The 113,511-nt window shown below is 62.2% G+C and carries 94 protein-coding genes (1 of these 94 only partly in view); 60 read left to right on the top strand and 34 right to left on the bottom strand.

Annotated elements, in window-relative coordinates:
• On the bottom strand, positions 1-135 hold a 135-nt coding region (locus SM766_RS08800; protein WP_368947552.1), incomplete at its 3' end, for a biotin carboxylase N-terminal domain-containing protein.
• Between the two features lie 136 nt (positions 136-271).
• Positions 272-1,462: an alpha-hydroxy acid oxidase gene (locus tag SM766_RS08795; RefSeq protein WP_368947546.1), complete on the bottom strand. Its 1,191-nt coding sequence runs from the start codon at positions 1,460-1,462 to the stop codon at positions 272-274.
• Positions 1,463-1,632: 170 nt separating this feature from the next.
• Between SM766_RS08795 and SM766_RS08790 the strand changes: the two genes are divergently transcribed.
• Positions 1,633-3,987 carry an ATP-dependent helicase gene (locus tag SM766_RS08790; RefSeq protein ID WP_274828930.1) on the top strand — a complete coding sequence of 785 codons (2,355 nt, stop codon included), beginning with the start codon at positions 1,633-1,635 and terminating at the stop codon, positions 3,985-3,987.
• A gap of 739 nt (positions 3,988-4,726) precedes the next feature.
• On the opposite strand, the gene SM766_RS08785 is transcribed toward SM766_RS08790, so the two are convergent.
• The gene (locus SM766_RS08785) at positions 4,727-4,945 is read right to left on the bottom strand and encodes a DUF1127 domain-containing protein (protein ID WP_274828928.1); all 219 of its coding nucleotides are present in this window, start codon (positions 4,943-4,945) and stop codon (positions 4,727-4,729) included.
• A gap of 312 nt (positions 4,946-5,257) precedes the next feature.
• On the opposite strand from SM766_RS08785, the gene SM766_RS08780 reads away from it, so the two are divergent.
• The 9 genes from SM766_RS08780 to murD all read left to right on the top strand — a co-directional run bounded on the left by SM766_RS08780 (position 5,258) and on the right by murD (position 16,647).
• Positions 5,258-6,343: an Mrp/NBP35 family ATP-binding protein gene (locus SM766_RS08780; RefSeq protein ID WP_368947545.1), complete on the top strand. Its 1,086-nt coding sequence runs from the start codon at positions 5,258-5,260 to the stop codon at positions 6,341-6,343.
• A 996-nt stretch (positions 6,344-7,339) separates the two neighbouring features.
• Positions 7,340-7,843 (top strand): division/cell wall cluster transcriptional repressor MraZ, encoded by a 504-nt coding sequence (gene mraZ, locus SM766_RS08775; protein ID WP_082996115.1) that lies wholly within the window; start codon positions 7,340-7,342, stop codon positions 7,841-7,843.
• A gap of 3 nt (positions 7,844-7,846) precedes the next feature.
• Positions 7,847-8,839 carry a 16S rRNA (cytosine(1402)-N(4))-methyltransferase RsmH gene (gene rsmH / locus SM766_RS08770; protein ID WP_274828925.1) on the top strand — a complete coding sequence of 331 codons (993 nt, stop codon included), beginning with the start codon at positions 7,847-7,849 and terminating at the stop codon, positions 8,837-8,839.
• Positions 8,836-9,198, top strand: coding sequence for a cell division protein FtsL (gene ftsL, locus SM766_RS08765; protein ID WP_065273041.1), 363 nt, complete (start codon positions 8,836-8,838; stop codon positions 9,196-9,198). The genes rsmH and ftsL overlap by 4 nt, the downstream gene beginning before the upstream one ends.
• Entirely contained in the window at positions 9,195-10,979 is a 1,785-nt protein-coding gene (locus SM766_RS08760) for a peptidoglycan D,D-transpeptidase FtsI family protein (RefSeq protein ID WP_368947544.1), read from the top strand. Before ftsL ends, SM766_RS08760 begins: the two co-directional genes overlap by 4 nt.
• Before the next feature lie 18 nt (positions 10,980-10,997).
• Positions 10,998-12,500: a UDP-N-acetylmuramoyl-L-alanyl-D-glutamate--2,6-diaminopimelate ligase gene (locus SM766_RS08755; RefSeq protein WP_368947543.1), complete on the top strand. Its 1,503-nt coding sequence runs from the start codon at positions 10,998-11,000 to the stop codon at positions 12,498-12,500.
• Positions 12,497-13,918 carry a UDP-N-acetylmuramoyl-tripeptide--D-alanyl-D-alanine ligase gene (locus SM766_RS08750; protein WP_368947542.1) on the top strand — a complete coding sequence of 474 codons (1,422 nt, stop codon included), beginning with the start codon at positions 12,497-12,499 and terminating at the stop codon, positions 13,916-13,918. The genes SM766_RS08755 and SM766_RS08750 overlap by 4 nt, the downstream gene beginning before the upstream one ends.
• 12 nt (positions 13,919-13,930) lie before the next feature.
• Entirely contained in the window at positions 13,931-15,013 is a 1,083-nt protein-coding gene (gene mraY / locus SM766_RS08745; protein ID WP_065273045.1) for a phospho-N-acetylmuramoyl-pentapeptide-transferase, read from the top strand.
• A gap of 230 nt (positions 15,014-15,243) precedes the next feature.
• Positions 15,244-16,647 carry a UDP-N-acetylmuramoyl-L-alanine--D-glutamate ligase gene (murD, locus tag SM766_RS08740; RefSeq protein WP_368947541.1) on the top strand — a complete coding sequence of 468 codons (1,404 nt, stop codon included), beginning with the start codon at positions 15,244-15,246 and terminating at the stop codon, positions 16,645-16,647.
• Positions 16,648-16,869: 222 nt separating this feature from the next.
• Here murD and SM766_RS08735 read toward each other — a convergent pair whose 3' ends face one another.
• Positions 16,870-18,063, bottom strand: a complete 1,194-nt coding sequence (locus SM766_RS08735) for a BaiN/RdsA family NAD(P)/FAD-dependent oxidoreductase (RefSeq protein WP_368947551.1) — start codon at positions 18,061-18,063, stop codon at positions 16,870-16,872.
• A 168-nt stretch (positions 18,064-18,231) separates the two neighbouring features.
• Between SM766_RS08735 and ftsW the strand changes: the two genes are divergently transcribed.
• The 14 genes from ftsW to SM766_RS08665 all read left to right on the top strand — a co-directional run bounded on the left by ftsW (position 18,232) and on the right by SM766_RS08665 (position 35,749).
• The gene (ftsW, locus tag SM766_RS08730) at positions 18,232-19,401 is read left to right on the top strand and encodes a putative lipid II flippase FtsW (RefSeq protein ID WP_274831772.1); all 1,170 of its coding nucleotides are present in this window, start codon (positions 18,232-18,234) and stop codon (positions 19,399-19,401) included.
• A gap of 28 nt (positions 19,402-19,429) precedes the next feature.
• The gene (locus SM766_RS08725) at positions 19,430-20,521 is read left to right on the top strand and encodes a UDP-N-acetylglucosamine--N-acetylmuramyl-(pentapeptide) pyrophosphoryl-undecaprenol N-acetylglucosamine transferase (protein ID WP_368947540.1); all 1,092 of its coding nucleotides are present in this window, start codon (positions 19,430-19,432) and stop codon (positions 20,519-20,521) included.
• A gap of 3 nt (positions 20,522-20,524) precedes the next feature.
• A complete protein-coding gene (gene murC / locus SM766_RS08720; RefSeq protein WP_065273049.1) occupies positions 20,525-21,940 on the top strand; it encodes a UDP-N-acetylmuramate--L-alanine ligase in 1,416 nt (471 codons plus the stop codon).
• A gap of 21 nt (positions 21,941-21,961) precedes the next feature.
• Positions 21,962-23,161 (top strand): APC family permease, encoded by a 1,200-nt coding sequence (locus SM766_RS08715; protein WP_368947539.1) that lies wholly within the window; start codon positions 21,962-21,964, stop codon positions 23,159-23,161.
• Positions 23,158-23,409, top strand: coding sequence for a DUF2484 family protein (locus SM766_RS08710; RefSeq protein ID WP_368947538.1), 252 nt, complete (start codon positions 23,158-23,160; stop codon positions 23,407-23,409). Before SM766_RS08715 ends, SM766_RS08710 begins: the two co-directional genes overlap by 4 nt.
• Positions 23,410-23,506: 97 nt before the next feature.
• The gene (gene murB / locus SM766_RS08705; protein ID WP_368947537.1) at positions 23,507-24,445 is read left to right on the top strand and encodes a UDP-N-acetylmuramate dehydrogenase; all 939 of its coding nucleotides are present in this window, start codon (positions 23,507-23,509) and stop codon (positions 24,443-24,445) included.
• Between the two features lie 354 nt (positions 24,446-24,799).
• A complete protein-coding gene (locus tag SM766_RS08700) occupies positions 24,800-25,720 on the top strand; it encodes a D-alanine--D-alanine ligase (protein WP_368947536.1) in 921 nt (306 codons plus the stop codon).
• Positions 25,708-26,601: a cell division protein FtsQ/DivIB gene (locus SM766_RS08695; protein WP_368947535.1), complete on the top strand. Its 894-nt coding sequence runs from the start codon at positions 25,708-25,710 to the stop codon at positions 26,599-26,601. Before SM766_RS08700 ends, SM766_RS08695 begins: the two co-directional genes overlap by 13 nt.
• 1 nt (position 26,602) lies before the next feature.
• Positions 26,603-27,937 carry a cell division protein FtsA gene (gene ftsA / locus SM766_RS08690; protein WP_368947534.1) on the top strand — a complete coding sequence of 445 codons (1,335 nt, stop codon included), beginning with the start codon at positions 26,603-26,605 and terminating at the stop codon, positions 27,935-27,937.
• Between the two features lie 428 nt (positions 27,938-28,365).
• Entirely contained in the window at positions 28,366-30,036 is a 1,671-nt protein-coding gene (gene ftsZ, locus SM766_RS08685) for a cell division protein FtsZ (protein WP_368947533.1), read from the top strand.
• 213 nt (positions 30,037-30,249) lie between these two features.
• Complete coding sequence (gene lpxC / locus SM766_RS08680; RefSeq protein WP_368947532.1) at positions 30,250-31,185, top strand: UDP-3-O-acyl-N-acetylglucosamine deacetylase; 936 nt, start codon at positions 30,250-30,252, stop codon at positions 31,183-31,185.
• A gap of 250 nt (positions 31,186-31,435) precedes the next feature.
• The gene (locus SM766_RS08675) at positions 31,436-32,284 is read left to right on the top strand and encodes an outer membrane protein assembly factor BamD (RefSeq protein ID WP_274868141.1); all 849 of its coding nucleotides are present in this window, start codon (positions 31,436-31,438) and stop codon (positions 32,282-32,284) included.
• A 24-nt stretch (positions 32,285-32,308) separates the two neighbouring features.
• Complete coding sequence (gene recN / locus SM766_RS08670) at positions 32,309-33,955, top strand: DNA repair protein RecN (protein WP_368947531.1); 1,647 nt, start codon at positions 32,309-32,311, stop codon at positions 33,953-33,955.
• Between the two features lie 87 nt (positions 33,956-34,042).
• Complete coding sequence (locus SM766_RS08665; RefSeq protein ID WP_274833481.1) at positions 34,043-35,749, top strand: chloride channel protein; 1,707 nt, start codon at positions 34,043-34,045, stop codon at positions 35,747-35,749.
• A gap of 25 nt (positions 35,750-35,774) precedes the next feature.
• On the opposite strand, the gene SM766_RS08660 is transcribed toward SM766_RS08665, so the two are convergent.
• Positions 35,775-36,686, bottom strand: a complete 912-nt coding sequence (locus SM766_RS08660) for a LysR family transcriptional regulator (protein WP_274828898.1) — start codon at positions 36,684-36,686, stop codon at positions 35,775-35,777.
• Between the two features lie 91 nt (positions 36,687-36,777).
• On the opposite strand from SM766_RS08660, the gene SM766_RS08655 reads away from it, so the two are divergent.
• Positions 36,778-36,969 (top strand): hypothetical protein, encoded by a 192-nt coding sequence (locus tag SM766_RS08655; protein WP_065273789.1) that lies wholly within the window; start codon positions 36,778-36,780, stop codon positions 36,967-36,969.
• A 332-nt stretch (positions 36,970-37,301) separates the two neighbouring features.
• Here SM766_RS08655 and SM766_RS08650 read toward each other — a convergent pair whose 3' ends face one another.
• The 7 genes from SM766_RS08650 to SM766_RS08620 form a co-directional block, all read right to left on the bottom strand.
• A complete protein-coding gene (locus SM766_RS08650; RefSeq protein ID WP_368947530.1) occupies positions 37,302-37,643 on the bottom strand; it encodes a DUF427 domain-containing protein in 342 nt (113 codons plus the stop codon).
• 62 nt (positions 37,644-37,705) lie between these two features.
• Positions 37,706-39,496 carry an aminopeptidase P family protein gene (locus SM766_RS08645; RefSeq protein WP_368947529.1) on the bottom strand — a complete coding sequence of 597 codons (1,791 nt, stop codon included), beginning with the start codon at positions 39,494-39,496 and terminating at the stop codon, positions 37,706-37,708.
• A gap of 75 nt (positions 39,497-39,571) precedes the next feature.
• Positions 39,572-40,222: a 2-hydroxychromene-2-carboxylate isomerase gene (locus SM766_RS08640; protein WP_368947528.1), complete on the bottom strand. Its 651-nt coding sequence runs from the start codon at positions 40,220-40,222 to the stop codon at positions 39,572-39,574.
• Positions 40,223-40,234: 12 nt separating this feature from the next.
• On the bottom strand, positions 40,235-42,112 hold the full coding sequence (gene cobT / locus SM766_RS08635; RefSeq protein ID WP_065273065.1) for a cobaltochelatase subunit CobT: 1,878 nt from the start codon (positions 42,110-42,112) through the stop codon (positions 40,235-40,237).
• Positions 42,109-42,810, bottom strand: a complete 702-nt coding sequence (locus SM766_RS08630) for an aspartate/glutamate racemase family protein (RefSeq protein WP_368947527.1) — start codon at positions 42,808-42,810, stop codon at positions 42,109-42,111. The genes cobT and SM766_RS08630 overlap by 4 nt, the downstream gene beginning before the upstream one ends.
• Positions 42,811-42,829: 19 nt before the next feature.
• Positions 42,830-43,810 (bottom strand): cobaltochelatase subunit CobS, encoded by a 981-nt coding sequence (gene cobS / locus SM766_RS08625; protein ID WP_065273067.1) that lies wholly within the window; start codon positions 43,808-43,810, stop codon positions 42,830-42,832.
• 274 nt (positions 43,811-44,084) lie between these two features.
• A complete protein-coding gene (locus tag SM766_RS08620) occupies positions 44,085-44,708 on the bottom strand; it encodes a J domain-containing protein (RefSeq protein ID WP_065273068.1) in 624 nt (207 codons plus the stop codon).
• A 106-nt stretch (positions 44,709-44,814) separates the two neighbouring features.
• On the opposite strand from SM766_RS08620, the gene SM766_RS08615 reads away from it, so the two are divergent.
• Positions 44,815-45,069 carry a BolA family protein gene (locus tag SM766_RS08615; RefSeq protein WP_368947526.1) on the top strand — a complete coding sequence of 85 codons (255 nt, stop codon included), beginning with the start codon at positions 44,815-44,817 and terminating at the stop codon, positions 45,067-45,069.
• Positions 45,070-45,105: 36 nt separating this feature from the next.
• Here SM766_RS08615 and SM766_RS08610 read toward each other — a convergent pair whose 3' ends face one another.
• The 3 genes from SM766_RS08610 to gatB form a co-directional block, all read right to left on the bottom strand.
• Positions 45,106-45,609 (bottom strand): DUF4177 domain-containing protein, encoded by a 504-nt coding sequence (locus SM766_RS08610; RefSeq protein WP_368947525.1) that lies wholly within the window; start codon positions 45,607-45,609, stop codon positions 45,106-45,108.
• A gap of 136 nt (positions 45,610-45,745) precedes the next feature.
• Positions 45,746-46,984, bottom strand: a complete 1,239-nt coding sequence (gene pepT / locus SM766_RS08605; RefSeq protein ID WP_368947524.1) for a peptidase T — start codon at positions 46,982-46,984, stop codon at positions 45,746-45,748.
• Between the two features lie 367 nt (positions 46,985-47,351).
• Positions 47,352-48,908: an Asp-tRNA(Asn)/Glu-tRNA(Gln) amidotransferase subunit GatB gene (gene gatB / locus SM766_RS08600; RefSeq protein WP_368947523.1), complete on the bottom strand. Its 1,557-nt coding sequence runs from the start codon at positions 48,906-48,908 to the stop codon at positions 47,352-47,354.
• 365 nt (positions 48,909-49,273) lie between these two features.
• On the opposite strand from gatB, the gene SM766_RS08595 reads away from it, so the two are divergent.
• Together SM766_RS08595 and SM766_RS08590 are read left to right on the top strand one after the other, a co-directional pair.
• Positions 49,274-51,028, top strand: coding sequence for a calcium-binding protein (locus SM766_RS08595; RefSeq protein ID WP_368947522.1), 1,755 nt, complete (start codon positions 49,274-49,276; stop codon positions 51,026-51,028).
• Positions 51,029-51,155: 127 nt separating this feature from the next.
• Positions 51,156-53,522 (top strand): Tex family protein, encoded by a 2,367-nt coding sequence (locus SM766_RS08590; protein WP_368947521.1) that lies wholly within the window; start codon positions 51,156-51,158, stop codon positions 53,520-53,522.
• Between the two features lie 90 nt (positions 53,523-53,612).
• Here SM766_RS08590 and SM766_RS08585 read toward each other — a convergent pair whose 3' ends face one another.
• From SM766_RS08585 to pepN, 3 genes are all read right to left on the bottom strand, one after another.
• Positions 53,613-54,911, bottom strand: coding sequence for a hypothetical protein (locus SM766_RS08585; protein WP_368947520.1), 1,299 nt, complete (start codon positions 54,909-54,911; stop codon positions 53,613-53,615).
• Between the two features lie 160 nt (positions 54,912-55,071).
• Complete coding sequence (locus SM766_RS08580) at positions 55,072-55,518, bottom strand: hypothetical protein (RefSeq protein ID WP_368947519.1); 447 nt, start codon at positions 55,516-55,518, stop codon at positions 55,072-55,074.
• A 16-nt stretch (positions 55,519-55,534) separates the two neighbouring features.
• The gene (gene pepN, locus SM766_RS08575; protein WP_368947518.1) at positions 55,535-58,099 is read right to left on the bottom strand and encodes an aminopeptidase N; all 2,565 of its coding nucleotides are present in this window, start codon (positions 58,097-58,099) and stop codon (positions 55,535-55,537) included.
• Positions 58,100-58,283: 184 nt separating this feature from the next.
• Between pepN and SM766_RS08570 the strand changes: the two genes are divergently transcribed.
• The 5 genes from SM766_RS08570 to SM766_RS08550 all read left to right on the top strand — a co-directional run bounded on the left by SM766_RS08570 (position 58,284) and on the right by SM766_RS08550 (position 63,697).
• Complete coding sequence (locus SM766_RS08570; RefSeq protein WP_368947517.1) at positions 58,284-59,792, top strand: FAD-binding domain-containing protein; 1,509 nt, start codon at positions 58,284-58,286, stop codon at positions 59,790-59,792.
• Complete coding sequence (locus SM766_RS08565) at positions 59,792-59,956, top strand: DUF2256 domain-containing protein (protein ID WP_368947516.1); 165 nt, start codon at positions 59,792-59,794, stop codon at positions 59,954-59,956. The genes SM766_RS08570 and SM766_RS08565 overlap by 1 nt, the downstream gene beginning before the upstream one ends.
• A 117-nt stretch (positions 59,957-60,073) precedes the next feature.
• Positions 60,074-62,197, top strand: a complete 2,124-nt coding sequence (locus SM766_RS08560) for a malate synthase G (RefSeq protein ID WP_490363349.1) — start codon at positions 60,074-60,076, stop codon at positions 62,195-62,197.
• A gap of 76 nt (positions 62,198-62,273) precedes the next feature.
• Complete coding sequence (locus SM766_RS08555; RefSeq protein ID WP_368947514.1) at positions 62,274-62,699, top strand: GlcG/HbpS family heme-binding protein; 426 nt, start codon at positions 62,274-62,276, stop codon at positions 62,697-62,699.
• Between the two features lie 218 nt (positions 62,700-62,917).
• Positions 62,918-63,697: a gamma-glutamyl-gamma-aminobutyrate hydrolase family protein gene (locus SM766_RS08550; RefSeq protein ID WP_274836713.1), complete on the top strand. Its 780-nt coding sequence runs from the start codon at positions 62,918-62,920 to the stop codon at positions 63,695-63,697.
• Positions 63,698-64,265: 568 nt separating this feature from the next.
• Here SM766_RS08550 and SM766_RS08545 read toward each other — a convergent pair.
• Both SM766_RS08545 and SM766_RS08540 read right to left on the bottom strand, forming a co-directional pair.
• Entirely contained in the window at positions 64,266-66,506 is a 2,241-nt protein-coding gene (locus tag SM766_RS08545; RefSeq protein ID WP_368947513.1) for a xanthine dehydrogenase family protein molybdopterin-binding subunit, read from the bottom strand.
• Positions 66,507-66,509: 3 nt separating this feature from the next.
• Complete coding sequence (locus tag SM766_RS08540; RefSeq protein ID WP_274868109.1) at positions 66,510-66,974, bottom strand: (2Fe-2S)-binding protein; 465 nt, start codon at positions 66,972-66,974, stop codon at positions 66,510-66,512.
• 97 nt (positions 66,975-67,071) lie between these two features.
• Here SM766_RS08540 and SM766_RS08535 point away from each other — a divergent pair, with 97 nt between their 5' ends.
• A complete protein-coding gene (locus SM766_RS08535) occupies positions 67,072-67,662 on the top strand; it encodes a TetR/AcrR family transcriptional regulator (protein WP_368947512.1) in 591 nt (196 codons plus the stop codon).
• A gap of 202 nt (positions 67,663-67,864) precedes the next feature.
• Here SM766_RS08535 and kynA read toward each other — a convergent pair whose 3' ends face one another.
• From kynA to SM766_RS08520, 3 genes are all read right to left on the bottom strand, one after another.
• On the bottom strand, positions 67,865-68,713 hold the full coding sequence (kynA, locus tag SM766_RS08530; RefSeq protein ID WP_368947511.1) for a tryptophan 2,3-dioxygenase: 849 nt from the start codon (positions 68,711-68,713) through the stop codon (positions 67,865-67,867).
• 148 nt (positions 68,714-68,861) lie between these two features.
• Positions 68,862-70,055: a kynureninase gene (kynU, locus tag SM766_RS08525; protein ID WP_368947510.1), complete on the bottom strand. Its 1,194-nt coding sequence runs from the start codon at positions 70,053-70,055 to the stop codon at positions 68,862-68,864.
• A 175-nt stretch (positions 70,056-70,230) separates the two neighbouring features.
• Complete coding sequence (locus SM766_RS08520) at positions 70,231-71,001, bottom strand: SDR family NAD(P)-dependent oxidoreductase (RefSeq protein ID WP_065273085.1); 771 nt, start codon at positions 70,999-71,001, stop codon at positions 70,231-70,233.
• A 173-nt stretch (positions 71,002-71,174) separates the two neighbouring features.
• Between SM766_RS08520 and SM766_RS08515 the strand changes: the two genes are divergently transcribed.
• From SM766_RS08515 to SM766_RS08495, 5 genes are all read left to right on the top strand, one after another.
• A complete protein-coding gene (locus SM766_RS08515) occupies positions 71,175-72,128 on the top strand; it encodes an MBL fold metallo-hydrolase (RefSeq protein WP_368947509.1) in 954 nt (317 codons plus the stop codon).
• A gap of 225 nt (positions 72,129-72,353) precedes the next feature.
• Entirely contained in the window at positions 72,354-72,803 is a 450-nt protein-coding gene (locus SM766_RS08510; protein WP_368947508.1) for a methyltransferase family protein, read from the top strand.
• A 139-nt stretch (positions 72,804-72,942) separates the two neighbouring features.
• Positions 72,943-74,517: a Re/Si-specific NAD(P)(+) transhydrogenase subunit alpha gene (locus tag SM766_RS08505; protein ID WP_065273088.1), complete on the top strand. Its 1,575-nt coding sequence runs from the start codon at positions 72,943-72,945 to the stop codon at positions 74,515-74,517.
• A gap of 16 nt (positions 74,518-74,533) precedes the next feature.
• Positions 74,534-75,967 carry an NAD(P)(+) transhydrogenase (Re/Si-specific) subunit beta gene (locus SM766_RS08500; protein ID WP_274868103.1) on the top strand — a complete coding sequence of 478 codons (1,434 nt, stop codon included), beginning with the start codon at positions 74,534-74,536 and terminating at the stop codon, positions 75,965-75,967.
• Positions 75,968-76,165: 198 nt separating this feature from the next.
• Positions 76,166-77,446 carry a DUF3422 family protein gene (locus tag SM766_RS08495; protein ID WP_368947507.1) on the top strand — a complete coding sequence of 427 codons (1,281 nt, stop codon included), beginning with the start codon at positions 76,166-76,168 and terminating at the stop codon, positions 77,444-77,446.
• On the opposite strand, the gene SM766_RS08490 is transcribed toward SM766_RS08495, so the two are convergent.
• The 4 genes from SM766_RS08490 to SM766_RS08475 all read right to left on the bottom strand — a co-directional run bounded on the left by SM766_RS08490 (position 77,382) and on the right by SM766_RS08475 (position 82,461).
• Positions 77,382-78,455, bottom strand: coding sequence for a YeeE/YedE family protein (locus SM766_RS08490; protein WP_368947506.1), 1,074 nt, complete (start codon positions 78,453-78,455; stop codon positions 77,382-77,384). The genes SM766_RS08495 and SM766_RS08490 overlap by 65 nt on opposite strands.
• Positions 78,456-78,699: 244 nt before the next feature.
• Complete coding sequence (locus SM766_RS08485) at positions 78,700-79,611, bottom strand: ABC transporter permease (RefSeq protein ID WP_274828842.1); 912 nt, start codon at positions 79,609-79,611, stop codon at positions 78,700-78,702.
• Positions 79,604-80,611, bottom strand: coding sequence for an ABC transporter permease (locus tag SM766_RS08480; protein WP_065273093.1), 1,008 nt, complete (start codon positions 80,609-80,611; stop codon positions 79,604-79,606). The genes SM766_RS08485 and SM766_RS08480 overlap by 8 nt, the downstream gene beginning before the upstream one ends.
• Before the next feature lie 149 nt (positions 80,612-80,760).
• Positions 80,761-82,461, bottom strand: a complete 1,701-nt coding sequence (locus SM766_RS08475; RefSeq protein WP_065273094.1) for a peptide ABC transporter substrate-binding protein — start codon at positions 82,459-82,461, stop codon at positions 80,761-80,763.
• A 361-nt stretch (positions 82,462-82,822) separates the two neighbouring features.
• Here SM766_RS08475 and SM766_RS08470 point away from each other — a divergent pair, with 361 nt between their 5' ends.
• The 5 genes from SM766_RS08470 (at position 82,823) to SM766_RS08450 (ending at position 89,754) form a co-directional block, all read left to right on the top strand.
• Positions 82,823-84,643: an ABC transporter ATP-binding protein gene (locus tag SM766_RS08470; protein ID WP_065273095.1), complete on the top strand. Its 1,821-nt coding sequence runs from the start codon at positions 82,823-82,825 to the stop codon at positions 84,641-84,643.
• Positions 84,644-84,647: 4 nt separating this feature from the next.
• Positions 84,648-85,814 (top strand): acetylornithine deacetylase, encoded by a 1,167-nt coding sequence (gene argE / locus SM766_RS08465; RefSeq protein WP_368947505.1) that lies wholly within the window; start codon positions 84,648-84,650, stop codon positions 85,812-85,814.
• Between the two features lie 341 nt (positions 85,815-86,155).
• A complete protein-coding gene (locus SM766_RS08460) occupies positions 86,156-87,322 on the top strand; it encodes a M20 aminoacylase family protein (protein WP_368947504.1) in 1,167 nt (388 codons plus the stop codon).
• A gap of 11 nt (positions 87,323-87,333) precedes the next feature.
• Complete coding sequence (locus SM766_RS08455; protein ID WP_368947503.1) at positions 87,334-88,494, top strand: M20 aminoacylase family protein; 1,161 nt, start codon at positions 87,334-87,336, stop codon at positions 88,492-88,494.
• Positions 88,495-88,590: 96 nt separating this feature from the next.
• Positions 88,591-89,754: a M20 aminoacylase family protein gene (locus tag SM766_RS08450; protein WP_065273099.1), complete on the top strand. Its 1,164-nt coding sequence runs from the start codon at positions 88,591-88,593 to the stop codon at positions 89,752-89,754.
• Positions 89,755-89,813: 59 nt separating this feature from the next.
• Here SM766_RS08450 and SM766_RS08445 read toward each other — a convergent pair whose 3' ends face one another.
• From SM766_RS08445 to moaA, 3 genes are read right to left on the bottom strand one after another with little or no spacing between them, the layout of a single operon-like run.
• Positions 89,814-90,857: a glycosyltransferase family 4 protein gene (locus tag SM766_RS08445; protein ID WP_368947502.1), complete on the bottom strand. Its 1,044-nt coding sequence runs from the start codon at positions 90,855-90,857 to the stop codon at positions 89,814-89,816.
• A complete protein-coding gene (locus SM766_RS08440) occupies positions 90,850-92,190 on the bottom strand; it encodes a 3-deoxy-D-manno-octulosonic acid transferase (RefSeq protein WP_368947501.1) in 1,341 nt (446 codons plus the stop codon). Before SM766_RS08440 ends, SM766_RS08445 begins: the two co-directional genes overlap by 8 nt.
• A gap of 1 nt (position 92,191) precedes the next feature.
• Positions 92,192-93,199: a GTP 3',8-cyclase MoaA gene (gene moaA / locus SM766_RS08435; protein WP_368947500.1), complete on the bottom strand. Its 1,008-nt coding sequence runs from the start codon at positions 93,197-93,199 to the stop codon at positions 92,192-92,194.
• Positions 93,200-93,364: 165 nt separating this feature from the next.
• On the opposite strand from moaA, the gene SM766_RS08430 reads away from it, so the two are divergent.
• Positions 93,365-93,778 carry a hypothetical protein gene (locus tag SM766_RS08430; protein ID WP_133245348.1) on the top strand — a complete coding sequence of 138 codons (414 nt, stop codon included), beginning with the start codon at positions 93,365-93,367 and terminating at the stop codon, positions 93,776-93,778.
• A gap of 33 nt (positions 93,779-93,811) precedes the next feature.
• On the opposite strand, the gene SM766_RS08425 is transcribed toward SM766_RS08430, so the two are convergent.
• From SM766_RS08425 to glmU, 3 genes are read right to left on the bottom strand one after another with little or no spacing between them, the layout of a single operon-like run.
• Complete coding sequence (locus SM766_RS08425) at positions 93,812-94,510, bottom strand: DNA alkylation repair protein (protein ID WP_368947499.1); 699 nt, start codon at positions 94,508-94,510, stop codon at positions 93,812-93,814.
• A gap of 4 nt (positions 94,511-94,514) precedes the next feature.
• The gene (gene glmS / locus SM766_RS08420; protein ID WP_368947498.1) at positions 94,515-96,338 is read right to left on the bottom strand and encodes a glutamine--fructose-6-phosphate transaminase (isomerizing); all 1,824 of its coding nucleotides are present in this window, start codon (positions 96,336-96,338) and stop codon (positions 94,515-94,517) included.
• The gene (glmU, locus tag SM766_RS08415; RefSeq protein WP_368947497.1) at positions 96,338-97,693 is read right to left on the bottom strand and encodes a bifunctional UDP-N-acetylglucosamine diphosphorylase/glucosamine-1-phosphate N-acetyltransferase GlmU; all 1,356 of its coding nucleotides are present in this window, start codon (positions 97,691-97,693) and stop codon (positions 96,338-96,340) included. The genes glmS and glmU overlap by 1 nt, the downstream gene beginning before the upstream one ends.
• Positions 97,694-97,823: 130 nt before the next feature.
• On the opposite strand from glmU, the gene SM766_RS08410 reads away from it, so the two are divergent.
• The 3 genes from SM766_RS08410 to SM766_RS08400 all read left to right on the top strand — a co-directional run bounded on the left by SM766_RS08410 (position 97,824) and on the right by SM766_RS08400 (position 101,096).
• Positions 97,824-98,489, top strand: coding sequence for an HAD-IA family hydrolase (locus SM766_RS08410; protein WP_368947496.1), 666 nt, complete (start codon positions 97,824-97,826; stop codon positions 98,487-98,489).
• An 87-nt stretch (positions 98,490-98,576) separates the two neighbouring features.
• Complete coding sequence (locus tag SM766_RS08405) at positions 98,577-99,770, top strand: DegT/DnrJ/EryC1/StrS family aminotransferase (protein ID WP_368947495.1); 1,194 nt, start codon at positions 98,577-98,579, stop codon at positions 99,768-99,770.
• Positions 99,771-99,935: 165 nt separating this feature from the next.
• Positions 99,936-101,096 (top strand): isovaleryl-CoA dehydrogenase, encoded by a 1,161-nt coding sequence (locus tag SM766_RS08400; protein WP_274828819.1) that lies wholly within the window; start codon positions 99,936-99,938, stop codon positions 101,094-101,096.
• A gap of 93 nt (positions 101,097-101,189) precedes the next feature.
• Here SM766_RS08400 and SM766_RS08395 read toward each other — a convergent pair whose 3' ends face one another.
• Positions 101,190-101,795, bottom strand: a complete 606-nt coding sequence (locus tag SM766_RS08395) for an OmpW/AlkL family protein (RefSeq protein ID WP_065273793.1) — start codon at positions 101,793-101,795, stop codon at positions 101,190-101,192.
• Positions 101,796-101,944: 149 nt separating this feature from the next.
• Between SM766_RS08395 and SM766_RS08390 the strand changes: the two genes are divergently transcribed.
• The 12 genes from SM766_RS08390 to nuoF form a co-directional block, all read left to right on the top strand.
• Positions 101,945-103,480, top strand: a complete 1,536-nt coding sequence (locus tag SM766_RS08390) for an AMP-binding protein (protein WP_368947494.1) — start codon at positions 101,945-101,947, stop codon at positions 103,478-103,480.
• Positions 103,477-105,081 carry a carboxyl transferase domain-containing protein gene (locus SM766_RS08385; protein ID WP_368947493.1) on the top strand — a complete coding sequence of 535 codons (1,605 nt, stop codon included), beginning with the start codon at positions 103,477-103,479 and terminating at the stop codon, positions 105,079-105,081. Before SM766_RS08390 ends, SM766_RS08385 begins: the two co-directional genes overlap by 4 nt.
• Before the next feature lie 9 nt (positions 105,082-105,090).
• Positions 105,091-107,031: an acetyl/propionyl/methylcrotonyl-CoA carboxylase subunit alpha gene (locus SM766_RS08380; RefSeq protein WP_368947492.1), complete on the top strand. Its 1,941-nt coding sequence runs from the start codon at positions 105,091-105,093 to the stop codon at positions 107,029-107,031.
• 88 nt (positions 107,032-107,119) lie between these two features.
• Positions 107,120-107,977 carry a hydroxymethylglutaryl-CoA lyase gene (locus tag SM766_RS08375; protein WP_368947491.1) on the top strand — a complete coding sequence of 286 codons (858 nt, stop codon included), beginning with the start codon at positions 107,120-107,122 and terminating at the stop codon, positions 107,975-107,977.
• 30 nt (positions 107,978-108,007) lie between these two features.
• Positions 108,008-108,790, top strand: a complete 783-nt coding sequence (locus SM766_RS08370) for a crotonase/enoyl-CoA hydratase family protein (RefSeq protein ID WP_368947490.1) — start codon at positions 108,008-108,010, stop codon at positions 108,788-108,790.
• 306 nt (positions 108,791-109,096) lie between these two features.
• Positions 109,097-109,462, top strand: a complete 366-nt coding sequence (locus SM766_RS08365) for an NADH-quinone oxidoreductase subunit A (protein WP_065273116.1) — start codon at positions 109,097-109,099, stop codon at positions 109,460-109,462.
• The gene (locus tag SM766_RS08360; RefSeq protein WP_082996117.1) at positions 109,453-109,986 is read left to right on the top strand and encodes a NuoB/complex I 20 kDa subunit family protein; all 534 of its coding nucleotides are present in this window, start codon (positions 109,453-109,455) and stop codon (positions 109,984-109,986) included. The genes SM766_RS08365 and SM766_RS08360 overlap by 10 nt, the downstream gene beginning before the upstream one ends.
• A 24-nt stretch (positions 109,987-110,010) precedes the next feature.
• The gene (locus SM766_RS08355; RefSeq protein ID WP_065273118.1) at positions 110,011-110,616 is read left to right on the top strand and encodes an NADH-quinone oxidoreductase subunit C; all 606 of its coding nucleotides are present in this window, start codon (positions 110,011-110,013) and stop codon (positions 110,614-110,616) included.
• Entirely contained in the window at positions 110,616-111,830 is a 1,215-nt protein-coding gene (locus SM766_RS08350) for an NADH-quinone oxidoreductase subunit D (protein ID WP_274834452.1), read from the top strand. Before SM766_RS08355 ends, SM766_RS08350 begins: the two co-directional genes overlap by 1 nt.
• Entirely contained in the window at positions 111,830-112,999 is a 1,170-nt protein-coding gene (locus tag SM766_RS08345; protein ID WP_274836734.1) for an NADH-quinone oxidoreductase subunit E, read from the top strand. Before SM766_RS08350 ends, SM766_RS08345 begins: the two co-directional genes overlap by 1 nt.
• A gap of 51 nt (positions 113,000-113,050) precedes the next feature.
• Positions 113,051-113,278: a DUF5337 domain-containing protein gene (locus SM766_RS08340; protein WP_065273121.1), complete on the top strand. Its 228-nt coding sequence runs from the start codon at positions 113,051-113,053 to the stop codon at positions 113,276-113,278.
• 6 nt (positions 113,279-113,284) lie between these two features.
• Positions 113,285-113,511, top strand: partial view of an NADH-quinone oxidoreductase subunit NuoF gene (gene nuoF, locus SM766_RS08335; protein WP_065273122.1) — the 5' end (the start) only. Its footprint extends 1,072 nt past the window's final position; the window shows 227 of its 1,299 coding nt (coding positions 1-227); it begins with the start codon at positions 113,285-113,287; the stop codon falls past the right edge of the window.

Here is a 113,511-nt window from a genome sequence, read left to right as displayed (position 1 = left end):
GAACCGGTGCAGGCCAAGCTTGTCCTCCTCGGCGTAGACCGCAACGGTCTTCTTGCCCATCTCATTCGCAGCCCGCATCACGCGGATCGCTATCTCGCCGCGGTTGGCGATCAGAATTTTCTTGAAGTCGGTCATATCTTCCCCCGAGGTCGTTCAGTCTGGCGATGTGTTAGGCGCATCTTGGCGTGCAGTATACCCGTAGTACTGGGTAGTGCGGGGCATGATTGCGCTCTCATTTTGTGCTTTTCCGCCGCGCGGAGCGAAAGCGGGCTCACGGGGCGGTATGGTTGAGCGGTCTGGCCGCTGGCAAAGAGGCAAGATCGGGCGCGCCGAGCTGGCCCATGTTCGCCTCCAGATCCTTTTTCAGGATCTCGATCAGATGGTCGGGACCGGTCGGCCCCAGCGCGGCCAGCGCGAAGTGAAAGGCGCGTCCCAGCATGACGAAATCGGCGCCAAGCGCCAGCGCCCTGAGGATGTCGAGGCCGCCTTCGATGCCGCTGTCAAAGATCAGGGGCAGGTCGGTGGCGGCGCGCAGCTCGGGCAGCACTTCGATGGCGGCGGGGCTTCCGTCGAACTGGCGCCCGGCGTGGTTCGACACCCAGAGCCCATCGACGCCGATCTCCTCCAGCGGCTGCGCGTCCTCGGCGCGCATCACGCCCTTGATCACAAAAGGACCATCCCAGTGATCGCGCAGCCAGCGGGTGTAGTCCCAATCGGGCGAGGTGCGCAGCAGGTATCCGATATGGGCGGTGGAGGAGCGGCTCTCACCGGTGGCCTCGGCGGTGTATTTGTCGAGGGTACGCATATGCGGCATGCCGCCCTCGTGCCGGTGCTGACGGGCCATGCCCATGGCCCAGGCCGGGCGCATCGCCACCTGCGCCAGCAGGCGTGGCGTGAGGCGCGGCGGCTGGGTGAGGCCGGATCGCGTTTGCCGTTCCCGCCGTGAGGCGACCGGCACATCCACGGTCAGGACCAGCACCTTGAAGCCCGCGTCCCGCGCCCGCGCCAGCATATCCTTGCGGATGCCTTCATCCTTGGGCGGGTAAAGCTGGAACCAGGCCTGCTCGCCCAGATGCGGCGCCAGATCTTCGGGGCATTGGCTGGCAACGGTGGACAGGCTGTAGGGAATGCCGCTGCGGGCGCCGCAGCGGGCCAGGTGGCCTTCGGCATCGGGCCAGATCAGTCCCGACATGCCCACCGGCGCAATGCCAAAGGGCAGGGGCAGCGTCGCGCCAAACAGCTGCGTCGACAGGTCGATCTCAAGCGGGCCATGCAGGATGGAGGGCAGGAAGCCGACCCGGTCCAGCGCGGTGCGGTTGCGCCTTTGGGTGGCTTCGGTGCCGGTGGCGCTGTCCAGATACTCCCAGACAAAGCGGGGCAGGCGCTTGCGTGCTGCTGCGCGCAGGTCAGACAGGCCGGGGTAATGCAGGTGCAGATCCTGGTGCATGTTCATGCGGCGCATAATTGCTGCTTTGCAGCGAAAGTCTAGCGAAAATGTTACAGAATTCTAACAGGGGCCCAGGCGGGCGCAGATAGCGGCGCCACTGGGGAGCGGTTCGCGGTAAAAAGAGGCGTGAACATAGTGTGAACGTCCCCTTTCCCGCGCAGATGAATCACGCTAGGATCACGCCCATGAGCAGTTTCGATGAAATGGACGCCTTTGAGGGCGCTTCCCTCTCCGCCCGCGCCATGGCTGCGCGCCCCAAGCCCTATCTGGACGGGCTGAACCCGGCCCAGCGGGACGCCGTGGAATGCCTGGATGGGCCGGTTCTGATGCTGGCGGGCGCAGGCACCGGCAAGACCAAGGCGCTGACCACCCGGATCGTGCATCTGCTGACCCTTGGACAGGCGCGCCCGAATGAGATCCTCGCCGTGACCTTTACCAACAAGGCGGCGCGCGAGATGAAAGAGCGGGTCGGCCGGATGCTGGGCCAGCCTGCCGAGGGCATGCCCTGGCTCGGCACCTTTCACTCGATCTGCGTCAAGCTGCTGCGCCGCCATGCAGAACTGGCCGGGCTGAAGTCGAATTTCACCATTCTGGACACTGACGATCAGATCCGCCTCCTGAAGCAGCTGATCCAAGCCGCCGGGATCGATGACAAACGCTGGCCGGCGCGGATGCTGGCCGGGATCATCGACGACTGGAAGAACCGTGCCCTGACACCGGAGAGCGTGCCTGTGGCCGATGCCAGCGCCTATAACCATCGCGGCACCGAGTTCTATGCCCAGTATCAGGCCCGCCTGAAAGAATTGAATGCCGTCGATTTTGGCGATCTGCTGCTGCATATGGTGACGATCTTCCAAAACCATCCGGATGTGCTGTCTCAGTATCAACGCTGGTTCCGCTACATCATGGTCGACGAATATCAGGATACCAACGTCGCGCAGTATATGTGGCTGCGGCTGCTGGCGGCGGGGCACAAGAATATCTGCTGTGTCGGCGATGACGATCAGTCGATCTATGGCTGGCGCGGCGCCGAGGTGGGCAATATCTTGCGGTTCGAAAAGGACTTTCCCGGTGCCAAGGTGGTGCGGCTAGAGCAGAACTATCGCTCGACCGAACATATCCTTGCGGCGGCCTCCGGCGTGATCCGGGGCAATGCAGGGCGTCTGGGCAAGGAGCTGTGGACCGAGGCAACTGGCGGCGAAAAGGTGCGGCTGATCGGCCATTGGGATGGTGAAGAAGAAGCGCGCTGGATCGGGGAAGAGATCGAAGCCATGCAGCGCGGCACCCGTGGGCAGGATCCGGTGGATCTGAACCAGATGGCGATTCTGGTGCGCGCCAGCCACCAGATGCGCGCCTTTGAGGACCGTTTCCTGACCATCGGCTTGCCCTACCGGGTGATTGGCGGGCCGCGATTCTACGAGCGGCTCGAGATTCGCGACGCCATGGCCTATTTCCGGCTGGTGGTCTCGCCGGAGGACGATCTGGCCTTTGAGCGCATCGTCAACACGCCCAAGCGGGGCCTTGGCGACAAGGCGCAGCAGAAGATCCAGATTGCGGCGCGCGAGAATGGCGTTTCCCTGCTCGAAGGGGCGCGGCTGGCCGTCGACAGCGGTGAGATCAAGGGCAAGGGCGGCGCGGCGCTGCGTCAGCTGACCGAGGATCTGCGCCGCTGGGGTCGGATGGCAGGCGATTCCGACATCACCCATATGGAGCTGGCCGAGATTATCCTCGATGAAAGCGGCTATACCACCATGTGGCAGATGGATAAGAACCCGGATAGCCCGGGCCGTCTGGAGAACCTCAAGGAACTGGTGAAGGCGCTGGAGAATTTCGAGAACCTGCAAGGCTTCCTCGAACACGTCAGCCTGGTGATGGATAACGATAAACAGGATGCCGAGCAGAAGGTCAGCATCATGACCCTGCACGCGGCCAAGGGTTTGGAGTTTCCGGCCGTCTTCCTGCCGGGCTGGGAGGATGGGCTGTTCCCCTCGCAGCGGTCGATGGATGAAAGCGGTCTCAAAGGGCTCGAGGAAGAGCGGCGCCTTGCCTATGTGGGCATCACCCGGGCGGAGAAGATCTGCACGATTTCCTTTGCGGGTAACCGCCGGGTCTTTGGCCAGTGGCAGTCGCAGCTGCCCTCGCGGTTCATTGATGAACTGCCTGAAGAACATGTGGAGGTGCTTACGCCGCCGGGTCTATACGGCGGCGGCTATGGCGCAGCGGCGGGCGGTACGCCAGTGCAGTCCCGAATCGACGAACGGATGGCGCAGGCGGATGGCTATAATTCGCCGGGCTGGAAGCGCATGCAGGCGCGGGCCGGGGAGCGCGGGCTGTCGCAGCCAAGGGAGAGCCGCAATCAGGTGATCGACCTGACGGCGACCTCCAGCTTTACGATTGGAGAGCGGGTGTTTCACCAGAAGTTCGGTTATGGCGCGATCACCGGTATTGAAGGTGACAAGCTGGAAGTGGATTTCGAAAAGGCCGGGGTGAAGAAGGTGATCGCGAAATTCGTCACCGCCCATGACGATGTGCCGTTCTAAGCTGTTCCGGGACAGATCCGCTTGCTTGCTGCTCTGACCGCTTTTTGATCGGAAAATGGAATAAGACGGTCGGATCGCGTTGCGATCCGATCCGGGCGCGGGGGCGCTGGCAGCGATGCTGCCAGCGCCCCCGCGCCATTGCCCCGTTGCAACGGCTGCGGCGCGAGAAGGGTGGGCGCGCAGCGGCTGGCGATGGTGTCGGGTGATTTCTGGGGTGCGTGAAATGCAAAAACGGCGGTGCCAGGGAGGAGGAAGGCACCGCCGTTCTTTTCAACATTCGGCCAAATGGGAGGAGAGACCGAATGTATCAGCGTCCGGGTCTGATCCCGGTATGAGGTGCGGCGACACCAGGGAGGAGGAGAGGTGCCGCCGCTCTGAACAACATCTGGCCAAATGGGAGGAGGGCCGGATGCATCAGGTCCCGGGTTTGAGCCCGGTATGAGGTGCGGCAGCACCAGGGAGGAGAGGTGCCGCCGCTCTGAACAACATCTGGCCAAATGGGAGGAGAGACCGGATGTATCAGCGTCCGGGTTTGATCCCGGTATGAGGTGCGGCGACACCAGGGAGGAGGAGAGGTGTCGCCGCTCTGAACAACATCTGGTCAAAAGGGAGGAGAAGACCGGATGTATCAGATCCCGGGTTTGATCCCGGTATGGGGTGCGGTGACATCAGGGAGGAGGAAGATGTCACCGCGGAACACAGGCCCTTTAGGGAGGAGGAGAAAAGAGCCTGATCTCGGTTATGCGTTTTCGTATGCGGCCTGGTAGGCCAGACGTTTGATCATCGAGCGGTTCAGCCCCAGATCCGCCAGTTCGCGGTTCGACAGGGCGGAGAGCTCATTCAGGGTTTCGCGATACAGACGGTAACGCGCGATTTTCAGTTTCAGCTCGTCGATCAGGCCCAGGCCGTTTGCGGCCAGCGAGCCCTTGTGGGCGGTGATGTGATTTACTGCAGCCATTGGGCAGATCCTCAGTTCCGTAAATTTCCGTGTGCCGTTAAAGGCGTTTCTTGAACACCAATTTAGGGAAATGCTGCAACTGCACAATCCCAAGAGTCAGCATTTCTGCCATGCAGCATTTGCATGGGTCATCTGGGGGATGTGCAGAAAATTGGTGTGGTTTTGTGCGGGGTTGGCAAAATTGCCTATTCTTGCGGCGGTTTATGTCTGGGATACGTAAAGCTGCCGTTACGGCAATCGCGCTTGGGCTGGCGCGGGCGCTCCTATATAGGGTGGGCGCCCAAAGAGGGGCAGGAAAGACAGGAGAGCGCCATGCCGGTGACCCACGATCAGATTCGCGCCGCGCTGGAGCGGCTGGCCTTGCCGGATGGGGGCACCCTGGTGTCCCGGGATATGTTGCGGGCGCTCAGTGTCGACGGTGACACGGTCCGCTTCGTGATCGAAGCGCCCAGCCCGGCGATTGCCCAGCAGATGGAACCCCTGCGCCGCGCCGCCGAAGCGGCGGTCCTCGCTCTTGATGGCGTGTCCAGCGTGACGGCGGCGCTGACCGCGCATACTCCGGCGGCATCCGCACCCGGTGGCGGGCAGGGGGCGCCCTCGCTCAAGGTCGGCGGCCACCCGAAACCGCAACAAGGGCCGATCAAGCCCGCTGGGGTGGCGCGCATTCTTGCCATCGCTTCGGGTAAGGGAGGCGTCGGTAAATCCACTGTCAGTGCCAATCTCGCGGTGGCCCTTGCGCGGCAGGGGCGGCGGGTTGGTCTGCTGGATGCAGATATATACGGTCCCAGCCAGCCGCGCATGATGGGGGTAACGGGCAGGCCTGCCAGCCCGGACGGCAAGACCATCGAGCCGCTGCACGCCCATGGCGTAACGGTGATGTCGATTGGCTTCATGGTGGATGAGGCAAAAGCCGTGGTCTGGCGCGGTCCGATGCTGATGGGCGCGTTGCAGCAGATGCTGGGGCAGGTCAATTGGGGAGAGCTGGACGTGCTGATCGTCGATCTGCCGCCCGGCACCGGTGATGTGCAACTGACGCTGTGCACCAAGGCAGAGCTGACCGGCGCCATCGTTGTCAGCACCCCGCAGGATGTGGCGCTGATCGACGCACGCAAGGCGCTGGACATGTTTGGTCAGCTGAAAACCCCGGTTCTGGGACTGATCGAGAATATGTCCTTCTTCACCTGTCCCGACTGCGGCGGCGATCATCACATCTTTGGTCATGGCGGGGTGGCGGCCGAGGCTGACAAGCTGGGCTTGCCGCTTCTGGGGGCGCTGCCCATCGATCTTGAGACCCGCTTGGCGGGGGATGGTGGCACGCCTGTTGCCGCGGGCGAGGGGGCCATGGCCGAGGCCTATGGCCGGATTGCCTCTGGTCTGGTGCAGGGCGGTATGGCCTGATCCGGTTTTCCGGTCAGTCTGCATCTATCTGAATACATAATAGGTGCCGGGCTGCGCAGGCGGTCCGGTGTCTTCATTTTGTCGTGCGGTCCTGCCTCTGCCGTGCTGTCCCGCCCCGGATGGGTCGCTGTTGCGGTTCTTGTTGCCTCTGCGAGGCGTCACCGCGCTGTGCTGGTGGGAGGCGATCCCTTTGTCTGGGCGCGGGGCGGGCGGGGCCTGCCGGCGTGCGGCTTGATCTGGTGCGATCAGGCTGCGGTTTTGTGCCTCTGTCCCATGTCATCCCATTAGGACCTCCCAATTTTTCGTCCCGACCCTCGTGTAGTCGCGGTCGATGGGAAACCATGGGCTGCACTGCAGAGGCCGGGTCGTGGGAAATCATGGGCTCGCTGCGGTGGTTGCGGGTCCCGCCGCGAATCACATCTGCCCAATTCCATGGGGCCAAGGTGTGTTTCGCCTCTCCCTGCCCGGGTCGTTGCAGAAAGGGGTGGGGGCGTACCGTGAACAAAGGTGTGTCCCGCGAGTGTCTTGAAACTTTTTCTGGGAAACTATGGGTCATTTTGGGGCGTTGTTGGGGCCACTATATGTAGTTACTTGTCGTTAACCTTGCCCAAATTAGGCGGAATTTGGCTGAAGTGTTAATGGAAGGTTAACGAAAATTGAGACGTTTGGCCCATGCTTGCCCACGTTGCCGTGAAGAATTTAGTTGCCGTACCCTAAATTCCCATAGTATCCCTTTCTACATCGACAGAGAGCAAGGATGGGGCGCCAAACGACCCCGTAAAAATCAAAAAAGCAGGTTTCATACAGGCCTTCGCTTTCATCGAACAAAGAGATCCGGCGCGCGGGCGAGCAGACATCCCCCCAGATGGCGTGCGCAGTCGGACACCCCCGCACAGCGGGACAGGCGGCGGGTTGATCAGTGGCAGCAGATCAGCCCGCCCCTTTTACTTTCGGGGGGCAGATATCTCGCGAGGGACGCGAAAAAGGGACGGTAAATTGGGCCGCAGGTTCAGAGGCGAAAGCCACCATAAGGTGGACAGCAAGGGGCGGGTGTCGATACCCGCCACCTTTCGCCGTGTTCTTGAGGCCAGCGATCCCAACTGGCAGCCCGGGGACAGCCCCGAACTGGTAATCGTCTACGGCGATGAACGCCGCAAATTTCTGGAATGCTACACCATCGAGGCGATCGACGAGGTCGATGCCAAGATCGCAGCCCTGCCGCGCGGCTCGCGCGAGCGCAAGATCCTGGAACGCATGTTCAACGGCCAGTCCCTGCCGACAACGGTGGACGAGACGGGGCGTCTGGTGCTTCCGGCCAAGCTGCGCAACAAGATCGGGCTGGAGGGTGAGGCCTTCTTTATCGCGGCGGGCGATACCTTCCAGATCTGGAAGCCGCAGACCTATGAAGAGGTCGAAATGGCCGAAGCTGAAAAGCTGATGGAAGATCTGCCCGAAGATTTCGACCCACTGGAATTCCTTGATGGCGCCGGAGGGGTCTGAGGCATGACGACCGAGCACACATCCGCATCTGGTCCTCATATCCCCGTCTTGCTGCGCCCGCTGTTGAAGGCAGTTGCGCCGGTGACCGGGCGTTGGCTTGATGGCACATTTGGGGCAGGGGGCTATACCCGCGCTCTGCTGGAGGCAGGTGCTGATCAGGTGATCGCGGTGGATCGCGACCCGCTGGCCTTTGAAATGGCCAAGTCTTGGGCGGGGGAGTATGGCGACCGGCTGGTGCAGCAGCAGGGCGTGTTTTCCCGTATGGATGAATACGCGCAGGATCTGGATGGCGTGGTGCTGGACCTTGGCGTCTCTTCGATGCAGCTCGATCTCGCCGAACGCGGCTTTTCCTTTATGAAGGACGGCCCACTGGATATGCGCATGTCGCAGGAAGGCCCCTCGGCCGCCGATCTGGTTGCCGAACTGAGCGAAGCCGAGCTGGCCGACATCCTGTTCTACTATGGCGAAGAACGCGCCAGTCGCCGGATCGCCCGCGCCATCGTCAAGGCGCGCGAAGTTGAGCCGATCACCACAACGTTGCAACTGGCCAGCCTGGTGGAATCCTGCCTGCCGCGCGCCAAACCCGGGCAATCGCACCCGGCGACGCGCAGCTTTCAGGCGCTGCGCATTGCGGTGAACGCGGAATATGACGAGCTGTTCGAAGGTCTGCTGGCAGCTGAGCGGGCGCTAAAACCCGGAGGCCTTCTGGCGGTGGTGACCTTCCATTCGGTCGAGGACCGCATGGTGAAGCGGTTTTTCCAGCACCGTGCAGGCAAGACCGGGCGTGCCAACCGTTATGCCCCCGAAATCGAAGAACAGCCCGCGCAGTTCGAAATTGTCACCCGCAAGGCGGTCGGTCCGGATGATCAGGAATTGGCGGAAAACCCGCGCTCCCGCTCGGCCCGCCTGCGCGTGGGGCGGCGAACCGATGCGGCACCTGCACCGATCTCGGCCCGCGATCTGGGCATGCCACAGCTAAAGGAGGCGCGGAAATGAAGACGCTTTTGTACGCTGTCACCGCTCTGGCGGTTTTTGGTCTGGCCTTCTGGGCCTATCGTGAAAACTACGCCACGCAGCAGGTCCTGAAGGAAACCCGCAATCTGCAACGCGAGATCGGCGCCGCACAGGTGCGGCTGGGCGTTCTGCGCGCGGAATGGGCCTATCTCAACCGCCCCGACCGTCTGATCGGTCTTGCTGAGCTGAATTTTGACCGGCTGGGCCTTCTGCCGCTGCGCCCCGATCAGTTCGGTCGCGTGGACGAGGTGTCGTACCCGCTTGAGCAGGACTTTAGCATTGCAAACGGTGTCGATGTTTCCGGGTTGAACCGGGATCGCGGTACAGGAGAGCAGCCATGATCCGCACGCCTCTGCGCCCTCTGGCTCGTATTCTGAACGCCCGCGCTACCGGGCAGAACCCGGATGTGATCGAAGAAGAAAACATCCGCCTGCGGCATGAAGAAATGCAGGCGAAATCGCGCCAGCGTGCCGAGGGGCGCCTTCTGGTGCTTGGGGTGTTTTTCCTATGTGCCTATACTGCGGTGATCGGCCGGATGGGGGTCCTGGCCACCTCTGAGCCGAGCGAGCCGGTAGCCAGCGCCGCGGGCAGCGCCATCGCTGCGCAGCGCGCCGATATCGTCGACCGGCAGGGCCGTATTCTGGCGACCAATTTCGAGACGCACTCTCTTTATGCGCAGCCGCCGCAGATGATCGACCCGGAGGGCGCCGCTACGCGCCTGGCCGAAATATTCCCAGACCTGGACCGCGAAGATCTGGTCGCGGATTTCACCGGAAAGCGCAAGTTCCTGTGGATCAAGAAGAAAATCAGTCCCGAGCAGAAACAGGCGGTGCATGATATCGGCGATCCCGGCCTCTTGTTCGGCCCGCGCGAGATGCGGCTTTACCCCAATGGCAGCGTCGCAGCCCATGTTCTGGGCGGCGCCGGTTTCGGCAAGGAAGGCGTTTCGGCGGCCGAGGTGATCGGTGTCGCCGGGGTGGAAAAACAGTTCGACGATTACCTGCGCGACCCCGGCAACGGCGACAAGCCGCTGCAACTCTCGTTGGATTTGACTATTCAGGCCGCTGCCGAGCGGGTGCTGGATGGCGGCATGAAGCTGATGAACGCCAAGGGCGCCACCTCGATCCTGATGGATGTGCACACCGGCGAGGTGATTTCTGTGGTGTCGCTGCCGGATTTCGATCCCAACGAACGTCCGCGTCCACCCACCTCGGGGTTCGACCCGTCGGTTAGCCCGCTGTTCAACCGCGCGGTGCAGGGCGTTTATGAACTTGGCTCGACCTTCAAGATTTTCGCGGCAGCGCAGGCGATGGATCTGGGATTGGTGACACCGGAGACCGTGATCGACACCCGTGGGCCGTTGCGCTGGGGCAAATTCGCGATCCGGGATTTCCACAACTACGGCAACGAGTTGTCGGTGACCGAGATCATCGAGAAATCCTCGAATATCGGCACCGCACGGCTGGCGCAGCAGATTGGCGCCGAGCGGCAGAGAAGCTTCCTCGGTGAGCTGGGCATGCTGGAGCCAACACCATTCGAGATTGTCGAGGCCAGCGGCGGCACGCCATTGACCCCGAAGAACTGGTCCGAGCTTTCGGCGATGACCATTTCCTATGGTCACGGAATTTCGACCACGCCGATGCATCTGGCGGCAGGTTATGCCGCCATTGCCAATGGCGGCTATCACGTCAGCCCGACGGTTCTGAAACAGCGGGGCGCTCAGCACGGTGAGCGTGTGCTTTCTGAAGAAGCAGCGAAGGCGGCCCGCACCATGCTACGCCGCGTGGTGACCGAAGGTACTGCCAGTTTTGCCCGGGTGCCCGGCTACCAGGTGGGCGGCAAGACCGGGACTGCGGACAAGCCACGCCCGCGCGGCGGCTATTACGAGGACAAGGTAATCGCCACCTTCGCCTCGATCTTTCCGGCGCAGGATCCCAAATACGTGCTGGTCGTGACGTTGGATGAACCCTCGGTCTTCGCCTATGACGAGGAGCGCCGCACGGCAGGCTGGACCGCTGTGCCGGTGGCCGCCGAGATGATCAAGCGGGTCGCGCCTCTGCTGGGCCTGAGACCGCAAGTTGAACCCACCGAGGTGGCTGATATAACCCTCACCTCTAACTGACTCAGGTGAGGGCGCCTCATGAGCCGCAATACCCCGCAAGACAGACCGGACCCACGTCCCCTCAGCCAACTGGGGCTGACCGCCCGCGGCGGCGCGGACCCGATGATTTCCGATCTGGTGGTCGACAGTCGCCGGGTGGGCGAAGGCGCGCTTTTTGCGGCGCTGCCCGGCAGTCAGGTGCATGGCGCTAATTTCATTCCCGCTGCCCTGCAACAGGGCGCAGCGGCAATCCTGACCGATGCCGCCGGGGCCGAGATTGCAGCCCGCCCCCTGTCCGAAAGCCACGCGGCGCTGATCGTTGTCGAGGATCCGCGGCAGGTGCTGGCCTATACCGCCGCCCTGTGGTTCGGCGCCCAGCCACAGACCATGGTTGCGGTGACTGGCACCAATGGTAAAACGTCGGTTGCGACCTTTGTGCGGCAGATCTGGATGGCGCTGGGCCATGAGGCCGTGAATCTTGGCACCACCGGCGTCGAAGGCGCCTGGAGCTACCCTCTGGCCCACACCACGCCCGAGCCTATCACTCTGCACCGCGCCCTTGCGGCAGCGGCAAAGGCGGGTGTCACACATGCCGCGATGGAGGCGTCTTCGCACGGGCTGGATCAGCGGCGCCTTGACGGGGTGCAGCTGGCGGCAGCGGGTTTTACCAATTTCACCCAGGATCATCTGGATTATCACCACACCTTCGAAGAGTATTTCGCAGCCAAAGCGGGTCTCTTTCGCCGGGTGCTGCCGGACGAGGGCGTCGCGGTGATCAATATGGACGATGCCCGGGGCGCCGAAATGCGCGCCATCGCGGCGGGACGCGGACAAGAGGTGATTACCGTGGGGCGCGGCCTTGGCGATCTTTCGCTGGTGGGGCAGCGCTATGACGGCACCGGGCAGGACATAAGGTTCTCGTGGCACGACAGACCTTTCATGGCCCGGTTGAACCTCATTGGCGGCTTTCAGGCGGAAAACGTGCTGATGGCCTGTGGGCTGGTGATCGCCAGCGGCGAAGAGCCCGAACGCGTTTTTGAAACGCTGCACGAGCTGACGACGGTGCGTGGGCGGATGCAGTTGGCGGCGACCCGGGAAAACGGCGCCTCTGTTTTTGTGGATTTTGCCCATACGCCGGATGCTGTGGCCACTGCGATCAAGGCGCTGCGCCCGCATGTTTTGGGCCGTCTCGTTGCCATCGTCGGCGCCGGCGGTGACCGGGACGCGGGTAAGCGCCCTCTGATGGGGCAGGCAGCGCATGACAATGCTGATGTGGTGATCGTCACAGATGACAACCCGCGCAGCGAAGATCCCGCCGTGATCCGGGCCGCTGTCAAAGGCGGCGCACCAGAGGCGATAGAAGTCGGCGACCGCGCCGAGGCGATCCTGCGCGGTGTTGCAATGCTCGAGCCGGGCGATGCGCTGCTCATCTGCGGCAAGGGACACGAAACCGGACAGGTCGTCGGCAGTGATGTGCTGCCCTTTGATGATGTGGAACAGGCGAGCATGGCAGTGGCCGTGCTCGATGGGAAAACCGTATGAGCGCGCCGCTGTGGACCGCAGCCGAGGCCGCCGCTGCAACCGGCGGTGAGGCGCGCGGCGATTGGCAGATCAATGGCGTCTCAATCGATACCCGCACCCTGCAGCCGGGTGATCTCTTCGTGGCGCTGAAGGCCGCGCGGGATGGCCATGATTTTGTTGCGCAGGCCTTGAAGGCAGGCGCAGGCGCGGCGCTGGTCTCGCGCATTCCCGAAGGCCTGCCCGAGGACGCGTCGCTGCTGCTGGTCGAGGATGTGCAAAAGGGGCTGGAGGCGCTGGGCCGTGCCGGACGTGCGCGCACCAATGCGCGCGTGGTGGCAGTGACCGGCTCGGTCGGTAAAACCTCGACCAAGGAAATGCTGGCGCGGATCCTGTCGGATCAGGGCCGCACCCATGCCGCCGTCGCCAGCTATAACAACCATTGGGGCGTGCCGCTGACGCTGGCGCGGATGCCACGGGATACGGAATTCGCCGTCATCGAGATCGGCATGAACCACCCGGGTGAAATCGAGCCCCTGGCCCGGCAGGCCCGCCCGCATGTGGCGATGATCACCACGGTGGCCGCCGTGCATCTGGAGGCCTTTGATAATGTCGCCGGAATCGCTCGTGAAAAGGCAGCCATTTTGGATGGGCTGGAGCCGGGCGGTATCGCCGTGCTCAACGCTGATATCGACGAGGCCCCGGTCCTGCGGCAACGGGCGGAACAGCTGGACGTTTCGGCGCAATGGTTTGGTGCAAGCGCACCCGATGCGCGGCTGATCGCAACGCAGGTCACAGGCGAGGAAACCGTGGCCAGGGTCAAGATCCTAGGTACCCCGGCCGAGTTGCATATCCAGTCGCTGGGCGCGCATTTTGCAATGAATGCGCTAGGGGCGCTGCTTTGCGTCAATGCGCTGGGCGTTGATCTGGCAGAGGCCATTCGCAGTCTGGCACTGTGGTCGCCGGTGACCGGGCGCGGCGCGCGCGAAATGGTGGAGCTGTCACAGGGGCAGGTCCTGCTGCTGGATGACAGTTACAATGCCAATCCAACCTCGGTGAAGGCGGCGCTGGACGTGCTGGCGGCCACCCCGGTGGCAGAGGGCGGACGTAGGATTGCCTATCTTGGCGATATGAAAGAGCTGGGACCGGAGGAGGTCGCACTGCATGCGGATCTTGCCCGCCATCCTGCCATCGCACAAATCGATCAGATCCATTGCGTCGGGCCGCTGATGCAGCATCTGGCAGAGGCCTTGCCGGATGAAAAACGTGGCGGCTGGCACGCAGACAGCGCGGCAGCAAAGGCTGATCTTCCGGGGCAGATTGGGGATGGCGACGTGGTTCTGGTCAAAGGCTCGCTCAGCATGAAGCTCGCCTCCATCGTTGACGGCATCCGCGATTTGGGTCATGGCAGCCGGAACTCTGATGCAAATTCTACCAAGTGAGGACTGGCTGATATGCTTTATTGGCTGACGGCGCTGTCGGATGGCGGTGATTTTTTCAACCTCTTCCGCTACATCACCTTCCGGGCCGGAGGGGCCTTCATGACGGCGCTGGTCTTTGGCTTCCTGTTCGGCAGGCCGCTGATCGATGTGCTGCGCAAGCGGCAGGGCAAGGGGCAGCCGATCCGCGATGACGGACCCGAAGGGCATTTCTCCAAGGCCGGGACCCCGACCATGGGAGGTTTGCTGATCGTCGGCGCCTTGTTGACCTCGACGCTGCTCTGGGCGCGGTGGGACAATCCCTTTGTCTGGCTGGTGCTTTTTGTGACGCTGGCCTTTGCGTTGATTGGCTTTGCCGATGACTACGCCAAGGTGTCCAAGCAGAACACTGCCGGGGTGCCGGGCAAGCTGCGGCTGGGGCTTGGCATTCTGATCGCAGTGGTCGCGGCGGTCTGGGCCTCGGCCTATCACGGGGCAGAGCTGCAGAACCAGCTGGCGATGCCAGTGTTCAAGGATACGCTGATCAATCTGGGCCTGTTCTACATTCCCTTTACCGTCTGCGTTATCGTCGGCTCGGCCAATGCGGTGAACCTGACCGATGGTCTGGATGGTCTGGCGATTGTGCCGGCGATGATCGCCGGTCTGACGCTGGGGGTGATCGCCTATGTCGTGGGGAGGGCCGACTTCTCCCAGTATCTGGACGTTCACTACGTCAAGGACACCGGCGAGATCTTTATCTTCACCATGGCACTGTTCGGCGCCGGACTGGGGTTCCTGTGGTACAATGCGCCGCCCGCAGCGGTGTTCATGGGGGATACCGGCTCGTTGGCCTTGGGCGGTGCGCTGGGCGCTATCGCGGTGGCCACCAAGCACGAGCTGGTGCTGGCCATTGTTGGCGGGCTTTTTGTGGTCGAGGCGCTGAGTGTGATCATTCAGGTGCTCTATTTCAAACGCACCGGCCGCCGGGTGTTCCTGATGGCGCCGATTCACCATCACTATGAGAAAAAGGGCTGGGCGGAGCCGACCATCGTGATCCGATTCTGGATTATCTCGCTGATCCTGGCGATGATTGGTCTGGCAACGCTGAAAGTGCGCTGAGCACTTGCACGTCATAAGGTCGAAAAAGGAGGCTGCGGCCTCCTTTTTTGTGCGGCGGTCTTACGCTTGGCATGCGGAAAACGCCCGCCCCCTTCGACGGGTAGGCCCGCCTGTCACGGGGGGGAGTGGCGCGCGCAAAATGCGCGCACGGGGGTGGTTTGCGGCGGCTTGCAAAGGCCGTGATGGCGGTGCACTCTGCGCCGAAATTTGATCAAAGGATGAGGGTGGGCATGATCCCGGTCAGAGGGTTTGAAGGGGCGCGGGTCGCCGTTCTTGGATTGGGGCGCTCCGGCCTTGCTACGGCGCGGGCCCTCAGGGCTGGCGGCGCCGAGGCGATCTGCTGGGATGACAACCCGGAGGCGCGGGAGCGGGCCGAGGCGGAGGGGGTCTCCTGCGCCGATCTGAGCCGGGCTGGTGCCTTTGACGGGATCGCCAGCCTGATCGTGTCCCCGGGTATTCCTCATCTCTACCCAAAGCCCAACCCGGTTGTGCGCGCGGCCCTGATGGCCGGGGTGCCAGTGGACAATGATATCGGGCTGTTCTTCCGCTCGGTCGCGACGGGAGAATGGGACAAGCTCGATCAGCCGCCCAAGGTGGTGGCCATCACCGGATCGAACGGCAAATCCACCACCGTGGCGCTGCTGCAGCATATTCTTGAGCAGGCGGGGCGCGACAGCCAGATGGCGGGCAATATCGGCCGCGGGGTTCTGGATATCGATCCGCCGGGCAATGGCGGCGTGATCGTGCTGGAGCTGTCCAGCTATCAGACCGAACTGGCGCGGGCGCTGACCCCGGATGTGGCGGTCTTCACCAACCTCAGCCCGGATCATCTGGACCGGCATGGCGGCATGGGCGGCTATTTCGCGGCCAAGCGGCGCCTGTTCGCAGAAGGCGGCCCGGATCGCGCCATTGTCGGTATCGATGAGGATGAAGGGCTGTTTCTGGCCGGACAACTGTCCGAGGCCGCCAGTGATGACCGTGTGATCCGCATCTCGGCAGCGCAGAAACTGACAGGGCCGGGTTGGCAGGTCTTTGCCCGCAAAGGGTTTTTGAGCGAATACCGCAAGGGGCGGCAGGTGGCCTCGATCGATCTGCGTGCGATGCAGGGCTTGCCGGGGGCGCATAACCATCAGAACGCCTGCGCCGCCTATGCCGCCGCGCGGGCGCTAGGGCTGGCGCCGCGGATGATCGAAGGCGGGCTGGAGAGTTATCCCGGATTGCCGCACCGCAGCCAGACCATCGCTGAGGCGGGCGGGGTGCGCTACGTCAACGACAGCAAGGCCACCAATGTGGACAGCGCAGTGAAGGCGCTGAGCGCCTTTGGCAATATCCGCTGGATCTGCGGCGGACTGGAAAAGGATGGCGGGCTGGAGGCCCTGAAAGGTCACACAGGTTCGGTGCGTCGGGCCTATGTGATCGGCCGCGAGGCGGCGACCTTTGCCATGCAGTTGGATGTGGACGCTGTGGTCTGCACCACCATGGGTGAGGCAGTGGCGCAGGCGATGGCAGAGGCTGAGCCGGGCGACACGGTTTTGCTCGCGCCGTCAGCGGCCAGTTTCGATCAATATGACAACTTCGAGCAGCGCGGTGAGGATTTCATCGCCGAGGTCACGCGCAGATTGGAAAACGGTTAAGGGCTTCGGGCTCACCCAAGCGGAAATCCGTTTCGGTTCCACCCTCGTCCTGCTTCTGCCCTGCCAAACCCGCCTTTGCGGCGCAAGCAAAATGGCCGTCTCCCCGCCGCTGGCGGGGCCCCTCGGCAATTTGACTGGCGCCCCTGCGACGGATTTGACTGCCGGGTCACAGGCGAGGGTGGCTCCGAAGCGGAAATCCGGGCGCGCGATCAATGGTGGCGATCAGCGGGTGGCGGCGATGGCCGTGCCTGCGGCATGGCCCGAGGCCCAGGCCCACTGGAAGTTGTAGCCGCCAAGCCAGCCGGTCACATCCACCGCTTCGCCAATCGCGTAGAGACCGGGGCGGGATTGGGCCTGCATGGTTTTTGAGGAGAGCGCATCGGTGTCGATGCCGCCCAGGGTGACTTCGGCGGTGCGGTAGCCTTCGGTGCCACCGGGTGTCAGCTGCCATTGGTTGAGTTGATCGCAGAGGGCTTGCAAGGCGGCGTCGGATTGATCGGCGAGGCGGGCCGTCAGGTCGTAGGCCGGGGTGAGCGCCTCTTTCAGATAATCCACCAAACGGGCAGGCAGGTGGCGCGCCAGTTCGGTGGCAATCGCGCGCTTGCCCGCGATCTGCCGCTGGCTGCGCAGCGCCGCGAAAATATCGGTTTCGGGAGCGAGGGTGACTGTGATCTCCTCTCCTTCGTGCCAGTAGGAGGAGAGCTGCAGTACTGCGGGGCCGGAGAGGCCGCGGTGCGTGAAGAGCAGCGCCTCGTCGAAACTGGCGCGCGCGTTGGAAAGGCGCGCGGGCAGGGATACACCGGCCAGGGCGGAAAAGCGTCCTTCGGGGAAGGTGAAGGGGACAAGGCCGGGGCGGGTCGCGGTCACTGTCAGGGCGAACTGGCGGGCGATGTCATAGGCCAAGCCGGTGGCGCCCATCTTGGGGATGGATTTGCCGCCCGTCGCCAGAACCAGATTGCGGCAGGTGACGTGGTGATCCTTGCCGTCTTTGGTCAGTGTCAGGGCAAAGCCATCATCGCGCTGTTCAACGGGGCCTACGGAGGTCTGCAGCCACAATTCGGCCCCGGCCTTTGCCATCTCTGATGTCAGCATCGAGACGATCTGTTTCGCTGAGCCGTCGCAAAAAAGCTGCCCGAGGGTTTTCTCGTGCCAGGCGATACCGTGGCGGTCCACGAGTGAGATGAAATCCCATTGCGTATAGCGCGCCATCGCGGATTTGCAGAAATGAGGGTTGCCAGAGAGGTAGTTGCTCGGATCGGCGTAAAGGTTGGTGAAGTTGCAGCGCCCGCCACCGGAAATGCGGATCTTTTCGCCCGGCGCCTTGGCGTGGTCGACCACCAGCGTGCTGCCGCCGGTATGGGCTGCGCACATCATGCCTGCTGCGCCGGCGCCAAGAATCACGGTGTTTACCTGCATAAGGGCATCGACCATGGAATGACCTCTCGCGCAAGGGAGCTGTCCCGGGCGCAAAATCCTGCCGCGCCGGGATCAAGACACTGGTCTGATCACGGGTTTCGCGTTACTGTTCCATTACAGACCCCGAAAAACGGGGCGTATCACGAGGCAAAGAGCGGCGGTGTTTCCATGACTGAGATGGTCTATGGTGCGGTTCCTGTACAATCAGGTGAACCTATTCTTCCCAAATGGTGGCGAACCTTGGACAAATGGACGATGTCCTGCGTCCTGATGTTGTTCGTGCTGGGGCTGCTTCTGGGGCTTGCAGCCTCAGTGCCGCTGGCCGAGCGCAACGGGTTCGGCAATTTCCACTATGTGCAGCGACAAGCGGTGTTTGGCGGGGCGGCTCTGGTCGCCATGGTGCTGACCTCGATGATGTCGCCGACGCTGGTGCGGCGGCTTGCGATCATCGGCTTTGCTCTCGCCTTTGTGGCGCTGGCGCTGCTGCCTATTTTCGGGACCGATTTCGGCAAAGGCGCGGTACGCTGGTATTCGCTGGGCTTTGCATCGCTGCAGCCGTCCGAGTTCCTGAAGCCCGGTTTTGTCGTGGTTGCGGCCTGGATGATTGCCTCGAGCCAGCAGATCAACGGCCCGCCGGGCACGCTGATTTCCTTTGGCCTGTGCATGAGCGTCGTGCTGATGCTGGTGATGCAGCCCGATTTTGGTCAGGCCTCGCTGACGTTGTTCGGCTGGGGCGTGATGTATTTTGTGGCCGGTGCGCCGATGCTGCTTTTGGTTGGCATGGCGGCGGTTGTGGTCATGGGCGGTGTGATGGCCTATTCCAGTTCCGAACACTTTGCCCGCCGCATCGACGGCTTTCTGAACCCGGATATCGATCCCACTACCCAGCTTGGCTATGCCACCAATGCTATCCGCGAAGGCGGGCTGTTCGGCGTTGGAGTCGGGGAGGGGCAGGTGAAATGGTCGCTGCCCGATGCCCATACCGATTTCATCGTCGCGGTTGCTGCCGAGGAATACGGGCTGGTTCTGGTCACGGTGCTGATCGGGCTTTACGCCACAGTGGTTGTGCGCTCGCTGTTCCGTCTGATGCGCGAGCGCGATACATTCGTGCGGCTCGCGGGGACAGGCTTGGTCTGCATGTTCGGGGTGCAGGCCATGATCAACATGGGGGTTGCGGTGCGGCTCTTGCCGGCCAAGGGCATGACCCTGCCATTCGTCAGCTATGGCGGCTCTTCGCTGATCGCGACGGGCATTGCCATGGGAATGCTGCTGGCCTTTACCCGTTCGCGCCCGCAGGGTGAGATTGCAGATTATCTGCGTGGCCGCGGTCGCGGCTGACGCATCAGGTACGAAACGACGCGGGTTTATGACACAGAAACTGCTATTGATGGCGGCAGGCGGCACCGGGGGGCATATGTTCCCGGCGCAGGCCTTGGCCGAAGAGATGCTGCGCAAGGGCTGGCGGGTGAAACTGTCGACCGATGCGCGCGGCGCCCGCTATACCGGCGGCTTTCCTCATACGGTGGAAATCACCGAGGTGTCCTCGGCCACCTTTGCCCGCGGCGGACTATTGGCCAAGGCGCTGGTAGGACCGAAGATCGCCGGGGGCATTGCCAGCATGGCCCTGCAGATGCGGCGTGACCGCCCCGACGCGGTGGTGGGCTTTGGCGGCTATCCGTCGATCCCGGCGCTGGGCGCGGCGGCGCTGCTGGGTCTGCCCCGGATGATCCATGAACAGAACGGTATTCTGGGCCGGGTGAACCAGTTGTTTGCCAAACGCGTGGCGCAGGTGGCCTGCGGCGTATGGCCGACCGAATTGCCTGAGGGTGCCAAAGGCGTGCATGTTGGGAACCCGGTGCGCCGCGCCGTGCTGGAGCGCGCGGGCGCGGCCTATATTCCACCGGGCGATTATCCGATGTCGGTGCTGGTGATGGGCGGCAGCCAAGGCGCGCGCATCCTGTCCGATGTGGTGCCCGGCGCGATTGCAGCCCTGCCCGAAGGGATCCGTCGCCATCTGCGCGTGGCCCATCAGGCGCGCGATGAGGATGGCGAACGCGTCAGCGCCTTCTACGCCGAGCATGGCATTGCAGCCGATGTTCAGCCATTTTTTCATGATGTGCCCGCACGGATGAGCGAGGCGCAGCTGGTGATCTCGCGCTCCGGGGCCTCGTCGGTTGCCGATATCTCGGTCATTGGCCGCCCGTCGATCCTGATCCCATTCGCCGCCGCGGCGGGAGACCACCAGAGCGCTAATGCGCGTGGGCTGGTTGATGCGGGCGGGGCGGTGTTGATCCCCGAAAGCGCCCTTGACGTTCAGGCGCTGTCAGAGCAGATCTCTGCCGTTCTGAGCGCCCCCGACGCGGCCGCCCAGATGGCCCAAGCAGCATTAAGTGTCGGCGTTCCCGATGCCACCAATCGTCTGGTGGCGCTGGTCGAACAGCTGGCGGAGGAAGGATAGACCATGACGCCCGCAACCAAATTGCCAGGAGATGTTGGCCCGATCCATTTTGTCGGTATTGGCGGCATCGGCATGTCCGGCATCGCCGAGGTGCTGCTCAACCTTGGCTATGTGGTGCAGGGGTCTGACCTCAAGTCGTCAAAGATCACCCAGCGGCTGGAGAGCCTCGGTGCGCTGGTTTTTGAAGGTCAGCGGGCTGAGAATCTGGAAGACGCCGAAGTCGTCGTGATTTCCTCGGCGATCAAGCCGGGCAACCCGGAACTGGACGAGGCGCGCCGCCGGGGGCTGCCCATCGTGCGCCGGGCCGAGATGCTAGCTGAGCTGATGCGGCTGAAATCCAACATTGCCATTGCCGGCACCCATGGCAAAACCACCACGACCACGATGATGGCCGAGTTGATGGTGGCCGGGAATTTCGACCCCACCGTGGTCAACGGCGGCATCATTCACGCCTATGGATCGAACGCCCGCATGGGGCAGGGCGAATGGATGGTGGTCGAGGCGGACGAAAGCGACGGCACCTTCAACCGTTTGCCGGCGACCATCGCCGTCGTCACCAATATCGACCCCGAGCATATGGAGCATTGGGGTGACTTTGATACTTTGCGCGACGGGTTTTACAACTTCGTCTCGAACATTCCTTTTTATGGTGTCGCGGTCTGCTGTACCGACCACCCCGAGGTGCAGGCGCTGGTGGGGCGGATCACCGACCGCCGCGTTGTCACCTATGGTTTCAACGCGCAGGCGGATGTTCGTGCCGTGAACCTGACCTACAAGGCAGGCGTTGCCCATTTCGACATCCTATTGCAGGCGGAAGGTCAGAAGATCGAAGGCTGCACGCTGCCGATGCCGGGGGATCACAACGTCTCCAACGCCCTGTCGGCAGTGGCCGTGGCGCGCCATCTGGGCATGAAAGGCGAGGAAATCCGCGCTGCGCTGGCGGCATTCGGCGGGGTCAACCGCCGTTTCACCAAGGTGGGCGAAGTGAACGGTGTCACCGTGATCGACGATTATGGCCACCACCCGGTGGAAATCGCCGCCGTGCTGAAGGCCGCGCGTCAGGCGGTTGGCGCTGATAGCAATGCTCGTGTCATCGCCGTGCACCAGCCGCACCGCTATTCACGCCTGTCTTCCCTGTTTGATGATTTCTGCGCCTGCTTCAACGATGCCGATGTGGTCGCCATCGCCGAGGTCTTTGCCGCCGGTGAGGATCCGATTGAGGGCGCCAGCCGCGACGATCTAGTGGCAGGGCTCATCCGTCATGGCCATCGCCACGCCCGCGCGCTGCTGAACGAGGACGATCTGGAGCGTTTGGTGCGTGAACAGGCGCGCCCCGGTGACATGGTCGTCTGCCTCGGCGCAGGTACCATCAGCGCCTGGGCCAACGGGCTGCCCGAGCGGCTAAGCAAAAGCCAATAGCCCCCGCGAAAGGACATTGCCATGGCTGAGCCGCTGAAACGCCGTATTGGCCTTGGTCTTCTGACCGCCTACGGCGTCGGCGTCATGGTCGGGGCCGGGATCTACGTTCTGGTCGGAGCGGTTGTCGCCGACGCCGGGATCTGGGCGCCGCTATCCTTTGTTTTGGCAGGGCTGATCGCCGCGCCCACTGCGCTCAGCTATGCGGAGTTTTCCTCACGCGTGCCCGAAGCTGCCGGAGAGGCAGCCTTTGTCGGGCAGGGGTTTGGCTCGCAGTCCCTTGCCTTGCTGGTGGGGCTGGCCGTGGTTGTGGCCGGAACCGTCTCTGCCGGCGCGGTGCTACGCGGCGGGGCTGGGTATCTGACGGCGGCAACCGGCGTGGATGGAACCCTTGCGATCATCGCCATGGGGTTGGCGCTGGTGGCGGTGGCCGTGATTGGCGTTCTGGAAAGCCTTTCGCTGGCGGCGGTTTTTACCGCGATTGAGCTGACCGGGCTTGCGCTGGTGATCTGGGCCGGTGGCACCGGCGATGTGTCGCCGGATTGGGCCCTGCCGCAGGACCTGCCGGGCCTTACCGTCTGGGCGGGCCTTGGCCTTGGTGCGGTTCTGGCCTTCTTTGCCTTCATCGGGTTTGAAGACATCGTCAACATGGCCGAGGAGGTCTCGGAGCCGACCCGCACCATGCCGAAGGCGATCCTTTTGTCGCTGACCATCACATCGATCATCTATGCGCTGGTCTGCTGGGCTGCGGTTCGTACTGTCCCGGTGGCCGACCTGTCGCAATCCAGCAGCCCGCTGGCACTGGTCTGGCAGACAGCGCGCGGATCGAACCCCGATTTCCTGTCCTATATCGCGGTCTTTGCTGCGCTCAATGGGATCCTGGCGCAGATCGTCATGGCCTCGCGGGTGCTGTTCGGATTGGGCAAACGCAGTCCGGCGCTGGCCCTGTTCCACCACGCCCACCCCCGGTTCGGAACGCCAGTGCTGGCCACGCTGGTATTGGGTGCGGCGGTGATCCTGACGGCCCTGTTCTTCTCGGTGGATCGGCTGGCCGAGGTCACTTCCTCGGTGTTGCTCTCGGTCTTTGTATTGGTGAACCTCGCGCTGATCTTGCAGAAACGCCACGCGCCCGGGGCGCCCTTTCAGGTGCCGATGGCGGTGCCGATTGTGGGGCTTGTTCTGTCCACCATCGCCCTGATTTCAGCCGTGGGAGGTATGTTGTGAGCCTGTCCCTGATCCTTGCCGCGCTTTGGGCGCTGACGGCCAATGTCCTTGCCATGATACCCAGCCGCGACAATCACTGGCGCCGCGCCTATGCACTGATCGCCGTCGGCATCCCGATCCTTGGCTATGTCACCTATGAAAACGGTCCATGGTGGGGGCTGGCGGTGCTGGCCGCAGGGATGAGCGTGTTGCGCTATCCGGTGATCTATCTGGGCCGCTGGCTGCGCCGGGTGGTCCTGCGCGGCTGATGGCGGGTTCTAAGGGGGTATGCGGGGGGATTGGCAGTACTTTCTTCCCATTCGGGTTTGCCTTAAACCCTGCAGGAAACCGAACGAGTGGCACATCATGACCGAAATCACTAAATCCCTTCCTGCCGTGCGTGGACGCCTGACCGAGGGGCGCAGCCTGTCGGAGCTGACCTGGCTGCGTGTGGGCGGGCCTGCGGATGTGTTGTTTCAGCCTGCTGATCGTGATGATCTTCAGGAGTTCCTGCGCGCCCTGCCTGGGGATGTTACGGTCTTTCCCATGGGGGTCGGCTCGAACCTGATCGTGCGGGATGGGGGTATCCGCGCGGTGGTGATCCGGCTGGGGCGTGGCTTCAACCAGATTGAAATCGACGGCGACACCGTGACCGCAGGCGCGGCGGCGCTGGATGCCCATGTGGCGCGCAAGGCGGCTGATGCGGGGCTGGATCTGACTTTCCTGCGCACCATCCCCGGTTCCATCGGCGGCGCGGTGCGGATGAACGCGGGCTGCTATGGCTCTTATACCGCCGATGTGTTCCACACCGCCACCGTGGTGACGCGGGCCGGGGAGCTGCAGATACTTGGCCCGGAAGACCTGAATTTTGCCTATCGCCAGACCACTTTCCCCGAAGGCGCGGTTTTGGTTTCGGCGACCTTCAAGGCGCCCCGGGGTGAGGCGGAGGCACTTCATGCCCGGATGGAAGAGCAGCTGAAGAAGCGCGATGAAACGCAACCTGTCAAGGATCGTTCGGCCGGCTCCACCTTTCGCAATCCGGCGGGGTTTTCCTCGACCGGGAAGGCGGGCGATGTGCACGATCTAAAAGCCTGGAAAGTGATCGAGGATGCCGGTCTACGCGGTGCCCGCCTTGGCGGTGCGCAGATGAGCGAGAAACACCCGAATTTCCTGATCAATACCGGCGATGCCACCGCCGCCGATCTGGAGGCGTTGGGAGAAGAGGTGCGTGGCAAGGTGCTGGAGAATTCCGGCATTACCCTGCAGTGGGAAATCATGCGGATCGGCGAAAACCTGCCGGACTAAAGTGGCGCGAGCCCTGTCAGTGTCACCCGTAATCCACGCCGCGCTGGGCGAGTGTGGGGAATTCGCAATCATTCGCTCCGGCATGATTGTTTTGGCTGGAACGGCGTGTGAAATTCGGGCAAGAAAGAGACATCCATTAAGGTTGGTAAAGAGGACGTTAAGGTCCCGGTAACTCTTTGGGCAGTATGATGACCTATGGGACGTGATTTGCCGCGCCCCACGGCATGATTGCCTTCTGATGCAAGCAAAAGGATCTCTGTCGCCGATGCGGTGGTGATCCCAGAATAATGAACGCGGCCGAATAACGGACGCGAGAAACAGGGGCGTTAAGCCCGATGAATTGAGGCACTTGTGGTGAGTGAGTCGAGCAGGACACTCCCGACAGTGGCGGTATTGATGGGCGGCCCCTCGGCTGAGCGTGAGGTGTCCCTGTCCTCCGGGCGTGAATGCGCCGCCGCGCTAAGGGGCGAAGGCTATCAGGTGATCGAACTGGACGCGGGTCCGGATCTGTGTGCGCAGCTTGAGGCTGCGGCACCTGACGTCGTGTTCAATGCGCTGCACGGTCGCTGGGGCGAAGACGGCTGCGTGCAGGGCCTTCTGGAATGGATGCGTATTCCCTATACCCACTCTGGTGTGCTGGCCTCGGCGCTAGCGATGGACAAACAGCGCAGCAAATCCCTGTTCCGCAGCGTTGGCCTGCCGGTGGTGGCCAGCGAAATCTGCGCCCGCTCTGAGGTCGAGGCGTCCCATGTGATGGCGCCTCCCTATGTGGTCAAACCCAATAATGAAGGCTCCAGCGTTGGAATCTACCTGGTGCATGAGGCCGCCAATGCGCCGCCGAAACTCTCGGACGACATGCCCGATCAGGTGATGGTTGAAACCTATGCCCCGGGGCGCGAGCTGACCGCGACCGTGATGGGCGACAAGGCACTGACCGTGACTGACATTCTGACCGATGGCTGGTACGATTATGATGCGAAATATCAGCCGGGCGGATCACGCCATGTGCTGCCTGCGGATCTGCCGCAGGAGATTTTCGATCTGTGCCTAGAATACGCCAAACGCGCCCATGATGCACTGGGCTGCCGGGGCGTGAGCCGCACCGATTTCCGCTGGGACGAAAGCCGCGGCGCTGCGGGGCTGATCATCCTGGAAACCAACACTCAGCCCGGCATGACGCCGACTTCGCTGGCGCCCGAGCAAGCCGAACATTTCGGCATCACCTTTGGCCAGCTTTGCGCATGGATGGTGGAGGACGCCTCATGCGGTCGCTGATCCGGCGCAAGAGCAAGGAACACAGCGGAGCGTCCGATCCGGCGCCTTCCCGTCTGAAGTACCGATTGCAGCGCTGGATGCTGACGCCAGGGATCCGGTTCGGTCTGCGTGTCGGGGTGCCGATCTGCCTGCTGGCTGCGGCGGGAACCGCGTTTCTGGCGGATGAAGGGCGGCGCGACGCCTTGCAGGGCACGATCAATTCGATCCGCGCCTCGATCGAGGAGCGTCCTGAATTCATGGTCAACGTCATGGCCATCGACGGGGCAGGGACCAGCGTCTCCGAAGATATCCGAGAGGTGGTGCCGCTCGATTTTCCGATCAGCTCCTTCGATCTGGATCTGGGCCAGATCCGCGATGTGATCGAAGGGCTTGACCCGGTCCGCACCGCCAGCGTGCGGATCCGCCCGGGCGGCATTCTTCAGGTCAATGTGGAAGAACGTAAACCGGCGCTGATCTGGCGTAGCCGCGACGGGCTGGCGCTGCTGGATGAAACCGGCGCGCATGTGGCCGAGTTGGGACAGCGGAGGCTGCATCCTGATCTGCCGCTCATTGCCGGGCGTGGGGCCAATCGCGAGGCCGAGGAGGCGATGCGGCTTCTGGCGGCAGCCAGCCCGCTTGGCGACCGGTTGCGGGGGTTGGTACGGGTTGGCGAGCGGCGTTGGGACGTGGTTCTGGATCGCGGTCAGCGGATCCTGCTGCCCGAGGGCAACCCGGTGCAGGCGCTGGAGCGGGTGATCGTGGTCAGCGAGGTCAAGGATCTGCTGGAACGTGATGTCGCCGCCGTGGATATGCGGATCGCGGCGCGGCCGACGGTCCGGATGACAGAAAATGCAGTGGAAAACTGGTGGCGGATCAGGGAAATGAACGGGGGTGGGCTGTAAGATGACGGATCTTTATCAATCGCAGCGTGCCATGCGGCAGATGCGGCGGCAGGCATTGCAGCGCGGTGTCGTGGCCATTCTGGATGTGGGCAGTTCCAAGATTGCCTGTCTTGTCCTGCGATTTGATGGCTCTGCCCAACCTAATGAAGACAGTGCGATCGGGTCGCTTGCCGGGCAATCCGGCTTTCGGGTTGTCGGCGCCGCGACCACCCGCTCGCGCGGGGTGCAGTTCGGCGAAATCTCCGCCATGCAGGAAACTGAGCGAGCCATCCGCACCGCCGTTCAGGCAGCGCAGAAGATGGCAGGTGTGCGTGTCGACCATGTGATCGCCTGCTTCGCCGGGGCCAACCCGCGATCTTACGGGCTGGATGCAAAGGTCGAACTTCAGGCGCAGGAAGTGTCGGAGAACGAGATCGCCCGCGTCCTGGCCGCCTGCGAGGTGCCGGATTACGGCGCCGGGCGTGAAGTGGTCCATGCTCAGCCGGTGAATTTCGCGCTGGATAACCGCTCGGGTCTGTCGGATCCGCGCGGTCAGATGGGGCAGACCCTGTCGGTGGACATGCATATGCTGACGGTGGATTCTGCCACCGTGCAGAACCTGATGCGCTGCATTCAGCGCTGCGACCTTGAACTGGCGGGTATTGCCTCGTCGGCCTATGCCTCGGGCTATGCGGCGCTGGTCGAGGATGAGCAGGAACTCGGCGCGGCCTGTATCGACATGGGCGGCGGGTCGACCTCGATCTCGGTCTTCATGAAGAAACATATGATCTATGCCGATGCGGTGCGCATGGGCGGCGATCATATCACCAGCGACATTTCTATGGGGCTGGGTGTTCCGATGGCCAATGCCGAGCGGATCAAGACCTTTTGCGGTGGCGTTCATGCCACCGGCGCCGACGACCGAGATATGATCGATATTGGCGGGGATACCGGCGACTGGGAGCACGACCGGCGCACCGTCAGCCGGGCCGAGCTGATCGGCATCATGCGCCCGCGGGTCGAGGAGATCCTGGAAGAAGTGCGGGTCCGTCTGGATGCGGCGGGGTTTGAATATCTGCCCAGCCAGCAGATCGTGCTGACCGGTGGCTCCAGCCAGATCATGGGGCTTGATGCCCTGGCCAGTCGTATCCTTGGCCAGCAGGTGCGCCTCGGACGTCCACTTCGCGTCCACGGCCTGCCGCAATCGGCGACCGGGCCGGGTTTTGCCTCGGCCGTGGGGCTCAGTCTCTTTGCGGCGCATCCGCAGGACGAATGGTGGGATTTCGAAATGCCGGTCGACCGCTATCCGGCCCGCTCTCTGCGCCGCGCGGTGAAGTGGTTCAAAGACAATTGGTAAGGCCTGCGCCCACCCCGGTTGAATTTTGGCGACCTGCACCGCACGCGAGGCGATATTGAGCCTGAAAAAAGTCGCCTTTGTGGGCCTTGCCCCCCGTGACAGCGCCGCCCGAAACCGTTAGTTTCGGGTTAACGGACGCATTAAGCGACGAGTCTGAAGGCCGGGCAGTGGCCAGACCGCGATAACTCAGAATAGGAATTCGGTGCCTGTGGGCGTCTGGGTTCTCTGGTGTTTGTGGGGGAGCTGCTATTTAACCGCTAGATCTGTCGTCTTAGGCGAAATACCGCAGATTTCCATGGATCAGGGGCCATATTTTGTAGCCGCCGACGCTTTTTGGGATGACGCGACTCCGAGGCTGCGGTACAATTTCCGCAGAAAAGTCAGGAAAAGGCCCTTGCGGGAGGGCTATCAACACAGGCGGAAAGAGCATGACATTGAACCTTTCGTTGCCCGGACAGGAAGAGCTGAAGCCAAAGATCACCGTATTCGGTGTCGGTGGCGCGGGTGGAAACGCGGTCAACAATATGATCGAGAAGGCGCTGGAAGGGGTCGATTTCGTCGTCGCCAATACGGATGCGCAGGCCTTGCAGCAAAGCGCCTCGAAAAGCCGGATCCAGCTGGGTATCAAAGTCACCGAAGGTTTGGGCGCAGGTGCCCGTCCGCAGGTCGGCTCGGCCGCGGCTGAAGAAAGCATCGAACAGATCGTCGATCATCTGGCCGGGGCGCATATGTGCTTCATCACTGCCGGGATGGGGGGTGGCACCGGTACCGGCGCCGCGCCGATCATTGCGCAGGCCGCCCGTGAGTTGGGTGTTCTGACCGTTGGTGTCGTGACCAAACCGTTCCAGTTCGAAGGCGCCAAGCGTATGCGCCAGGCCGAGGACGGCGTTGAGGCGCTGCAGAAGGTCGTCGACACGCTTATCATCATCCCGAACCAGAACCTGTTCCGCCTGGCCAATGAGAAAACCACCTTCACCGAGGCTTTCTCGATGGCGGACGATGTCCTGTACCAGGGCGTCAAAGGCGTGACCGACCTGATGGTCCGTCCGGGCCTTATCAACCTCGACTTTGCTGACGTTCGTGCCGTGATGGACGAAATGGGCAAGGCGATGATGGGCACAGGCGAGGGCGAAGGCGAAGATCGCGCCATTCAGGCCGCAGAAAAGGCCATCGCCAACCCGCTACTGGACGAAATCAGCCTGCGCGGTGCGCGCGGCGTTCTGATCAACATCACCGGCGCTCACGACCTGACCCTGTTCGAACTGGACGAGGCTGCCAATCGGATCCGCGAAGAGGTGGACCCGGATGCGAATATCATCGTCGGTTCGACCCTGGACACCGAAATGGAAGGCAAGATGCGCGTGTCCGTCGTGGCCACCGGTATCGATGCTTCCGACGTGAACACTGACATGCCGGTTGCACGCCGTCCGATGTCGGCGCCGTTGAAGAAAACCGTCAGCGTTGAAGAAACCCGTGCCGCGCCGCTGGAACTGGACGAGCCGGTTGAACAGCCTGCCGTCGCAGCCACGGAAGCCTCGCACGAGGAGCCGACCCTGTTCGAAGGTCTGGACGCCAGCGCATCGCAGCCCGAAGCAGCCCCGGCTGAGACCGAAGCCTATGATGACGACGGCCTGCCGCCGCCTGCCTATCAGCCGCAGGTTCCGGAGTTCCAGCCGCAGGCCGATGCCGCCGAAGGCGGGGCCGACAGTTTTGTCGCGCCTAAAGCTCCGGCGCCGGGCACGCCGTCGCCCGAGGCCATCGTGCGTCTGCAGGCCGCCGCGCAACGGGCTCAGCCGCAGCAAGCGGCACCACAGCCCGCGCCGCAACCGCAACAGCGCCCGGCCGCCGCAGCTCCGCAACAGCAGCAGGCGCCCGCACCGCAGCAGGAACAGCGTCGCTTTGGCCTGAATTCGCTTATCCACCGGATGACCGGCAGCGCTGCCGAAGGCGGTGAGGCGAAGCCTCAGCCGGTGCGTCAGCAGCCGCAGGCCCCGCAGCACGCGCCGCAGCAATCCGCCGCGCCGCAACCGCAGCAGCAGGCTGATCCGGATCAGGAACGGATCGAAATTCCGGCCTTCCTACGCCGTCAGGCCAACTGATTTTTCAGAATATCTCGTGAAGAGGGTCGCCGTTTGGCGGCCCTTTTTCCTTTTGTTCCAGAAGGTTGCGCGCATCTAGGCAGTGTTTTGCCTATTCGTTACAGGGATGTTTCAATCCGTTACAAAGATTGAGTTGAGCCCGCGTGCCCGTTTCCTTACCTATCATCGGCAACACGGCCCCAGATGGCCGGACCCAGAAGAAAGAGGCACAAGGTGCAGAATACCCTGAAAGCATCGGTGATATTTGAAGGCGCTGGCCTGCATTCCGGCCAGCCTGCGCGGATGGTTCTGAAACCGGCTGCGGCGGATCATGGCATCCGTTTCAAACGGACCGATATCGCTTTGGGCAATTCTGTCATCCCGGCCCGCTGGGACTATGTGGAGCGCACTGCCCTGTGCACCCGTCTGGTCAACGCCGCCGGTGTGTCGGTATCTACCGTTGAGCACGTGATGGCCGCACTGGCTGGTTGTGGTGTGCACAACGCCCTGATTGAAATCGATGGACCCGAAGTGCCGATCCTTGATGGCTCCTCGGCGCTGTTTGTGCGCGGGATCATGCAGAAAGGCGTGCGTCGCCTGTCTGCTCCGGTGCAGGTTCTGCAGGTTCTGAAAGAGGTCAGCGTCGAAAAAGATGGCGCAAAGGCGACCATTCTGCCCTGCGACCGGCTGATGATCGAATTCCACATCGATTTCGCCGAACAGGCGATTGGACGTCAGAGCAAGACGTTGGACCTGCGCAATGGGGCCTTTGCCCGCGAGCTGTGCGACAGCCGTACATTCTGCCGCCGCGCTGATGTCGAGGCGATGCAGGCCAATGGTCTGGCTCTTGGCGGTGTGCCGGGCGAGAACGCTGTTGTTTTCGATGGGGAAGAGGTCGAAAGCGGCGAAGGTCTGCGCCATTCGGATGAGCCGGTCCGTCACAAGATGCTGGACGCGCTGGGTGACCTGGCGCTGGCCGGTGCGCCGCTGATGGGGCGCTATATCGGTGAGCGTGCTGGTCATGCCCTGACCAACACCCTGCTGCGGGCGCTGTTCGCAACCCCCGGCGCGGTGCGTCTGGTAGAGTGTGATGCGGCTATGGTAGCCCGCCTGCCGGGGCAGGGGCTGGTTTGGGGGGAAATCCCCGCAGCCATCCGCAAGGTCGCCTGATCCCTGCAGGGATCAGCGCAATCATCAGGACACCGATGGAAGACAGACAGGGGCACTTAGGTGCCCTTTTTCATTTGTCCCTGTGGTCCGGCACCCACCGCTGGGGCGCCGCAGGCTTGACCCGGGCCGACAATCTCTGCCAAGTGAGGGCGAAGTGGGTTAAAGGCGTTTTGCACGCCAATTGAATGTGCTAGACCGGGTATAACCGGGGTGGACACCCGCGAGTCAAATGCGGTGAGGTAAGGCAAAGATGATCGGCATCAGGGCAGGAGCCAAATGGATCGGTGCGGTTGTTCTGATGGCTGCATTGTCGGGCTGCGGCGGCGACGGTGGCGCGGCCGAAAAGGCAGGCGCGCTGGACGGCTATACCCCCAAACAGATCTTTGAACGCGGCGAGTTCGAACTGGAACGCCGTCGTTCCAAGGACGCGGCCTTTTACTTCTCCGAGATCGAGCGCCTCTATCCCTATTCTGAATGGGCGAAACAAGCGCTGATCATGCAGGCCTTTTCCTATCACCGTGCCAAGGATTACGAAAACAGCCGCGCCGCCGCGCAGCGGTTCATCGATTTCTACCCCACCGACGAAGACGCCGCCTATGCGCAATACCTGCTGGCGCTCAGTTTCTATGACCAGATCGACGAAGTCGGTCGCGATCAGGGGCTGACCTTTCAGGCGCTGCAGGCTTTGCGCACCGTGATCGAGGTTTACCCTGACAGCGAATATGCCAACTCGGCAATCCTGAAATTCGATCTGGCTTTCGACCATCTGGCGGGGAAGGAAATGGAAATCGGGCGCTACTACCTGCGCCACAAACACTACACGTCGGCGATCAACCGCTTCCGTGTGGTGGTGGAGGATTTCCAGACCACCAGTCACACCCCCGAGGCGCTGCACCGTCTGGTCGAGGCCTATCTGTCGCTTGGTCTGGTCGATGAGGCGCAGACCGCCGGCGCGATCCTGGGGCACAACTATCAATCGACAGAGTGGTACGAGGACAGCTATAAACTGCTGACGTCGCAGGGTCTGAAGATGCGTGACCGGGGGAACAACTGGCTGAGCCAGATCTATCGCCAGTCGATCAAGGGCCAGTGGCTGTAACAGCGTTTGCAACGGAGCAAAGTAATGCTGCGCGCGCTTGATATCCGCGATATTCTGATTATCGACCATCTGGAGCTGAACTTTCAGGCCGGTCTCAACGTGCTGACCGGCGAAACTGGCGCCGGTAAATCGATCCTTCTCGACTCACTTGGCTTTGTACTGGGCTGGCGGGGGCGCGCCGAACTGGTGCGTCAGGGCGCCTCGCAGGGCGAGGTGGTGGCGGAATTCGAACTGTCCGAGGGCCATCCGGCCCACGCGGTTCTGGAAGAGGCAGGCCTGCCTGCCGGGCGCGAACTGATCCTGCGCCGCGTCAATACTGCCGAGGGCCGCAAGACGGCCTGGGTGAACGATCGGCGCTGCTCGGGAGAGGTGCTGCGCGCCCTGTCGGAAACTCTGGTGGAACTGCATGGCCAGCACGATGATCGAGGCCTTCTGAACCCCAAGGGCCACCGTAGCCTGCTGGATGCCTTTGCCGCGGTGCCGGACCTGCTGTTGCAGACCCGTGCGGCCTGGGCGACGGCCGCCAAGGCCCGCAAGACGGTGGAGGCCACCCGCGCCGCACTGGATGCGGTGCGCGCCGAAGAGGAATTCCTGCGTCACGCCGTTGAGGAACTGGACAAGCTGAACCCGGAGCCAGGCGAGGACGAGACGCTGGATGCGCGCCGCCGCCAGATGCAGGGGGCAGAGCGGGTCCGCGGCGATATCGCCCGTGCTCATGCGCTGCTGAGCGAGGGGGCCGATCCGTCGCTGGGCGAGGCGCAGCGCTGGCTGGAAGGTGTTGAGGGCGCCGAGGAGATCGGGCTGACAGAGCCGCTGGCGGCGCTCAGCCGGGCGATGATTGAACTGGGCGATGCGCAGGATGGCGTCGAACGGGTTCTCTCGGCGCTCGATTTCAATCCAGGCGATCTGGAAGATTGCGAAGAGCGACTGTTTGCGATCCGTGCCTTGGCGCGCAAGCATGACGTTCTGCCTGATGATCTGGCCGCCTATGCCGATACCCTGCGCGAAAAACTGGCGGCACTGGATGCAGGCGACAAGGATCTGGCCGATCAGGAGGCCGCACTGCGTAACGCCGAGGCGGCTTATGCAGCGGCTGCAGAGACGCTGAGTGCCGCGCGCCGTGACAGCGCGCTGGCGCTGGACACAGCGGTGATGGCTGAACTGGCGCCCCTCAAGATGGAGCGCGCGGTTTTTGAAACCCGGATCACCGCAGGCGCCCCGGGCCCGGAGGGCCACGACGATGTTGCCTTTACCGTGGCGACCAATCCCGGTGCCCCGGCGGGGCCGCTCAATAAGATCGCCTCGGGCGGGGAACTGAGCCGCTTCCTGCTGGCCCTGAAGGTCTGCTTGCGCGGTGAGGATCGCGACAAGACGCTGATCTTTGACGAGATCGACCGCGGGGTCGGTGGTGCCACTGCTGATGCGGTGGGGCGGCGCCTTAAATCCCTTGCCTCGGGCGGGCAGGTGCTGGTCGTGACCCATTCGCCGCAGGTCGCTGCCCAGGGCGCGCATCACTGGCGGGTGCAGAAACGCGTCACCGATGGCATGACCCTGTCCGAGGTGGTGCCGCTGAGCGAGACGGAACGGGTGGATGAAATCGCCCGGATGGTGTCTGGCGATACCATCACCAAAGAAGCGCGCGCCGCCGCCGGAGCCTTGCTGACCGGCTGACGCACGGGTCACGGTCCTGTGTGCTCAGTGTTGGTGGTTTGGCAATTTTTCTCTGCTTTGAGGGGGGCAGGAAACTGAAGGCGAACAATGAAGCATAATTCCCGGACCGGGGCAAAGGTGCTGGCGATGCAGGGTCTTGCATGGCTGCGAGATGTCTGGCGTATTCTTTTGCATCGCGGGCCAAGCCAGTTTCAATTCTGGATGATCGCCTTGCTAATCGGTATCTCGGCCGGTTTTGCGGCCTTGCTGTTCCGAAAGGGGATTACCGCCCTTCAGGCTTGGATCTATGGCGCCGAGGATATTCATTTTCTGCACAGTTTCGCGCAGGATCTGCCGTGGTACATGCTGCTGGTGATCCCCACCGTGGGTGGGCTGGTCGTCGGAATCATCCTGCACAATTTCACCCCCGATGGGCGGGTGCGTTCGGTTGCCGATGTGATCGAAGGGGCGGCAATGCGCAATGGTCGCGTCGAAATCCGCGCCGGGCTTGGGTCGGCCATGGCGTCCTTCCTGACGCTGTCGACCGGCGGATCGGCGGGGCGCGAAGGGCCAGTGGTGCACCTTGCAGGCGTCATTTCCAGCTGGGTCAGCGACCGGATCAAGGCCGATGGCATCACCGGGCGCGATCTTTTGGGCTGTGCGGTGGCAGCGGCAGTTTCTGCGAGCTTCAACGCGCCTATCGCCGGTGCGCTGTTCGCGCTTGAGGTTGTGTTGCGGCATTTTGCTGTGCATGCCTTTGCGCCCATCGCCATCGCCTCGGTCGCGGGCACGGTGATCAACCGGTTGGAATATGGCGATGTCACGGAATTCACGCTGACCACGCCGGGCGCCTTGCAGTTCTATGTCGAGCTACCTGCCTTTTTGATGCTCGGGCTGATTTGTGGACTGGTGGCCGTGGTGCTCATGCGCTCGATTTTTTGGGCAGATCGAGTGGGAACCGATATCCAGACAGCTCTATCGATCCCGCGCTGGCTGCGCCCGGCGGTCTCTGGCTTTCTTCTGGGGGCGATTGCGATCTGGTTTCCGCATATCATCGGGGTTGGCTATGAGACGACGGTGCTGGCGCTTACCGGTGGGTTGGTGTTGTCGCAGGCCATCCTGTTCACCGTGGTGAAAACCGCTGCCGTGGCCATCACCATGGGTGGGCGCATGGGGGGCGGGGTGTTTTCACCGTCGCTGATGATCGGGGCGATGACCGGCCTGTCCTTTGGGCTGATCGCGACCTCGGTCCTGCCGGAAGTGTCAGGAACGCATACGCTTTATGCCTTTGCGGGCATGGGGGCGGTCGCGGCAGCCGTTCTAGGGGCGCCGATCTCTACCACGCTGATCGTATTCGAGCTGACCGGAGACTGGCAGATCGGCCTTGCGGTCATGGTGTCGGTCTCCCTGTCGACGGCGCTGGCCTCGCGGCTGGTGGACCGGTCGTTCTTCCTGACCCAGCTGGAGCGGCGTAATCTGCATTGCGCGGCCGGGCCGCAGGCCTATCTGCTGGCGCTGCTGCAGGTGGGGGGATTGATGCGGCCGCTGGGGGATCCGCGCTGCGCCACGCCAGAGGACTGCGCGCCGCTGATTGATCAGGGACTGATGCTGCGCCCCGATCAGTCGCTGGAGGCGGTGCTGCCGGTGTTCGACCGGGCGGATGTGCCATTCTTGCCGGTGGTTGCTCCGGATGACGTGCCCGCGCCGAGCGATGCTGAGCAGCAGGGCCGCCTTCTTGGGGTGCTCTACCACGTGGATGCGCTGAAGGCCTATAACCGCGCCCTAGTGGCAACGGCTGCAGAGGAACACAGCTAAGACCCGGGGGCGGTGCTGGTGTGCCTCAGCTGGCGGGCTGTTTCAGGGTTTCGGTGAGAATCTCACGTAGCCATGCCAATCGGGATGATCCATCGAACCGGCGATGCCAGACCAGATCAAATTCTGCATCCGGAACGCTCAGCGGTAGCGGAGAACTGCTGAACCCCCGGAACGCAGAATTTATTAGCATGGCCGGCAGGGTGGCAACCGTGTCGGTGCCACGGATCACCTCGGCCAGCAGCCAGACATTCGGCACGCTGACGGCAATGTCGCGTGACAGGTTGAGGGCCTCCAGCGCGCTCTGCACGGTGCTTTTGTAGGGGCCGCCGAAATCCAGCGTGGCATGGCTGGCGCCAGAGTAGTCGTAGACGTCCTTTACCGGTCCGCGCACCTCAGGATCGTAAAAGACCCGGAATCCCTCGGAGAAAAGATGCGCATGGCACAGGGTCGCGGGATAGACTTCGGGGCGGGGGGCAATGGCAAAATCGGCAATCCCACGCTCCAGCAGGTTTTCGGCATTCGCGCTGGGGCCAAGCTCGCGGAACACCATGCGTTTTCTGGGAACTTCCTGCCAGATGCGCGTGCAGGTTCGGTTGACCTCGGGGACAAGAACGCCACCGTTGGTGGCGATCACAAACGGATCGGGGTCATTGGCGGGGACGTATTCCCCATGGTCCACCAGCGCATCCATCTGGGCCAACAGGCGTCGGACCTTGGGCACCAGGCGTTCCGCGCGTGGGCTGGGAACGATCCCGCGCCCGGCCTGCACGAACAACTTGTCGCCTATGATGCAGCGCAGTTTTTCCAGGTTGTGACTGACGGTGGATTGGCTGATGTTCAGCTGCTCAGCGGCCTTGCTGACGGACATTTCATCGTAAACTGTTAAAAAGACCCGAAGCAGGCGACCACTCAACTGAGATGTATCTACGTCACGCATTTATTAATTTTTTCTTTCGCTGGATTGGATGAACCGTTTTTTTAAGTAAAGTTAACGGCAACGGGCGTAAATGGGGTGCGGAAGGGAAGATATGCGTACTTATAAATTCGACCCGAAAGAGGTCGAAGTACAAAACAAAACGAGCGAGCAGGACAAAGAACAGGCGGCCCTCGAAGCGTTGGTCAACTACGCAATCGAATGCGCCAGAGACGCAAATGTCTTTGGGTCGGGGGAAGCGCTTGAACAGGCAAAACGGCATTTGGTCCGTTCTGTACTGTTGTAGGGCTGATCTGCTTTCAGGCTGTTGGGCCACTTTGAAATCCTGATATCGGGGCGGTCCTGATGGGCCGCTTTGACCGGCCGTGTGCGCCGGAATAGGTGCCGATCGTGATCTAGCTTCGAACCCCTTATTGGCAAGGGCACGGAAGTATAGGCGGTCCACAATTTTGTATAATTGTTAATGATACGCGCAGGTCGCGCGGTACCGCTGTCGGTCAGTTTAAATTTAATGATTGCAATCGGTTCTTCATCGCTTTGAAAACGGCACAGCGCCGGTAAAACGCTGTGCCGCCTAGAAGCTGTGGCGTAAAAGGCGGCCCTGCTGGCCCGGCAGATTCAGATCTGTTCGATCTTCACCGAGTCACTGGGATAAAACGCCAAATAGCCTTTTATTTCGCCCACGTTACTGATTGGGTCTTCATAGCTCCAGACAGCGTCTTCGGTCACCGAGGATTTGTTCACGATGGAAAAATAGGAGGCATCACCCTTGTGCGGGCAATGCGTCGTCTTGCTGCTGGGATCGAGAAAGGCCATGGCGATGTCTTCGCGCGGGAAATAGATGACCGGCGCATGACCCTCTTCGCTCAGCTCCAATGCGCGGTTGGTTTCGCCCAGAACGGCCCCGCCCGAGCGCACCACCCAGGTGCCATCTGCTTTGCGAATTCGGATCTTGCTCATGTGATTTTCCCCATCTCGTCATTGGTATGCATGTCTTGCCCCGGCAATGTAACAGCCGGGTATCAGATCGCCGCAGTCGCCTGATCCAGCCAGGCCTGTGCGGCGGGGCTGATCTGCGGGCGGATTTTCTGGGCGACCTGCGCATGATAAGCATTCAGCCAGTCGCGTTCTTCCCTTGATAGCATATCTGCGTCAATCAGCCGCCGGTCGATCGGGACAAAGGTCAAGGTACGCCAATCCAGCATGTCACGCTCTGCGTCTCCGCCGGGCAGGGCAGGGGCCTTTTGGGTGACGATCAGGTTCTCGATCCGGATGCCAAAGGCGCCTTCGCGATAATATCCCGGTTCATTGGACAAGATCATGCCGGGCTGCAGCGGTACCGCAGAGGCACGGCTGAGGCGCTGCGGGCCTTCGTGTACGCTGAGGTAGGCGCCGACGCCATGGCCCAGACCATGATTGAAATCCTGCCCGGCCAGCCACAGCGGCATCCGCCCGATGGCCTCGATGTCGCGCCCGGCCAGTCCCTGTGGCCAGCGCAGGCGGGAGATTGCGATCATGCCCTGCAGCACGCGGGTAAAGGCGGCGCGTTCCTCGGCTCCCGGGGCGCCAATGGCAATGGTGCGGGTGATGTCAGTGGTGCCATCCAGATACTGCCCGCCGCTGTCCAGAACCAGCAGATCGCCGTCCTGCAGTACCGTGTCGGTCTCGACCGTGACGCGGTAGTGGATCACGGCGCCATTGGCTCCGGTGCCGGAAATGGTGTCAAAACTGATATCGCGCAGCCTGTCGTCCCGGCGGCGCAGCGTTTCCAGCTGTTTGACCACGTCGATTTCGGTGATGCTGCCCGGGGCCTGGTCGTCGAGCCAAGCCAACAGCTCCACCACAGCGGCGCCATCGCGCAGGTGGGCGGCGGCGCTGCCTTCGATCTCTGCCGCGTTCTTGCAGGCCTTGGGCAGGGCGCAGGGGTCGCCTGTCGGCTGAAGACGGTCGCCTAGAGTCTCGGCAACGATCTGCGGCAGGCTGTCCCGGTCCACCGCCACGGCGCCATTGAGCGCGCCCACGGCATTCAGGAAACCGGCAGGTGGATGCACGGTTACGCCTGCGCCCAGGTGATCCGCCAGCCCCTCCAGTTTCGACAGGTCCATGAACAGGTCCACACGCGCATCACTGTGCAGGATGGCAAAGCCATGGGCGACCGGATTGCGTGGAATGTCCGATCCGCGGATGTTCAGCAGCCACATGATGCTGTCGGGTAGGGTGATCAGGGCAGCCTCTTGTCCGGCCTCGCGCAGGCCCTTGGCCAGCCGTCCGCATTTGTCGGCGGCGCTTTCCCCGGCGTAGGCCTCGGGGTGGGCGATGACGGGCTCTGCGGGCGGTGCAGGCTGGTCCTCCCAGATGCGGTCCACCAGGTTTTCGCAATCCACAAGCATGATGCCGCTGCCGTCCAGCTGTCTGCGCAGGTCGGCGATCTGGCCGGTGGCGTGCAGCCATGGATCAAACCCGACGCGACCGCCATCCGGCAGCTGTTCCTTCAGCCAGTCGTGCAGCTGGACCTCGGGCCAGGGCACCGGGGTATAGACATCAGCGACCTGCTGTTTCACCTGCGTGCGGTAGCGTCCGTCGATGAAGACACCCGCGACATGGGCCATGGCCGCGCAAAACCCTGCAGAGCCGGTAAAGCCGGTCAGCCAGGCAAGCCGGTCGTCCCGCGGGGCGACGTATTCGCCCTGATGCGCATCGGCGCGGGGCACGAGGAATCCATCCAGCGCCTCCCGATCCAGCTCTGCGCGCAGTGCCTGCAGCCGGGGCGGCCCCTGATCCGGGCGGGCGGTGACGTCGAATGACTGAAACATGGGGAGCCTCCTGCGTTGGCGGGTGTCAACCGCGCCAGAGAACAGCGAAGCGGGGCCGGGTGCAACCCGGGAAATTCAGACCGTGTCGACTGATGGGTTCTGAAAGGTCGTGTTGGGGAAGGGCTGGCGCAGGCCGAATTCCAGCAGTTCCAGATGGTCCTGTCCGTAATAGGGATCCCCATCCAGCACATAGGTCGGTGATCCGAACAGATGCATCCGCAGGGCCGCATCGGTATTGGCCTGTAGAACCGCCTGCACATCGGGCGCCATCGCACCTTCAAGCAACGGTTCGGGGGCAAGCCCGGCGTTTCGTGCAGCCTGTGACAGCTGCTCGGGGTTCATCAGGTCGATGTCATCGCGCCAATGCGCCTCAAGCAACGCATGGGCAAGGGCATCGACGTCCTGCCCCAGACGTTCGGCCATGATCACCATGCCGCTGGAAAGGGTCAGGGCGTTGTCATGGTAGGTCGGGCGGTAGGTAATGATCGGAACGCCGCGATAGGCGGCCCAGCGTTCGATCTCGCGTCCGAAGAAGTAATCGACATGCGCCTGACTGCGCCCGGCAAAGGGACGCCCGCCTGCCTGCTCCACCACCGGCGACAACAAAAAGGGGCGGTGGATCAGTTGGCAGTCATGGGCCGCGCAGATTTCTGCCAGCCGCCTGGAGCCAAGATAGGCATAGGCGGAATGGGTGGAGTAGAAATATTCGATCTTGCGCTGCGCCATGCCGTGGCTTTCTTAACTGGCCTTCTTGATGCCCATGACACGGGCGCGGGCGCGTGGGTCGCTGTCAAACAGCGCCGCCAGCTGTTCTGTCATGGCACCGGCAAGTTGTTCGACATCGGTGATGGTCACCGCGCGGTCATAGTAGCGCGTGACGTCATGGCCGATGCCGATGGCCAGCAGCTCCACCTGTTTCTTCTTCTCCACCATGGCGATCACATCGCGCAGGTGTTTTTCCAGGAAGTTCGCCGGGTTCACCGACAGGGTGGAGTCATCCACCGGGGCACCATCCGAGATGACCATCAGGATCTTGCGCGCCTCGGGACGGCCGACCATCCGGCGGTGCGCCCATTCCAGCGCCTCACCGTCGATGTTCTCTTTCAACAGGCCCTCTTTCATCATCAGGCCAAGGTTCGGGTGCGCGCGGCGCCATGGTACATCGGCGCCCTTGTAGATGATGTGGCGCAGATCGTTCAGACGACCGGGCTGCTGCGGGCGGCCTTCGTTCAGCCAGGCCTCGCGCGCCATGCCGCCCTTCCAGGCGCGGGTGGTAAAGCCGAGGATCTCGACCTTCACGTTGCAGCGTTCAAGGGTGCGGGCGAGAACGTCGGCGCAGATCGCCGCGATCGAGATCGGACGCCCCCGCATCGAGCCGGAGTTGTCGAGAAGCAGCGTCACCACGGTGTCGCGGAACTCGGTATCCTTTTCGCGTTTGAACGACAGCGGGGTTGTCGGGTTGGCGACAACGCGCGCTAGACGGCCTGCGTCCAGAATGCCTTCCTCCAGGTCGAACTCCCAGGAGCGGTTCTGCTGCGCCTGAAGACGGCGCTGCAGCTTGTTGGCAAGGCGGGAAACGGCACCCTTCAGCGGTTCCAGCTGCTGATCGAGATAGGCGCGCAGGCGCTCCAGCTCGGCTGGTTCGGCCAGATCTTCTGCGGCGATTTCCTCGTCGTGGGTGTCCAGGAACACCTTGTAGTCGGGATCCGCTTCTGAGGCAGGCGGCGGCGGGGGCGGGTCCAGCGGCGCCTCGCCATCGGGCATTTCGGTTTCTTCCGACAGCTCGTCCTCAGCCATCTCGTCCATCGAGACCTGGGCCTGGCTTTCGTCTTGCTGCTGCTCCTGCGCCTGTTCGGCATCCGCATCGGCCTGTTCGTCGTCGGAATCATCTTCGCCGGAGCTGTCGGGATCCTGCTGCTCTTCGGCGTCCTCTTCGGCCTGGTCTTCCTGATCCTCATCCGGCTGATCGGGGTCATCGCCCAGCTGGTCGCCATAGCCGAGATCGGTGATAATCTGGCGGGCAAAGCGGGCGAATTCCGCCTGATCGGCAATCTTCTCTTCGAGGTCGCCGAGCGTTTCACCGGCTTCGGCCTCGATATAACCGCGCCACAGCTCGGCCACGTTGGCGGCACCTTCGGGCAGCGGGCGGCCCGTGGCCATCTGCCGGACCAGATAGCCCGCAGCAGCAGCCAGCGGCGCCTCGGTCGAGGATTTCATCTGATCATAGCCGCGCCGGATCGCCTCGTTGCGGATCTTGACGTCGATGTTGGAGGCGGTGCCCGGCATGTGGCGCGCGCCCATCGCCTCGCAGCGGGCGGTTTCCATCGCCTCGTAAAGATCACGGGCCATCTCGCCTTGCGGTGCGTATTTCGCGTGGACGGCATCGTCGTGGAACTTGTGGCGCAAAGCGAGCGCATCCGCAGTGCCGCGGGCCAACAGCACTTCCTCGCGCGTCATCCGGCGGGAGACTTGCGGCAGGCGCATGGAATCGCCCGAAAGCCCGGCCGGGTCGACCGTGTAGCTGACCGACAGTTCGGAATCGTCGGCCATCACCTTGGTCGCTTCGGCCAGCGCCTTTTTGAACGGATCTGCCGGGTTGTCGGTCGGTTTGCTCATATTTTCGCTCTCACTTCATCGAGGTCGGCTTCATCGGCCGCCAGCCGCGCCAGCAGGTCCACATGCACATCCAGCGCATCTACCACCCTATAGCCCGGATCCTGCCCGTCAAACGCCAGGTTGAGATCGGTGCCCGCCAGCACGATGGCATCGGCGCCCAGACCATCGACCATCCGCTGTCCTGCATCTAGGAACAGCGCCCGATTTTGCGGGGTGCAGACCCCGGCGACGGCCATGTCCTGATAGCTTTGGCCCAGGTCCTCGATCTCATCCTCCAGCGCCACGGCGCGGGTTTTCTTCAATTGCCCATAAAGGCCCGTCTTCATCACCACGCGGGTGCCCAGCAGACCAACGGTGTTCAGCTCCTGTGCCGCAAAATAATCGTCCAGCGGCGTGACGGCCGAGACCAGCGGCAGGGAAGACAACGCCACCGTTTCGTCGAAACAGAAATGCCCACCCAAAGAGGTGATGGCGACGCAATCGGCCCCGGCGCCGCGCAGACGGTCGATCAATCCTGCATAGATTTCGGCCTGCGCCGCGCGGTTGTCCGACAGGTTGTTGCGGATCAGCTCCTGCACATCGGCATGGACGATGGTCAGCTCCAGCGGCAGGCCCTGTGCTGTCATCGCCGCCGTCAGCCGCTGGTAATAGACCACCGTGGCTGCAACGCCGATTCCACCGATCAGGCCGATATGCATGGGAGTGTCCTTACCGGGTTCAGGCGACGTTTGCCGCGCTTTCGGGCAGTTCCTCGTCAAAGCAACGCTGATAGAACTCGGCCACGGTCTGGCGCTCCAGCTCGTCGCATTTGTTCAGGAACGACAGGCGGAAGGCATAGCCCACATCACGGAAGATCTCGGCGTTCTGCGACCAGTTGATCACGGTCCGCGGCGACATCACGGTGGACAGGTCACCGTTCATGAAGGCGGTCCGGGTCAGATCCGCAACAGTGACCATCTGGCTGACGATCTTGCGGCCCTTCTCGGTGTTGTAATGCGGTGCCTTGGACAGGACGATGGCGGTTTCGGCATCGTGGCTGAGGTAGTTCAGCGTGGAGACCAGCGACCAGCGGTCCATCTGGGCCTGGTTGATCTGCTGGGTACCGTGGTAAAGGCCCGTGGTATCGCCCAGACCGACGGTGTTCGCGGTGGCAAACAGGCGGAAGAAGGGGTTCGGGGTGATGATCTCGTTCTGGTCGAGCAGGGTCAGCTTGCCGTCATGCTCCAGAACCCGCTGGATCACGAACATCACGTCGGCACGGCCCGCATCGTATTCGTCGAATACGATGGCAACCGGATTGCGCAGCGCCCAGGGCAAGATGCCTTCGTGGAATTCGGTGACCTGCTTGCCGTCGCGCAGTTTGATCGCATCCTTACCGATCAGGTCGATCCGGGAGATGTGGCTGTCGAGGTTGACGCGCACCGAGGGCCAGTTGAGGCGGGAAGCGACCTGTTCGATGTGGGTCGATTTGCCCGTGCCGTGATAGCCCTGGATCATCACGCGGCGGTTGTGGCTAAAGCCCGCAAGGATGGCCAGCGTGGTGTCGGGGTCAAACTTGTAGGTCGGATCCAGCGCCGGCACCCGGTCAGAGCCTTCGGCAAAGCCCTTGACGGTCATGTCGGTGTCAATCCCGAACACATCACGGACCGAAATGGTCTCGGTCGGTTTCGCATTCATATCCAGCATGCCGTCGCTCATAGCAGTCGATCCTTATCTCTGTGCCCCGGCGGTCTGGGGGCGTAATTCGGGGGATTGGTGCCCGATCTGACGGAGAAGGGCAAGCGAAAGGTATGTGAGCGGTACAATTGCGCGACGTCTCACCGCGGTGGATGCGTGTTTGGCGGGCTGTGGCAGAGGATATGAGCGTATACGGGGAGCGCTGAAACGGGCTTAGAGCGAAGAATGTACGACGGCCAGATCCTGCACGAAAAAGGGCCCCGGTGGGGCCCTTATCACAAAATGCGCAGATCGGTTATTTGAAGCTGCGGCTTTCTTTCAGCTGGTCCCAGGCCCAGACAACCTCTTGCAGCTGTTCTTCCTGACTGCGGTCGCCGCCGTTCATGTCCGGGTGCAGAACCTTGATCAGTTTCTTGTAGGCCTTGCGGATCTCAGCCTTGGACCAGTCGTCACGGGCTTCCAGGATTTCCAGTGCGCGGCGCTCGGTGGCGGGCAGGCGGCGGCCGGATTTCGCGTTCTTGCCGGGGTTGCGGGTGGCATTGGCGCCTAGCACCTGATGCGGGTCCTCAATGCCCAGGCGCGCCCAGGCGCGGGCCTCGGGGTCGCCCATCGGGCGGGTCTGACGTTCCCAGACCTTGTCTTTGGAGGCCTGTGCGTTCAATTCAGCCTCTGTGGTGCCCTGGAAGAAGTTCCATTTCTGGTTGTATTCCCGGATATGCTCCTGACAGAACCAGACGTATTCATCCAGCACATCGGGGGCTTTGGGGGCGCGGAACTTGCCGGCTTCCTCGCAGCCGTCCTTGGCGCAGGTTCGCACCGATGTTTCTGAGGCTCCGGATACGGCACGTCGCCCGCGTGGGTTTTTCTTTTTCGCGGAGCGGACGGACATATCGAAACCAAAGGGATCTGATTTGCTCATGGGGCGCACCTTCTAGACGGATCTGCTCGACTCGGAGCAAGCAGTTTAGTCTAAGGGGCAGAAGATAGAAGGGGGGAGGGGAAATTTTTATGAGAGTGAGCGGAAAATGAGCGTGAAGAGCGAAATGGAAATGCGCCTGCAAGAGGCGTTCCAGCCCAACCATCTGGAGGTCGTCGACGACAGCGACAGCCATATCGGACATGCCGGTCATGACGGCGCGGGTGAGAGTCACTTTAATGTGAAAATCCGCGCTGCGGCCTTCGCCGGGATGAACCGGGTTCAGCAGCACCGCGCGGTGCACAAGGCATTGGGCGATATCGTGCCGCGTATTCACGCGCTGGCGCTGGATATCGGCAGTTAAGCACGGCTTATTGCGCCCCAGGCGGGCGCGGTATCCTCAGCGGGTTCCGGAGTCGTCTTCGGGATCGCCTGTCGGTTTTTCAGGCAGATCGCGCGTCGCTGACAGGCTGGCCCGGGTTTTGAGCGCGGTCGTCACGCCCGAAACCGGGCTGAGTTCTTCGACACCATCGTCGCCCTGCATCTGCGCTGCGCCGGGGCCGGGAACCGGGGTTGCGCCTGTGGGGGCTTCGGGGTCACCAGCTGTGGCCGTTAGCGGCGGGGCGGTCGCGGCTGTGTCCTCTGCCGGGGCCTGCTGCACGGGGGCAGGGGCCAGCGCACGGCGGAAGATCAGCACATTACGCCAGTTGGTTGTCGATCCGGTCAGCCCGGAACGTTCGTCCGAGGGCAGCAGTTCTGCGCGCTGGTATTCCCAGCCTTCAGCGGCCATCTGGTTAAGGGTGATCTCGACCGAGTGGGCAAAGCGATCCTCGGGGGTTTTCACGCCCTTAGCCTTGGTGCCCTTCTGCGGGGCGGGAACCACTTTGTATTCATAAGGCTGCATGCCGGACTCCTGACGACTAGCCCGAAGGTTTAGCGGATGCAGGCGAGGGGTCAAGCTGCGCCGCCGGAACGCGGCGCAGGCCGTGACATTCTCTCTACATCTGTGGCGGCGACGCGGTGTCGCGCAGTGGGAGCGGTTACTTCTTCGCAGCCAGCTGCGCCAGGGTCAGGCAGACGTTCGTCGCCGCGGCCATGTCCTGCACCGAAACCCATTCCAGCGGTCCGTGCACGCATTGCATGCCGCAGAAGATATTCGGCGTCGGCACGCCAAGCTCGGTCAGGCGCGATCCATCGGTGCCGCCGCGGATCGGGATCGAGATCGGCTTGATCCCATTGGCCTTGCAGGCCTCCAGCGCCAGATCCACCGGGGTCATGTCATCCTCCAGCCAGTAACGCATGTTGCGATACTGCGGGTAGATCTCGCAGGTGATCTCCGCGCGCGGCTCGCTTGCCTGCACGGCGTCGCAGACCTTGCGCAGAAGATCACCCTTTGCGGCCAGCCCGTCACGTTCAAAATCGCGCAGGATCAGCTTGATCTCCATCTCGGAGGAGCCACCGTTCATGTCGGTCACATGCAGGAAACCTTCGCGCTCATCGGTGGTTTCCGGCGTCATCGTGGCCTGTGGCAGGGTCTGGATGATCTTGGACGCCAGATGCGCTGCGTTGACCATCTTCTCCTTGGCCCAGCCGGGGTGGATCGACACGCCCTTGATCGTCACCACGGCGCGGTCAGCCGAGAAGCTTTCATAAATGATCTCACCCACATCGCTGCCATCCAGCGTATAGGCGAAATCGACGCCAAGATCCTTGGGCAGTTGCGGATCGACGCCGCGGCCGATCTCTTCGTCCGGGGTAAAGGCGATGCGGATGGGGCCATGGGGGATGTCTGGATTGTCGATCAGGTGCTGCGCCAGCGTCATCACCACGGCCACGCCCGCCTTGTCATCGGCGCCGAGCAGGGTGGTGCCCGAGGCGGTGATCAGGTCATGCCCTTCCTTGCCCGCCAGATAGGGGTGTTCCTTGGGCGAGAGCACCAGATCGGGACTGTCGGGATATGTGATGTCGCCGCCATTATAGCCCTTGATCACGCGTGGCTTGACCCCTGTGGCGTTGAACTGCGGCGCGGTGTCCACATGGGCGAGGAACCCCACGGTCGGCCCCTCTGCCGTGCCGGGCACGGTGGCGAGTACCGTGCCGTATTCGGTCAGCTCCACATCCTGCGCGCCGATCTCTTTCAGTTCCTCGACCATCAGGTTCAGCATATCGAATTGGATCGCGGTGCTGGGGGAGGAGGGCGAGGTCTCATCGCTTTGACTGTCGATGGCGGCATAGCGCACCAAGCGGTCCTGAAGGGCCTGATCGAATTGGGTTTTCATGGGGTGCTCCGTAGAGAGGTGTTCGTTGGGCGGCAGGCTGGGCCAGAGCGCAGCAAGGGTCAAGGGCAGGCTTGCAACCTAAAGGGAGTGCGGGTGGCGCGAGTTGGGAGCGGCGGGAGATCTAGGGCGCGCCAATGTGATAGCCTGCAGTCCGCCATTGCAGGGAAATTGCAGGACCGCGTCAGAGTCCTGAACAGCCGCGGACCTAGGCCACTTGCTTGGCCAAAGGGGAAAGCAGTTGGAAAAAAAGCCTGTTGATGTCCGGCTATCAAACAAGAAGGGCAGTGCCCGACCGGCGACCGGGCGTAAGGGTACAACGAAAAAGGCGCCCCGGATGGAGCGCCTTTCATAGTCGTTGTACTTTGGCTTAGCCCAGTTTCTTGGCGACCAGCTCGTTCACCGCCTTGGGGTTGGCCTTGCCGCCGGTGGCCTTCATCACCTGACCAACGAACCAGCCCGCCAGTTTCGGGTTCACTTTGGCCTTTTCCACCTGCGCGGGGTTGGCGGCGATGATCTCGTCCAGTGCGGTCTCAATCGCACCGGTGTCGGTCACCTGCTTCATGCCGCGCTCTTCAACGATCTTCGCGGGGTCGCCACCTTCGTTCCAAACGATCTCGAACAGTTCTTTGCCGATTTTGCTCGAAATAACTCCTTCACGCATAAGCAAAACAATGCTGGCAAGCTGAGAAGGGGAGATCGGGCACGAAGTGATTTCGAGGCCAGCATTTTTTAGTGCGCCAAATACTTCGTTTACGATCATGTTGGAGATGCCGTGAGCTACTGAGTGCCCGGCTGACTGAACTAGCTTGGTGTCAACACCCTTGGCTTCCACGCTAGCGACTACTTCTTCAAAGTAATCCGCTGCATCCACTTCGGCGGTCAACACCGATGCATTGTATTCTGTGAGGCCCAAATCACCTTTGAAGCGGGCCTTTTTCTCGTCCGGCAGCTCGGGCAGGTTGGCGGCGATACCGTCCACCCAATCCTGTTCGATCTCCAGCGGCAGCAGGTCGGGATCGGGGAAATAGCGATAATCATGCGCTTCTTCCTTGGAGCGCATCGAGCGGGTCTCACCCTTGTCCGGATCGTAAAGACGGGTTTCCTGCTCGACCTCTCCGCCAGCTTCGACGATGGCGATCTGACGGCGGGCTTCCACCTCGATTGCTTGCTGGATGAAGCGCATAGAGTTCATGTTCTTGATCTCGCAGCGGGTGCCGAGATGCGAGAAATCCTGGGTTTCCTGGTATTTCTCATAGGCGCCCGGCAGGCAGATAGACACGTTGACGTCGGCGCGCAGGTTGCCGTTCTGCATGTTGCCATCGCAGGTGCCGAGGTAACGCATGATCTGGCGCAGCTTGGCGATATAGGCGGCGGCCTCTTCGGGGCCGCGGATATCGGGGCGCGAGACGATCTCCATCAGGCAGACGCCGGTGCGGTTGAGGTCGACAAAGGACATGTTGGGGTCCATGTCGTGGATCGATTTACCCGCGTCCTGCTCCATGTGGATACGCTCGATGCGCACCATGCGCGCGGTGCCGTCGCCCAGTTCCACCAGTACTTCGCCTTCGCCGACGATGGGATGGTACAGCTGCGAGATCTGATAGCCCTGTGGCAGGTCGGGGTAGAAGTAGTTCTTGCGGTCGAATGCGGACCAGAGGTTGATATCGGCCTTGAGGCCCAGCCCGGTGCGCACCGCCTGCTCGACGCAATATTCGTTGATCACCGGCAGCATGCCGGGCATCGCCGCATCCACGAAGGAGACGTTGGAGTTCGGCTCGGCGCCGAATTGGGTCGAGGCGCCAGAGAAGAGTTTCGCATTGGAGCTGACCTGGGCATGCACCTCCATGCCGATGACCAGTTCCCAGTCATGCTTGGCGCCCGAGATCACCTTGGGCTTGGGGAGTTCATATGTCAGGTCAAGCATGGGTGCCGGCTCCTAATATCTGGTTTGCCCAGCGTTCTAGGGCTGCCGGGCGCGAGGAGCAAGAGGCAATGGCGGCAGCGCCCCTGTGGCCTGCAGTTTAGTTCAAAGTGTCTCTTTTAAATGTCCGGCCCGGATGGACACGGATCGTGCCCATCGCTTCGGGCCGTGGCTTTCCCGCCGGGATAACAAAATCAGGGCCATTCGACGCCGGGAAGGAACCTCTGCCCAGATGACCACCTCGCCCTAAGCGAAAAATTGGAAACATCAAAGACTCGATAAGGTTGTGTTGCTGAGTGCAAATGCACCCTGTGCGGGTTTTTGCTGACGCATGGCACATACCATATTCAACAGAGGACACCGGCGATATGGCGAATATTAAAACTGGAACAGACGCAGACGATATCCTTATCGGAACCGCTTACGATGATGTGATCAATGGCGGTCTTGGCAACGACACCCTCTACGCGGGAAGTGGCTCTGACAGGCTGACTGGCGGTGCTGGTGCTAACCATTTTGCCTTCCGCTCCGGCGATGGGATGGACACCATCACCGATTTTGTCGACGGACAGGATACGCTGGAAATTCGCGGTGCGGCCTGGTCTGACGTCACGATTGCCTCGGTCGAGGGCGGTACCCTTGTGACCTATGGCGAAGGTGACAGTGTCTTCCTGCAAAACGTCGATGCCGCCAATATCGACCAATCGGACTTTACCCTGGTGGACGCCGATAGCGCTGACGTGATCGAATACAACACGCTTTACGGGCCTCTGAACACCGTCGTGATCGGCGGTGCCGGGATCGACACGCTGAGGTTCGCTGGCCCCTACAGTGCCTCCATCGGTGCGAATGCGCAGCTGATCGACATCGAGCAGATCCAGCTGGGCGATGCAGAGACCCCAGGCCATTTGCGGCTTGAGTCCGGAGGCTCTTACAATTTCAGCGCAATTACATTCCTCGACAGCACCGGCGATATCTTTGTCGATGGCACGTTGGCGACCAAGGTCACCGGCAGTGCCCAGAACGACAGTATCATCAGCAGCTACGGTGACGACACGTTGGATGGCGGCCTTGGCGATGACTACATCTGGGGTGATGCTGGCGATGATCGCATCTTTGGACGCGATGGCGATGATCACCTGGTTGGCAGCTCTGGCGACGACCTTCTCTCCGGCAGCAATGGCAGTGACACTCTGGATGGTGGCGAGGGCCGCGATTCCCTGTACGGGGGCGGCGGCGATGATCTCATCCTGCACGAGACGGCGGACGGGCGCCTGGAAGGCGTCGTGAGCGGTGGCTCCGGGATCGACACGCTGAAATTCACCGGCAGTGACAACAACCGCATCAGCGCGGATGCAGAGCTGCGCGGTATCGAGCAGATCCAGCTGGGGGTTGCCGGGCAAGACGAAGGCCTGCGCCTGGAGGCCGGCGGCAGCTATGACTTCAGCGGGATGACATTCCTCTACAGCAACCGCTTCATCACCATCGACGGTATCGAGGCGAGCAACCTTATCGGCAGCGCCCAGGACGATATCATCTCCAGCAACTATGGCGCTGACACGCTGGATGGCGGGCTTGGCAATGACTACATCTGGGCCGATGGCGGCAACGATGTTGTTTATGGCGGATCAGGGAGTGACGAACTTCTGGGCAACTTTGGCGAGGATGCGCTGTTTGGTGGCGCGGGTCATGACAGCCTTGACGGGGGTGTTGGGCACGACACGCTGGATGGCGGGGCAGGCGATGACAATCTGCTTGGCGGGGATGGTAACGACGTTCTCACCGGTGGTGATGGCTTTGACTACCTGATTGGCGGTGACGGCGACGATGTGATCAGCGGCGGTGCCGACTTTGACTATTTGGCTGGCGGTATCGGCAATGACATCCTGAGCGGCGGCGTCGGTTTCGATGTCTTCGCCTTTGAGCAAGGCGGCAACGCTGACGTCATCACCGATTTCGAAGTGGGTGTCGACTTGCTGGAAATGCAGGTTGTGACCCAGGGGGACATCACCATCACCTCGGTGGTCGATGGCACGCTGGTTGGCTATGGCGCGGGCGATACGGTGCTGCTTGAAAATGTCAGTGCCTCTGAGCTCAGCTGGGATGACTTCATCTACTTCTGAGCGCCCTGACGGCTGAAAAATGGCGGATGCGCGCAGGTGCATTCGTCACCCCCTTGGCGGCTCCTGTCGCCAAGGCTAAGAAGGGTCTCCCCGCGCCATGACCGCGCCAAGGAAGAGGACCCCGCCCGTGGATACATCGCCCGAGATCAGCGCCCGCATCGCCCAGACCATCGCAACCGAAATCGGCGCTGCCGCCAAACAGGTCAGCGCCGCCGTGCAGTTGTTGGATGAGGGTGCGACGGTGCCCTTTGTCGCCCGCTACCGCAAAGAGGTGACTGGTGGGCTGGACGATACCCAGCTGCGGACCCTGGACGAGCGCCTGTGCTACCTGCGCGAACTCGAAGCGCGCCGGGGAACCATCCTCGAATCGATCCGCAGTCAGGACAAGCTGACCGACGATCTGGCTGCCAAGATTGCCAAGGCCGAGACCAAGGCGCAGCTTGAAGATATCTATCTGCCCTACAAGCCCAAGCGTCGTACCAAGGCGATGATCGCGCGGGAAAACGGGCTGGAACCATTGGCCGAGGCGATCCTTGCCGACCGCAACCTTGAGCCCGAGGCGTTGGCCGAAGGCTATATCACCGAGGCGGTGGCGACGGTGAAGGATGCCCTGAACGGTGCGCGCGATATCCTGACCGAGCGCTTGACGGAAAACGCCGACCTTCTGGGGCGTCTGCGGGAGTTCCTGCAGCGCGACGCCCTGCTGACCGCACGGGTGGTCGAAGGCAAGGAGCAGGAAGGCGCCAAATTCTCTGATTACTTCGATCATCGCGAACGCTGGGCCGATGTACCCTCGCACCGGGCGCTGGCGATGCTGCGCGGCTCGAACGAAGGGGTTCTGACGCTGGATATCGGCCCCGACCCGGAAGAGGGCGTGGCAAAGGCCGAGGCCATGGTGGCCGCAGTTCTGGGGGCTGGCGGCGATGGGCCCGGCGACAAATGGCTGCGCAAGGTCGCAGGCTGGACCTGGAGGGTGAAACTGTCGCTGTCGATGATGCTGGAACTGATGGGCGATCTGCGCGCCAGGGCGCAGGAGGATGCGATCCAGGTCTTTGCCCGCAACCTCAAGGATCTCCTCTTCGCAGCGCCAGCCGGTGCGCGGCCGACCCTCGGGCTGGACCCGGGCATTCGCACCGGCGTCAAGGCGGCAGTGGTTGATGCGACCGGGAAGTTGGTGGCCACAGAGACGCTGTATCCGTTTCAGCCCAAGAACGATCTGCGCGGGGCGCAGGTATCGATCCTGAAGCTGATCGCGGAGCACGGCGTTGAGCTGATCGCCATCGGCAATGGTACCGCCTCTCGCGAGACCGAGCGGATGGTGGCCGAGGTGCTGAAGAACCTGCCGGCCAAGATCAAGGCGCCGACCAAGGTGGTGGTCTCCGAAGCGGGCGCCTCAGTCTACTCGGCTTCTGAACTGGCGGCGCGGGAATTTCCCGATCTCGATGTTTCCTTGCGCGGCGCGGTTTCCATTGCCCGCCGACTGCAGGACCCGTTGGCCGAATTGGTGAAGATCGAGCCCAAGAGCATCGGCGTTGGCCAGTACCAGCACGATGTGGATCAGCACAAACTGTCGAAATCACTGGAGGCGGTGATCGAGGATGTGGTGAACGCCGTCGGCGTCGACCTCAACATGGCTTCGGCGCCGCTTCTGGCGCATGTCTCGGGGCTTGGCCCCGGGCTGGCCGAGGCGATCGTGGCGCATCGGGATGCCGCCGGGGCGTTCCAGTCCCGAAAGGAGCTGCTGAAGGTTGCGCGGCTTGGCCCCAAGGCTTTTGAACAATGCGCGGGCTTCCTGCGTATCCGGGACGGCAAGGAGCCGCTGGATGCATCCTCTGTGCACCCCGAGGCTTACGGCGTTGCGCGCAAGATTGTGACGGCCTGCGGGCGGGATATCCGTCAGATCATGGGGGACAATACCGCCCTGCGCGGCATCCGCGCCGAAGACTTCGTCGATGAGAGCTTTGGCCTGCCTACGGTGCGCGACATCCTGAGCGAGTTGGAAAAACCCGGCCGCGATCCGCGCCCCAGTTTTGTCACCGCGTCCTTTACCGACGGGGTTGAGGAGATCACCGATCTGAAACCCGGCATGGTGCTGGAAGGTACGGTCACCAATGTCGCGGCCTTTGGCGCCTTCGTGGACATTGGCGTGCATCAGGACGGCCTGGTGCATGTCAGCCAGCTGGCCGACCGGTTCGTGAAGGATCCGCACGAGGTGGTGAAAGCCGGGCAGGTGGTGAAGGTCACCGTGACCGAGGTGGACGTGCCGCGTAAACGCATCGCCCTGACGATGAAAAAGGACGGCGGCGCGTCGGCCCGGGAAAACCGCAAGGAACGCGGCGCTGGTCCGGGGCAGGGGTCGGGCAACCGTCGCGGTGGCAAACCGCCTGCGCGGGGGAAGATGACGGCTGGCCCCAAGGGGAAACCGGTGCAGGAGAAAGGCGGCGCCACCGGCGCGCTGGGCGCAGCACTGATGGATGCCTTCAAGAAAACCTGAACGTCGGGTGAAGCCGCAACGCAAAAGGCCGGGCATGTCCCGGCCTTTTCTGTGTCTGTTGACAGTGCTGCGTTGCCCGAGGGCGCGCGCCTAGCCGGTGGTCACATGCAGCCCGTCCGGTGTGATGGCGATCTTCTGGCCATGGGCGATCTCATCCCGGAAAATCTGCGCGATAAAGCTCATAGCCTGTGCCTGCCCGCGGGCCGAGAAGCGGCGCAGCGAGGTAACTCGGGCGCTGTTGTCAAACCCGTTCGCCGCATGGGCCCAGATCAGCGGATGCACTTCGCGCAGGTGGTCGCGGATCAGCCAGCTGGCGGCGCTTGCGATTTCCTGCCGGGGCGTCTGCGGCGTCGTGCCATCCATCTGCGCGCCGCCCAGTGCCACCGCGCAATAGGCGCTGAGAAGGTTCGCCATATCCTGCGAGGGATGGGCGGCCAGGATGTCCTTCAACCCGTCGATGAAAAACTGCGGATCGACCAGGGCCCCGGCTGCCGAGTCGGTGGCAAGGGCGTCGAAATAGACCCAAGTGTAGCCACCGGAGCCCCAGATATCCTGCGTGCGCGAAGCGGTGCGGCGGGCCTCCAGCTCCAGCGCCGGATAGGAACCGGAGCAGCGTGGTAGCATCTGAAGCCCAAGGGCGCGCATGGGGCGGTGGTTCTGCGGTGCCAGATCGATCAGCCGGGCATAGGCATCGGCCACATGTAGCGTTTCGGCGCGGCGGGCGGCAAAGAGCGCGCAGTCCGCCGCTGCAAGGAAGGCGCTGCCGGGCAGACCGGGCGCGATGCCCGATAGCAGCGTGGCAGCGCGTTCAAAATGGGCGGCGCAGCGCCGCAGGTGTACCTTGGAGACGGTTTCCTCAAGTCCCGGACCTCGCCAGACCCAGCCGATATCGATATGGGCCAGCGCGATCAGCGCGGTCAGATAGGGGTCTTTGCGGTGATCCTTGCGGATGGCCTCTAGTGCCATCACCCCGTCGATAAGCTGCCGTTGATCGCGGGGCTGCCCATCGTTCAGGGCATGTTCCACCGCGTTGACCACATCGGCGCGTGCGCCATAGGCCAGAAGCTCGGCTTCGGGCATGCCGCCGGGAGTGGTGAACCGTGCCTGATCGGCCTCTGCGATCCGGTCCGAGAGCTCCTGCCAGCGCTCTTGTCGGGCAAGGAACTGCCCCTCCTTCTGCAAGGCACAGCAGGCGGTATCCTCGTCGCTCTCAGTGCAGATCGAGATCGACAGGCTATCCTCCGGACGCGCATAGTGGGCCGCTGGCTCAGCGCGCACTGAGGCCGGTGCCGCAACGGCGGTCGTGGCGTCGCGTCGTTTCAGCCGGTCAGGCAGGGAAACGGGGAGGCGGGACAGGATATCCGAAAGTTGAAAGGGGGATCTTGGCATTCTCGTTTCCGGCGAATTGGTACTGCTTCGTCCTCCGCAAACTGATGGCGCATTGCGGCGCAAAAATGGCAGCTCTGGGGAACTGAAGGAGCCGATCCGGAAAAACGGGAGAGGTCCTTTCGAAAAGGTATAATGAACAGGGTAAACCTGTAAAATAATACTAAAAAAGTGAGAAATGATGCCGCTCATGGGCGATGCCGCGCTGATCCAGCGCGTGGGTCAGCTCGGCCACAGGCGGCACGACGGGCTGCGGCAGTCGCAGCTTGTTGCCCGTTGTCAGGATCAGAGTTGCGCGGATCGAAAGATCCAGCCGGGTATCAAGCCGCAGCCGCGCGATGCGTGACAGCGGCAGGTCCGTCCGCTCGCCGCCGGTGAACCAGACGATCTGCTCTGCCGTCACATCAAGGCCGGAGCCCGGGTTCTTTACCAGATCGAACAGGCCGGGAATGACCGGCAGGAACAACAACGCAATCAGCCATGGCGTTGCCTGCGCATAGAAATACAGCCCGGTCAGCGCCGCAAGCCAGGCCGCGAGTGCCAGAACCAGTTCGGGAGACCGCCCCTGCCGACGGAAGTGATAGTCTTCCACAGGGGCGGTTTCCGGCATGGGAGGAGTGTTCCCCTTAGGCATCCAGAATCCGGGTCACCATTTCGGTGGTGTCACGGCTCAGCCCCTCGGTGCCCGCGATCCGCTCCAGCTCCGTCCGGATCAGCGCCTGACGGTCTGCGTCGTAGCGTTTCCAGGTCTGGAAGGCGGCGCACATGCGGGCGGTGGTCTGCGGGTTCAGCTTATCAAGGGCGATCAGGTTCTCGGCCAGCAACCGATAGCCCGCGCCCGAGGCATGGTGGAACCCGGCGTGATGGCCTGCCAGTGCGCCCATCACCGCGCGGAACCTGTTGGGGTTCTTCAGGGTGAACAAGTCATGCTGGGTGAGATCGCGCGCAACGGACGCAGCGGTTTCCGGCGCGGCAGAGGCGATCTGCAAGGCAAACCATTTGTCCATCACCAGCCGGTCGCCTTTCCATTGGTCAAAGAAGGCCTGCGATTGCGCATCACCTTTTTCAGCCTTCAGCAGGCAGGCGAGGGCTGCGTATTGCTGGGTCATGTTGTCGGCGTCTTCATACTGGCGCGCCGCTTGCTGACCGCCGTCAAGCCGGGTCAGAAGCGACAGGATGCGCCCGTTGAGATCACGCTTGCCGCAGCTTATCGCATCCGGGGAATAGGCGCCCGAAACGGTGGTATCCGCATAAAGCCTGGGCAGGCTGTCGGCGAGCTGCTGTGCCAACGTCTGTGCAAAGGTTTCCGCCGCATCAAAGATCTTTTGCGGATCCGGTGCATGGCCGCGCTCAAACAGGGTCTGTGCGATGTCGGACTGGCTGGGCGGCGACAGTACCAGCGCGCGAAATGCCGGATCCTGGCTGTCGTCGCGCAGCAGTTTCTGTAGCGCATCCAGGTAATCGGCATCCGGCGCGGCGCCTTCGAGCACCATGGCAACCCGCGCTTCGCGGGCAAGCGCATTGCCGGCCTCCCAGCGGTTGAAGGGATCGGTGTCATGGGCCAGCAAAAAGGCGCGCTCGGCGTTGGATGTGTCACGTTCCAGGATCACCGGCGCCGAGAATTCGCGCAGGACCGAAGGAACCGGCTTTGCGGCCAGCCCATCGAAGGTAAAGCTTTGCTTTGCCTCGGTCATTTCCAACACCCGTGTGGCGCAGACCTCATCGCCGTTTGGCCCCAACAGGCCGACCGCGATGGGGATCACGCGGGGATCCTTGTCCGGCTGACCGGGGGTGGGGGGCGTGCTTTGCTCAAAGGTCAGCGTGTAGGTGCCATCTGTATAGTCTTCCGACACTTTCAGATGCGGCGTGCCTGCCTGGCTGTACCAGCGTTTGAATTGCGACAGATCGCGTCCGGTGGCGTCCTCAAAAACTTTCAGCCAGTCTTCGATGGTGCAGGCCTGCCCGTCGTGGCGGTCAAAATACAGTGTTACCGCCTTGGCGTAATCTTCATCGCCGACCAGACGTTTCAGCATGCCGATCACCTCGGCGCCTTTTTCATAGATGGTGGCGGTGTAGAAGTTGTTGATTTCCTGGAACTGTTCGGGGCGCACCGGGTGGGCGAGCGGACCGCCGTCCTCGGGGAACTGGCGGGCGCGCAGGTCGATCACGTCCGAAATCCGCTTGACCGGGGCCGAGCGCATATCGGCGGTGAACTGGGCGTCGCGGAAGACGGTCAGACCTTCTTTCAGGCAGAGCTGGAACCAGTCGCGGCAGGTGATGCGGTTGCCGGTCCAGTTGTGGAAATACTCATGCGCGATGATCGCCTCGATGCGTTCGAAATTGGCATCGGTCGAGGTCTCGGGCGAGGCCAGAACGCAGGAGGAGTTGAAGATATTGAGGCCCTTGTTCTCCATCGCGCCCATGTTGAAGTCATCCACGGCCACGATGTTGAAGATATCTAGGTCATATTCGCGGCCATAGACATCCTCGTCCCATTTCATGGACTTCTTCAGCGCCTCCATGCCAAAGGCGCATTTGCCCTCATCCCCCGGGCGTACCCAGATGTTGAGTTCGACCTCCTTGCCGGACATTGTGGTGAAACTGTCGGGATGGTTGACCAGATCGCCCGCCACCAGAGCAAAGAGATAGGCAGGTTTGGGCCAGGGGTCGTGCCATTCGGCCCAGCCCGCACCGCTGGCGGTCGGGTTGCCGTTGGAAAGTTTTACCGGCTCATCCCCTTCAATGCGGACCCTGAAGGTGGACATCACATCCGGGCGGTCGGGGTAATAGGTGATCTTGCGAAAACCCTCGGCCTCGCATTGCGTGCAATACATGCCGTTCGACATATAAAGCCCTTCGAGCGCGGTGTTGCCCTGAGGATCGATCTCGACCTCCGCCTCCCAAACAAAGGGCCGGTCTGGCACATCGCAGGTCAGACCTCCCTCGGTAAGCGTCGGGGTCACGGGGGCGCCATCCACCGCTGCGCTGATCAGGGTCAGCTGTTCGCCGTGCAGGAAGAATTCGGGGTTTGCCGCGCCGGGCTTCGGGGCAAAGTGGATGCGGCTCAGAACCCGCGTCGCCTTGGGCGCCAGCCGGAAGGTCAGCTCGACGCTCTGCACCTCGAACCCGAAGGGCGTGTAGTCCTTCAGATAGAATGTCTCGGGCGCGGTTTCGGGTGCGGCATCTTTCATGGCGGGCTCCTGTGGATCTGTGGCGCGGCGCCTCTTCGGGCCGGATTGTTTTGAACCGGCAGGCACGGGCGCGCGTATCTTGGACATAGTGGTATGCAATGCAGCCCGGAGCAGCAAGCGCAGAGCGCGCAAATCGCGCCCGGCCCTTGGCGCGGGGCAGCAGACAAGGAGGCGCCGCCCGGCAATGACGACAATCCTGTGGTTCAAGCGCGACCTGCGCATCGAGGATCATCCGGCGCTAGCGCATGCGGTTGCCTTGGACGGGCCGGTCCTGTGCCTATACGTTGTCGAACCGGAGTTGTGGCGGCAGCCGGATGCCTCTGCCCGGCAGTATGATTTCCTGCGACAAAGCCTGCCCGGCCTGCGTGAGGCGCTGCGCCGCTGTGGTGCGGATCTGGTTCTTCGTGTTGGAGATACGGTTGAGGTGCTGGAAGGGCTGGCGGGGCAGTACGCTGTCGACCATCTGGTCAGCCATGAGGAAACCGGAAACGGTTGGACCTATTCGCGTGATAAGCGTGTCGCGGGGTGGGCGCGGGCGCGCGGCATCCGCTGGACCGAGTTGCCGCAATGCGGAGTGGTGCGCGGTCTGACAGCGCGGGAAGGCTGGCAGCGGGCGCGGAACGGTTTCATGGGGCAGGCGCCGGTCAGTGCTCCCGATCACTTCGACGGGATACGCTGCGACAGCGATCCGATGCCTGCGGCCCCAGACCTTGGTCTGATGCCTGACGGGATTGTCGATGCGCAGCCGGGCGGACGCCGGGCGGGGATGCGCTGCCTTGACAGTTTTCTGGACCATCGCGGTCAGCACTATCGCCGCGCCATGTCCTCGCCTCTGGAGGGGGCGACTGCCTGTTCCCGCCTTTCGCCGCATTTCGCCTTTGGCACGCTCTCCGTGCGCGAGGTGGTGCAGGCCACGAAAGCCGGGCAAGAGGAAGGGCGCAAGGCCGGTTGGTCCGGGTCGTTGAAATCCTTTCAGGCGCGTCTGGCCTGGCGCGATCACTTCATGCAGAAGCTGGAGGACCAGCCTGATATCGAACACCGCTGCCTGCACCCGGCGTTTGAAGGGCTCAGGCCCATGGAGCCGGATGCCGCTCGACTGGCGGCCTGGCAGAGGGGCGAAACCGGACTGCCCTTTGTTGATGCCTGCATGCGCAGCCTGACCGCCACCGGATGGCTCAATTTCCGTATGCGGGCGATGGTGATGTCGGTGGCTTCCTACCATTTGTGGCTCGATTGGCGGGCAACCGGCCGACATCTGGCGCGCATGTTCACCGATTACGAGCCGGGCATCCACTGGAGCCAGGTGCAAATGCAGTCAGGCACAACGGGTATGAACACCTTGCGGATCTACAACCCGGTGAAACAGGGGCTGGATCAGGACCCCACAGGCGCCTTTACCCGGGCATGGTTGCCGGAACTGGCCGAGGTGCCGGACCGGTTCCTGCAGGAGCCCTGGAAATGGCAGGGTGCTGGGCGGCTGCTGGGGCAGGCATATCCGGCCCCTATCGTCGATGTGCAGACGGCGGCGCGGGCGGCGCGCGATGCGGTCTGGGCTGTGCGGCAGCAGGACGGATTTCGCCCCGTCGCCCGCCGTATCGTCAAGAAACACGCCAGCCGCAAATCCCCGCGCGCCCGGGGCAGGCAGGTAAAACGGCCTGCGAAGGGCGCTGATCAGCTGAGTTTTGATTTTTAATGGCACGTATGAGGAAGAAAACAGAGCTACCGACGAAGACCTGCCCGGTTTGCGCGCGCCCCTTTGCCTGGCGGCGCAAATGGGCGCGGGACTGGGAGCAGGTCATCTATTGCTCGGCCCGCTGCCGCAGCATGGCAAAGGGCGCATCTGCAAAGAAGATTTGAAACAGCTGCGCTTAAATTGGTAAAAAAGGTTTACCACCCTTGTTGCCGATAGGAAACTTTTCCTGTATCGGGGAAACTGACCAACGTTTACCTGCGAGGAGAGAGCCGATGGCAGACATGAAAGACATTCACGGGATGCAGGTCGCATCCGAGCTGGCTGACTTTATCGAAGCCAAGGCTTTGCCGGGCACTGGCGTCAGTGCCGATGCTTTCTGGGCGGGGCTGTCCGGCCTTGTGAATGGCATGGGCGATGAAAACCGCGCCCTGCTGGCCAAACGCGAAGACATCCAGGGCCGCATCGATGCCTGGCACGTTGAACGCCGGGGCCAGCCGCATGACGCCGAAGCCTATACCGCCTTCCTGCGCGAGCTGGGCTATCTTGTGCCCGAAGGCGACGATTTCGAGATCGAAACCGAGAACGTCGACCCCGAGATCGCCCATACCCCGGGGCCGCAGTTGGTGGTGCCGATCACCAATGCGCGCTTTGCGCTCAATGCGGCGAACGCCCGCTGGGGGTCGCTTTATGATGCGCTTTACGGCACCGATGCCATGGGCGATCTGCCCGCAGGTGGCGGCTATGACGCGGCGCGCGGCGACCGGGTGATTGCCTGGGGAAGGGCGTTCCTGGATGAAACCTTCCCGCTGGCCGCTGGCTCCTGGTCCGATATCGACGCCCTGTCGGTCGCGGATGGTGCGCTGGTTCCGGCGCTGAAGGATGCGGCGCAATTCGCGGGCCACGTCGGCGAGGCTTCGGCCCCATCGCGGATTTTCCTGAAAAACAACGGGTTGCACGCGATTATCGAGATCGACGCCACCGGCAATATCGGCAAGGGCGACAGCGCAGGTATCAACGACATCACCCTGGAATCGGCGCTTTCCACCATTATGGACTGTGAAGATTCCGTCGCCTGCGTCGATGCAGCGGACAAGGTTCAGGCCTATTCCAACTGGCTGGGCCTGATGAAGCGCGATCTGGCCGAAGAGGTCAGCAAGGGAGGTAAATCCTTCACCCGCGTACTCAACGATGACATCTCCTACACCACGCCCGCGGGCGAGGCGGCTGTGCTGAAAGGCCGTTCGCTGCTGCTGATCCGCAACGTGGGCCACCTGATGACCAACCCGGCGGTTCTGGACAGCGCAGGCCGCGAAGCGGGCGAGGGCTTCCTGGACGCCATGATCACCGTGCTGATCGCCATGCATGACCTGAAGTCCGAAGGCGGCAACTCGCTGCACGGCTCGGTCTACGTGGTCAAGCCGAAGATGCACGGCCCCGAAGAGGTCGCCTTTGCGGTGAAGATCTTCGACCATGTCGAGGACGCGCTGGGCCTGCCGCGCAACACCGTCAAGATCGGCATCATGGACGAGGAACGCCGTACCTCTGTGAACCTCAAGGAATGCATCCGCGCCGCCAAATCCCGCGTCGCCTTTATCAATACAGGCTTCCTTGACCGGACCGGTGACGAGATCCACACCTCGATGGAAGCAGGCGCCATGCTGCGCAAGGGTGAGATGAAATCGACCCCTTGGATCGCGTCCTATGAGGATCGCAACGTCGATATCGGTCTGGCCTGCGGTCTGAAGGGCCGCGCGCAGATCGGCAAAGGCATGTGGGCTATGCCCGACCGCATGGGTGAAATGCTGGAGGCCAAGATTGGCCATCCGCAATCAGGCGCCACCTGCGCCTGGGTCCCGTCTCCCACTGCAGCGACCCTGCACGCCACGCATTATCACAAGGTTGATGTACTGGCGCGTCAGGACGAACTGAAAGCGGGCGGTGCCCGTGGCAGCCTCGCGGACCTGCTGACCATCCCGGTGATGGAAGGGCAGAACCTGTCGGATAATGAGATCGCCAAGGAAATCGAGAACAACGCTCAGGGCATCCTTGGCTATGTGGTGCGCTGGGTCGATCAGGGCGTCGGCTGCTCCAAGGTGCCGGACATCAACAACGTTGGCCTGATGGAAGACCGCGCGACCTGCCGGATTTCCTCGCAGGCGCTGGCCAACTGGCTGCACCACGGCATCGTGGACGAGGCGCAGGTGATGGCGGCGATACAGAAGATGGCTGCCGTGGTCGATGGGCAGAACGCCGGTGATCCGGCTTATCGTCCGATGGCGCCTGGATTTGACGGCATCGCCTTCCAGGCGGCCTGCGATCTGGTCTTCAAGGGCCGCATCCAGCCCTCTGGCTATACCGAGCCGGTGCTGCACGCCCGTCGGCTTGAGCTGAAGGCGGCTGGCTGACCCACACGGATTGATCGGACCGGGGCCTGTCCCCGGTCCTTTTCTTTGAAACTCACTCATCAGAAGGAAACCGCAGATGACGATTTCACTCAGACGCGCACGTACCATCATCCGCAAGGCGCTGGAAAAGGGCCGCGAGCTGAACCTCAAACCGCTGTCGGTGGTGGTGCTGGATGCGGGCGGGCACGTCCAAGCCTTTGAACGCGAAGACGGTGCCGCACCGGGCCGTTTTGCAATCGCTCACGGCAAGGCCTATGGCGCCGTCATGCTGGGCATGTCCGGTTCGGCGCAGATGGCCCGGGCTGAACAGCAGGCCTATTTCATGGCGGCTGTGAACGGTGTTTACGGCGGTCAGGTCGTGCCCGTTCCCGGCGGGGTTCTGTTGCGCGACAAGAAAGGCACCGTGCTGGGCGCCGTGGGCGTCACCGGCGATACCTCGGACAACGATGCTGCAGCGGCGCTGGCCGGGATCGAGGCCGTGGGGCTGGTCGGCGAGGCCTGATCTGCCGCCTTTGTGCAATGGCGAACAATGAACCGGCCTGTACCCGTTCCGGGGTGCGGGCCGTTTCGTTTTGACGCGGCGTTACCGCAGGATTGCGTTAAAAATCACCGCTTTGTCCCCTGTGCGCACCTGAACAAGCGCCTGCGCCACCCTGTCGAGTTGAATGCCCGGCGCTGCGCCGCTAGGGTCACACAAAGGCAACAACTCGCGAGTGGATCATGGCGCGGCCCAAAGTTGGCATTATCGGCAATTCCTATCTGATGAACGATCAGTACCCCACCCACGCCGGTGGTACTATGAACTCCGAAGCGGTGGCCGACGTGTCCGGCTGCATGCCGCTGCTGATCCCCTCGGATCCGCGTTTCCTGTCGGTGGAAGAACTGCTTGAGACCTTTGACGGTTTCCTGCTGACGGGTGGACGTCCGAACGTGCATCCCAACGAATACGGCGAGGAAGAGACCGAAGCCCACGGCGCCTTTGACCGCGCCCGCGATGCCATCGTCCTACCGCTGGTGCGCGCCTGCGTCGAGCGGGGCCAACCCTTCCTTGGCATCTGCCGCGGCTTTCAGGAGGTGAACGTCGCCATGGGTGGTACGCTATACCCCGAGATCCGCGATCTGCCGGGCCGGATGAACCACCGCATGCCCCCCGATGGCACCCTGGAAGAGAAATTCGCCCTGCGCCATTCGGTAAAGCTGACCAGCGGCGGCGTGTTCCACCGCCTGTTCGGCGCTGAAGAGGTAATGACCAACACGCTGCACGGGCAAGGCATCAAACAGCCGGGCACCCGCATCGTGATCGACGGCTACGCCCCCGATGGCACGCCCGAGGCGATCTATGTCGAGGATGCGCCCGGATTTACCCTCGCGGTGCAATGGCACCCGGAATGGGACGCGGCGAACGACCCCGTGTCGCGCCCTCTGTTCCAGGCCTTTGGCGAAGCGGCAAGCGACTGGGCGGATGGCGCGCGTCCTAAACCGTTGCAGAAGTCGGCCTGATCGGGAGCTCGTCTCAGTCGAACGTGGGGGAGAGGGTGAACGAAATATCCCCTCCCAATCGCGTTGGTCCGCTTTGAGCCCAAAGAAGAATTGCTTTCCGGGGTATCTCGACTCCGCCATCGATTGAACTTGTCAACTCATGGTAGATAATGACGCAATGAGAACGGCGGCGCCCCAAATCAATGCTACTGTCCCGAATACCATTGCCAACACACGATAAGCGACCATCGACACAAAGTGAAACCTTGGCGATTTGTTCGACAGATACCTGTATATAGGGTTGATTTTCAAAGACTTTTTAACACATTGAATCCAAGCAGTCTTTATTGACGTCAAGCATAATATTGACCCCACGAAAACAAAATGGATCCAAAAGCTAATGTGAAGAACTGGTCCAAGCCGCTCAGATCCTGTTGGTGAAAATTTGCGCAAAACGTACGGAGATCACGTAGTCAGTGCAACCATGCTGGTCGGTTAGGTGCAGATTGTCGACCATCAAGGCTAGCACGCGAAAAAGCCCGCCGGGTCAGCGGAGGGCTCTTCTTATTCATATTCTTGCCACGCCGGATCAAACCAACAGATCGAACTCATGCATCAGCGGCAGGCTGCGGGCGCGTTTGCCGGTGAGGTCGAACAGCGCATTGGCCAGTGCCGGGGCCGCCGGGGGCGTGCCGGGCTCGCCCGCGCCGCCCATGTGGGTCTGGTTCTGCAGAACCGCAACCTCGACCGTCGGCATCGTGTGCATGCGCATGGCGTCGTAATCGGGGAAGTTCTGCTGCTCTACCGCGCCACCATCAAAGGTGATCTCTCCAAAACAGGCCGCTGACAGACCGTAGGCAAGCCCGCTGAACATCTGCGCCTCCACGTTGCGCGGGTCGATGGCGCGGCCGATGTCAGCGGCGATCCAGGCCTTGTTGATACGGATCTGGCCGTCTTCATCGACCACCTCGATCACCTCGGCCACGGGGGTGCCGAAACTATAGGCCAGCGCCACACCGCGCCCGACGCCCTCGGGCGTTTCGCCGGTCCATCCGGACATCTCGCCCACCTTTTCCAGGACCTTGGCCGCAGGCTCCCACTCGGCGCGGGCCAGCTCCAGCCGAAACTCCAGCGGATCGCGGCCTGCGGCATGGGCCATCTCATCCAGAATGGTGTCCGAAAAGAAGCCGTTGAACGACGCCGCAACCGAGCGCCAGAACCCGACCGGGATCATTGGTTTCACCAGATAGCCTTCGACGCGGAAATTCGGGATCGCCAGCGGTTGGTTGAAGGCGGCATCGACGTGGCCCTTGTCCGGTCCACCCATCGGCAGACCAAGCATGCGGCCTGCGCCCTCCACCGTGGTGGACTGGGCAGCGATCTTGCCGTGTACCATCACCGCCTTGCCGTCCTTCACCGCCGCGCGATAGCGCGCCACGGCGCCGGGGCGGTAGAAGTCGTGGGTCATGTCTTCTTCGCGGCTCCAGGTCAGTTGCACCGGAGTGCCGCGCATCTGCATCGCAACCTGGACCACGCGGTTGGTGTAATCCACCTCGATCCGGCGCCCAAAACCACCGCCAAGATAGGTGGTGTGTACCTCCACGGCTTCTTTCGGCAGGCCAGCAAGATCAGCGGCGGATTTTTGCACCACTGTCGGACCTTGATTGGGGGCCCAGATCTGCAGGGCGTCACCGGTATAAAGCGCGGTAGCATTCATCGGCTCCATGGTAGCATGGGCCAGATAGGGCAGGCGGTATTCGGCTTCGATCACCTGTGACCCCTCTGGGAGGCTTTCGACATCGCCGTCGTCACGCAGAACCGAATTGGGGCTGTCGTCAAAAGCGCGGTCGATTTCGGCAAAGATCGCATCAGTGGTTTCAGGGTAGGGGGCGGGCTCCCATGTCACGTCGATCGCATCCACGGCCTGTTGCGCCAGCCAGGTGTTACTCGCCACCACGGCAACTGCATCGCCCAGATCCAGAACCTTTTCCACGCCCGGCATGCCTTCGGCGGCGCTGGCATCAAAGGCACTCTTGCCGGTGCCAAAATGCGGACTTTGCCGGATGGCGGCGAACTTCATGCCGTCAAGCCGCACATCGACGCCAAAGCCCGCGGTGCCGGTGACCTTGGGAACCATATCAAGGCGCGGCATGTCCTTGCCGACGTACTTCCACTGCGCCGCCGGGCGCAGCTCGGCCTCTTGCGGGTCGATCCCGGCGGCTTCCACCGCCAGATCGGTATAGGGGATTCGGCTGCCGTCCGGGACGATCACATGGCCGTCGTCGGTATCCAAAAGCGCGCGCGAGGTGCCAAGGCGCTGGGCCGCGGCCTCTTTCAAGGTTTCACGCGCGGTGGCCCCGGCCATCCGCATGCGATCGAACCCGTCTTTCATGGATGAGGAGCCGCCGGTGACCTGCAGGTCGAGGAATTTCGACATATGGCCGACGATCTGCCCCAGCGAGTGCTGGAAGTTGCTGGCGTCATAGCCGCGCCCGGGCAGGGCCTCGGCCATCATGGCGCTGTTGTAATAAGCCTTGGCGGCGGGGCCGTGGATGACCTGCACCGCTTCGGGGCGCACATCCAGTTCCTCGGCGATCAGCGCTACCCAGGAGGTGCGCACCCCCTGACCCATTTCGGCCCGGGGGGCGACCAGGGTCACGCCGGACTGATCCACCATCACAAACGGGTTGAGGGCGGCCTGACCTTCTTTCGGCGACAGGGGATTGGGCGCGGGCTGATGGTACTTGTAGGTGCCAAAGGCCACACCACCAAGGATGGCGGCAGAGCCGATCAGGAAACTGCGGCGGGCGATTTTCTTGAAGCTGGCCATGGATCACGCCTCCTGCAGCATTTTGGCGGCGGTATGGATGGCAGCGCGGATGCGGGGATAGGTGCCGCAGCGGCACAGGTTCCCCTGCATGGCGTCGTCGATATCGCTGTCGCTAGGCGCCGGGTTCTCGGCCAACAGGCTTGCGGCCTGCATGATCTGCCCGGACTGGCAATAGCCACATTGTGCCACCTGATGATCGACCCAGGCTTGCTGGATTGCAGCCATGGCCTCGGGTGTGCCGACGCCTTCGATGGTGGTGACCTCACCCCAGACATCGCCAAGCGCCACCTGGCAGGAGCGCGTCGCCACCCCGTCGATATGCACGGTGCAGGCACCGCAGGCAGCGATGCCGCAGCCGAACTTGGTGCCCGTAAGGCCGATTTCATCACGCAGGACCCAGAGCAGGGGTACATCCTGCGGCAGATCCACCTCGTGGTCGCTTCCGTTGATTCTGAGCGTGGTTGGCATGGGGCTGACCTCTGTTTGTGGATGTTGTGACAAAATGCGTCAATTGTGTCAGTGTGTCAATTGACAAAATCAGGCAATAGTGTCAGTAGCCTTGGGTATGAACCGTCTTACCGCTGATCCCATGTTGTCCGACCCAAAGGCCCAGACCATACTCGAGTCTGCCTGGCAGGCTTTTTCGGCCTATGGGTTCCGCAAAACCTCTATGGACGACATAGCGCGTGGGGCAGGGATGTCCCGTCCGGCGGTCTATCTTCACTTTCGCAACAAGGAAGCGATCTTCACGGCTCTGGTCGAAGCCTATTACCGGCAGGCGCGCGAAGACATCCGCGCGGCGCTAGAGGGAGAGAGCACTCTGGCCGACCGCGTTGCGCATGCCTTTGCCGCCCATGGCGGGGCAACGATGGAGGCGATGATGTCCTCGGCGCATGGCTTGGAGCTGTTCGAGGCGGGTGTGAGCGTCGCGCCAGAGGCCATCGAGGCGGGCGAGGCGGCGCTGGCTGGGGCCTATGCCGAATGGCTGCAGAAAAGAGATCTGCCTGAAGCCGTCGGAACGGCCGCAGAGGTGGCGCAGGTGTTCTGCGCCGCGCTCAAAGGGATCAAGCATACGGCGCCCGATTACCCAACTTATCGTATGCGTGTTTCGCAGCTTGCCGCGCTGATGGCACGGGCGCTCGAAGGCCCCAAATAACAGATGAGCGATCGCAGGGTGTGCTGCAGAAGGAGCAGGAAGATCCCGCGGCTGACGCAGACCCTGCCTCTGGCAGAGCCCGCTTACAGTCTTGGGCCCGGCGCCGCGCCTATGGCGCGGCGCCGGGCCCAACTGGGCGAGGGTTTCGCATGAAATCCGAGGCCGGGCGGGAGAGTGCCCTGACCGGCGGTGGGGGCCGGGCTTACAGCTCGGTGCGCAGGTGCCAGAGTTCGGGGAACAGCTCCACTTCCAGCATGCGTTTCAGGTAGCTGACGCCGCCGGTGCCGCCGGTACCGCGTTTGAAGCCGATCACTCGTTCCACTGTGGTCACATGGTTGAACCGCCAGCGGCGGAAGTAATCCTCGAAATCGACTAGTTTTTCGGCCAGCTCATACAGCTCCCAATGGGTCTCGGGGGTCTGATAGACCGTGGTCCAGGCCTGCATAACCGCGTCGCTGGCTTGGTAGGGCAAGGAGACATCCCGGCTCAGTACCTGGGCAGGCAGCGGCAGGCTGTTCGACAGAAGCCGCAGGGCCACATCGTAAAGCGAGGGCTGCGACAGTTCATTCTCCAAGAGGGCTGTCACATCCGCATCATGGGCGTGGGGGCGCAGCATGGCTTTGTTCCGGTTGCCCAGCATGAACTCAATCAGCCGGTACTGATAGGATTGAAAGCCCGAACTCTGCCCCAGTGAACCCCGGAAATGAGTGTAGTCCGAGGGCGTCATCGTGCGCAGCACATCCCAGGCCGAATTCAGCTGCTCAAAGATCCGCGCCACCCGGGCCAGCATCTTGAACGCCTGCCGGGAATCACCGGCCAGCAGGCAATCGCGGGCGGCGTTCAACTCGTGCACCGCAAGGCGCATCCACAATTCGCTGGTCTGATGCTGGATGATGAACAGCATCTCGTCATGGGCGTCGCTCAGCGGCTTTTGCGCTGTCAGGATCGCGTCCAGCGACAGGTAGTCGCCATAGGACATGCGCCCGTCAAAGGACATTTCGGCGCCGTCCTCGGCCGGGTCAAAGGGTGAGTTAAGAGGGCATTTGCTCATTGGATCTTTCCTGTTCCTTGGTCTTTTATACATCAGGGAAAGGAAAGCGTCCTCCGGTTTAACCGACAGCACTGAGCCAGGCGGCGCCAGAGCGCCACCCAGCCCGCAGGCCTGCACAAAGGAAGGATATGCGTCGCCCCACTCACGATCAGGTCACGGCGGCGCGCTGTTTGTAGGCTTCATTGTCCCACAAATCGTTGGTCATCACGTCTTTCACGATCGCCACGGCGGCGCGCACGTCATTGGCGTCGATGTAAAGCGGGGTAAAGCCAAAGCGCATGATGTCAGGGGCTCGGAAATCTCCGATCACGCCGCGTTCGATCAGGGCCTGCATCGCGGCATAGCCTTCGCGGAAGCGGAAGGAGACCTGGCTGCCACGCTGGTCGCCATCGCGGGGCGAAGCAAGCTCCAACTCGGGGCAGGCGGCTTCGGCCTCGGCGATGAACAGATTGCAGAGCTCGATGGATTTTGCCCGTAGATCCTGCATGTCGACCTGGTCCCAGATGTCCATGGCTGCTTCCAGCGAGGTCAGCTGGATCACCGGTGGCGTGCCGACCCGCATGCGTTCGATGCCGCGGCCTGGCCGATAATCAAGATCAAAGGCAAAAGGGGCCTCGTGTCCCAGCCAGCCAGAGAGCGCCGGACGGGCAACCTCGGCGTGGCGCGGTGCCACATAGATAAAGGCAGGGCCGCCGGGGCCGCTGTTGAGGTATTTATAGGTGCAGCCGACCGCGAAATCAGCCTTGCAGCCTGCCAGTTCCACCGGCAGGGCACCTGCGGAATGCGCCAGATCCCAGACGGTCAGGGCGCCGACTTCATGGGCCTTGGCGGTGAGGGTCTTCATGTCGTGCTTGCGTCCGGTGCGGTAATCCACCTCGGTCAGCATCAGCACGGCGACATCATCGGTGATGTTCTCGGCAACCGCCTCGGGGTCGACGACGCGCAACTCGTACTCGGCGCCAAGCGATTTAAGCAGCCCTTGCACGATGTAGAGGTCTGACGGGAAGTTGCCGTTGTCCGACAGAACCACCTTGCGGCTCGGGTTCATTTCCAGCGCCGAGGCGACGGCCTGATAGACCTTGATCGACAGGGTATCCCCCATGATCACGTGATCTTCTTCGGCGCCGATCAGCCGGGCGATGCGGTTGCCGACAGCGGTGGATTTCTGCATCCATCCGGCCTTGTTCCAGCCGGTGATCAGCATCTTGCCCCATTCCTCGGTCATCATGTTGGCGACGCGGTCCTTGGCGGCGCTGGGCAGGGGGCCCAGTGAGTTCCCATCGAGGTAGATCACCCCTTCGGGCAGGTCGAACATGGCCTTGGTGGCGGCAAAATCGGTCATCGGAACCTCGTCTGGCGGGCTGAAAAGAAGGGCCTGAACTGTTTCAAGCTTGAAGGTTTCGGATTTTGTATCCGATATTCAAAAACCTGTCCAGTGCGTGTGGTATTTCTGACGGACACGCAGAAACGCCGCCGGAAATCCGGCGGCGCTATGCGGTGCGTGGCTGATGCCGCGATCAGGTCTGGCCGCCGGAGATTTCGATGGTCTGCCCATTGATGGATTGTGATCCGGGACCGCAGAGCCACATGGCCGCCGCCGAGACTTCTTCCGGCTCGATCAGACGCTGGTGGCGGTTGGCGTGGGTCATGATCTTCAGCGCCTCATCTTCGCTGACACCGGCGCGGGCCGAGATCGAGGTGATGTTTCGCTCCACGATGGGGGTATCTACGTAGCCAGGGCAGATCGCGTTGAAGGTGAAGGGCGTGCCGAGGTAATCCTCGCTCAGCGCGCGGGTGAGGCCGATCATGCCGTGTTTGCTGGCGGAATAGCAGGCACCGCCCTTGAGCCCGCGCAGACCCGCGATCGAAGAAACGGTGATGACCCGGCCCCAATCGGTTTCGCGCATGGATTTCAGACACTCGCGGATGGTCAGGAAGGCACCGTCTAGGTTGGTCGCCATCATGTTGCGCCAGAAATCGAGCGTGGTCTTGTGCAGTGCCTTGCCTTCGGCAACGCCGGCATTGGCGACACAGATCTGGATCGGTCCCCGCGCATCGACGGCGGCCTGGATCTTGGTCACGATGTCATCCTCATCGCGCACATCCATCGCCATGGGGTGCAGCCCCTTGGTGGCGACCTCCTCCAGCACCTCCTGTCGCCGTCCGGTGATGGTGACCTCGGCGCCCTGCGCGGCCAGTGCGCGGGCGATGGCGAGGCCGATGCCGGTGCCGCCGCCCGTGACCAGCGCATGTTTTCCTGCCAGCGATGTCGTGTCTTGTGATGTCATGTTGTTCGGTCCTCCCGTGTTTGCGTCCAGCCTAACGGCATGCCGGGGCAGGGCAAGAAAGCCGTCCCGTCACAATTCCATGTCGGCACTCTTGGGCAAAGGTTTTCCACCGGGACCATTTACAATCATATTCATAAGTGTGAATTATTGCGCAGCTGTTTTGGGAGGACACCATGAAACCGATTTTTTCCGCTGCATTGATTGCGACATTTAGCGCAGGCGCCGCATGGGCCAGCGAGGACATTGCCGATCAGTACCCACAATCCGAGCTGTACTCTAAGCCGGTCGAGGTGATCCCGCATGTGTTTTCCGCCATCGGAGCCACCGCGCCGCCGACCTACGAGAACTCAGGACACAACAACAATTTGTCATTTATCGTGACCGACGAGGGCGTCGTGGTCATCAACGGCGGCGCTTCGGTGCGTCTGGCGGCGGCGCTGCACGATGAAATCAAGGCGGTGACCGATCAGCCGGTGGTTCTGGTGATCAATGAAAACGGCCAGGGCCATGCGATGCTTGGCAATTCCTACTGGGTCGATCAAGGCGTCGATATTCTGGCGCATGTGGATGCGATCGAAGCCTTCACCGAAGAAGCCGATTTCATCCTGCAGGGCATGGAGCGCTACAACCGCGACAAGGCCGAAGGCACCCGGATCGTGACGCCAAACCTAAGTTTTGAAGACAATTACGACCTGTCTCTTGGCGGAGTAGAGATCAAGGTCATGCACATGGGGCCCGCGCATGACCCGGGCGATACGCAGGTCTGGCTGCCACAATGGAACATGCTGATCGCCGGTGACATGGCCTTTCACGAACGCATGCTGCCGATCTTTGAGGGGACCTGTACCTCCTGCTGGCTGGAGACCTGGGAGACCAAGATGGAGCCGCTGAACCCAACCTATGTGATCCCGGGGCACGGCCATCCGACCAACCTCGCGCAGGTGCGCCGCTACACCTACGACTACCTCACGGATCTGCGAGCGAAGATCGGCGCCCATATCGACGAGGGTGGTGATCTGGCTGGCGCTTACTATGTGGACCAGGAACGCTGGAAGGGGCTCGATACCTTCGAGGAACTCGCTACCAAGAACGCCGGGCGGGTCTTCGAGGAAATGGAGTGGGAATGACCCCGCGCCCGGTCAGCATGCAAAAGTATACGTAGGAAAGCCCGTAGAATTGTGCAGGATCATGCCGCATCCCGGAACAGATTCGCCGTTTCCGGGCCATTTTGGACATTTTGTCCTTTTCTTTGCGCACAACGGCGCCGCGGGCTGGACCTGTCGGCCGGATAAGAGGACTTTGCGCTCGATGAACTTGTACTCTGCCCCGGATATCGCGATGGTGTGCGCCTGATGCGCTGGATTGATATGCCTCCCGTCTGGTTGTTTGCCTGCCTTATCCTGGCGTGGCTGCAGGCCAGCTATCTGCCCTATGGGCTGACCTTTGGCGGGGCGTGGGCGGATTTCCTTGGTGGAATATTGGTCGGGGGGGGCATCCTTCTGATGCTGCTTGCGGTGGTCGAGATGCGGCGCCAGCACACCACCATCATTCCCCGCCAGACACCAAGCCGCTTGGTGCAATCGGGGATCTTCAGCCGCAGCCGCAATCCCATTTATCTGGGCGACATCCTGGTTCTGGCCGGGCTTATCCTTCGGTTTGACGCGGTGCTGTCCTTGCCGCTGGTGCCGATATTCGTCTGGATTCTGGAACGGCGCTTCATCGAACCCGAAGAAAACAGAATGCGGCGGACATTCCGTCAGGACTGGGCGCGCTACGAAGGAAAGGTACGCCGCTGGGTCTAAAGTTCATGCGGCGTCGCGGCAAAATGATGCGGCGACGCGGCGAAACGCTTGCGCAAAAATGTTGCGCAGGATAATCAAAATATTTGCGATCCGTACCCGGTGCTTTGCTGGCACGGGCAAGACGAGGGGGACCGACAAGGTGAGAATAGGTACACCAAAGGAAGTAATGAAAGGCGAGGCGCGCGTCGCGATGACGCCGGACTCTGCCAAGCAGCTGCAAAAGCTGGGCTATGACTGCGCCATCGAAACCGGTGCCGGTCAGCTGGCCGGTTTCAGCGATGCCGCCTATGAAGAGGCTGGCGTTGAAATCGTGAAAACCGCAGCCGCGCTGTGGAAGACATCGGATATCGTCGCCAAGGTGCGCATTCCGACCGACACCGAGTTGAAGCGGATGACAGCGGGCAAGACGCTGATCTCCTTCTTCAACCCCGGTGGCAACGAGGAAGGCCTGGAACTGGCCCGTTCCAAAGGCGCCAATGTCATCGCCATGGAAATGGTGCCGCGCATCAGCCGCGCGCAGAAAATGGACGCGCTGTCCTCGATGGCGAACATCGCCGGCTATCGCGCTGTGATCGAGGCAGGCAACAACTTTGGCCGCTTCTTCACCGGTCAGATCACCGCTGCGGGCAAGGTGCCCCCGGCGAAGGTTCTGGTCGTGGGCGCAGGTGTGGCCGGTCTGGCAGCCATCGGCGCCTCCACCAGCCTGGGCGCTGTGACCTATGCGTTCGATGTGCGCCCCGAAGTGGCGGAGCAGGTCGAATCGATGGGCGCTGAGTTCGTCTACCTCGATTTCGAAGAGGAACAGCAGGACGGTGCGGCGACCGGCGGCTATGCGGCCGTCTCCAGCCCCGAGTTCCGCGAAGCACAGCTCGCGAAGTTCCGCGAACTGGCCCCCGAAGTGGACATCGTGATCACCACCGCGCTGATCCCCAACCGCGAAGCGCCCAAGCTGTGGCTTGAGGACATGGTTGCGGCGATGAAGCCGGGTTCGGTCATCGTCGACCTTGCAGCCGAAAAGGGCGGTAACGTCGAAGGCACCGTGATGGATGAGAAAGTTGTCACCGACAACGGCGTCACCATCATCGGCTACACCGACTTCCCGAGCCGTATGGCCGCGCAGTCCTCGACGCTTTATGCCACCAACATCCGTCACATGATGACCGACCTGACCCCTGAAAAGGACGGTCAGATCGTGCATGACATGGAAGACGACGTGATCCGTGGCGCAACAGTGACTTTCGACAAGGAAATCACCTTCCCGCCGCCGCCGCCAAAGGTTCAGGCCATCGCGGCGCAGAAGAAACCCGAAGCGCCGAAAGAACTGACCGCGGAAGAAAAGCGCGCGCAGGAAATCGCCGCCTTCAAGCAGCAGACCAAGCAACAGGTCACCCTACTGGTGATCGGCGCGGCGCTGCTCTTGGGCGTGGGGCTCGTGGCTCCGGCCAGCTTCATGCAGCACTTTATCGTCTTCGTTCTGGCGGTCTTTGTCGGCTTCCAGGTGATCTGGGGCGTGGCGCACAGCCTGCACACACCTCTGATGGCGGTGACCAACGCGATCTCCTCGATCATCATCCTGGGCGCGCTGATGCAGATCGGCTCCGGCTCCTTCCTGGTGATCCTGCTGGCAGCGCTCTCGGTCTTCATGGCCGGTATCAATATTTTCGGCGGCTTCCTTGTGACACGGCGCATGCTCGCCATGTTCCAGAAGTCTTAAGAGCGAGGGAAAACAGATGGAATACGGATTTACCACGGCGGCCTATGTGGTCGCGGCTGTTCTCTTCATCCTCTCGCTGGGTGGTCTGTCGGGACAGGAAAGCGCAAAACGTGCGGTCTGGTACGGGATCGCGGGCATGGCGCTGGCGGTTTTCGCTACGCTGATCGGCCCCGGTTCCGGCCTGTGGCTGCTGTCGCTGGTGCTGATCGCTGGCGGTGGCATCATTGGCTACTTCCTGGCCAAACGGGTGCAGATGACCCAGATGCCGGAACTGGTTGCAGCGATGCACTCGCTGGTCGGTCTCGCAGCGGTCTTCGTTGGCTTTATCGCCCATGTCGAACTGGGCCGCGTTATGGCCATGGACGACAGCGCCAAAGCCTCGCTTGATGGCTTTGCCAAGCTGCTGGCCAAGAAGGACGGCGTCGAGATTGCTATCCTGCGTGTCGAGCTGTTCCTCGGTATCTTCATCGGTGCTGTGACCTTTACCGGCTCTGTCATTGCCTATGGCAAACTGGCGGGCAAGGTTGGCTCGGCAGCGACGAAACTGCCCGGCGGTCACATGCTGAATGCAGGCGCGGCGGCGATCTCATTGCTGGCTCTGATCTGGTACTTCAACACCGGCGCGCTGTTGCCGCTGTTCCTGATGACCCTGATGGCGCTGTTCATCGGCTACCACCTGATCATGGGCATCGGCGGCGCCGACATGCCGGTGGTTGTTTCGATGCTGAACAGCTACTCGGGCTGGGCCGCGGCGGCGATCGGTTTCTCCCTTGGCAACGACCTTCTGATCGTTGTGGGTGCGCTGGTTGGCTCCTCGGGTGCGATCCTCTCTTACATCATGTGTAAGGCGATGAACCGCTCGTTCATCTCGGTGATCCTGGGCGGCTTTGGCGGCACTTCGGGTCCGGCGATGGAAGTTGAAGGCGAACAGGTTGCGATCGACGCCGACGGTGTTGCACAGGCTCTTGAAGAGGCCGACAACATCATCATCATCCCGGGCTACGGCATGGCCGTTGCACAGGCACAGCAGTCGGTTTCCGAGCTGACCAAGCGTCTGCGCGCCAAGGGCAAGAACGTGCGCTTTGCGATTCACCCGGTTGCGGGTCGTCTGCCGGGCCACATGAACGTTCTCTTGGCCGAAGCGAAGGTGCCTTATGACATCGTTCTGGAAATGGACGAGATCAACGAGGACTTCCCGGAAACTGATGTGGCCATCGTTATTGGTTCCAATGACATCGTGAACCCTGCTGCGCAGGAAGACCCCAACAGCCCCATCGCCGGAATGCCGGTTCTGGAATGCTGGAAGGCGAAACAGGTCTTCGTGTCTAAGCGCGGTCAGGGCACCGGCTACTCGGGCATCGAGAACCCGCTGTTCTACAAGGAGAACACCCGGATGTTCTACGGCGATGCGAAAAAATCGCTGGACGATCTGCTGACCAAGATCAGCTGATCAACTCCACAGGCCTGCGGGCTGTATCACTCGGAAAAGGCGCCTCTTGTGGGGCGCCTTTTCTGCATTCTGCGGCTAGCCTGTGCTGCATGCGGCCGCGTTGTATACTGTTGTATCCTGCTAAGGTATTGAATTACATGCATTCTTTACAGGTCTTATGGTTTTGGCTATGGTCGCCCTGTACCAGTGGAGACCGTGATGCCCCCGATCCAGGATCACCCGTTGCGCTATCAGCTTGCCAATGAGCTGCACGCGCGTCCTTTTCCGACCATGAAAAGCCCAAGCACCGTGATCTATCTGGCGGTGAAACAGCCCGAGGAAGCCGTGCACCGGGACCGCGGCTTGGATCTTGCGCATCTGATCGATCTGCTGGACCGCCACGGCGCGCCGCACCCGAAACCGGGCGCCACCCATCACGCGGCCCAGCTGGGGCGCCACACCCTGAAGTGGGAACAGCACACCGAATTCGTCAGCTACACGCTCTACAGTGACGGTGTCAGCGAACGGCCCTTTGACCCGGTCGATTTCGAGGTGCTGCCTGGCGATTGGCTGGAACAGGCGCCGGGGCAGCGGATCACCTCACTGATGCTCCGTGTGCTGCCACGTCCGGACACGGCGGAGATCAAATCAAAGCTGCAGGACTGGCTGGTGCCCGAAAGCATGGCGGTGTCGCAGGTGCTGGACGACAATGCGGTGGTGGCCGGGGATTTCCGGATCGATCCGGCGGGGCACATGCGGTTTGCTGCCTTTGTGAACCGCGAAACAGGCAGCCGCAGGATTGGCCGCATCGTGCAGCGCTTGTGTGAGATCGAGACCTATCGTGCCATGTCGATGCTGGGCTTTTCCCGTGCGCGGGGCTTGTCGCCCACCATCGGCGGGCTGGACACCCATCTGAGTGAAATTATGGCGGAAATGACCGGCAGCAACGTTCCGGCAGAACAGACTCTGTCGCACCTTCTGACGGTCTCGGCCGAGCTGGAGGCGATGGCCGCCCGCGCGGCCTTCCGCTTTGGCGCCACCGGCGCTTATGAGGCGCTGGTGAACCAGCGGATCAGGCTATTGCGGGAGGAACGTTTGGAAGGCTTCCAGACCTTCGCGGAATTCATGCTGCGCCGCTATGAGCCGGCCATGCGTACGGTGAAGTCCACTGAAAAGCGGCTGGTGACGCTGGCCGATCGGGCACGCAGGGCGGGGGAGCTTTTGCGCACCCGGGTGGATGTGGAGCGCAGCGCGCAGAATCAGGCCTTGCTGGAAAGCATGGACCGCCGCGCCGATATGGCGCTGCGGCTTCAGCATACGGTCGAGGGGCTGTCTGTGGTGGCAATCAGCTACTATGCGGTGTCGCTGGCGTCCTATGCGCTTTATCCCCTTGCCGGGCCGCTGGGGCTCAGCAAGGGGATGATGACCGCGCTGATCACTCTGCCGGTTGTGGGGCTGGTGTGGCTTGCCGTCCGGCGGATCCGGAAGGGGCTGCACTGAGCAGCGCTTGGGTGAGGCTGCCGCCCAGCAGGATCGACAGGATCGCCAGCAGGGCAGCCACGCCAAGGGTGGGAACCCCGGCCAGACCGGCGCCAACGGTGCAGCCACCGGCCAGCACGCCGCCGATGCCCATTAGCACGGCACCTGCCAGATAGCGTCCTGTCTGGGCGGGGCTTTCAAAGCTCTGCCACTTGAACTGTCCGGTCAGCAGGGCCGCAACAAGTGCGCCGACCAGAACGCCACCCACCAGACCGGTGCCAAAGCTGCCGGAGACGGCGCTGGAGGCGACGACGTAGAACAGGGTGTCAGCAGACGGCGCGGTGAAGGACAGGCTTTCCATCGCGATGGGATCGAATTCGTCAAACAGCACAAAGCCAGTGCCGACCCAGGCCAGCGGGACCAGCAGGCCAATCACAGCCGCGCCAACCAGCACAGGGATACGGTTGCCAGAGCGCAGGGCAATGGCAAGTGCGGCGAGCGCAATCAGCAGGCCCCAGACGAGCGCGCCGCCGGGCATGGCCGCCAGCGTGGCGTAATCGCCAAGCGGAACAGTGACGGCGCCTAGGCTGGTGCGCAGTGGCGCCAGAACACCCTTCAGCGTGGCATGGGCGGTGATCGCAAAGACCGAGATGACCAGCAGGGCGCGCAGGTTGCCACTGCCGCTGAGAACCATCAGCCGGGACACGCAGCCCCGGGTCAGGATCATGCCGGCACCGAACATCAGACCACCGGCGATGACGGCCAGCACCGGCAGATCTGCGGCGAGTAGGCGGTGATCGTCAAAGCTGATCCAGCCCTGCAGGACAGCGGCCTGGGTGCCGAGCACAGCAATGGCCAGCGCCATGGCCCAGACGCCAGCGGCTTCGCGGCGGTCACTGCCGTCGATGGTGCGACGCAGGCAGAACCGGGTCAATTGCGCCAGCGCGCCAAAGACAAGGCCCAGCCCCAACGCGAACAGGACAGAAGCCTGGCGTGCGGTGGTCTCTTCAAAACCGAACGTTTCGAACATGATACTCTCCATACCGGAAATCGGAACTTTTTCCCGAAATGGCGCGAAATATCCAAGCGAGCAAGGCCAGTATCGCAGTTGTCGACGGGTATCTGCAGGACAAAGTTCCCGGTAGCGGAGGGCTGGCAGAAAATGAATCCAGATGGGGCGGGGTGCCCCAAAACAAACCGGCCGCCCTGTTGGGGCGGCCGGTGGTTATGTTCTTATTTGAATATGTGCGGGTGTGTCCCGTCTGGCTTGCGGCTCAGCGGCCCCGGATACGCGGATCCAGCGCATCACGCAGGCCGTCACCCAGATAGTTGACGCTGAGAACGGTCAGCGAGATCGCCATACCGGGCCAGAACACGCGCTCAGGGTACTGCTGCAGATAGTCGGTGGCATCAAACAGCAGACGGCCCCAGGTTGGGAAGTCCGGCGGGAAGCCAAGACCAAGGAACGACAGCGAGCTTTCGGTGATGATCGCGGTGGCGATCCCCAGCGTCGCGGACACCATGATCGGCGACAGCACGTTCGGCAGGATGTGTCGGGTGATAAGCTTGCCATCCGAGGTACCGATGGAGCGGGCCGCCAGAACGAATTCACGCTCCTTGATGGCCAGGACATCGCCACGCACGATCCGCGCCGTGGGCATCCAGCTGGTCACGCCGATCGAGGTCACGATCAGGATGAAGATCCCCTGTTCGGGGCCAAAGGCCGCGTTCAGCGGTTCGCGGAACAACAGCATCATCACCAGCAGAAGCGGCAGCAGGGGCAGCGCAAGGAACAGGTCGGTGAGACGCATCAGCGGCCCGTCCAGCTTCTTGAAAAAGCCCGCGACAACACCCACGAAGGAACCCAGGAACAGCGCCAGCAGCATGGCCGTCAGACCCACCGAAACGGAGGTCGATCCACCGGCCATCATCCGGGCCAGCATATCGCGGCCCAATTGGTCGGTGCCGAAGGGATGCGCCCAGCTTGGACCCTGGTTCCGCGCGCGGATATCTATCCTGGTGGCTTCGATATCCCAGAACATGGGGCCTAGATACACGGCCAGAATGATGAACAGGAACAGCGCCCCGCCCATCAGGGCGCCACGGTGAGATTTGAACTGATCCCACACGTCCAGCCATTGGCTGCGCGGCGGGTTGCTCGGGACAGGATTGCTCAGCTCAGTCATAGCGGATCCTTGGGTCAAGAATGCCGTACAGTACGTCGGCGATCAGATTGAACATCACGATCAGCACCGCGAAGATGAAGGTCAGGGTCTGCACCATCGGCAGGTCGTTGGCCTGAATGGCGCCGATCAGTAGCTGACCGATTCCGTTCACCTTGAACACCTGCTCGGTGATGATGGCGCCGCCGAAGATCGCTGGGATCCCCAGTGCGATCACAGTGACAACCGGGATCATCGAGTTGCGCAGCACGTGCACCATGACCACGGTATATTCGCTCAGACCCTTGGCACGGGCGGTGCGCACGTAGTCCTGATTGAGGTTGTCCAGCATCGAGGCCCGCATGAAGCGGCTCAGCTGGGCGGTGATCTGCAGTGCCAGCACCATGACTGGCATGATCATCTGTTGCAGCTGTTTGACGAAGGCGTCCCAGCTGTCAACGACCAGGGTGGTGTCATAGATCGACGGGAACCATCCAAGCTGCACCGAGAAGATCACGATGACCAGCACGCCTGAGAAGAACGGCGGCACGGAGAAGCCGACCATGGACACGAAGGTGCCCATCTGGTCGAACCAGCTGTATTGGCGGTAGGCCGAGTAGATCCCGATGGGCAGGGCGATCAGGATTGCCACCACGTAGGCGGTACCGACAACCCACAGGGTCTGCGGCATACGCTGGATCACGATGTCCATGACGGGCGAACGGGTCTGCCAGGAGATCACACGCAGATCGCCTTCGGAAAAATTGGAGCCGAAGTAGTGGTCGATCATGACCTGCGGCTCGATCCAGAAGAACTGCACAAGCCACTTCCAGAACCGGATATGGGCGGGTTGGCCAAGGCCAAGGGCCTCGCGCATCTTTTCTTTTACTTCGGGGGGGACGGTCAGCGGGACCTGCGCCATGGGATCGCCAGGGGCGAGCTCCAGCAGCAGGAAAATCACGAGGCTGATGAACAGCAGCGTCGGAACCGATAGGATCAGTCGCCTGATTGTAAAGGTCAGCATCAGGTGGGCGCCTTTGATGTTCGATTTCAGAATTAGGAAGCAGGGCCGGAGGCCTCGGGTCCATTATGCCCGCGCGCTAAAGCGGATCTGGGCGTAAATGGCAAGAGGCCCCGGTGGAACACCGGGGCCTCAGGAGAGGCTAGCCTGCCTTACTTGATGCGGTACCAGTCAGCCGCATCCCAGAGTTCGCTGTCCCAGACGTTCAGGACGTGGCCACCCAGGGTGTTGGATTGACCGGACAGACGACCACGGTGAACCAGCGGGATCATGCCACCTTTTTCGAAGATCATCGTGTTCAGCTGCTGACCGATTTCGGCGCGCTTGCCTGCATCGGCAGTCTTGGTCAGCTCAGCGTGCAGGGCGTCGAACTCCTCGTCACAGAAGCGGGAGATGTTCTCACCCTGCCACTGGGATGCCGGAGTCGGTGCCTTGTCGCACAGGCCGTTGCCGAAGTAGGACTGCGGGTCGGTGCCGTTGAAGGTGTTGGCGTACATTTCCACGTCCGCGTAGAACTTCTGGAAGGTGTCCGGGGAACCCGGGTCGCCACCGAAGAAGACGGATGCGTTGACGTTACGCAGTTCGGTTTCGATACCGATCTCGCTCCACCACTGTTTGATCAGGGCCTGGAAGTCCTGACGCACGGCGTTGGTCGAAGTCTGGTACAGAACCTTCATCGGCTTGCCATCCGGAGTTTCGCGAACGCCGTCACCGTTGGTGTCTTTGTAGCCTGCTTCGTCCAGCATCTTGTTGGCGCCAGCGATGTCCTGAACGTCACAGCCAGCAATATCTGCTGCGTAGACGGCAGGAGCGGGAACCCAGTTACAGGTCACTTTACCGGCTTTGCCGTAACCGATTTCAACCAGCAGCGGGCGGTCGATCGCCATGGACATGGCTTTGTAAACCGCAGGATCGCTCAGGAAGGGGTGCGGGCGTACAACCGAACGCTCGTCCGGGCCAAGCGCCGGATCAGGGTTGGTGTTGTTCAGCATGATGCGCTCAACCAGCGGGCCAAAGCCTGCCACAGCAACGCCTTTGCCGCCTGCTTCCATCTGGGCAATCACATCGGGTGCCAGCTGCAGGTTCCAGGCGTAATCGAATTCGCCGGTTTCCATTACGGCACGACCGGCCGCGGTTGCGTCGCCGCCACCTTTGAACAGTACCTTGGCGAAGGCCGGTTTGGCCGGGTCACGGTAGTTCGGGTTGGCCGACAGGGTGATCACGTCATTCGGTTTGAACTCGTCGACCACGAAGGGACCGGTGCCGATCGGGCTGAAGTTGGCCTCGGTGCACTCGGGGGCTTTGGCGCCCAGGCATTCGGCGAACTGAGCGGCTTGGATGATCGGGCTTTCACCGCCAACGAAGGGGCCGTAAGGGAAGGGGGTCGGGCCTTCGAAAGTGACCTTGACGGTCAGATCGTCGGGGGTTTCGACCGAGGTCACGCCTTCGAATTTGGTGACCTGCGCGCAGCCGCCTTCGGGATGGGTACAGTAGTCGTAGGTGAACTTCACGTCTTTGGAGGTGAAGGGGGTGCCATCAGACCAGGTGAGGCCCGCCTTGATCTTCCAGGTGATGGAAGTCAGGTCTTCGCTCACACCGCCATTGGCGACGGTCGGGATCTCTTCGGCCAGGAAGGGAACCATTGCACCGTTGGGGTCGTAGCGCGCCAGAGGTTCGATGACCAGCGAGGAGGCTTCAACGTCTTTGGTGCCGCCCGACAGGAACGGGTTCATGATCGAGGGCGCCTGCCAGTAGATGATGTTCACCTGACCGTCGGCGCCGCGCTCGGCAAACGCTGCCGGAGCAAGCGCTGCAGAAGCAATAGCCCCCATCAAAAGGGTCTTGAGTTTCATTTTCACACTCTCCTTGTCGAACACAGAAACGGTGTTCTTGTGTCTTTTTGCGGCCGGGCGATGCGTGGCCCAGCCTGTTGCCGCAAGATTGCGGATGGTTTGTCGTTCCGCCCCACGCGTTAAACGATTGAAATCTAATGCGCCAGCTTCGGCCATGGCCGGTCCTGCGCGCCAGATTGCCCGGGCAGACACTGGGAGGTATCGAAACAGAGTTTGCGGAAATTGCAAGCCTTCGGATCCAAAATTTCGCTTAACGCCGCCCATTGGTTTGACGAAGCTTCAATGATCAGCTTACATCTCGGCCTTGAAAGACTGCCAACGATGCAGCGGATAACGATTTACCGATAAGGGGACGACTGGGGTGCTGGACCAACCAATTGCACAAATTAAGGGCTTGCGGGTCGAATTTCAGACCAAGGACGGCCCGGTCGTCGGGGTTGAGGATGTCTCGTTTGACGTCAACCCGGGCGAAACCGTTTGTATCGTGGGCGAATCCGGTTCGGGGAAATCGGTTTCTTCCCTCTCCCTGATGCGTCTCGTCGAGTTCGGCGGCGGCGAAATCGCGGGTGGGGAACTGCTGTTCAATGGCCGTGGCGGTGAAACCACCGACCTGGCCAAGGCCGAACAGGAGATGATGAAGCAGATTCGCGGCAACGAGATCGGAATGATCTTCCAGGAGCCGATGACTGCGCTCAACCCGGTGTTCACTGTGGGGCGCCAACTGACCGAAGGTCTGCGCATCCATAAGAACATGACTAAAAAACAGGCAGAAGAGCGGGCGCTGGAACTTTTGCGTCAGGTGCGCATCCCCGAACCCGAACGGCGCCTGAAGCAATACCCGCATGAGCTGTCCGGGGGTATGCGTCAGCGTGTGGTGATCGCGATGGCGATGGCCTGTGAGCCGCGCCTTCTTATTGCGGATGAGCCGACCACCGCGCTTGATGTGACCATTCAGGCCGAAATTCTGGCCCTGATGGACCGGCTGAAGCGGGAAACCGGCACTGCGGTGATGTTCATCACCCACGATATGGCGGTTGTGGCGCAAATGGCGGACCGCGTGGTGGTTATGTTCCGCGGCAACAAGGTCGAAGAAGGCACCGTCACCGAGATCTTTGAAAACCCGCAGCACGACTATACCCGTGCCCTGCTGGCCGCTGTGCCAAAACTGGGAGAAATGATCGGTAAGGACTACCCCGAACCGATGAAACTGATGGGCGTCGAGGACCAGAAGATCGAACCTATCAAGGGCACCGATGAGGTGCTTCTTGAGGTTAAGAACCTGACCACCCGTTTCCCGGTCAAAGGCGGGGTGCTGCGCCGTACCGTTGCCAATGTGCACGCGGTCGAGGACGTCTCGTTCAAGGTGTTCAAGGGCCAGACCCTGTCGCTGGTCGGCGAATCCGGTTGTGGTAAATCCAGCGCCGGACGCTCGATTCTCCGTCTGGTCGAACCCATGTCGGGGCAGGTAAATTTCGAGGGGCGCGATATTCTGGGGCTCAGCAATTCGCAGATGCACAAGGCGCGTCTCGACATGCAGATGATCTTCCAGGATCCCTTTGCCTCGCTCAATCCGCAGATGCAGCTCTTGGATCAGGTGGCTGAACCGATGCGCAACTACGGGCTCGCCTCGGGCTCGGAACTGCAGGATCGCGTTGCCTCGCTGTTCGACCGTGTGCACCTGCCGCGCAGCTTCATGCGCCGCTATCCGCATGAAATGTCCGGTGGTCAGCGGCAGCGGATCGCCATTGCCCGGGCGCTGGCGCTCAATCCCAAACTGATCGTCGCGGACGAGGCGGTCTCGGCGCTGGACGTGTCGGTGCAGGCGCAGGTTCTGAACCTGATGATGGAACTGCAGGCCGAATTGGGGCTGTCCTTCTTGTTCATCAGCCACGACATGGCCGTCGTCGAACGCGTCAGCCATCAGGTGGGCGTGATGTATCTGGGCCGGATCGTTGAAATCGGCCCGCGCGACCGCGTCTTTGCCAACCCGCTGCACGCCTATACCCAGGCGCTGATGAAGGCCGTGCCTATCGCCGATCCGCGCAAGCGCAAGAGCGAGAAGGATCTGAACTTCAAACCGATTCCCTCGCCCATTCACGGCACCGACTACAAGCCGGAGCCGTCAGAGTACCTTGAGCTAGAGCCGGGTCATTTCGTTCTGACCACCGACAGTGGGTATTGATCCTGTGGCTGATATTCTGACGCCGCTGGAGCTGATGGAGAAACTGGTTTCCTTTCCCACCGTCAGCCGGGACACGAATCTGCCGCTGGTCGAATGGGTCGAAGAGTACCTGAGCAGCCATGGCATCACGCCGCACCGCTGGGTCGATCCCGATCAGCCGCACAAGGCTGCGGTCTTTGCCCATGCCGGACCGATTGTCGAAGGGGCGGTGGTCCTGTCCGGCCATACCGATGTGGTGCCGGTCGACGGCCAGCCTTGGGAGAGCGATCCTTTCACCGTGGTGGAGCGTGACGGCAAATACTACGGGCGCGGCTGCTGCGATATGAAGGGGTTCGACGCGCTGGCGATCTGGGCTCTGGTCGAGGCGCACCGGCGCGGCGTCAACCGTCCGCTGCAGTTGGCGCTTTCCTTTGACGAGGAAATCGGCTGCACCGGCGCGCCGCCGATGATCGAGGCCATGCAGCCCGTGCTGCCCAAGGGCGGTGCCGTCATCGTTGGCGAGCCGTCGATGATGAAGGCGGTGACCGGCCACAAGGGCGGTATCGGCTATGATACGCACCTTGTGGGCTTCGAGGTGCACAGCTCGCTGATGCACACCGGGGTCAGCGCGGTGATGCAGGGGGCGCGGTTGATCGATTGGGCCAACCACCGTAATGCGGAAAATGCGGCTGCCGAGCCGGAGGAGATCCCGGCGATGTTCACGCCGCCCTATACCACCTGCCACGTCGGCATGATCGAAGGTGGCACGGCGCATAACATCACCGCCAAGGATTGCCGGTTCGTGATGGATTTCCGCGTGGTGCCCGGCGAAAACGCTGCCGATTGGGAAGAGGCTTATCTGGCCGAAGTGCGCCGCGTCGAAGCCGAGATGCAGGCAGTGCACCCGGAGGCGCGAATCGAGATCGAAAAGAAGTTCAACGTTCCGGGCCTCGTCCCCGAACAGGAGGGCGCAGCGGAAACGCTGGTGCGGATGATCACTGGGGACAATGGCACCCACGTGGTCAGCTATGGCACCGAAGCGGGGCAATTCCAGGAAGCGGGCTATTCCGCTGTCATCTGTGGCCCTGGCGATATTGCCCAGGCGCACCAGCCGAATGAATTCATCACCGTCGCTCAGTTCAACGCCGGTCACGATTTCATGCGGCAGTTGGTGGACCGGCTGGCGGCCTGATCCAAGGGCCCGGTGCTTGGGCGCCTGATGCATATTCTGAACACGGACGGGCTGTATCGCAGGGCGATGCAGCCCGTTTTCATTGGCCCACTCCCTGGGCCGCTATTTTGTGCAAATACAAATATTTTTTCGGGGGCGAACCAATGCAGCAGTGCAAATCTGCAAATTGGTTCGGGTTAAATCATTGATTTAATGGGGGTGAAATTTCGGAGGCCAAAATTGGTTCGCTTTGATGCGTTTTGCATGGCAGCTCGTCTGCTTGTGATACTTGCTAACGCAACTTAATTGACTGACAGTGCCCCGGAACCGCAGCCGTGCGGGCACAACGCAAGAGGAACAGGATGCCAGTCAAAAACCGTTTTGCCGATCTGCAGGATGAAATCACCAAATGGCGCCGCCACCTGCATGAGAATCCGGAACTGATGTACGAGGTTCACAAGACCGCCGGATTTGTGGAGGAACGGCTGAAGGAATTTGGTCTCACCGATATCACCACCGGCATCGGCCGCACCGGCGTCGTCGCGGTGATCGAAGGCAAGATCAACACCTCGGGCCGGGTCATCGGATTGCGCGCCGACATGGATGCGCTGCCCATCACCGAAGCCTCGGGTGTCGATTATGCCTCGAAAACGCCGGGCGTGATGCACGCCTGCGGTCATGACGGCCACACTTCGATTCTGCTGGGCGCGGCGAAATACCTGTCCGAGACGCGCAACTTTGATGGCAAGGTCGTGCTGATCTTCCAGCCTGCCGAAGAAGGCGGCGCTGGCGGCAAGGCGATGTGCGATGACGGGCTGATGGAGCGCTGGGGTATTCAGGAAGTCTATGGTCTCCACAATATGCCTGGCCTGCCTGTCGGACAGTTTGCTATCCGCCCCGGGGCGCTGCTGGCGTCCTCGGACGAGTTCGAAATCACCGTGACCGGCAAGGGCGGCCATGCGGCGGCGCCGCATGATGCCATCGACACGACTTTGGTGGCGTCGCAGATCGTGGTGTCGCTGCATTCCATCGTGTCGCGCAATGTGAACCCGGTGAAACGCGTGGTCCTGACCGTCGGCACCTTTGAAACCGACAGCACTGCCTCCAACGTTATTGCGCATACCGCCCGTCTGCAGGGCACCGTGCGCACTCTCGATACCGAGTACCGCCAGCAGGCCGAAGGCTGGGTGCGCCAAATCGCGGAAAACGTCGCTGCCGCCTATGGCGCCGAGGCAAAGGTCGAATGGTCGCCGGGCTATCCCGTCACCATCAACACCGAAGAGGAGACAGGTTACGCCGTCGAAGCTGCCCGTGCAGTCTCTGCCGATGTGGTCGACAACACTGACCCGATCATGCCGTCCGAGGATTTCGCTTATATGCTGGAAGAGCGCCCCGGCGCGTATATGTTCCTCGGCAATGGCGACACCGCCATGTGCCACCACCCGGCCTATGTGTTTGACGACAATGCCATCCCGCTGGGGTGCAGCTGGTTCGCCGAACTGGTCGAACGACGTATGCCCGCCGCCTGAGGAGATCGAGAATGCCAGTCAAGAACCGCGCCGCAGAGTTTCAGAAAGAGGTCGCAGCCTGGCGCCGCGACATCCACGAAAACCCCGAGATCCTTTACGACACCCACCGCACCTCTGCCCTGGTGGCGGAAAAGCTGAAAGAATTTGGCTGTGATGAGGTCGTGACAGGGATCGGCCGCACCGGCGTCGTTGCGGTGATCCGCGGCAAGAGCGACAGCAAGGGGCGTGCCATCGGTCTGCGCGCCGATATGGACGCGCTGCCAATGCAGGAACAGACCGGCCTGCCGCATGCCTCCAAGATCCCCAACGCGATGCACGCCTGCGGGCATGACGGTCACACCGCAATGCTGCTCGGGGCTGCCAAATACCTTGCGGAGACCCGCAATTTTGACGGTACCGCTGTGATGATTTTCCAGCCTGCCGAAGAAGGCGGCAATGGCGGCGAGGCCATGGTCAAAGACGGGATGATGGAGCGTTTCGGCATCGACGAAGTCTATGCCATCCACAACAGCCCCGGCATCGAAGCAGGCACATTCGCCATCCGTCCCGGGCCGATCCTGGCTTCGGTCGACGAATTCACCCTGCATCTGAGCGGGCGTGGCGGCCACGGCGCCAAACCCAACATGACCGTCGATACCACGGTGATGATGTGCCATATGATCACCGCGTTGCAGACCATCGTGTCGCGCAACATGGATCCGGTGGAGAAGGCGGTAATGTCGCTGACCAGCGCCGAGACCTCTTCCAAGGCGTTCAACGTGATCCCCGACAAGGCAGAGGTCCGCGGCACCATCCGCACCCACTCCGAAGACGTGCGCGCGATGATCCCAAAGCGGATCAAGGAAATCGCCGAAGGCGTGGCAGCGACCTTTGGCGGCTCGGTCGAGCTGGAAATGCGCATCGGCGTGCCGGTCACCATCAACGATGATGCGGCCACGGAATACGCCCGCGCCGCGGCGCAGGCGGTTGGTCTCTGCGAGGATGTGCCGATCCTGATGGGCGGTGAGGACTTTTCCTTTATGCTGCAGGAGCGCCCCGGGGCGATGATCCGTCTGGGCAACGGCCCCAGCGCGGGCCTGCATCACCCGGAATACGATTTCAACGACGAGATCATCCCGGCCGGCATAAGCTGGTTCGCGGAAATCGTCGAAGGCAGAATGCCCGCGGCCTGATCCGGCCACGGACCCTCGCGGGTGCCTATGGCGCCTGCGACAGCAAACCCGGCGGCGCATGTGGCGCCGCACATGATAAAAACAAGGAGTGACACTATGCCGGTCAAGAACCGTTTTGCCGAGCTTCAGGAGGAAATCACCGCCTGGCGCCGTGATCTTCACGAGAACCCCGAAATCCTGTTCGAAACCCACCGCACTTCGGCGCTGGTGGCAGACAAGCTGAAGGAATTCGGCTGCGACGAGATCGTCACCGGCATCGGCCGCACCGGCGTTGTCGGCGTGATCAAGGGCAAGTCCGACACCTCGGGCAAGGTCATCGGGTTGCGCGCCGATATGGACGCGCTGCCGATCCACGAACAGACCGGGCTTGAGTATGCCTCCAAGACCGCAAACGCCATGCACGCCTGCGGCCACGACGGTCACACCGCGATGCTGCTGGGCGCCGCCAAATACCTGTCCGAGACCCGCAACTTTGACGGCACCGTTGTGGTGATCTTCCAGCCCGCCGAAGAAGGCGGCGGCGGCGGCAAGGAGATGTGCGACGACGGCATGATGGAGCGCTGGAACATCCAAGAGGTCTACGGCATGCACAACTGGCCGGGTAAACCGATCGGCAGCTTCTCGATCCGCCCCGGTGCCTTTTTTGCCGCGACCGACACCTTTGACATCACCTTTGAGGGACGCGGCGGCCATGCGGCGAAACCGCATGAGACCATCGACACCACCGTGATGACCGCTCAGGCGGTTCTGGCGCTGCAGACCATCGCATCGCGCAATGCCGATCCGGTGGATCGCGTGGTTGTCTCGGTGACCTCATTCGAGACCTCTTCCAAGGCATTCAATGTGATCCCGCAGCGGGTTCAGATCAAAGGCACCGTGCGCACCATGTCGAAAGAGATGCGCGATCTGGCCGAAAAGCGGATCAAGGAAATCTGCGCAGGCGTTGCAGCGACCTTTGGCGGCACGGCCGACGTCACCTACAACCGCGGTTATCCGGTCATGGTGAACCACGAAGAGCAGACCGAATTCGCAGCCAAGGTTGCGTCCGATATCTCCGGCAACTGCGATGAAGCGCCGCTGGTCATGGGCGGCGAAGACTTCGCCTATATGCTGGAAGAGCGTCCCGGCGCCTATATCCTGGTTGGCAACGGCGACAGCGCCGATGTGCACCACCCGGAATACAACTTCAACGACGAGGCCATTCCGGCCGGTTGTAGCTGGTGGGCCGGTATCGTCGAGCAGCGCATGCCCGCCGCCTGATAGAGGCTGAGTTTTCTAAAATGAAGAAGGCCCGGCAGATCGTCGGGCCTTTTTCATATTCAGCCTTCGGACCAGAGCGCCTGATAGACCGCCTCGATCCCATCTGCTTCAGTCCGGGCGCTGAAACTGTGCAGGGCGATGTCGCGGGCATCCCGTGCCATCTGCGCATGGCGCGCCGGATCGCTCAGGATCGCGCGGGCAGCTTCGGCTGCGGCTTGCGCGGCCTCAAGCGGTACGATCAACCCGCTTTTGCCCTGGGCCGAAAAGGCGCGGTAGTAACCAGCCTCGGCCCCCACAAAGGGCACACCGCTGGCCATACCTTCCAGCGGAGCCATGCCGTAGCCTTCGTAGCGGGGCAGTTGCATCACCAGTGACAACGCCCGCATCAGCGGCGGCAGATCTGCGGCGGGGATTTCGCCGGGAAACAGGATACGATCACCTAGACCCGCAGCAGCGATGCGGGATTTCAGATCCTTCAGAAATCCCTGATGTTCGCGCGCCGCGCGGCCAATCACCAGCGCGACCACGCCGGGCAGGTTGGGCAAGAGGTCGATCATCGCATCGACAAAAACATCGGTGCCCTTTTCCGGGCGGATACGGCCAACCGTAGCGATGCCGCGGGTTCCGCCATATCCCAGCGCTGCCCAGGCGGTGTCGCGGTTGTCAGCTGGCTGGAACAGATCGGTGTCTACCCCATGCGGTACCACCGCGCGCACGTGCGGAACGAATTCAGCAGCCTTGTCCGTGGTGGCCACCACCGCATCCATCCGGCTGATCAGCCAGCGCGGCAGGGCCGAATGCCGCCGCTGCGCCGCCGAGGTAAAGACGATGCGGATCGGAAGGCGCATCACATCCCGCGCCCAGATCGCCGCGCGCATTTCCGTATTGCGCCGCACGTGCCAGATGGCGAAGGGTTTGCCGTCCGGGGCGTTCCTGCATAGGCGCCGCGCCTCGGCCGTGGTAATCGGGGCTTGGCAGCCGGGCAGGGGGCGACCCACCAGCCGCAGATCATGGGTGTTTGCCTGCTGGCGGATCACATTGGCGGCGGTGGCCGAAACCCCGGTGAAATTACGGTTGAAATTGGTGACGAAGAGCTCAGGCATCGGGATGTGTCCCTTTGGCCCCAAGCCCCAGCCGGTCGATCAGAAGATCCGCCACGCCATCCAGCTCCTGCGCTTGTGATTTGGCAAAGCCGGAGGCAGCCGTGCAGGCGGTCTGCAGGGCTTTAGGGTCATCCAGCCAGTGCTGTACGGCATGCGCAAGTCCGAGTGCGTCCTGCACTTCAACCGCACCGCCAGCGGCGATCAGCGGCGGGAAGGTCTCGGTGAAATTACTGGTGCCGGGACCGGTGATCACGGCGGCGCCTGCCTGTGCCACTTCAAACGGATTATGCCCGCCAATAGGTCGCAGAGAGCCTCCCAGAAACACCAACGGAGACAGCGCGTAGAATGTGCCCAGCTCGCCCAGCGTGTCGGCCAGATAGACCTGCGTCTGCGGGGTGATCGCTTCTCCCTTGCTGCGCCGCGCGAAGGTCAACTCGGCGTCGCGGATGAGTTCGGCAACCTTGTCGCTGCGTTCCGGGTGGCGCGGGATCAGCACCAGGCACAACTCGGGAAAACGGCCCAGCAGGGTGCGATGCGCTGCAAGGACAGTCTCTTCCTCGCCGTCATGGGTCGAAGAAGCGATCCACACCGGCCGCGCGCCGACCTCAGATCGCAGCGCCTCCAGCGCCGCCGCGTCAATCGGCAGGGCGGCAGCCCCGGCCTTGAGGTTGCCACCGGGCTGCACCCGCGCGGTATCGGCGCCAAGCGAAATAAGGTTCTGTGCCATGTGATCGTTCTGGCTCAGCAGCAGATCGAAACGCGACAGGATAAACCGGGCGGTAGCGGCGCGCTTCTGCCAGCTGCGGACCGAGCGGTCGGACAGGCGGGCATTGACCAGTGCCAGCCTGGTGCCGCGCTTCTGAGCGGCGCTGAGGGTGACAGGCCAGAGTTCGCTTTCGACGAAGATCCCCGCATCGGGCCGCCAGTGATCGAGGAACCTGCGCACCGGTCCGGCCGCATCAAGCGGGGCGAACTGATGTATCGCCCCCTTTGGTAGCCTCGTTTCAGCGACCGCAGCCGAGGTGGCGGTGCCCGAGGTCAGAAGGAAGCGTGCGTCGCTGCGTTTTTCCGCGAGCCGGTTGATCAGGGTGATCGCGGCCAGGCTCTCCCCGACCGAGGCGCCGTGAAACCAGATCAGCGGCGCATCGGAGGGCAGGGTGGGGCGCGACACGCTGGCATGGCCCAGACGCTCGCGCTGGCGCTGCGGGGACACACCCTGCGCCGCCAGTTTTGCGGCAACCTTGCGGTAGGCAAAGGGCGCAATCAGCGCGGTGACGGCCCGGTAGGCGTGAAACAGAGCCGTCGCCTTGCCGCCAGAACCTTGGCTGGTCATCTCAGCCGCCGGTGTGGCTCATGTGGCGGGACATCTGGCCGCCGGGTTTCTGCCGGGAGTAATCGAAATCATGGCCCTTGGGTTTGAGGTTGATCGCGGCGCGGATCGCCTCTTCGAGCGGGGCCTCGCTGTCCGGGTGGTCGCGCAGGGGCGCGCGCAGATCGGCCATGTCTTCCTGACCCAGGCACATGTAAAGCTCGCCGGTGCAGGTCAGGCGCACCCGGTTACAGCTTTCGCAGAAATTATGGCTGAGCGGGGTGATGAAACCGATCTTCTGACCGGTCTCTTCCAGCCGCACATAGCGGGCCGGGCCGCCGCTGCGTTCCGCCAGATCGGTCACGGTATAGTGATTTTCGTATTCGCGCCGCACGTCCTTGAGCGACCAGTATTGGTCCAGGCGGTCCTCATTGCCGATGTCGCCCATCGGCATGACCTCGATCCAGGTCAGGTCGATATCGCGCGAGGCGCACCAGCGGGTGATCTCGGGCAGCTCCGGTTCGTTAAAACCTTTCAGCGCCACGGCGTTGATCTTGACCCTTAGGCCCGCCTTTTGCGCCGCATCGATGCCACGCATGACCTGCGGCAGGCGGCCCCAGCGGGTGACTGCCGCGAATTTCTGCTCGTCCAGCGTATCGAGCGAGATATTGACCCGGCGCACCCCGGCATCAAACAGATCCTGGGCGTATTTCTCCAGCTGCGAGCCGTTGGTGGTCAGCGTCAGTTCCTTGAGGGCGCCGCTGTCCAGATGCCGGGTCATGCCGCGGAAAAAGGTCATGATATCGCGCCGCACCAGAGGCTCACCGCCGGTGATGCGTAGCTTTTCCACGCCCATGCCGACAAAGGTCGAACACAGCCGGTCCAGTTCCTCCAGCGTCAGGAGTTCTTTCTTGGGCAGAAAGGTCATGTTTTCCGACATGCAATAGACGCAACGGAAGTCACAACGGTCAGTAACCGAGACGCGCAGGTAGGTGATGGCGCGGGCGAAGGGATCGATCAGCGGAGCAGTCATGACTGCATAGGTAAAGCGGCGCCTTGCCTGCGACAAGAGGCGACTGCATTTTCCTGCTGGTAAAGATCTGTGTGCGCCAATAGATTTGCGGCCATGCGTATCACAGTCTCATGCTCCGCCGCCCTGCCATTGTCCCTGTCCCTGCTGCTTGCCGGTTGCGGGAATTTGGACTTTCCCGACCTGCGTGGACAGGCCGCAAGCAGCACACCGGCGCCGACTGCAGCGCCCGTGACCGGCGCGCCGCTGGATGCAACCGGTGGCGCCCTGACGGTGCCGGATGCTGTGGAGGAGGATATGGTGTCCGAGGCTGAGGCGCCTGCGGCGTCCTCGATCTTCACCGGCACCGAGCAGGTGGTCGCCTCGCTGGGGGATCCGGCGGTTCCGGGACTGTGGATGGAGACCTCTTTGGTCGGCACCGAGCAACAGGCGGTATTGCGCAGCGCCAGCGGTGCAGAGGTGCAGGTGACGCTGAAACCGGCGGCAAACGGGGGCAGCGCCCGGGTGTCCATCGCTGCAATGCGGGCGCTTGGTTTGCCTTTGACCGAGCTGGTTGAGCTACAGGTGCGCCCGGCCAACTGACGGGCCAACTGACTGGTGAACTAAACCCGTGGATTAGCCTGCCTTGGGCGCCTCGTCTCGAAGGTATTTCCCGGCTTCCTTGCGGGCAAAGGGTTTCATCGCATCGCCATGGGTCGCCAGAAAGATACGGGTGGCCTCTGCATCGTGTTTGCTAAGATCGCGCAGCCACCAAGCGATGGCTTTCTGAATGAACCAGTCGCGGTCTGGCACATAGCCTGCCGCCCATGTGATGATCTGCGCCCGCCGGGCCTGATCGGCGGGTTTGAGATTGTTCATTTTGGCCCAGGGCAGGGTGGCGACCAATGCGGCCCGGCGGGTCCACATATGTTCGGACTGCGTCCAGGTCTCAACATCGTCCAGCCGGGCGGGATCCGCCACCAGCCGTTTCTGCGCCGCCATGCAGGCATGGTCGGCGATGGCCCAGCTATCGAACTGCGGCACCCAGGAACAGATCAACGCCCAGGCGGCGTCGTCGCCCTTGATCCGGGCCTGGGTTAGCAGTTTGGCGGCAGCGAGGCGCGCCTCGAAGATGTCCGTCTGCCACAGGGCATCGGCAAGGGCTACGCGCTCTTCCACCGTGAGGGTCTGCCGCCAGCCCTTGGTCAGCTCGTTGAGCGCCGGGTTCGGGATACCCAAAACCTCCCGGTTCTGCTTGTGATAGGCAGCCATCTGCTCGGCGCGGCCCGGTTCGATCAGGGCGCGCAGCTGCGCCAGCGCCTCGTCCAGCGTCATCGGATCATTCCACCGTTACGGATTTGGCGAGGTTGCGCGGCTGGTCCACATCGGTGCCCTTGGCCACGGCGGTGTGATAGGCCAGCATCTGCGCGGGCAGGGCGTAAAGGATCGGCGACAGGCTGTCGTGGACCTGCGGCATGCGGATTGCCTGCCAGACCTCGTCACCCGCCTCGGCAAGCCCTTCGGCATCCGAGACCAGCATCACCTTGCCCTTGCGCGCCATGACTTCCTGCATGTTGGAGACCGATTTGTCGAAAAGATCGTCCCGCGGGGCGAGAACCACGACCGGCATGTTGTTGTCGATGAGCGCGATGGGGCCGTGTTTCAATTCCCCCGAGGCATAGGCTTCGGCGTGGATGTAGCTGATTTCCTTCAGTTTCAATGCGCCTTCGAGCGCCAGCGGGAACATCAGCCCCCGGCCCAGGAACAGCACATCCCGCGCTTCGCTGAGCTTCAGGGAGGCCTGACGGATCGCCTCGTTCTGCTCCAGTGCAGCAGACATGACGTTCGGAAGCCCGCGCAGAGCGGAGACATGCGCCTGCAGTTCTTCTTCGCCGATTTCGCTCCGGTCGGTTGCGGCCTTGAGGGCCAGCATCAACAGCACGCTCAGCTGGCAGGTAAAGGCCTTGGTCGAGGCGACTCCGATTTCGACGCCAGCATGAATCGGCAGGGCCAGATCGCTCTCGCGGGCGATGGAGCTTTCGGGGACATTGACCACCGACAGGATCTGATCGGCCTTGTCCTTGCAATAGCGCAGGGCGGCGAGGGTATCTGCGGTCTCGCCCGATTGGGAGACAAACAGTGCGGCAGTGCGATCGGGGATCGGTGGTTCGCGATAGCGGAACTCGGAGGCGATATCGACCTCGACCGGAATGCGGGCCAGTTTTTCGAACCAGTATTTCGCAGTGAGGCAGGCATAAAAGGCGGTGCCACAGGCGACCAGTGTCAGCCGGTCGATTTTTGTGAAATCGATCCCGTCTCCTGGCAGGTGCACCGCGTCTTCGCCGACTGGCAGGTAGTGGCGGATAGCTTCGGCAATGACCGTGGGCTGTTCGGCGATTTCCTTGGCCATGAAATGCTTGTGTCCGGCCTTGTCGACCTGTGCTGCGTCTATCTGAATGGTGCGCATTTCGCGGTTCGCCAGATCCCCGTTCGCGTCGCGGATCTCCAGGCCGCTGCGGGTCAGGACGGCGCAGTCGCCTTCCTCAAGATAGGTGATCTTATCCGTAAGCGGCGCCAGGGCGATGGCATCGCTGCCGACGAACATTTCGCCGGTGCCATGACCGATCGCCAAGGGCGAGCCCTTGCGGGCGGCCACCATCAGATCCTCTTCGCCGTCGAACAGGAAGGCGAGGGCGAAGGCGCCCTCTAACCGGGACAGCGTTTTCTGTGCGGCCTCGGCGGCGGACAGGCCACCGCGCATATAGCGTTCCGCCATCAGCGCAACGGTTTCGGTATCGGTTTCGGTCTGAAACTCAATGCCGTCCCCCGCGAGTTCCGCGCGCAACTCGCGGTAGTTTTCGATGATGCCATTGTGCACGACGGCCACGGCGCCGGCACGATGCGGGTGCGCGTTGTTGACCGAAGGTTCGCCGTGGGTGGCCCAGCGGGTGTGGCCGATGCCGGATTTTCCCGCCAGCGGCTCATGCACCAGCAGATCGCTGAGGTTGACCAGCTTGCCGACAGCGCGGCGGCGTTCCAGCTTGCCGTCGTTGACGGTGGCAATACCGGCACTGTCATAGCCGCGGTATTCCAGCCGCTTCAGCGCCTCCACCAGCAGGGGCGCGGCTTCATGATTGCCAAGAACTCCGACGATTCCGCACATTACGCGCCTCCTTTTGCCTTGCGGGCCTTCTTGGCGCGCAGCATGTCCATCAGTTTTCGCGCGCGGCCGGGTTTGTTTTCCTGGGCGCTGCGTGAGATTGCCAGATCACCATCGTCAACGTTCTTTGTCACCACGGTGCCGCTGGCGGTCATCGCCTCATCGCCAATGCGCACCGGTGCCACCAGAAGGGTGTTGGAGCCGATGAAGCTGCGGGCGCCGATTTCGGTCCGGTGCTTCATTACGCCATCATAGTTGCAGGTGATGGTGCCGGCCCCGATATTGGTGGCCTCGCCGACCGAGGCATCGCCCACGTAAGAAAGATGATTGACCTTGGCGCCAGCAGCGATTTCGGCGTTCTTGATCTCGACGAAGTTGCCGATGTGGGTGTCTTCTGCCAGTTCGGCGCCGGGGCGCAGGCGGGCATAGGGGCCGACCTTGGCGCCGCGGCTGACGTGGCAGCCTTCGAGATGCGAAAAGGCACGGATCAGCGCGCCGCTTTCCACCGTGACGCCAGGGCCAAAAACCACATTGGGTTCGATCACCGCATCGCGGCCGAGTACGGTGTCAAAGGCGAAATAGACGGTTTCAGGCGCCATCAGGGTGACGCCATTTTCCAGCGCCTCGGCGCGGGCGCGGCTCTGGAACAGCGCATCGGCCTGGGCCAGTTCCGCGCGGCTGTTGATACCCAGCGTTTCAGCCTCGTCGCAGGCTACGGCGGTGACGCGCAGGCCCTTGGCGCGGGCCAGTTCCACCAAATCGGTGAGGTAGTATTCGCCCGCCGCGTTGTCGTTGCCGATCTCGGCGATCAGGTCGAACATCAGCTGCGATGCGCAGGCCATCAGGCCGGAATTGCAGAAGGTGATTGCGCGTTCGGTCTCGCTCGCGTCCTTGAACTCGACGATCCGCTCCAGGCTGTCGCCGTCCATCACAAGCCGCCCATAGCGGCCAGGGTCAGCAGCCTCGAAACCCAGAACCACCAGATCGGCCTGTGCGCGCGCTTCGATCATGCGGGTGATGGTCTCGGCGCTGACAAAAGGCGTGTCGCCATAAAGAACCACCGCATCGCCATCAAACCCGGTCAGCGCCTCCCGTGCCTGATCCACTGCGTGACCTGTGCCCAGCTGTTCCTCTTGCAGCACAACCTCGGCGCTCTCGTCGATGTCGGCCACGGCGGCGCGCACGGCTTCGGCGCCATGACCGGCAACCACGACGATCCGCTCCGGCTCCAAAGCGCGCCCGGCGGACATGGCGTGTTCCAGCATGGGGGCCTGGGCGATGGGATGCAGGACCTTCGGCAGATCCGAATTCATCCGCGTACCTTTGCCTGCGGCCAGGATGACGAGGGCTGTGCTCATGTTATGTTTCTCTTTGTCTTTTCAGCGCCCCCGTTTTATCCGCTAACAGTGGGTGCGCAAGCCATTGCGCCATCAAACTAGGTTGCGGCTTGCAACATCATGCGGCGGAAATGCGCCGAAAGGGGACGATATGCGGACGGTGATCTTTGATCTGGATGGTACTCTGGCAGACACGTCGGGGGATTTGCTGGCAGCGGCCAATGCCTGTTTCCGCCAGATGGGCCATGGTGACCTGCTGACCCGCCCGGGCGATGCGGCGATTGCCCTGCGCGGTGGCAAGCGGATGCTGACCGAGGGGCTGAAGCGGGTCAATGAGTACGATGACGCTACCGTCGAAGCCTTTTATCCCGTGCTGCTGGAGGCGTACAAAGGCGCAATCGATCACCACACCGTTCTGTATCCCGGCGCGATGGATGCCGTCGAGGCGTTGAAACTGGCTGGCTATGGCGTTGGCATCTGCACCAACAAGCCTGAGGCGCTGGCCGAGCAGCTGATGCGATCCCTTGGCGTGCGCGATGCCTTTGCCTCGCTTGTGGGCGCCGATACGCTGCCGGTGCGCAAGCCCGATCCCGCGCCCTTGTTCGAAGCGGCCCGCCGCGCGGGCGGTGATCCCGCGCGCACCGTTCTGATTGGCGACAGCGATACCGACCGCAATACATCCGCCGCGGCGGGCGTGCCCTCGGTCCTCGTCACCTTCGGTCCTGCAGGCGAAGATATGGCGGCGCTGAAACCCGAGGCGCTGCTGCACCGGTATGAAGATCTGCCCGGGGTGGTGGCGGAATTGCTGCCCTTATGATCTGATGTCCTTCCGCACGCGTCTGAAACCGGGCGCGACAGCGGCTTCCCCCTTGACCCCGCAGCTGGCCGCGCTCACAAACAGGCCATGAGCGAGATTTTCACTGGCAGTTTCACCCAGCAGGAACCCATTCCCGAAGAGGCGATTTCCGCCGCGATGGAGGTACTGCGCCATGGCCGTCTGCACCGCTACAATGTTGCGGGCGACGAGGCCGGAGAGACCGCGCTGCTGGAGCGCGAATTCGCCGATCAGATGGGAGCGAAATACTGTCTGGCCGTTGCTTCGGGCGGCTACGCACTGGCCACCGCGCTAAGAGCGGTTGGCGTGAAACATGGCGACCGGGTGCTGACCAATGCCTTTACACTTGCGCCGGTGCCGGGCTCCATCGCAGCTGTCGGCGCCACGCCGGTCTATGTGGATGTGAGCGAGGATCTGACCATCGATCTGGAGGATCTGGCCGCCAAGGCGGATCAGGCGGGCGTTCTGATGCTGAGCCATATGCGCGGGCATCTGTGTGACATGGACCGGCTGATGGAGATCTGCAACGACGCCGGGATCACCGTGATCGAGGATTGCGCCCACACCATGGGGGCGGCCTGGAATGGCACGCTTTCGGGACGGCATGGCACGGTGGGTTGCTATTCCTGCCAGACCTACAAGCACGTGAACTCGGGCGAGGGCGGATTGCTGATCACCGATAACGAGGAGGTCGCCGCGCGGGCTATCATCCTGTCCGGATCCTACATGCTCTATGGCCGTCATCTGGCCGCGCCGGGGTCAGAGGTGTTCGAACGGGTGAAATACGAAACCCCGAATATCTCCGGGCGGATGGACAATCTGCGGGCGGCGATCCTGCGGCCCCAGCTGCGCGATCTGGAGGTGCAGGTCGCCCGCTGGAATGAACGCTACAGGGAGGTCGAAACCGGGGTGCGCGGCACGCCGGGTCTGACTGTGGTGGTGCGCCCGGCTGCGGAAACCTATGTGGGCTCCTCTATCCAGTTTCTGTTGCTGGATTGGGCTGCGGACCGGGTGCAGGAAGTCCTGCGCCGCTGCGCCGCCCGAGGGGTTGAGCTGAAGTGGTTTGGTGAACCGCAACCCGTTGCCTTTACCTCCCGCTATGACAGCTGGCGCTACGCCGAGACGCCGTCGCTACCCAAAAGTGATCGCATTCTGGCGGGGATCGTCGATATGCGGGTTCCGCTGACCTTCAGCCTTGAGGACTGCGCCCAGATCGCCCGCATCATCCGCGCCGAGGTCGGTGCAGTGTTTCAGGGCGCCTGAACCACAGCAGAGGCTGTTTTCAGAACCAATCAACTCCGACTGGCCGGGCCCCGACAGGGTCCGGCCTTTTCGTGTCCCCACGTGACCTCTTGACCTGTGATGGCTTGTCGGCAATAAATGAACACATGTTCAAATAATTCGCGATGACTCGGGAGGAGACGCGAGATGTTCAACGCAAGCATGACTTTTGATCTGGGCGAAGATGTAAACGCCCTGCGCGACATGGTGCACCGCTGGGCGCAAGAGCGCGTCAAGCCGATGGCGCAGGAGATCGATCAGAAGAACGAATTCCCCGCCGAGCTGTGGCAGGAGATGGGTGAGCTCGGTCTTCTGGGTATCACCGTCCCCGAGGAATTCGGCGGAGCCGGGATGTCCTATCTGGCCCATACCATCGCGGTCGAGGAAATCGCCCGCGCCAGCGCCTCGGTGTCCTTGTCCTATGGCGCGCATTCCAACCTCTGCGTCAACCAGATCAAGCTGAACGGCAACGCCGAGCAGAAGAAGAAATACCTGCCCCGGCTGATTTCGGGTGAACACGTCGGCGCGCTGGCGATGTCCGAAGCGGGCGCTGGCTCTGACGTTGTGTCGATGTCCCTGCGTGCCGAAAAGCGCAACGATCACTATCGCCTCAACGGCAACAAATACTGGATCACCAACGGCCCCGATGCCGACACGCTGGTGGTCTACGCCAAGACCGATCCCGAAGCAGGCTCCAAGGGCATCACCGCCTTCCTGATCGAGAAAGAGTTCAAAGGTTTCTCGACCTCGGTGCATTTCGACAAGCTGGGCATGCGCGGCTCCAACACCGGCGAGCTGATCTTTGAGGACTGCGAAGTGCCGTTTGAGAACGTGCTGGGTGAAGAGGGCAAGGGCGTTCAGGTTCTGATGTCCGGCCTTGATTACGAACGCGTGGTTCTGGCGGGCATCGGCAGCGGTATCATCGCCGCCTGCATGGACGAGATGATGCCCTACATGAAAGAGCGCAAGCAGTTCGGCAAGCCGATCGGAAGCTTCCAGCTGATGCAGGGCAAGATCGCCGATATGTACACGGCGATGAATTCCTCGCGCGCCTATATCTACGAAGTGGCCAAGGCCTGCGACAATGGCACGGTGACGCGCCAGGACGCGGCGGCTTGCTGCCTTTATGCCTCTGAGCAGGCAATGGTGCAGGCGCACCAGGCGGTGCAGGCCTTTGGCGGTGCCGGTTATCTGTCTGACAATCCGGTGGGCCGGATCTTCCGCGATGCCAAGCTGATGGAAATCGGCGCGGGCACTTCGGAAATCCGCCGTATGCTGATCGGCCGCGAGCTGATGGCAACCATGTAAACGCAGAAAGCCCGCGTGACCGAGGGAAGGCACGCGGGCTTGTCTGTGGTCCGGGCAGGCGGCAGCGCCCGCCCGGGAAACCGGATCAGAGGGTCAGAAGCGGTGGACGTAGGCAACACCCACAACAACCGGATCAATCTCGGCGGTACCGATCGCGGCACCGTTCAGGAAGGCGTCGGTCTCGATATCCATGTAGCGCACGTTCAGACGCAGCGCACCGTTGTCCGACACTTGCCAGTCCGCACCAGCGTTGAGCGCAAGACCCCAGCTGTCATCAAGGTTCAGCACGCCAAGCGGCGAGCTTTCTTCAAAGAAGGTGGTGTAGTTCACACCAATGCCGACGAAGGGAGTGATCTTGCTGTTGGTCGGGAAGTGGTAGTTCAGCGACAGGGTCGGCGGCAACTGCTTGGTCGAACCGGCATAGCCGACACCGGCGATGGTGACGTCATGCTCGAACGGGGTCGCGGCCAAGAGTTCGATGCCAAGGTTGTCGCGGATGAAATATTCAACTGTCAGCGACAGTTGCGTTTCATCGCTGACCGTTGCGGCACCCCCGGCCAACGTGCCGTTGTTCGATTTGGGGTTCACGTTGGCGATCCCTGCACCGAAGGTCCAGTCGCCTTGCGACTGGGCAAGGGCCGGGGCCGCAAAGGCGGCGCATGCAGCAGAGAGGGCGAGGGCGGAAACGATGCGTTTCATGGGGAAGATCCCTTTTCTTTCGAGTACGCCGGGATCATGCGCCATGGAGGCGAAAACGTCTCTGATCTGGATCAAGCAGGTTTGTGCCGAGCCTTTGAAATGCACCACAAAACGCGCATGCCTGCCATGCATTTTAGGAAGATCTGACTATGCAGGACTACAGTAGCATACCGGGGCTGACGCCCGATGGTCGCTGGGATCTGCCAGAGCGGCTCAATATGGCGGCACAGGCCATGGATCACCCGGCAGATGCGCTGGCGCTGATCGATCTGACCGGCGCCGCGCGGCGCGACATTTCCCATGGGGAACTGGCGGCGATGGTCGATGGTCTGGCGCGCTATCTTCTGTCGCGGATCCAGCCGGGCGACCGGGTGGGTGTGCTGCTCAGCCAGTCGCCCTGGTGTGCTGCCGCGCATCTGGCGATCTGGAAGGTCGGCGCCATTTCGGTGCCCTTGTTCAAGCTGTTCCAGCACGATGCGCTGGCCTCGCGCGCCGGGGATGCGGGGGTGCGTTTCGTGCTGACCGATCCCGAGGGTGCGCTGCTGCTGGGTGACCTGGCCGAGGCGGTGATGGTGCAGGACGCAGGCATTGACGGCGCCCCGGTGCCCTTTGCCGCGACCGGCCCGGAAACCCCGGCTGTCCTTATATATACCTCCGGCACCACCGGCAGCCCCAAGGGCGCGCTGCACGCCCACCGGGTGTTGACCGGCCATCTGCCGGGCGTCGCCATCAGCCATGATCACCTGGGCCAGCCGGGCGACTGTATCTGGACCCCTGCCGATTGGGCCTGGATCGGCGGGCTATTCGATGTGCTGATGCCCGGTCTGGCGCTGGGCGTACCGGTTGTCGCCGCGCGGCTGGATAAATTTACACCCGAGGCCTGCGTCGATCTGATCACGCGGGGCGGCGTGCGCAATATCTTCTTCCCGCCCACGGCACTCAGGATGCTCAAGGCCGCCGGCAAGGCTGTGCCCGGTCTGCGCTCGGTCGCTTCGGGTGGTGAGCCCTTGGGGGCCGAGATGCTGGCCTGGGGGCAGGAGGCTTTTGGTCTTACGATCAACGAATTCTACGGGCAGACCGAATGCAACATGGTCGCCTCCTCTTGCGGCGTGGATTACCCGTCCCGTCCGGGCTGCATCGGGAAGGCGGTGCCGGGGCATGAGGTCGCCGTAATCGACGCCGATGGCAATCCCACCGATCAGGAGGGCGATGTGGCGGTGCGGCGCGGCTCTGCCTCGATGATGCTGGAATACTGGAACCGACCCAAGGAAACGGCGGAGAAATTCCACGGTGATTGGCTGGTGACCGGCGATCGTGGCAACTGGGAGGGCGACTCCCTGCGCTTCGTGGGCCGCGAGGATGATGTGATCACCTCCTCCGGCTATCGGATCGGCCCGGCCGAGATAGAGGACTGCCTGCTGACCCATCCCAGCGTCGCCACCGTCGGCGTCGTCGGCAAGCCCGACCCGATGCGCACCGAGATCGTGAAGGCCTATGTGGTGCTGAAAGAGGGCGCTGCGGCCACCGAGAAAGAGTTGCAGGACTACGTCAAGGGCCGTCTGGCCCACTATTCCTACCCCCGTGAAATCGCATTTCTGGACGACCTGCCGATGACCGTCACCGGCAAGGTGATCCGCAAGGAACTGAAGGCCCGTGCGGCCGCTGAACAGGAGTCTTCCGTATGAAACTTCAATCCAAGGCAATGCCTTCCTCCGAAGGCTTCAAGCAGAACCGCGCCGCGCATCTTGAGGCGCTGGCGCAGATCAACGAGGCGGCGGAGGCCGCGCGTCTGGGCGGCGGTGAGAAATCCCGCGCCCGTCACGAAAGCCGGGGCAAGATGCTGCCGCGCCGCAGGGTTGCGAACCTTCTGGATCCGGGCTCTCCCTTTCTGGAGGTCGGCGCGACGGCGGCCCATGGCATGTATGACGGCGCGGCCCCGGCGGCAGGGGTCATCGCGGGCATTGGCCGGGTGCATGGGCAAGAGGTCATGGTGGTTTGCAACGATGCCACCGTGAAGGGCGGCACCTACTATCCGATGACGGTCAAGAAACACCTGCGCGCGCAGGAGATCGCCGAGGAAAACCGCCTGCCGTGCATCTATCTGGTGGACAGCGGTGGGGCCAACCTGCCCAACCAGGACGAGGTCTTCCCGGATCGCGACCACTTTGGCCGCATCTTCTACAATCAGGCGCGTATGTCCGCAAAAGGCATCCCGCAGATCGCCGTGGTCATGGGCTCCTGTACCGCAGGCGGCGCCTATGTGCCCGCGATGTCGGATGTGACCATCATCGTCAAGGAACAGGGCACCATCTTCCTCGCCGGCCCGCCGCTGGTGAAGGCCGCAACGGGTGAGGTGGTTTCCGCCGAAGACCTGGGTGGCGGTGATGTGCACACGCGCCTCTCTGGTGTGGCCGATTATCTGGCCGAGGATGACACCCACGCGCTGGCGCTGGCGCGGCGCGCGGTGCAATCGCTCAACATTACCAAGCCGCTGGGCGTCAACTGGGCCAGCCCGGAAGAGCCCGCCTATGACCCTGAAGAAATCCTTGGCGTGGTGCCGGGCGATCTGCGCACGCCTTATGACATCCGCGAGGTGATTGCGCGTCTGGTGGATGGGTCTCGCTTTGACGAGTTCAAGCCGCGCTTTGGTGAGACGCTGGTCACCGGCTTTGCCCATGTGAAGGGCTGCCCGGTGGGCATCATCGCCAACAACGGGGTTCTCTTCTCCGAGGCCGCACAGAAAGGCGCGCATTTCGTTGAACTGTGCAGCCAGCGCAAGATCCCGCTGGTCTTTTTGCAGAACATCACCGGCTTCATGGTGGGCCGCAAGTATGAGAACGAGGGCATCGCCCGCCACGGTGCCAAGATGGTGACGGCGGTTGCGACGACCAATGTGCCCAAGGTGACGATGCTGGTGGGTGGCTCATTCGGGGCCGGTAACTACGGCATGTCGGGGCGCGCGTATCAGCCGCGCTTCCTGTGGACATGGCCGAACTCCCGCATTTCCGTGATGGGCGGCGAACAGGCGGCAGGCGTTCTTGCCACCGTGAAACGCGACGCCATCGAACGCCAGGGCGGCTCTTGGAGCGCCGAGGAAGAGGCCGAGTTCAAGCGCCCCACCATCGAGATGTTCGAGGAGCAGAGCCACCCGCTCTATGCCTCGGCGCGGCTTTGGGACGATGGCATCATCGACCCGCGCAAATCCCGCGAGGTGCTGGCCCTGTCGCTGAGCGCCGCTTTGAATGCACCGATTGAAGACACGCGCTTTGGCGTGTTCCGGATGTGAGGACGAACCATGTTTGACAAAATTCTGATCGCAAACCGGGGCGAAATTGCCTGCCGCGTTATGGAAACCGCCCGCGCCATGGGCGTGAAAACCGTGGCCATCTATTCGGATGCCGACCGGGCCGCGAAACATGTGGCCATGGCGGATGAGGCAGTCCACATCGGCACCGGCTCTGCGCCCGCCGACAGCTACCTTCTGGGGGATGAGATCATCGCCATCGCCAAGGCGACCGGCGCGCAGGCGATCCATCCGGGCTATGGCTTCCTGTCGGAAAACCCCGAGTTCGTGGATGCGGTAGAGGCGGCTGGCCTTGTGTTCATCGGTCCTTCGGCGGATGCGATCCGCAAGATGGGGCTGAAAGACGCGGCCAAGGCGCTGATGGAAGAGGCGGGCGTGCCCGTCGTGCCCGGCTATCACGGCAAGAACCAGGACCCCGAGCACCTGTCGGGCGCTGCCGACACCATCGGCTATCCCGTCCTGATCAAGGCGGTCGCCGGTGGCGGCGGCAAGGGTATGCGTCTGGTCGAGGATCCCAAGGATTTTGACGAGGCGTTGAAAAGCGCGCAGGGCGAAGCCACCACGGCCTTTGGCAACCCGGATGTGTTGATCGAGAAATACATCCAGCAGCCCCGCCATATCGAAGTGCAGGTCTTTGGCGATGGCACCACAGCGGTGCATCTTTTTGAACGGGACTGTTCGCTCCAGCGTCGTCACCAGAAGGTCATTGAAGAGGCCCCCGCGCCCGGCATGAACGAGGAAATGCGCGAGGCCATGGGCCGCGCAGGTGTGCGCGCAGCCGAGGCGATTGGGTATAAAGGCGCCGGTACGGTGGAATTCATCGTGGACGGATCGAATGGTCTGCGCCCCGACGGTTTCTGGTTCATGGAGATGAACACCCGCCTGCAGGTGGAACATCCGGTGACGGAGCTGATCACCGGCGTCGATCTGGTGGAATGGCAGCTGCGCGTGGCCTCGGGTGAAAGCCTGCCGAAACAGCAAGGCGAGCTGATGATCACCGGTCACGCCTTTGAAGCGCGGCTTTATGCCGAAGACGTGCCAAAGGGGTTCTTGCCTGCAACCGGCACGCTGACACATCTGCAATTCCCCGCAAGCTGCCGCGCCGACAGTGGCGTGCGGGCAGGGGACACCATCAGCCCCTGGTATGATCCGATGATCTCCAAGGTGATCGTGCATGGCCCCACCCGCGCAGTGGCCCTGTCGCGCCTGTCGCAGGCTTTGGCGGAAACTGAGGTCGGCGGTACGGTGACCAACCTTGCCTTCCTTGGCGCATTGGCCGCACACGACGGCTTCTCCGCGGGTGATGTCGATACCGGCCTCATCGCGCGGGATCTGGATCAACTGGTGCAGGCCCCCATGGTCAAGCCCGAGCACAAGGCCGCTGCCGGGATGCAGACGCTGGGTCTGACCAACACCGACTGGGATACCGGTTTTACCCTGTGGTCCGACATGCACCGTTCGGTCCATCTCAGCCATCAGGGCGAAGAGTTCGAAGCCATGGTCGAGGTGGACGGGCCGGATCGCCAGATCTGGGCCATCGGTGAGGATCAGGTCGTGGCAAACCGTATCGGAGGTGCCTGGGTTCTGGGCGGCGACCGTCTGCCGCCGATGGCGCAGGCTGGGAACACGATCACCGTTTTCGATGGCTACGGGATCCAGTTCGAGGTGATCGATCCGCTGGACCGGGCGTCGGCTGCCGGGGGCGACATGAACTTGATCGAGGCGCCGATGCCGGGTCTGGTCAAGGCGGTCTTCGCCGAAGCGGGCCAGAAGGTGAAGGAAGGTGATCGCCTTGCCATTCTCGAAGCCATGAAGATGGAGCATTCGCTGCTGGCTGCCCGTGATGGTACTGTGGCAGAAGTTCTGGCCGCCGCTGGCGATCAGGTCGAGGCCGGAGCCGCGCTGGTGCGGCTGGAGGAGGCCGAAGCCTGATCCGCACTCGTAAAGAAACTGCGTTGGCGGCAGGGGGCTGCCAATGCGACAGGATAACGTTGGCAGGATTGCCGGGGGAGGGCGCGCCATGACGCAAAGCGTTGAAATTTTCGAAATGGGCCCGCGTGACGGGCTTCAGAATGAAAAGCGGGCGATTCCGGTGGCGGAAAAGATTGCCCTGGTGGATTGCCTGTCACGCGCGGGCTTCCGGCGGATAGAGGTGGCGAGCTTTGTCTCCCCCAAATGGGTGCCGCAGATGGCTGGTAGCGGTGAGGTTCTGGCGGGTATCAAACGCGCGCCCGGGGTCTCTTATGCGGCGCTGACGCCCAACATGCGGGGATACGAGGACGCGGTGGCGGCCAAGGCGGATGAAATCGCCGTCTTTGCCTCGGCCTCCGAAGGATTTTCCAAAGCCAATATCAACGCCAGCATTGCCGAGAGCATCGAGCGTTTCGTGCCCATCCTTGAGGCCGCGAAGAAGATCGACCTGCCGGTGCGGTGCTATGTCTCCTGCGTGACCGATTGCCCCTATGATGGCGCAACCCCGCCGGAAAAGGTGGCAGAAGTGGCTGAGCGGTTGTTTGAACTCGGCTGCTATGAGGTCTCTTTGGGCGACACCATCGGACAGGGGACGCCGGAAACGATCACGAAAATGCTAGAGGCCGTAAAGGCACGTGTGCCTGTCGAGAAACTGGCCGGACATTATCATGACACCGCCGGGCGGGCGATTGCCAATATCGACGCCTCGCTTGCACAGGGCGTGCGGGTGTTTGATGCCGCCGTCGGCGGGCTGGGCGGTTGTCCCTATGCGCCGGGCGCTGCGGGCAACGTGGCGACGGAAACGGTGCACGCGCATCTGACGGCGCTGGGATATGACACCGGCCTCGATGCGCGGGTGCTGGATGAGGCTGCCGAGGTGGCTCGCGCGATGCGCGGCACGGTCTGATAGCGCGATTTTAGAAAAGAGAGCGATACGATGTTCAACACGATTACCCTTGAGACCGATGCGCGCGGCGTGGCGACCCTGACCCTGAACCGGCCCGAGAAGCACAACGCCATGTCGGGCGAGATGCTGCTGGAACTGAAGCAGGCCGCACAGGACCTTGCCGCCGATGACAAGGTCCGCGTCGTGGTACTGACCGGCGCGGGAAAAAGCTTTTGCGCGGGCGGCGATCTCGGCTGGATGCAGGCGCAGATGACAGCGGACGCGGAAACCCGCGCGAAAGAGGCGCGGGTGCTGGCGGAAATGTTGATGCTGCTCAACACCCTGCCCAAGCCCCTGATCGGAGCGATTCAGGGCAATGCCTTTGGCGGAGGTGTCGGCATGGCCTCGGTCTGCGATGTGGCGATTGGTGTCGATCATCTGAAGATGGGGCTGACGGAAACCAAACTGGGCCTGATCCCGGCCACCATCGGTCCCTATGTGATTGCCCGCATGGGCGAACCGCGCGCGCGTCGTGTCTTCATGTCGGCCCGTCTGTTTGGCGCAGCCGAGGCCGTCGATCTGGGCCTGCTCGCCAGAATCGTTCCGGCCGATCAGCTGGCCGAAGCGGTCGAGGCAGAGGTCGCCCCCTACATGGCCTGCGCCCCGGGCGCGGTCGCCGCAGCGAAAAAACTGACCCGCGATCTGGGTCCGCGTCTGGACGATGCCACCATCGACCACACCATCAAGGCGCTGGTTGACCGCTGGGAAGGCGGCGAAGCCTCCGAGGGCATCGCGGCGTTTTTCGACAAACGCAAACCCAGCTGGCAGGTCTGAAACGGGTCTGAGAGGGGCCTCAGACACGGGTTTAAAGGCGGTTTCGCGGCCTTGCCAAAGACCGAGTATTTCCCTCAGGCGCGCCCAAATTTTGGGCGCGCTGTTCTTTTCTTATACATAGAAAAATACGCATATTTATATGCGTTTGCGGGCCATGTGATGTGCCCACGCCGCGCTGTTAAGGGAAGCTTTAGCCAAACGAAATGCCTGTGTTGACGGTCGGGGGGCAGGGGAGTAGACACGGCCCCAAGTCAACACGCCAATTGACGGCGCGCGAGAATCCGCGCGCGCGGAAAGGAGCCACTCGTGGAAGAGATGTTGCGGGAATACCTCCCGATCCTGGTGTTTCTGGCCGTCGCTATCGGCCTTGGAATTGTTCTTATTCTGGCAGCAGTTGTGCTCGCCGTACGCAATCCCGACCCGGAAAAAGTAAGTGCTTACGAATGTGGTTTCAACGCCTTCGATGACGCCCGTATGAAATTCGATGTGCGCTTTTACCTGGTGTCGATTCTGTTCATCATTTTCGATCTGGAAATCGCCTTCCTGTTTCCTTGGGCCGTCGGCTTCAAGGACATGAGCGACGCAGGCTTCTGGTCGATGATGGTGTTCCTGGGCGTGCTGACAGCCGGCTTTGCCTATGAATGGAAGAAGGGGGCCCTGGAATGGGAGTGATGACCGGAGCCAATACGGCGGGCGTCGACAAGGAAGTCGTCACCCAGGCCCTGAACGCCGAACTGCAGGACAAAGGCTTCCTGCTGACCTCGGCCGAGGACATCATCAACTGGGCCCGCACCGGGTCGCTGCACTGGATGACCTTTGGTCTGGCCTGCTGCGCCGTTGAAATGATGCACACCTCGATGCCGCGCTACGACGCCGAACGCTTCGGTATCGCGCCGCGCGCCTCTCCGCGTCAGTCGGATGTGATGATCGTTGCGGGCACGCTGACCAACAAGATGGCCCCGGCACTGCGCAAGGTCTACGATCAGATGCCCGAGCCGCGTTACGTGATCTCGATGGGATCCTGTGCCAACGGTGGTGGTTACTATCACTACAGCTACTCGGTTGTGCGCGGTTGCGACCGCATCGTTCCGGTCGACGTCTATGTGCCCGGCTGCCCGCCGACCGCAGAGGCTCTGCTCTATGGTCTGATGCAGCTGCAGCGCAAAATCCGCCGCACCGGCACCTTGGTCCGCTGATCGGCTTTGGTTGGAGAATTGATGATGACTGAAGCACTTAACGAACTCGGGACTCAGATCGCGGCCAAGCGCCCCGAATGCGTGCTGTCCTGGGATGTGTCCCATGGTGAGCTGAACGTGGACGTGGCGCCTGCGAATATTGCGGCGCTGGTCGACTTTCTGAAAGCGGATGCGACCTGCAAGTTTTCCACCCTGGTTGATATTACGGCAGTCGATTACCCCGAGCGGACCAAGCGGTTCGACGTGGTCTATCACTTCCTGTCGATGTATCAGAACCAGCGTATCCGCCTGCGGGTTTCCGTACGCGAAGATGAAATGGTCCCCTCTATTGTCGATCTGCACCCCTCGGCCAACTGGTTCGAGCGCGAGGTCTTCGACATGTTCGGGATCCTGTTCACCGGTCACCCCGACCTGCGCCGGATCCTGACGGACTATGGCTTCCGCGGCCATCCGCTGCGCAAGGATTTCCCGACCACCGGCTATACCGAGGTTCGCTATGACGAGGCGCAAAAGCGTGTTGTCTACGAACCCGTCAGCCTGGTTCAGGAATACCGCCAGTTTGACTTCATGTCCCCGTGGGAGGGTGCCGAATACATCCTGCCCGGCGATGAAAAAGAGGGGGCGAAATGATGGACGGCTCCAAAGGTTTCGAAGACGCCCTAACGGGCGAACAGAAGATCCGTAACTTTAACATCAACTTCGGCCCGCAGCACCCGGCGGCGCACGGCGTGCTGCGTCTGGTGCTGGAGCTGGACGGCGAGATCGTTGAACGCTGCGACCCGCACATCGGCCTGTTGCACCGTGGCACTGAAAAGCTGATGGAGAGCCGCACCTACCTGCAGAACCTGCCGTATTTCGACCGCCTCGACTATGTGGCGCCGATGAACCAGGAACACGCATGGTGTCTGGCCATCGAAAAGCTCTGCGGTGTCGAAGTTCCCCGCCGCGCCTCGCTGATCCGGGTCTTGTACTCGGAAATCGGCCGTATCCTGAACCACCTTCTGAACGTCACGACGCAGGCGATGGACGTTGGTGCGCTGACCCCGCCGCTGTGGGGCTTTGAAGAGCGCGAGAAGCTGATGATCTTCTACGAGCGCGCCTGCGGTGCCCGCCTTCACGCGGCGTATTTCCGTCCCGGCGGTGTGCATCAGGATCTGCCGGATGAACTGATCGACGATATCGAGGAATGGGCGATTGAATTCCCCAAAGTTCTGGCTGATATCGACGGGCTTCTGACCGAAAACCGCATTTTCAAGCAGCGTAACTGCGACATTGGTGTGGTGAACGAACAGGAGATCCAGGACTACGGTTTCTCTGGCGTCATGGTACGCGGCTCCGGCCTTGCATGGGATCTGCGCCGTGCGCAGCCTTATGAATGCTATGACGAGTTCGAGTTCCAGATCCCGGTCGGTAAGAATGGCGACTGCTATGATCGCTACCTCGTCCGTATGGAGGAGATGCGCCAGTCGCTGTCGATCATTCGCCAGGCCATCCACAAGCTGCGCGAAGCCACTGGCGATGTGCTGGCCCGTGGCAAGCTGACCCCGCCGAAACGCGGCGACATGAAAACCTCGATGGAAAGCCTGATCCACCACTTCAAGCTTTACACCGAAGGGTTCCACGTGCCCGAGGGCGAAGTCTACGCCGCTGTCGAGGCGCCCAAGGGCGAATTCGGCGTCTATCTTGTGGCGGACGGGAGCAACAAACCCTACCGCGCCAAGCTGCGCGCGCCGGGCTTCCTGCACCTGCAAGCCATGGACCATGTGGCCAAGGGTCACCAACTTGCCGACGTGGCTGCCATCATTGGCACCATGGACGTCGTATTTGGAGAGATTGACCGCTAATGCTTCGTCGTCTGCATTCCGAACAACCCGAAAGCTTTGCCTTCACGCCCGACAACCAGAAGTGGGCCGAAGCGCAACTCACCAAATACCCCGAGGGGCGTCAGGCCTCTGCGGTTATTCCGCTGCTGTGGCGCGCCCAGGAGCAGGAAGGCTGGGTCACCAAGCCCGCGATTGAATATATCGCGGATATGCTGGGCATGGCCTATATCCGCGTTCTTGAGGTTGCCTCCTTTTACTTCATGTTCCAGCTGGTCCCGACCGGATCCGTTGCCCACGTGCAGGTCTGTGGCACCACTTCCTGCATGATCTGCGGCGCCGAGGATCTGATCGCGGTCTGCAAGGAAAAGATCGCGCCGAAGCCGCACACCGTGTCTGCCGATGGCAAGTTCTCCTGGGAAGAGGTGGAATGCCTCGGGTCCTGCACCAACGCACCGATGGCGCAGATCGGCAAGGATTACTTCGAGGATCTGACCACCGAAAGCTTCACCAAGATCCTCGATGATCTGGCAGCAGGCAATCCGGTTGTTCCGGGGCCGCAGAACGGGCGTTACGCGGCCGAGCCGAAATCGGGCCTGACGTCGCTCACCGAATACGACAGTGGCAAGACGCAGTATAATGCGTCTGTGCAGCTGGCCGTAGATCTGGGCGACAGCGTCAAGCGCATTCAGGGCGATGAAGTTCCGATCTTGACCCCTTGGGTTGGCAAGGACGGCGTCGTCGCTGGCCGCGCTGCCGAAGGTCAGCCTCCGAAGGCGCCTGAAGCGGCTAAACCGGCTGCCAAACAGGCTGCCGAGGCTAAGCCCGCACCGAAGAAAGCTCCGGCCAAGAAAGCCGCTGAGCCTGCGTCGCCCGAAGGGGCAGCCGCCAAATCGGTTGAAGAAAGCGCGCCTGAGACGCTGAGCGAAGCCCGCGGTGGCAAGGCCGACGATCTGAAGATGCTGAAGGGCGTTGGTCCCAAGCTGGAAGAGACGCTGAATGAACTCGGTTTCTTCCACTTTGACCAGATCGCCAAATGGACCGAGGCCGAAATCGCATGGGTCGACAGCCGCCTCAAGTTCAAGGGCCGCATCGAACGCGACGGCTGGATTGAGCAATCCAAACAGCTCGCCGCTGGTGAAGAAACCGAGTTCGCCAAGAAGGCCAAGGACGACGGCCGCTACGAAGATTAACCCGTCTTCCGCCTCTGATACCGGGGGCGGGGGAGCAGACATTGGGACCCAATGAGCGCTGAACAGGACAAAGCCATCGCAGCCAAGGGGCGCCATATCGCCCTGGTGATTGCCGGAACCATGCTCGCATGGCTCGCTTTGTCCTTGATCATTGGTCCGGCGATGGGATTGCCGGGCCGTTATGCGCTTCTGTTCGATTTTCTCGCGCTGGCGGGGATGATCTATGCAGGGGTCAACATCGTTCAACTCTGGCGCATGCGTCAGGACAACCAAAGGTAGGCAGACATGCTGAAGGACCAGGACCGGATCTTTACCAACCTGTACGGTATGCATGAGCGGACGCTCAAAGGCGCTCAGGCGCGCGGCCACTGGGATGGTACCGCCGGTCTGATCGAAAAGGGGCGTGACTGGATCATCCAGACCATGAAGGACTCCGGCCTGCGTGGTCGCGGCGGCGCGGGCTTCCCCACTGGCCTCAAATGGTCCTTCATGCCCAAGGAAAGCGATGGTCG

Source organism: Pseudophaeobacter sp. A-200-2 (assembly GCF_041008815.1).
GTDB classification, from domain to species: domain Bacteria; phylum Pseudomonadota; class Alphaproteobacteria; order Rhodobacterales; family Rhodobacteraceae; genus Phycobacter; species Phycobacter gallaeciensis_A.
This window is presented reverse-complemented; position numbering and strand designations above follow the sequence as displayed.

Excerpts from the sequence above, each read along its gene's own strand:
- SM766_RS08665 (WP_274833481.1), top strand. The coding sequence starts at position 34,043 with ATGAAGCATAATTCCCGGACCGGGGCAAAGGTGCTGGCGATGCAGGGT.
- SM766_RS08485 (WP_274828842.1), bottom strand. The coding sequence starts at position 79,611 with ATGACTGAGCTGAGCAATCCTGTCCCGAGCAACCCGCCGCGCAGCCAA.
- SM766_RS08395 (WP_065273793.1), bottom strand. The coding sequence starts at position 101,795 with ATGAAACGCATCGTTTCCGCCCTCGCCCTCTCTGCTGCATGCGCCGCC.
- SM766_RS08725 (WP_368947540.1), top strand. The coding sequence starts at position 19,430 with ATGACACAGAAACTGCTATTGATGGCGGCAGGCGGCACCGGGGGGCAT.
- ftsA (WP_368947534.1), top strand. The coding sequence starts at position 26,603 with ATGACGGATCTTTATCAATCGCAGCGTGCCATGCGGCAGATGCGGCGG.
- SM766_RS08440 (WP_368947501.1), bottom strand. The coding sequence starts at position 92,190 with ATGACCAGCCAAGGTTCTGGCGGCAAGGCGACGGCTCTGTTTCACGCC.
- SM766_RS08520 (WP_065273085.1), bottom strand. The coding sequence starts at position 71,001 with ATGACATCACAAGACACGACATCGCTGGCAGGAAAACATGCGCTGGTC.
- SM766_RS08555 (WP_368947514.1), top strand. The coding sequence starts at position 62,274 with ATGACGATTTCACTCAGACGCGCACGTACCATCATCCGCAAGGCGCTG.
- SM766_RS08375 (WP_368947491.1), top strand. The coding sequence starts at position 107,120 with ATGACGCAAAGCGTTGAAATTTTCGAAATGGGCCCGCGTGACGGGCTT.
- murC (WP_065273049.1), top strand. The coding sequence starts at position 20,525 with ATGACGCCCGCAACCAAATTGCCAGGAGATGTTGGCCCGATCCATTTT.
- SM766_RS08760 (WP_368947544.1), top strand. The coding sequence starts at position 9,195 with ATGATCCGCACGCCTCTGCGCCCTCTGGCTCGTATTCTGAACGCCCGC.
- SM766_RS08610 (WP_368947525.1), bottom strand. The coding sequence starts at position 45,609 with ATGCAGCCTTATGAATACAAAGTGGTTCCCGCCCCGCAGAAGGGCACC.
- ftsL (WP_065273041.1), top strand. The coding sequence starts at position 8,836 with ATGAAGACGCTTTTGTACGCTGTCACCGCTCTGGCGGTTTTTGGTCTG.
- cobT (WP_065273065.1), bottom strand. The coding sequence starts at position 42,112 with ATGAGCAAACCGACCGACAACCCGGCAGATCCGTTCAAAAAGGCGCTG.
- SM766_RS08560 (WP_490363349.1), top strand. The coding sequence starts at position 60,074 with ATGAAAGACATTCACGGGATGCAGGTCGCATCCGAGCTGGCTGACTTT.
- moaA (WP_368947500.1), bottom strand. The coding sequence starts at position 93,199 with ATGACTGCTCCGCTGATCGATCCCTTCGCCCGCGCCATCACCTACCTG.
- cobS (WP_065273067.1), bottom strand. The coding sequence starts at position 43,810 with ATGAGCGACGGCATGCTGGATATGAATGCGAAACCGACCGAGACCATT.
- SM766_RS08630 (WP_368947527.1), bottom strand. The coding sequence starts at position 42,810 with ATGCATATCGGCCTGATCGGTGGAATCGGCGTTGCAGCCACGGTGGTC.
- recN (WP_368947531.1), top strand. The coding sequence starts at position 32,309 with ATGCTGCGCGCGCTTGATATCCGCGATATTCTGATTATCGACCATCTG.
- murD (WP_368947541.1), top strand. The coding sequence starts at position 15,244 with ATGATCCCGGTCAGAGGGTTTGAAGGGGCGCGGGTCGCCGTTCTTGGA.
- SM766_RS08385 (WP_368947493.1), top strand. The coding sequence starts at position 103,477 with ATGAAACTTCAATCCAAGGCAATGCCTTCCTCCGAAGGCTTCAAGCAG.
- gatB (WP_368947523.1), bottom strand. The coding sequence starts at position 48,908 with ATGCTTGACCTGACATATGAACTCCCCAAGCCCAAGGTGATCTCGGGC.
- SM766_RS08785 (WP_274828928.1), bottom strand. The coding sequence starts at position 4,945 with ATGGCTGCAGTAAATCACATCACCGCCCACAAGGGCTCGCTGGCCGCA.
- ftsZ (WP_368947533.1), top strand. The coding sequence starts at position 28,366 with ATGACATTGAACCTTTCGTTGCCCGGACAGGAAGAGCTGAAGCCAAAG.
- glmU (WP_368947497.1), bottom strand. The coding sequence starts at position 97,693 with ATGAGCACAGCCCTCGTCATCCTGGCCGCAGGCAAAGGTACGCGGATG.
- SM766_RS08580 (WP_368947519.1), bottom strand. The coding sequence starts at position 55,518 with ATGCCGGAAACCGCCCCTGTGGAAGACTATCACTTCCGTCGGCAGGGG.
- SM766_RS08620 (WP_065273068.1), bottom strand. The coding sequence starts at position 44,708 with ATGAGCAAATCAGATCCCTTTGGTTTCGATATGTCCGTCCGCTCCGCG.
- SM766_RS08570 (WP_368947517.1), top strand. The coding sequence starts at position 58,284 with ATGACGACAATCCTGTGGTTCAAGCGCGACCTGCGCATCGAGGATCAT.
- SM766_RS08500 (WP_274868103.1), top strand. The coding sequence starts at position 74,534 with ATGGAATACGGATTTACCACGGCGGCCTATGTGGTCGCGGCTGTTCTC.
- SM766_RS08695 (WP_368947535.1), top strand. The coding sequence starts at position 25,708 with ATGCGGTCGCTGATCCGGCGCAAGAGCAAGGAACACAGCGGAGCGTCC.
- ftsW (WP_274831772.1), top strand. The coding sequence starts at position 18,232 with ATGACTGAGATGGTCTATGGTGCGGTTCCTGTACAATCAGGTGAACCT.
- SM766_RS08460 (WP_368947504.1), top strand. The coding sequence starts at position 86,156 with ATGCCAGTCAAAAACCGTTTTGCCGATCTGCAGGATGAAATCACCAAA.
- SM766_RS08360 (WP_082996117.1), top strand. The coding sequence starts at position 109,453 with ATGGGAGTGATGACCGGAGCCAATACGGCGGGCGTCGACAAGGAAGTC.
- SM766_RS08675 (WP_274868141.1), top strand. The coding sequence starts at position 31,436 with ATGATCGGCATCAGGGCAGGAGCCAAATGGATCGGTGCGGTTGTTCTG.
- SM766_RS08585 (WP_368947520.1), bottom strand. The coding sequence starts at position 54,911 with ATGCCAAGATCCCCCTTTCAACTTTCGGATATCCTGTCCCGCCTCCCC.
- rsmH (WP_274828925.1), top strand. The coding sequence starts at position 7,847 with ATGACGACCGAGCACACATCCGCATCTGGTCCTCATATCCCCGTCTTG.
- SM766_RS08660 (WP_274828898.1), bottom strand. The coding sequence starts at position 36,686 with ATGCGTGACGTAGATACATCTCAGTTGAGTGGTCGCCTGCTTCGGGTC.
- SM766_RS08405 (WP_368947495.1), top strand. The coding sequence starts at position 98,577 with ATGAGCGAGATTTTCACTGGCAGTTTCACCCAGCAGGAACCCATTCCC.
- SM766_RS08565 (WP_368947516.1), top strand. The coding sequence starts at position 59,792 with ATGGCACGTATGAGGAAGAAAACAGAGCTACCGACGAAGACCTGCCCG.
- SM766_RS08475 (WP_065273094.1), bottom strand. The coding sequence starts at position 82,461 with ATGAAACTCAAGACCCTTTTGATGGGGGCTATTGCTTCTGCAGCGCTT.
- SM766_RS08790 (WP_274828930.1), top strand. The coding sequence starts at position 1,633 with ATGAGCAGTTTCGATGAAATGGACGCCTTTGAGGGCGCTTCCCTCTCC.
- SM766_RS08535 (WP_368947512.1), top strand. The coding sequence starts at position 67,072 with ATGAACCGTCTTACCGCTGATCCCATGTTGTCCGACCCAAAGGCCCAG.
- SM766_RS08545 (WP_368947513.1), bottom strand. The coding sequence starts at position 66,506 with ATGGCCAGCTTCAAGAAAATCGCCCGCCGCAGTTTCCTGATCGGCTCT.
- SM766_RS08480 (WP_065273093.1), bottom strand. The coding sequence starts at position 80,611 with ATGCTGACCTTTACAATCAGGCGACTGATCCTATCGGTTCCGACGCTG.
- SM766_RS08340 (WP_065273121.1), top strand. The coding sequence starts at position 113,051 with ATGAGCGCTGAACAGGACAAAGCCATCGCAGCCAAGGGGCGCCATATC.
- kynA (WP_368947511.1), bottom strand. The coding sequence starts at position 68,713 with ATGAGCAAATGCCCTCTTAACTCACCCTTTGACCCGGCCGAGGACGGC.
- SM766_RS08795 (WP_368947546.1), bottom strand. The coding sequence starts at position 1,462 with ATGCGCCGCATGAACATGCACCAGGATCTGCACCTGCATTACCCCGGC.
- SM766_RS08445 (WP_368947502.1), bottom strand. The coding sequence starts at position 90,857 with ATGCCTGAGCTCTTCGTCACCAATTTCAACCGTAATTTCACCGGGGTT.
- SM766_RS08755 (WP_368947543.1), top strand. The coding sequence starts at position 10,998 with ATGAGCCGCAATACCCCGCAAGACAGACCGGACCCACGTCCCCTCAGC.
- SM766_RS08455 (WP_368947503.1), top strand. The coding sequence starts at position 87,334 with ATGCCAGTCAAGAACCGCGCCGCAGAGTTTCAGAAAGAGGTCGCAGCC.
- SM766_RS08370 (WP_368947490.1), top strand. The coding sequence starts at position 108,008 with ATGTTCAACACGATTACCCTTGAGACCGATGCGCGCGGCGTGGCGACC.
- murB (WP_368947537.1), top strand. The coding sequence starts at position 23,507 with ATGACCGAAATCACTAAATCCCTTCCTGCCGTGCGTGGACGCCTGACC.
- mraY (WP_065273045.1), top strand. The coding sequence starts at position 13,931 with ATGCTTTATTGGCTGACGGCGCTGTCGGATGGCGGTGATTTTTTCAAC.
- SM766_RS08490 (WP_368947506.1), bottom strand. The coding sequence starts at position 78,455 with ATGTTCGAAACGTTCGGTTTTGAAGAGACCACCGCACGCCAGGCTTCT.
- SM766_RS08495 (WP_368947507.1), top strand. The coding sequence starts at position 76,166 with ATGCCCCCGATCCAGGATCACCCGTTGCGCTATCAGCTTGCCAATGAG.
- SM766_RS08645 (WP_368947529.1), bottom strand. The coding sequence starts at position 39,496 with ATGTTTCAGTCATTCGACGTCACCGCCCGCCCGGATCAGGGGCCGCCC.
- SM766_RS08540 (WP_274868109.1), bottom strand. The coding sequence starts at position 66,974 with ATGCCAACCACGCTCAGAATCAACGGAAGCGACCACGAGGTGGATCTG.
- SM766_RS08595 (WP_368947522.1), top strand. The coding sequence starts at position 49,274 with ATGGCGAATATTAAAACTGGAACAGACGCAGACGATATCCTTATCGGA.
- SM766_RS08750 (WP_368947542.1), top strand. The coding sequence starts at position 12,497 with ATGAGCGCGCCGCTGTGGACCGCAGCCGAGGCCGCCGCTGCAACCGGC.
- SM766_RS08450 (WP_065273099.1), top strand. The coding sequence starts at position 88,591 with ATGCCGGTCAAGAACCGTTTTGCCGAGCTTCAGGAGGAAATCACCGCC.
- SM766_RS08345 (WP_274836734.1), top strand. The coding sequence starts at position 111,830 with ATGCTTCGTCGTCTGCATTCCGAACAACCCGAAAGCTTTGCCTTCACG.
- SM766_RS08380 (WP_368947492.1), top strand. The coding sequence starts at position 105,091 with ATGTTTGACAAAATTCTGATCGCAAACCGGGGCGAAATTGCCTGCCGC.
- glmS (WP_368947498.1), bottom strand. The coding sequence starts at position 96,338 with ATGTGCGGAATCGTCGGAGTTCTTGGCAATCATGAAGCCGCGCCCCTG.
- SM766_RS08515 (WP_368947509.1), top strand. The coding sequence starts at position 71,175 with ATGAAACCGATTTTTTCCGCTGCATTGATTGCGACATTTAGCGCAGGC.
- kynU (WP_368947510.1), bottom strand. The coding sequence starts at position 70,055 with ATGACCGATTTTGCCGCCACCAAGGCCATGTTCGACCTGCCCGAAGGG.
- SM766_RS08655 (WP_065273789.1), top strand. The coding sequence starts at position 36,778 with ATGCGTACTTATAAATTCGACCCGAAAGAGGTCGAAGTACAAAACAAA.
- pepN (WP_368947518.1), bottom strand. The coding sequence starts at position 58,099 with ATGAAAGATGCCGCACCCGAAACCGCGCCCGAGACATTCTATCTGAAG.
- SM766_RS08715 (WP_368947539.1), top strand. The coding sequence starts at position 21,962 with ATGGCTGAGCCGCTGAAACGCCGTATTGGCCTTGGTCTTCTGACCGCC.
- pepT (WP_368947524.1), bottom strand. The coding sequence starts at position 46,984 with ATGAAAACCCAATTCGATCAGGCCCTTCAGGACCGCTTGGTGCGCTAT.
- SM766_RS08390 (WP_368947494.1), top strand. The coding sequence starts at position 101,945 with ATGCAGGACTACAGTAGCATACCGGGGCTGACGCCCGATGGTCGCTGG.
- SM766_RS08410 (WP_368947496.1), top strand. The coding sequence starts at position 97,824 with ATGCGGACGGTGATCTTTGATCTGGATGGTACTCTGGCAGACACGTCG.
- SM766_RS08400 (WP_274828819.1), top strand. The coding sequence starts at position 99,936 with ATGTTCAACGCAAGCATGACTTTTGATCTGGGCGAAGATGTAAACGCC.
- SM766_RS08735 (WP_368947551.1), bottom strand. The coding sequence starts at position 18,063 with ATGCAGGTAAACACCGTGATTCTTGGCGCCGGCGCAGCAGGCATGATG.
- SM766_RS08640 (WP_368947528.1), bottom strand. The coding sequence starts at position 40,222 with ATGGCGCAGCGCAAGATCGAATATTTCTACTCCACCCATTCCGCCTAT.
- SM766_RS08355 (WP_065273118.1), top strand. The coding sequence starts at position 110,011 with ATGACTGAAGCACTTAACGAACTCGGGACTCAGATCGCGGCCAAGCGC.
- SM766_RS08550 (WP_274836713.1), top strand. The coding sequence starts at position 62,918 with ATGGCGCGGCCCAAAGTTGGCATTATCGGCAATTCCTATCTGATGAAC.
- SM766_RS08350 (WP_274834452.1), top strand. The coding sequence starts at position 110,616 with ATGGACGGCTCCAAAGGTTTCGAAGACGCCCTAACGGGCGAACAGAAG.
- SM766_RS08780 (WP_368947545.1), top strand. The coding sequence starts at position 5,258 with ATGCCGGTGACCCACGATCAGATTCGCGCCGCGCTGGAGCGGCTGGCC.
- SM766_RS08510 (WP_368947508.1), top strand. The coding sequence starts at position 72,354 with ATGCGCTGGATTGATATGCCTCCCGTCTGGTTGTTTGCCTGCCTTATC.
- SM766_RS08425 (WP_368947499.1), bottom strand. The coding sequence starts at position 94,510 with ATGACGCTGGACGAGGCGCTGGCGCAGCTGCGCGCCCTGATCGAACCG.
- SM766_RS08650 (WP_368947530.1), bottom strand. The coding sequence starts at position 37,643 with ATGAGCAAGATCCGAATTCGCAAAGCAGATGGCACCTGGGTGGTGCGC.
- SM766_RS08615 (WP_368947526.1), top strand. The coding sequence starts at position 44,815 with ATGAGCGTGAAGAGCGAAATGGAAATGCGCCTGCAAGAGGCGTTCCAG.